The sequence below is a fragment of the Bacteroidota bacterium genome (genome assembly GCA_018266835.1).
GTDB lineage: Bacteria > Bacteroidota > Ignavibacteria > Tepidaquicellales > Tepidaquicellaceae > JAFDZO01.
Genome location: JAFDZP010000005.1, coordinates 346,029 through 461,371, shown reverse-complemented (window position 1 = coordinate 461,371; position 115,343 = coordinate 346,029). Strand labels below are relative to the sequence as shown.

Sequence of the window (115,343 nt, the reverse complement as noted above, 5' to 3'; positions counted from 1 at the left end):
AAACTTGCTCCTATTTCTCCGAAGGGAACTAAGGCTGCTTTCATCATAGCAGATGCTGTTCCTGTTGTGGGGGCAGATACGATCTGAACCCTGTCAACTGTCCAGTTTCCTGTCAATGAACCTGATGTATTGGAAGAAACCGGTGTATCACTTTTACAGGAGTAAAATATTACTGCCGAAATTATTATAAATACTAAAGGAACTATCTTTTTCATAAATTTATGATTGATTTTTTTAATACCTTCTGCTTAATTTTATTTTCCAGGTTTCACCGTTTGCAAGGAAGAGCTGAATGCCCAGCGTTGAACCGTTAAAGCCGAACGTTCCGGTGCCTGTAACACCTGATACACCTTCTGTATAAGAGTTTACATAAAAAATTATCTGCTCTTCGTTTGTTGTATAAGTACCTGTTGCATATTCATCATAATCTCCGCCGCCGGTAATTGCTTTTATAATTGAGCTTGTAAGTTTTCCTTTTGCAGTCCAGTTGGAATTTACATATCCCGCGGTTTTAAAAACATTTCCATTCCAATCGAAGTAAGCAGGGGAATTATTAATCAGATATAATTGATTAGGACGGTAAATTGTGTTGTTGCTGTAAGCCGTCCAGTTTTGACCGCCGTCAGTGGTTTTCAGCATTAATTCATCAGGAATAATACCGTAGCCTTCGTTCTCATTTTTAAAAACGCTGCTCCATACTTTTGCATCACTTACTTTAGTCCATGTCTCGCCGCCGTTCACAGTTTTATAAAAATAATACTTGTCATCATTTCCCCAGATGTGACAGTAGCCTGTATTATAATTAAGAAAAGAATAACCGGTCATAAAATCAGTTTTGTAATTAGGAAAGCGATATTCAGTCCATGTAATTCCGCCGTCAGATGTTTTGGAAAGATATACACCTAAGCCGTCCTGCATTTCTGCGCGGCCGTGCATCTCATCGTAGAATGTTAATCCGTAAAAATGCACGCTTGAGTTCGGCAGCTGCACCCAGTTCACACCGCCATTGGTAGTTTTGTACATATTGTAGTTGTATAGAGAGTCTGTACCAAGCGCATATCCAACGTTCTCATTTAAAAAAAAGAGCCGCTTGTTTATCACTGTATGAAAAGAAGTGAAGTTCAGCTGCGGATTTACCAGTACCCATGTGCTTCCTGCATCAGTTGACTTATATAATTTTAATCTTGGAGATGTTACATTTGAAACTCCGTTCATATAATAAAGTGTAGTGGAGTTCACTACTGCCAGCGGTGAATTTTCGTATGAATAATTTGTGGGCAGAACTTTAGGATTCCACGTCACCCCTCCGTCAGAAGTAATAAGCAGGGTATAAGTAAAGTTGTCGTAATAATATCCCGTATTCCCGAAGAATACTTTATTGAATTCGTGATTATTGCCAAGGTTCGTATTCTGAGCATACATGGTTTCGGAATTAAAAGTGAAGTCAAGATATCCTGCTGTTGATGCGCTAATCTCTCCGAAGGGAACTAAAGCAGTTTTCATCATAGCATTTACTGTTCCCGTTGTAGGCGCAGATACAAGCTGCACTTTATCGACGGTCCATGTGCCGTTTAAATTACTTGCATCACCGGGTGTTACCACTGTATCACTTTTACACGAGTAAAAAATTACCGATGTAATTATTATAAATACTAGAGCTAATATACTTTTCATTAATTAAATTTTTTAATTTATCTTTGTCTGAATATTATTTTCCATACTTCATTATTAGGAAGATTCAGATTAATTACAGGCGCATTATTTTCAAATGTGTAAGTACCTGAACCTGTGCCTGAAGGATTTCCCTGTGTATAATTTTCATTGTAGAAAGTAATATTATAACCATCGGATGCATAAGCGCCTTCAGCAAAAATATCATAGTCCGGTGAGTTCACAATAGCTTTAATTATTGAGCTTGTAATCTTTCCTTTAGCCGTCCATTTTGTATTATCTGTTCCAGCCGGTTTAAACAATGAACCGTTTTTGAAATAACCTGCAATAGTATTATTTATAAACTGGAAGCGGTTCACTTTTCCTGTATTAGGAACATAATACGGGTTCCAATTAGCTCCTCCGTCCGTTGTTTTTAAAATCATTCCGTTAAAATCTCTGTATCCTTCATTTTCATTTTTGAAAATAAATGTGCCTTCACCTGATGCAGAAATTTTTGTCCAGGTATTACCTGCATCCATCGTTTTATATATGGAATATTTTCCGCCGGCTTCTTTAACTTTCACCCAACCTGTATTTGCATTGATAAAAAATAAATCATGGAATGCAATAAATGAATTTCCCGGTGCAGGCATAATATTCGTCCAGGTAATTCCGCCATCAGTGGTACGGGAGTAACTCTGCTGCCCGACTCCGTTATCTGATATTGTAATGCCGGTGTTTTCATCTAAGAAGTGCATACAACCTGAAGGCACCGCCGGAAGAACTGACCAGTTAACACCTCCGTTAGTTGTTTTGAACATATGCGTGTTAAAAGTATTATCCGCTCCGTATGCAAAGCCTGTATTTTCGTTTATAAAATTCAGAGAATAATCCATCGAAGGCTCACTGGAAGACAATTGAAAACTTACATTATCGCTAAGTGTTATCCAGCTGTCTCCGCCGTTTGTTGATTTGTAAAGATGGTTTACTATTGGAGAGAAAGTAGTGCTTGCCAAGTAAATTATATTGGAAGACGGCATGCTTGCTCCTGTGAATATCTGAAGTGTAGCCGGCAGAATAATCGGTGTCCATGAAACTCCGCCGTCGGTACTTTTGCAAAGTTTCGGGTCAGTTGTATTATATATATGATTAAAGTAATATCCTGTGTTTCCGAAGAATTTAGGAATAACATAAGGTGCTGTTGAAAGATTTGTTGGTGTAACTGTCATTGCCTCTGCGCCGAAATTAAAATCAAGGTAGCCCGCCGTGCTTGCGCTGATTTCACCGAATGGAACTAAAGCCGCTTTCATTATAGCAGATGCTGTGCCGGTTGAAGGCGCTGAAACCAATTGAACTTTATCAACTGTCCAGCTGCCTGTTAAATTGCCTGAACTGCCCGAAGTTACAGGTGTATCGCTTTTACATGAATAAAAAATAACTGAAGTGAGAATTGCGAATAAAACTAATGAGATGCGATTCATTTCTTTATTTGTTTTTTTAGGAGGTAGGGAAGGAATCGATAGATTAAATTTAGTTTTAAGGTATCTTTTTCTATTATAAATTACAGAAATAACAGGTGTTTTTCAAGATAGAAATAAAAACTAATTACCGAAAATGACTGATTTATCAGTTTATACTAAGGAAATAAAGATAAGTTCCGTAAATAAGAATTATTTTGGTGGGTGGGGGAAAATTGATTTATAAAGGAAACAGAATTAAATTATCTTCTTAATATTCACCCCCTCCTTTTCAAGATGCTTACAGTAACCACCCCTAACCCCCTCCTTGAAAAGGAGGGGGCTAATTGTGAAAACTTTGTTATAATTTAAAATAAGGAAGTTATGCTTTGAAAAAAATACTGGATTATGGATATGAACTACTTAGCACCCCCTCCTTTTCAAGGAGGGGGCAGGGGGTGGTTATACTTTTTTGATAAAGATGCTCACTCTTTGAAGTGTAAGTTTACTTTGCTCTTTATATCAGCTAAAACTTTTTCAATATCTTTAAATACTTCTTCATTCTTATATCTTAAAACTATTATTTTATGCTCCTCAAAAAATTCAGTTCTGATTTTATCGTATTCAATTGAATCAACATTATCATGGGATTCACCATCTAATTCAATAACTAGTTCTATTTCGGGACAATAAAAATCAACAACGTATCTTCCTATTCCTTGTTGTCTTCTGAATTTTAGATTTAACAGCTGACTTTGTTTTAATCTCTCCCATAAAAGTTTTTCAGCTTTCGTTGAATTGTTTCTTAAAGTTTTCCTTTTTTGTTTGAACTTATGGAGATTGAATACTTTCATTAAACTTAAAAACAAAAAATTAACCACCCCCAACTTCTGTTTTAGCCGAGATGTGGTGAACCTAAAAAATATAGCGATGCTTACAGTAACCACCCCCAACTTCTGTTTTAGCCGAGATGTGGTGAACCTAAAAATATAGCGATGCTTACATTAACCACCCCCAACCCCCTCCTTGAAAAGGAGGGGGCTAAAGTTAAGTTACTGCACCCTTCTTTGAAAAGGAGGGGCTAAAGAAAACCTTCTTTAAAATGTATTGAACTGAACTACAAAACAATTTTAGAAATTTTAAAAAATAAGGAAATTAAAATTGGAAATAAATAATATTAATAGATTTAATTAACTGCACCCCCTCCTTTTCAAGGAGGGGGAAGGGGGTGGTTATACTTTTATAAATTTTTTGAAAAGAATAGTATAAAGAAGTAGGGAAATCTTTAATACAAAATTTAACTTAGCACCCCCTCATTTTCAAGGAGGGGGAAGGGGGTGGTTATACTTTTATAAATTTTTTGAAAAGAATAGTATAAAGAAGTAGGGAAATCTTTAATACAAAATTTAACTTAGCACCCCCTCCTCCCGCTGAAGCGGGACTTGATAATTAATAGTTTTCAAGGAGGGGGCAGGGGTGGTTATACTTTCAACTGATTCGAATTTTTATAAAGTTCTGAAGAAAATTATTTTAACTGAGCAACCCTCCTTTAAAAGGAGGAGCAAGTGGTGGTTATACTTAAAAAAAATAGACTTAATTAAAAATTAAGAGGCATTAATTTTCTACAATCTAAACCCAAAGCCCGCATTTAGCAGAAGCTGGTTTAAACTTTCTGAATCCGATTTGTTCATTCTGAACTGCACTTCCAGAGTAATTTTATTCTTTGCATGTATCGGAATATTTATTCCTATTGAAGGCGCAAATAAAATTCCCGTAGAAGTTTCGTTCGGGACATTTGTGATAGTCGCAAGTGAAGTATAGTTCACTCCCGTTTTCGCCATTAGGGATGTACCAAATCCGATTTTCACAAACGGCTGAACAGGCAATGTGACCGCATCTGAACTTTGCAGTTTTGCAAATGCCATAAAGCCCATGGTGCTGAAGTTACCATAGTTGTAAGCTGTTATAGCGCCAATGTAAAGAGGATAAGCAAACTCGCTGCTTGGTTTTGTAGTAACATTGGCAAAATTTATATCGAAACCGAATGCAACAACCTTTGTTAAAGCAAACTCAATATTTGCTCCTGCATTAAATGACGATGTATAGACATTTTGATTTGTAGGGAGTGAGAGTCCTGCGTAAGCAGATATGTAAGTAGTATTCGGCAGCTGCCCAAACGCTGCCAGAGGGAAAATAAAAAATAACGAGATAATTATTTTCTTCATAGTAAATTTAAAAATAGATATAAATTAGTTTAACTGTTTTGATATTTTTTTAAAATGCCTCAGTGATTCCCGCCAGATTTTTTCAAAATCAGGAATTTCTTTAAATTGTTTTTCAAGACTTTTTTTCCATTCGGCTTTGAATTTTTCTTCCTTTGCAGAGATAGTTTCATAAAACTTTGCCGGATCCTTATCTTTATATTCTGCTTTTTTCTTAAAAAATTCAATACAGCTTTCCAAATCGTTCTGCTCAATTTCAAGGAGATACCATATATCATACAAATCTCTTGGAACGGTTCTCTGCATTAGCGACCTTAATTTCTCTGCTATAATTTCATTGATACTGTAACTCTTTAAAGAATATTCTTCGCTTAAATCTGAATATTCATTCAATGCAGTTCTATTGACAATTTCATCACATAATATTTCACTGTCACTTATATCAACTTTAATATCCCTCTTTGTTATATCACCTCCCAATGGACCAACGTATCCTATATAAAAAGAATAATTTCCTTTTGTGTTCAGATTTTCATCTCGAATTTCCAGTTCCATCCTCGATTCATTTTTAACCCAATCAATAACATTTTTGAATTCGGTTTTCAGTTGTTCCATATTTATTTTTCCCTCTGAAATAGTAAAGTCGAGGTCTTCAGAAAGGCGGTAATTATTTATGTAAAGCTTTCTTATTGCAGTTCCTCCTTTAAATACAAGGAGCTTATCCAGCGTATCGTTTTTAGAAATTCCGTACAGAATCCATCCTAAGATATAATCTTTTTCAATTTGAGTATCACGAAGAGCATTTTGATTCGCAATTTTATTTATCTCTCCGGATTTAATCATAAATCAGTTTATCAGTGAATTTTTAATTTCTTCAAATTGGATATTTTCCTGTACACTCCATTGGGAATAGTATTTCCCTACAGAGGGAAGAGAAGGATCAAGCGGAGTGTATACTTTTGAAATGTTTGACTGCAAGTATCGCATAAGAGTATATAAAATATCAAGGCGTGATAAGATGAATCCAAGCCGCTTCATTACTGACTGTGAACCAAATCTTTCAATATACTTTACCATCTTTTCTTCATTTATCTTCTGCCTGGCTTTGTAAATAGCCTTAACAATCTCAGTTATTCCTGAACCATATGCAGGTTTATATAAACAGTCTATAAGAGTTTTTTCCAAATCGCTGCACTGGATTTTATCATATTTGTCAATCCATGTATTTTCAAATCCGAAGAAATGTTTTTCATTAAAATATATAAACTCAAACTTTACATTTCCTATTTTCTTGTACTTAGGTATAAACTGTTTTGATGTTACAATCTGCTCGGTTAAAGAGGGCTGTGTAATCAAGCCATGTATATCCAATGCGCTGTAAAACCCAATATAATATGGTGAGTTGTAAACAAGCTCTTTAGCTGTAATGTGCCAGTTTGGCAAATATGTTTTTGAATCTTCCCCAAAAGGAACTATGCAATAATGGCCTGCTGATATTTTCCGAATCATACCTCTGCGCTCCATTGAGCGAAGCATCTCGCTTACGTTTCCGACTGTACTATCCTCTAAAATCCTGTGTGCTTCTTCAATATTAAAAAATGTTTTATCTTTTAAAAGAAGGTTTCTTATAAGAGAGTTGGCTTTTCCTGATATTTTACCCGCGTTATCTGTATTCATAATACAAGAATAATTCTTCAACAATAATATAAAACATATTAAATTATATGTTTTATATTAAATAATCAAGTAAATTTCTTGTTTTGGAAATATGAAACATATTGAATTATATCAAAAATCAGTTGTAAGCTGCACGCTGCCGTAAGACATATTTGTGGTTTCGTTCCTGAGTTCGTTGCCGTTTTCATCCAGCACAGTCATGTTCAGTTCGCCTCTGTTTGCTTCCATAGTAAATGAGCAGACGAGTGACTTGCAGTCTTCCAGAAAATATTCAGCGGGAAGAACTCCCTGTACTGTATTGGAATTCACTGCTCCGGAGGGAGAGATGGTTTTATAAAAACCGGTGTAGCGGAGCTTATCGGTTCCGTTGAGAACGATTTTGTATTTTCCTGTAGTGCCCGGAGTATTTCCGCAGGAAAACAGTAACAGCATAAATACAACTGCAGATAAAGAGAACTTAAAATAAAATTTTATTTTATCGAGCATTTGTTTTTGTAAGTTAAATTATTTCTACCCCCTTACAAAAACTAATTGTTTTTGAGAATCTAAGTTAAGTTTTTTTTATGAAATAATCTGCGAAATAAAAAAGTGTGTAGAAATAATAATTAAAAAATCCCCATCCAAAAACGAAAGATGAGGACTTTTTTATCTTAGAGAGAAATCTTATACATACATAAAGAAGAACTTCCAGACACCTTTTCGGTTTATCAGCAGACCGTACACAAACGGAGATTCCGTATTCGGCGGAGCTTTAAGCTTCACAAATTTTCCGTTCAGCTCCTCTGAAGTACCGTTCATTGTAAGCACTGAATAAAATTTATTCCCTTTTATTCTTACCGATGTCAGCTCAACATAATTGCCGTCACCTTTTTGAAATTTCGGAATCATTTTTCCGTTCTCAACCGACATATTAATTTCTTCATATGAGTTATCATTTATCCCTGCGGAGTTATAATAGTAATTTATTGCTGTGTACATAGATGTGTCTTTCTCAATCCAGTCGGAGAGCTCAGACAGTTTTACTTTTTTATCAATGGCGCTGATGTAAATAACATCATTGGTGGGAGAGTCGTATTTTTTAATTACACATTTAGTGGAATCTTTCAGTGTTTCATTTTTATTTGAAAACGATAATGCAATCTGAGTACATAAAATTACAAACAAAACAAAAATGTTTTTCATAGCTTCTTAAAAGTTGATTCGGTATCTGAACAATTAGATTTACCGGGAAAAATAAAAAATTTATAATATTTCCCATTGGTTTCATTTTATGTATGAAACCATTTCAAATAAAAAATTAATTCAATATTTATTTATTATCAGATAGTATAATTAAGTTAACAATTAAAACAGAATACAATTTACCGATGAACTATCTTATAATTTCAATTCTACCTGAAAGCGCTTATTGCCGTCAGATAGATAACAATAAACAACGCAGCAAAAAAAACAGCTTTTAATACTTTATTCTTAGTCATAATATTTTCATTAAATGTTTCGCCTACTCTTTATAGCTTTTCGGTATGTGCTCCGTACTCTTTCATGATTTATTTCAATCAAAGGATTTTCCGGTACTCCTTACATTCTCTATTTACTTGCTCAGAGTGCCTCTTATGTAAGTTGCCTTTACACCTTTCCACGTGTTCAGATAAGTAAATTTATTTGCGCTTAGGAAAGTAATCCTCTCGCCTTTGTTTTTATCGTTATAGCCCGGCTGGTTCCATCCTCTTTCAAATACTCCCGCCGAGACTACTACCCAGTTATCTGTCTGCCCGAAGCTGTTAGTCCTTTGCCTGTAAACGGTTATCTGGTCGCCGTCATATTTTGAGAGAGCTATGAAATCAGGAGCATCCCATTCCTGCCCTTGTGTAATTGCATTAAAGATGTAGCTGCCTTCGTAATCAGTCTGAGCTTTTGCTGTTGTAGTAATACAGCTTAGTATAAGCAGAGTTAAAGCAATCAATGCTGCTTTTATATATTCTAAATTTTTCATAACGGTTAGTTTTTAAATTTAAAAATATTTATTGTACACACTCACCGTATAAGAATTTTTAATTGGTATAAATAATTTTTTCTATAAGGCTTCCGTTTGCGTTTCCGTATCCTTCGTAAATCACTTTATTAGCGTTTATATAAGTTACCCTTGTTCCTTTAAAGAAATTTACTCCGCCGCGCGCTGCAGCTTTTGTTTCAAATACTCCCGGTGAAACCATATCGAGCATTTCAATGAACATCTTATCTCCGCCTTCTTTGTATATAAAGTATAAACCGACTTCTTTACCATCGTAGTTTTGAAGTATTAAGCAAAAATCCTGCTTGCCTGAATTATTATTTACCTTTATGGTTGCATTGCACCACTTGCCGTCGTAATCCTGAGCATTAGAAATTTGCGGAGAGAGTATTAAAAATAAAGTTGTGAATAAAAACAAATACAGCCCTGGTAATATTTTGGTATATTTCATAGCAGTATCCTTTATGTTTATTATTATTCGTTAGGAGAGTTTTAATTACGGAAGGTTGAAGGTTGTAAGAAGTATGAAGATGTAATTTTAAATACACTCTCCAAGCCTACAAAGATGCATATAAAAATTAAATTAATCTATGATGCATCTCATTTTTTAAATGAAATATTTTTTGTAAGAGATATGCAGATGCAAAGTGCCTGTAATAGTAAGGAACTGATAACTATTTATTAACAGAATTTATTTTTACAGAGTCTTTATAGCAGTGAAAATTTAAAACAAATTTTATTCCGAATTTTAAAATATAATTTTATTTTTATGATTTGAATCATACAGCATCAATTATAAAATTTTTAATTTGTATACATGGAAGCTATGTCTTTCTCATTTCGCCTTATCGTTTTTCCTGACGGCGAGTCCTCATTTCTAACTAAAAGCTCCTCCTTGTTCAGTACTTCAAACTTAAAAGGAGATAAACGTGCAGCTAAAACTACCTTAACTTAACAAAGTCTTAATTGTGAGATTCAAATAATAATATCTATAATTTTTCCTCTTATTATTATTCTAATTTAATATCTGAAATATTTTTTCAGATTAGCAATCGGAATAATAATGTTTTATGGTTTTGATTTTCAGCAGTACAAACTTAAAAAAACTGTTATGAAAAAAATTATTATAATTTTTTTATGTATGTTTACAGCTAATTCTATTTTTGCGGGCTGGACTACTGTAAACATGGGAACAACAAATGAATTTACATCTGTATCTATGCCAACGGACCAGATACATTTTTTAACGGCTATAAATACTACAACCTATGAAGGTACGTTGTATAAATCAACAAACGGCGGAGCAACTTGGACTACACTTTCGCTTCCGTCTAATTTTAAATTACCAATGGTATGTAATTTTGCGCCCGGAGGTATGAATGGAATGATAGCGGGCTCATCATTATTAGGAACATCCAATGGAGGAGTTGACTGGATGCCTATATATAGTCCAACAGATACGGTTTTATTTTTTGGAGTTGATATAAGAGGCGAAACAGCCTGGTCATTATGGGCAGTCGGAAACAAAATGAACAACGGCGTACCTGTAATTATTAGATGCGCTAATATGAATGTAGCAGTACCTGTTTACACACGTTTAACATTGCCTTCTAATATGTCAACTTTACATCTTACATCAGTAAGCGCTATGGATAGCATGACATGTTATATTGGTGTTGAAAGTAATTCTTCTTTCAGAGGTGTTATAAGAACTACTGATAAAGGAGTAAGCTGGACTCAGCTGAACACAGGCGGCATAGAAGTATGGGATATTGAAATGGAAAATAACGGCTACGGTTATATAGTTTCAGGAGGAAGCAGTTCTTGCTACGTACAAAGAACATCTGACTATGGCTCTACCTGGAGCACAGTATATTCAGGTACGAGCGGCGCATTAAAATCATTACTTCAGAATAATGGTTTATATGCTGCAGGTAATAATGGTAAAATTATCAGAAGTTCAGACGGGGGACAATCATGGGTATCTCAGAATAGCGGAACTACTGCAAATCTAAATTTTATAAACAGTCTGGAAAGTAATACAAATATAATGTATGCCGGGGGCGAAAACGGCGTGCTATTAAAAACTTTAGACGGTGGCGTAGGAATCAATAATATATCTTCAAGCATTCCTGATAAAAATTTACTTTATCAGAATTATCCGAATCCTTTTAATCCTTCAACAACAATTAAGTTCGATCTGAAAAAATCTTCCTATGTAAAACTTATTGTATTTGATGCTCTTGGCAGGGAAGTAGAAACAATTGTAAATGAATATCTGAACATAGGAACATACACTGCCGATTGGAACAGTATCGGCAATACAAGCGGAATATATTTCTACAGATTAATTACAAATGATTTTACCGATACGGGAAAGATGATATTAATGAAGTGATGTATTAAAAAATTTTGCAGTACGAAAAGAAGAAAAGGAATAAAAAAAAATCCCCTCCGCATTACCGGGAGGGGATTTGTGTAAATGGAAATTGTTTATTTTGAAAAATTTATTTCTTAAAAATTGAGAAGTCTAATAACCCCCTCCTGCGAAGGAGGGGGAAGGGGGAGGTCTATAAATGTTTCCCACCATATGATTTATTTTCTATATAAATTTTAATTTCTTCCAAAACCCAGTCTAAATTCTTATACACATTCAAATTTTAAATTTTATGGACAATGTACGCAAGTTCTCCACCGGTAAGGAAATTTTCAAGTCCCCCTCCTGCGAAGGAGGGGGAAGGGGGAGGTTTATAAATGCTTTCCGTTAATGATTTTGTTTTCTATATAAATCTTTAACTGTTCTAAAACCCAGCCTATATTTTTATAAACATCAGTATTTGTAAATCTTAAAACTTCTATACCTTCTTTTTCTAAATAATTTGTTCGTGAATTATCTTTTTGCAAACTTTCTTCATTAAAATGTGAGTCTCCATCAATTTCAATTGCTAGTTTTAATTCGGTATTATAGAAATCAATTATAAATGGTCCAATCCCATGCTGCCTTCGAAATTTTATCCCAAGAAATCTTTTTGCTTTTATTTTTTGCCATAAAACTTGTTCTGCTTTTGGTTGATTTAAGCGTAATTCTTTTCGGAGCTTCTTATTTTCACTTCGATTAAAAAATTTCATTGTCATAATATTGCAAGAGACCTCCCCCTGCCCCCCTCCTTCGCAGGGGGGGGAAGTCGTTCAATTATACTTTACACTAATCTCAATTCTGCTCAAATAGCTCATAGGTGAAATTCAGCTTTTCAGTTTTTATAATTCCTCTGAAGCATTCGTATTTTACATTGATGTAATCCACAACGCCTTCGTTTGTATAAACATAATCTGCTACTCTCATTACATTGTAAGTTGAGAATTTGAGTAAAGAAATCTTTGACATGATTCTCTGATTTTTTATCACATAAAAAACCTGGTCGAGCGGACCGATTCCGTTGACAGGGTCAAATACATTTTCATTGGGAGTTATGTGAACTGTATCAGCATTATACTTTACGTTTACAAATGAGAGACTTTTATCGCTGAAGTTTACTGCCAAAAGTTTTCCGAGAGTACTGAAGTCGAGATTAAATTTTGTAGCTCCTATTTCATCCACTCCTAAGTTTGCAACCGATAAGGTCTTTACCATATTGTTAACACCTTCGTAGAAAAATCCGTACTGCTTACGGAAATCAGAATCTTCCTTGATTGCATTAATTGATTTCAGAAATTTATTCTCATACATAAAATCCATTCTAACTTCGGGCTGGACTCCGTTGTAGTTTTTATCCATTAACTCAAGCTGTCCTTCGTTATTATAATTGAAAATAATATTCTCATAAATATTTTTCGGGAATGAATCTAACACCGTATAAACAACTTTGCCGAGCTTATCATAGGTAAATTTAGCAGTATCCTCGAACTGATAGTAGTTTGCAATCTGTCCCATTTTGTTATATACGTAGTACTCAATTGCTTTTCCGTTCTGGTCTTTGACTGTAACGCCTGCAATTCTGTTCAGACGTATTTTTCTCATATCAACTTTTATCACACTATCTAATGCAATGTTGGAAATGATTTGAAGCAGCGGTTTCTGATATTTAAAATAATCTGTGTACTGGCATTGTACAAGTGAAGGCATTACTAACAATAGTAAAAAGGGTATTAACTTTTTCATGTGGTTTTGGATTAAACCACAATTTAACAGTTACGGAGTGTAAAAAACATATTCATATTTTTCCGAAGTGTAAATATTATCCATAGTTTTCTGAACCTCTGTAATCAATCCGTTTTCATCATAAAAATATTTTATAACAACACTGTAGTTTGAAGGACCCAGCCCGAGCAGACTGTAAAGCTCTTCTGAAATTCTTTTGTTCTTAAGTTCATATATAAAAGAATATTCGTCCTTGATAAAAATATTGATTGAATTATCTGTATAAGAAATATCACATAATAAATCCGATTTCTTCTCATCATTTACTTTTATTAATCTTCCATAGGAATCATACCCGAAAAAATATTTTTCTGCAACTGTATCTTTTACAAGATCAAGCAAGGTAGCTTTTGTAATTTTATTATCTGAAGTGTATGCAAAATCGTATTGGCTTTCAATGCCCGATGAATCTATATGAATACTTGCAAGAAGGTTTTTTTCATAGGTAAAAATGTAACTCATACGAATCCTGCCTTCTTTTCTTGTAACAGCAGTAAGATTTGTATTTGCATCATACCCGAATCTCCATTGCGCAGTTAATCTTTCATCAACGGGATCAAACAACATATAATCTTCTATATATCCGAAATTATTAACAAGCATTTTGTGGGTATATTTCCCTGCATCATTTTTTACCAGAACTTCCTTTACTTTATTTGTTTTCAGGACCTCGGCATCTGCATCACGAATTTCTTTGTTCACTGAGTTTTTAATTATAAACAGCGGAGCATACTCTATCATTGTACTCTGGTAGTACTGTGCATAGGAAACACTTGAAATGCTAAACAGACTGATAAGTATTAAAAGTAATTTTATTTTTTCCATATACTCACTGGTAATATTCATACTCGTAAATGTATTTGTATTTAAAGTTATCTGTGCCGGCATCTATGTATTCTATCAATCCATTATCTTTATAATAATATCTGTATTTTGAAACAATATCGGGAATCTCCGTCTGATATGAATAAGACTTTGACTGCAGCTGCTTCGATGGAAATGTATTTTGCTCCTCCGTTATTCTATTATCATTCAAAGTATATTTCTTCTCCTCAAAATGTAATCTGTTTATTGTTATAACATTTTCAGAGTATGATATTGTATCAATAACATTATCAAATTTTATATCTTTTGTGCTTACAAGTTTATCTTTTGAATCATATAAAAAATGAATTGTCATATAAACTGTATCTTTTAACTTATCTATGTAATCAATTCTGTCAATCTTGTCTTTATTTGAAAAACTGAAAACGCAGTCTTCAGCAAGCTTGCTGCCAAAATCGGCATTGATGTATTCAAGATGATTATCTTTGTAAAAGCAGGTATAGTTTATACCCATACCTTTCTCTTTGTATTTTATCGTCAGCGGTCTGCTTCCGTCATAGGTAATTTCGTAGTTTATCTCTTCGCCGTCGTTGTATTCGTATGTTGAATAGTTCGTTATCCATCCATCTTCATTCACAGAAAATTTACTTGTTACTTTTCCGCTATCACCGCGTACAACAACGCTTTTAACATTATTCTCTTTTAATATGTGAACATCTTTATCAATAACTTTTCTCATGACAATATCATATACAAACGCGCCACGCAAATCGGTGATTTTAAAGTAGTCAGCATACTGAGCTTTAACTTCACATGAGCTCATGCAACAACAAAATAAAAATATGATAAAAAAAATCTTCATTACTATTTGTTGATTAATCGTTAATTGCTAATTGCTAATTGCTAATTGTTAATTGCTAATTGCTAATTGCTAATTGTTAATTGCAGTTAATGATAGTATTCGTATTGAAATCTGTGTTTGTATTTATTGCCGCGTGTGTCCTCAATTGAAATGTAATCTACTAGTCCGCTCTCATCGTAATGAAAAGTCCGTTTTGCTTCATAACTTAATGCTGCGCTGTAAATAATGTGCTGCTTTATTGTATTATCTTCTATCACATAAATTTCATAACCCGAGCCGTTACCGTCCATAATTTTAATGCTGTCACCTGCATACTGTATCTGATAGATGTATTGAAAATCTCCCATTGCTCTTATATCAAACAGACGGTTGTAAATATCATATTTAAAATTTACGTAGTAGGGAATGCTGTCTCCTTCCCAAAGCTTTGAATCGTATCCGGTCAGCAAATTTTTATCCTTTGTGTTATCATGACGCATATCGCAATGTGTAAAGAGTTCTTTGCCTTTCAAAAAATAATCATAAGATATGAGTGTGCTGCCGATATATGTGAACCTGCAGTAATCGTTGTCTTTGTAATTTACCAATGATGAATACAGCTCGATAAGATTGTTGTTTCTGTCATATTGAGCTTTGTAAGATTCCATGGCGGTATTTATATTTACGACCTGATTTTTGATTGATGCAACTCTACCTTCAATATCAACATTTGTTTCATTTATCAAATTATTTTTATCATCGTAAACTTTTATATTTTTCACTTTCGATTTCATTAACTCAGTTGTATTGGCATAAACATCTTTGAACAAAATTCTGTTCATTAAAAAATAATCCAATGAATAGAACTGTAACTGCTCGGAATACTGCGCCTTTAATCCGAGGGAAAACAAACTGAATAATATTATAAATAATTTTTTTATTGTGTCCTCCTGTAAGTGTAGTTTATTTCATCGTGTTCGTCTCTGGCGCTTTCAATAAGTCCGTTTTCTTCAATGTAGAATTTCATTTTTTGTATTTTATCAGGTCTTAATCCTTTAGAGCCCGGCGGCATTGGTCTGTTATCTTTAGTCCTCTGCAATTTATATGTTATCCTTCCGTTTTCAAGTCTATACTCTGTGCTTGATTTCTTCGGCTGAATTATTTTAATCGTATCCTGCTTGTACACTACGGAGTCCAGAACGGCACCTGTACGTACATCTTTTACCAAAGTAATCCGACCTTTTTCATTTACAAAATATTCGCAGTATAAATTTTCAATTGAATTAGAATTTACCATATCCTTTATATCTACAAAATTATATTTATCCGCTAAAATGATGTTTGAGTTTTTTTCATACGCTTCGGGAGGCATTGAAACAAACTCTCCCTGCTCAATTAACTTTTCTCTGAGAAAAACTTTTATTTTAGTGATGTAGTCTGAGTCGTAATCAAAAACATAATACAGGGGTAATCCTTTATTTAAAATATTAGCTACAGTTATACTTAAAACTCTTTTTAAGCTGTCTCTTTCAATTGTAATTTTTGTTTCGGCTTCGCCTCTGAAATTATATTTTAATAAACTCATTATCCCACCTTCATTGTAAACAGTTTCACTTATCATTCTGCCGTCTTTGTATGAACAGATTACTTCATTAATATTCTGCTTTTTTAAAACCGCTTCATCTTTATCAATGAAATCTTTTAAGACATTGTTGTAAATCATCGTCTGACGGATATCGGAGTAATCAATGCAATCAGTATATTGCGCCCGGACATTGACGGTTGAAAAAAATAAAACAAAAATAAATAATTTGCTGATTCTCATTATCGGTTCAATTACTATATTATGATACACGATTAATTCTTACCGGTTCCCTTCGTTCGCAGGTTTATCGGATTTTTTTCTTATGAATCGGTAACCGTTAAATGTAAGCCCTGTCTGTGTGCTTTTGCACATTATTTTATCAATTAACTTATTGTCATCATCAAAAACTTCACAGTTGAAATCATACAATACATTTATATCATTAAATATTTCAAATGAAAAATCAGTGCAGTTCTGAACAGGTATAAGAAGGGGAGTAGGCGATTCAATAGTATATGTAGTGAAATTGCTTGTATATCTTTTATGCATTTGTATTATAGGAAACATTCTCTTCTCGCATGTTACCTTAATATACCCTGCAATCCTGTCGGGATTAAAACTTCTGAAGTACTCATTTGTGTCCGGGAATGCAGTCATCTCTACGTATCCTTTATCAGCATCGGTGGAGTCGCACATTATCTTTTTTCCGTTCTCAAGCAAAGTAACTTTAAGTGTACCTGCAATTCCTTTTTTATTTGCATGGACAAAAAATTTATTTGCTATAACTGAATCGAATTTCATTGGCGGACTTCCGTCAAGGCTTATTCTATCGAGGACCTGAGTTCCTATTGGTGTAAAAAATCCGTCTATAGGTGTTCCCGGTGTGCCGTCAATCAATAATGTGAATTTACTCGAAGCTGCATATTTGTTAAGCTCTGCTACAGGGGGATTTGTATGGTAAGGTTTGTCAGTTTGTTTTACTGCTCTTTTATTTAATAATCCGCAAGAAAAAATTAAACAACAAATTAATAATGCGGCAAACAACTTAACAGTATGCATTTGTAAATTATTTTATATAATTAACTGTAAATTAAAAAATTGTATTTGAATAAAATATGAATAAACTTAACGGAAAAAAGTGCATCATAAATTTGGTTACACTCGCAATTTATTACAGATATCTTTCTGAAATCAAAATCAAGGTTAGTGCAGTGTGGTTTTTACACGGAATAAATTTTAAGGCTTAAACGATAGAATGATAAATTTATTTATTTGTACCTGTAATATATTCAAATTCAAATGTGTCGGTTTTATATGTTCCGGTCTCTTTTTTCAGAATTTGTTTATCAGCATTTAATAGTGTGACATTTAGTTCTTCCATTTCCGGAGTCATCATAAAGTCTGCTTTAATTTCATCACATTGAGGAAGTCGCACTTCAAAGGGACATTTTAACGCAAGTGTATTTGATAAACTTAGCCCCTCATACCACTCTTTTGAAATGACCACAGGGTGCAGCAGGGTATCTTTGGATTCCACTTTTAAAAAATAGGCAGCGGGTGCATGTTCTATTCCCGGTCCGGTAAAATGCTGCCCGTTGTTTGCTCTTGATGATAAAACAATCATGCCGATATCTGAACTTGTTGAATCTGCAGATAGATCTCTAACTCCATTTTCTGAAAGGGTGAGAATCATTGTTCCCTTCATTTGTTTTTTCACACTGCAATATATTGTAGGATAATCTTTCAGATAAAATTCCGCAGGAATGGTTCCCTGCAGGTGAACCGAATCGAGTGTTTCGCCCCATCTTCCTTTTCCTGATGTATAGTATCCTGAAAATTCCACGCCCTTAGTTCCTGTTACAGTCAGTTTAAACGGAAGTGAATTATCATTTTTTGCTGCATTTTTTTGCTGCTTTACTTTTTCTGAAAGCTTTTGGATCATACTGCACGAAAGAAATACTATGCATATGAAAAAAACAATAATAAAGTGGAAATTTGATTTATGCATAACTAAAATTATAAATTAAAAATTACTTCACATCCCTTATAATTCTTACAACTTTATAAATTTTTAAAATCTCGTCTTCATCATAAACTTCCGGCTCGTACTTTGTATTGATAGAGTAAAGCATAACACTGCCTTCCTTCTTATTTCTTTTTATCAGCTTTGCATTTGCTTCTATTGTATCAACGGATTTGAACACGCACACAACGGCAGTCCTGTCTTTTATAAGGTCGGGCTTATCAACGCAGATAAGAACGTCATAGGGATTTATATACGGAGCCATCGAGTCGCCCTTTGCAATCAGCCCGAACGCCTCACCGTATTTTGTAAGAGAGGGGAGCTGCATGTACTCCTTCACCTTATCGGTATCCCACTGCGATGCAGGGCTTCCGCAGTAAACGTATGAGTAAAGCGGTATGCTTCTTATTTTATTTTTATCGGGCGCAGATATTTTCTGGATAAACATTTCTCCCTCGCCGCTTATAAGCCAGGAAAGATTTACATTTCCGAATTTATCAACAAGCCGTTCGTAAAATTCCGAGTTGGGCTTCACCTTGCCGCTCTCATAACGTGAGAGATTTCCGTTATCGATGTCAAGCTTTCCTGCCAGCTGATTTTTGTTTAAGCCAAGCGCTTCGCGTAGATGTTTTAATCGTGTTTGAATCATACAGTTTGTATAAAGTAGTAAGTATAAAGTATTGAGTAATGCGTGAAATGAAATTTCACCAAAATAAATCTTATATCTTAAATCTTATTTCTTAAATTTCTATATCATGTACATCGCAAAAGCTATTATAACGATTATCGTTAAGATTGCCCATGCTACTTTGTGGATAGTTTTCATAATATATGCTAAGTTTAATTGTTAATTATCGTAATACTCATAAAAATAATTGTACTTATCGCAATTACCCCAATATTGTTCAATCTTTTCAGAAATTAATCCGTTTTCCTGGTAGAGATATTGGGTAAATTGATCGCTGAAGCTAAATGAAATTAATCTATTGTTTTCTATATGATGAAAAATTACATCCTTTCTGATAGCTTCAGTTATCATACTGTTGCTTACAAAAATATTTTTTAGATCATTTTCAGGTAGATATTCTATATTGTAAACATTTCTGGTCGAATCAAAAGTTATATTCCTTATCCATTTATCTGTATCATTTTTCCATAACGGGCAAAGTTCATATTCCCGCTTGTTACTTTTTGTAAAATCTCTATCCTTATAAATATATCTTTCCCATAATTTGCCATGGTTATAAAAATTTATAGTAGTCATAGTCGAGTCATGTTGTATAACCATTCTTTCACTAATCTCACCTTTAAAAATATTAGTTATTTCTATTCCGGAAGAAGTTACAGTTTGTATGCAAGTGTGTTCCGGAATAGAGTTGTAAAAAATAGATCTTATGCTGTCAAAATTCCCCGTCCTGTTAAAAAATATTTCCTTATGAATTTTTTCTTTATAGAAAATTGTAAGCTTTTTAACATGATTAATTTTTATCAAGTCTATATCTCTCTGTATAATATCATGAAATATTAAATTATTCTCTATGTATTGTTCTCCGCTTGCATCAGGATAAAATTCAAAATATTGTGCAGTCGCATCAGAACTCAAAATACTGGAGAGTAATAGTAATATTGTAACAAAAACAATTTTCATTTTTAATAAATCTGAAATCTGAAATCTGAAATCTGAAGTTTAATAAAACTCATACTCCAGATTAAATGTCTTTTCTGTTTTATCTTCAATCAATGTTAATTTTATAACATCCAGCAGACCGTTATCTTTATAGGTAAAATCAGTTGCTGTGAAATTATCTTCTATGTGTGTAATTACATTATCTTTTATCGTGTACTTAGTAATAAAATCATCGCCGAGATATGAAACATTCACACCACTCTCCGTATAAACATTCTTAATCATTTCTTTTTTGTCTTTATCAATTACGAGTGTTATTCTGCCTTTATCATCTGACTCTATCACAGATTCATACAGCGGAGATTCTATCATGCTTGTTCCCTCGGGAGTTTTATTGCCCTTGTAATATCTTATTGCTCCCGGCGCATCAGGAAAGTTTTTATTGTAATAAACTATAGTGTAATCTTTAGCAGGGGACATCATTACATTCTGATCCGTTGTAGCGTTAATCATTCTTCCTTTTTCATCATATTTATAGAAGTATGTAACTCCGTCAATCTTATCGTTTTGCTGTGTCCCGTAAAAATATTTTACCGGATTGTTATTTGCATCGTATTCGAATGTCTCGAATGTTTTATCTCCGTCCTTATCCGTAATGGAGAACTCCGTTATCTGACCGTTTTTATTGTAAAGATATTGAACTTCTCCGCGTGAATTATTAAAGTGTATTCTCTTCACTTTGTTGTTCAGCATCACTTCTTTGTCCTTTGCTATTACATCTTTGAAAAGCTGATTTTGCACAAGTGTAAGCTCAACCGATACCGTTGCAATTTCAGAAAATTTATACTGAGCATTTGCGTTATGCAAATTAATAAAACAAACTATTATAAGTGTAAGCAGGAATAGTTTTACTGATTTCAAATTTAGTTCTCCTCGTTAATGTTATGGTGATTTATAATTTATAATTTATACAGTAAATATTTTAAAGCTTTCCTCCCCAAAGTACAAATAAAACCACTATCGCTTTTACACAATTATTCATTATTAATTACTAATTGTTAATTATAAGAGTGGGGATAAATTTTTACCCTTACCTTAACTACCATAAATAGTTAGTCATTATAGAAATACCGCATTAGTGCCGTAAATAGTACTTGACTATACTGTAAAAGTGCCGTAAATTTGTATGGTAGTTTAATTCAAAGGTATAATTTACTTCAATGTAATACGAAGATATTAAATAAGGCGGAAAAGGGCAATTGAGTATTTGTTGTGTTGAATTTCAGGATTGTAAAAAAAAATATCAGCTAAGTTCAATAACTTTTCTTAGCTGATACTCTCAAAAAATTAATTAGCTGTTTGGGACCGGGGTTTATCTGAACATTAATTGTAGTACTCTATTGATATCGCTTTCTTTTTAGGTATTAGTTCTTCCTTGCTGCTGCCTGCAAGATTATTATACGTGTAAACAATATAGTTCTTGCTGTTCTCGACGATTGTAAATACGTCTTCCTGTGTTACTGGGAACGGCTTTCCTACGGCAGCTTCCTGGTAGATACCATCAATTGTGAAATATAGCTTTTCAATCGAATGCGGTATTTCCTTAATGTTATGCTTCGCCAAAAGCTCTTTGTAAATTTTCTCAGCCTCTCTTGGAGAGATTGAGTCCGGAATGTGGTATTTCATTTTTCTTTCTTAGGGAGTTAAGAAATTTTGTGGCGAATCTGTTTAAAATTAAACTAATGATTGCCAATATTCAATCCCTTAGTAAAGATTTTATCTATACAGTTAAAATTATTTGTGCTCTGCTTTTATAAAATTCGATTAATGAAAAATTCATAAACCTGATAATAAATATATAATAAACAATTATAAAAATATTTACACCACTGCTAAATTCAGATTTTTGTGAAAGCAATTTTAAAAAAGGCAAAATTATTTTTGTATTAAATCTTTATTACAAATAAAAAAATGTTATCCGTTCATAAAAATGTATCGCTGTGCTCTGAATCAGGACCGGTAAACCATCGTTTCCGGTTTTAAAAAATTTAACCGAATTAAAAAATGATACCCAACAAAAAAACGGATGAGTACACGCGCTACTGCATCACTCCCGAAGGAAAAGAATATCTCCGCAAAATGCTTGAAGATAAATCCGCCGAAGATGAAAACGATAATGAATTTGAACTGAACATGGATGAAGAAATTGATTTTGAACATCTGAAAATTTTTGATATCAATGATGATGATTTTGAGCCGGACGAAGAAGATATAATTGAAGCAGACATGATTGAAAATGAACTGCTTAACGATGAGTTCTTCAGACTGAACGAAAAACCCAACGACGATGATTATGATCTATGGAAAGAAACGTCCTCATAATTAATAATTAGTAAAGAATAATTAATAATTGTTTAAAAGTTTTTCTTCTTTTCGGAAGAGGGAAAGAAGCGACTCAAAAATTTTCTGACAGGAATCCTTTCTGCTCAAGAATTTTCAAAATCCGTTAATCAAAAAAATAAAAATATCATGAAAAATTTTATCACGGGTTCCGATCTTTCCGCAATTATCGGACTTAACCCGTACAAAACTCCTTATGCAGTCTGGTCTTCAATTGTAAACTCCCGCGGAGAGAAAGAGCCCGAGCTTTCATTAAAAATTTCAAATATACTTCAGCCCGCAATTGCCGCCTTGTACGAAGAGGTAAGCGGAAGAAAAACAATCATACCTCTTGAAAAAAATATAAGACACGAAAAGTATAATTTTATTGCCGCAACTCCTAACCGCTTAATTGAAGACACAGGCGTGCTGCAAACTTACGGAACACAAAAATTTGTTGAGCGCGATTTCATCCCGCAGCACTGGTACCTGAAGATAATCTGGGATATGGGAGTGACAAATAAAAAAGAGGGAGTGATTGCCTGGCTTGAAAGGGGACTGCGCTTTAAATATACCGATGTGCAGTTCGATGAAGAGTTATTCAATCATATGTTAACTGCGGCAATTGATTTCTGGAATGAGCATGTGCAAACCGCTTCTCCGCCCAAAGCGCTGACACCAAAGGATATAAAAAGCATTTTCAGGAAGCACTGCGAAATGAAATTTGTTCCCGCAGATGAGCAGAGCTATAATGAAATAAAAAGAATGAAGCTGCTTAAAGATGAAAAGAAGTTTATTGAAAGCGAGCTTGAAAATATACAGTCATCACTTGAGTTTCTTATGGGAGATGCAGAGGGAATAACTTACGGCGATAAAATTCTCGCTACCTGGAAAACAGATGACGCAATAAAAAAATTTAACGAAAGCAGTTTCAGAAAAGAAAATCCCGAAGCATATCAGAAGTACTTAACTGAAGTAGAAGGAAAGAGAAGATTTATTCTGAAGTATTAAGTCGTAAGTATTAAGTAAAAAGTATTTATATAAAATTACTTTCTCGTCAGTACACAAATTCAATAATCTTTCTACATTCTATTTTATACTTTATACTAACTACTAAAAATATGACTAAGCCGACTTTATATTCAAAAAATTATCTCTTCATAAAAGAGAATATCACAGTGTATCTGAAAATTGATTGCTGCAACAATCTTTACACTGTAGGAATACAGGATACAAATATTGAAAACGCCTTTAGTGCCACTGAAAATTTCGATAGAAACATAATCGCTGCAGAGCTTATTCTCGATGCAGTGAGATTCGCAAAAGATGAAATGAAACCAGAGTTCACGTTGGAATAAAGTTTGTAAAGTTTGTAAAGTTTGTAAAGTTTGTAAAGTATTTTTGCATTTAATATTTGACCTTATAAACCTTATAAACCTTATAAACCTTATAAACCTTATAAACCTTATAAACCTTATAAACCTTATAAACCTTATAAACTTTTAACTAAAGAATTATTCATTACTCATTATTAATTATTAATTATTGTAAATGGCCCGACCGTTAAAAACAGGACTCGAATATTTTTCCCATGATGTATCTCTTTCTTCGGATGATAAAATTCAGTTCATCGAGGCAAAGCATGGAATCATCGGCTATGCAGTATTCTGTAAGCTCCTGGAAAAAATTTACAAGAACGGATACTACACAAAATGGGAGCAGCGTGATGAAATTCTTTTTGCCAAAACAAATTCAGTGGATGTAAAGGCTGTAAGGGAAATAGTTTCCGACTGCATTAACGAGGGTTTATTCTCCGCAAAACTATATAATGAGTTTAATGTACTCACATCACGGTCAATTCAGCTGCGCTATATTCTGGGCTCGCAGAAGAGAAGAAATATTTATCTGGTTAATGATTTTCTCTGCGTATCAGATACAGAAACATCAACGCATGTAAAAATAACTTTAACTGATGTTTCGGGGGAGATAACAGAAGTAATCTCTCCCGAAAGTACACAAAGTAAAGTAAAGGAAAGTAAAGAAAATAAAAGCAGTGTGTGTAAGGAAACACACACACACGATTTTGAAAATTTCCACACATACGTTAAGCAGGAAGATGAGTACACTGATTTAAAAAATTACAATTTGAAATATTATTTTGACCGTGTAATAAATTTTTATCCTGATAAAAAATTTACCGATAAAGAGCTTAAGGCAAAAATAATTTTTTTCATAGGTAATGATAAGAAATCGGATAAGCATTATCCTGTTCAAAATCCGCTGAAGAAAAATGATTCTGTTACCGTTGCATACGAGCTTGTAAAAAATAATCTTGACTGGATAAAAAATCTTCCGGATAAAAATCCTGATGAAGTTATTCCTCAGCTTGTACAAAAGTGCCGTGACCCCGCCACAAAAGATGCGCTCTTCGAAGCCTATGTAGAAAAAGCTTTACGGCACTACATGCCTTCAATTAGCAATTAGTAATTAACAATTATCAGAGAAACTTACATAATCTTTTCAGCTGTTAATTTATACTTGTTAAATTTTTATTCGAAAAACTTATATAATCTTTCCAGCTGTTAATTAGTTGTTGTCAAATTTTAATTTTCATAAGCAGTTATCATATTGTTAATTGCTAATTGTTAAATGTTAATTGAAAATGAAATGTCCTGTTTGCAAAGCAGACCCAAAGTTCCTCAGAACCTATGAGACCATCCAGCATAGAAATCTTACCGAGAGAAGAAAGCTGTGCCTTAAGTGCGGAAGCGCATGGAAAACAATGGAGCATATCTTCGAGAAAAAAGAAGAGGTAGAAAAAAGAGAAGCGCAAAATGCAGCGAATGTAATTCAAAATGAAATTGTATAATTTTCATTTTGACTTTCTATTGTGAAACACAAGGAATTTTTTTCACTCCTATTCGTTATAAATTATAACTGTACAAGAAAATAATTTTTCAAATTGATATTAACTAAAAGAAACATATTCGGAGAAGCCCTCAACATGGTACACATAAACAGCTCTTTCGGCAGCGAGCAGCCGCACACAAAGAAAAAGCCATTAGCATTTTATATATTCATTATGCTTGGAATATTTATTCTGCTCAATGCAGTACTTATTGGTTTACTGTTCTTCCGTTAAGCCTTATCCCTTATTTCTTAATTGCGAATTATTTATTTTTGAGAGTAATAAAAAATTAAGGGGGCACAAAAAATTGAAACTAATACTTTATTACGTAAACGGTAACCCGATTCACTACGAGTACTCCAATAACGTTCCGTCTGTTACGCAGAATATTGACGTTAACGATATTCCTCACATAGTAAAGCACGCATATCATTACATGAATGCGCTGCCCGGCAAAAGACACATAGACGATAGCGGACTGAAAGTCCCCGATGAAATTTTTATGGTAGTACTTGAGCGGAAATAAATTTCCTCAATGAATAATTAATAATGAATAATTAATAATTTTTCTCACAAAAATTATTATCATAAGTATTCGATATTCATGTTAATCTTCTTCGCATATTTATAAATCTCATTGTTAATTGTAAATTGTTAATTGTAAATTGTTAATTGTAAATTGTTAATTGCTAATCGAGCCCGCTATGAATTACTCATTATTAATTATTAATTATTCATTATTAATTATTAATTAGAAACCTACCCCTACTAATAGGGAAGCTTCGCTTCCGAATAAAAATCATTTTTCATATTTTACTGTATTCTTAAAGCGGAAATATTTTCCGCTTTTTTAATTTATACAGGATTTTTAGATATGAAACCTTCCAATGAAGAACAAAGAAAAATTAATTACCAAAAAATTTTAGAAGCAATTCCGGGATGCGGAAGAAGCAATATTGTTATTGCAAGAAAGACAGGACTTTCGGCGAACACTGTTTCAAGAACACTGAGCGACCCGCGGAATAAATCGCTCAAAGATATATTTGAGAAAGAACCATTCATAAAGCCGGGGCAAGAAGCAAGAAAAAAATCACTTGAGCTTATTGAGAAATCAATCAAAGGGAGCAGAGGGAATATTCAATTTATTGCAGATAAAGCGGGCCTGAATAAATCAACGGTAAGTTCATTAATCAATAAGAAAGAATATTTTTATCTCAAAGAAAAAATTAATAATGAGAGGGAAAATGCGCCTAAGATTGTCAGGGAATCAAAGAAAATTAAAGCAGAAAAAATTGAGGAGTTAATTCCTGATTCTCAAGGGAATCTGAGCAAAGTTGCAAGAGAAGCAGGCTGCTGCCGCTCAACTGTATGGAGCATTTTAAAAAGCGATGAATATTCTCATTTACAGAAAAATGTAGATGAGCTTCGCTCATTAAAAAAAGAAGAAACAATTGATAGAAGGAATAAGAAACTTGAAAAACTATTAGAGAAAAATGCTCAATTATTTATTCACGATGAAATTGATGAAGCAAAATTTCTTCCGCATCAGAACGAGTTTGCGAATTTTTCACCAAATTATGTAAAACACCCGGGATTGATAGGAGGTTATGGGTCGGGAAAAACTATGGCTATTCCTTTACGGTGGCTGCGGCTTATTGATTTCCGCGCAGCGCAAAATAAAAAGTGTGATATAATGATACTTGAACCGACGAATGAAATGGTGCGCGATATCCTTCTGCCGCTCTTCGATGAATTTTTTGCATCGCTGAACATAACTACAAAGTGGAACTCCGGATTTCAGAATTACACAATTTATTATCACGGCAGGGAGCATACTGCAATGCTGCGCAGCGCCGATAAGCCGCGCAATCTCACCGGCAAAAATTTATCGGATATAATTATAGATGAATTCGATAAAATCCCTTACCCAAAACAGAAAATTTTATGGCGTGAATGTATATCGCGGATTCGTAAGGTTGACCTCGGCACTGTCGCAGTTGTGACAACTCCTGAGGGCTTCAAGCTTACTTATGAATTATGGGGAAATTGTTAATTTTAATGGGGCGATAGCCCCGACAATACAATTCTTGTATTATATTCTTGTATTAAATTCTTTCGTTAATTCCTTCAAGTACTTTATTTAATAATTCAATGCTGTCTTCAATAGTTCTTTCAGATTTGACAGTCATAAGCTCAGCGATTTTTCCCGTTCTATGTTCTACTATATTATTCTTTAAAATTGAAATTATTTTGTCCCTTAATTCTATATTATCTTTTAAAATAAGTCCTATATCTCTGCCCAGAACTTTAGCTGAGAGCTTTTCATCCCAGCCATACTCCATTAGTTCAGAATGTTCAGCTATAATATAATCAACATTCATATTATGATAATTATCTAAAATAAAAGTTATGTCTTCAATATCTTTTGCTCTGTCATCAGGTCTATCCGTATAGGATATTAATTTTAGAATACATATTCCCGGGAGCGTTGCTACTTTAAAGACTGAGTCGTCATCAATGCTTACTGTATATGCGGAGTAGTATATTTCACTTAATCCAAGTACGTTTAATTCTGTAATTTCTTTTCCATGAACAATTACAGTTCGTTCTTTGCTTTCAATTTTTCCAAATGGCAGCAGGTCTATTATTACACTCCCTGCCGTCATTCTGTAGGGTTCTCTTTGGTCGGGTTTAAAGTTTTCATTTACTTCAAGATATTTTTTCAGAGCTTCGTAAACGTTGTTATCTGGAATCATTACAGCAAAATCTATATCCTGTGTTGCTCTTATGGGTTTATGGTCTTTGGAGAGAAACATTACATCTCTTGCAAGAGCGCCTATCAGATAAAAATCTATATCAAATTTTGTGAACGCCTTTTCGAGTGAGAGGAAAATATCTTTACTTCCTTCTATTCTTAAATCAGTTGAATTTATCTTCAAGGTATTTTTCGTAAATTATTTTAGCTGTTTCAATATTTCTGGGAATTGCAGTGTTTATTAAGTCAGCATAAACAAGCAGGGGAGGCACAGTGTTCTGAAGATTATTATTAAGCACCTCTGTATTTATAATTTCATTCTGCCAGAATTTTTTATTAACTATCACATTACCGTTTTCATCGGGAATTAACCTGTAGTTCTTTATCAGCTCAGTATAATTTTCATCTGTATAAATTGTAAAAACTTCCGGATGTAAATATTTTGTAAGAATAGCTGCGGCAGGCTCTCCGCCCCATAAAGTTCTATTTGTATTGAGCGGCAGTTCTTTCCAATTTTCTTTATCAAGACGGAAAGTACCTATGTTGATATTTTTTTGCAATTTCTGGTCATAGCCGTTAATCCATTTATTCATTAGTTCATTTGTTTTGTTAAGCTTCATTTCATTTTTATTGATGTCCAGAGCATAGCCTTCGGCTTTTAACTCTTTTATTACATAGTCTATAGTTCCAAGCGCTGTACCTGTCAGTCCGGCAATTTGTCTGTAAGTACAGTTTAATATTTTTCCATTTACCAGGAATGCAAATAGTATTTTCAAACCGGTTTTTTCAAACAGTCTTCCTTTGTATTTTTGTTTATTATTTTCTGTTTTTTGACCTTCAATAAAAAGAAAATTATTTTTTGTTTTTATGTACATATTTCCTGCTCCGTCAATATAGTTGATATCGCAGTCCTTTAAAGTTTTTCTTACTTCGGGGTATATAGTATGGGCCATAAAGATAAAATCAGGATACTTTTTTTTGTAAGCTATAATTACGGGAACTGTTTGTTTTTTAGCTTCAACCTTGGCTTCGATTATGAATTTTTCGGTTTTACCATTAAGTTTTAAAGTTAATTCTCCATCATTTCTCTCTCTTTCGTTATGGTTTCTTTTCCATTTAACATCAGTGTTGAGCCATTCTTGCAGCTTTTGAGTGATATAAGGTATTATAATATCTTCATTCATGTTCAATATTTATTAATGTTCACGGATAATGAACACATAAATATATTGAACGAGTAGGAATAATTCAATGGATAAAAACATTGAGGGAATGGGCGGTATTGGAAGCTAAGCGAGAGATGCGGCAGTTGTTACAACTGCTAAATTGGACTTTAGAAGATAGAGTTAAACTATAAGGTGGGTGAGTACCACACCAATAGTTCTTTTTCAAACTTTTTTGCTATTTTTTTGTTGCAATTTTACAAAACATAATAAATGTTAATCTGGCTTGCTAAATTTGCTTTTCCCAATTATTTTTATAACGTTTAAATCCTATTCCTATACCCTAGATATTGTTTTTATTTATGTCTAAACTTATATAACATTTATAATTATGAATACATGCATTGAAATAGACAATTCTCTCGATAATTACTCTTATATTAAAGGTACTTCAGGTGCTACTAAATTATTTAAAGATAAAGTAATTGGCTTTTTTAAAGAACCTTCGGTAAAATTTGTATACCCAGAAAGAAATATCAATGAAGAGGGTATATTAATAGCAAGACTCCAAATTGAAGTTTTTAAAAAACTATTTGATGTTATAATTGAATATACTCCTGAACAAGCTAAAAAAAAGTATAAAGAAGTTCATAAAATTCTCGAAGGATTAATTGATTTTAATAAAGATATTGTCAAAATTTTTAAAAAAGAAAAATTGCATGATTTGGAATTTAGTATGTATTTTGATGAAGCAATAGTTGTAATAGAAGAATTCATTAAAAGCCTAAAAACAATTTCAGAGAGTAAAGCTTTTGAAGAAGATACAAATGATTGTGATGAATTTATTTCTGAAATAGTATTTAATACAAAATTTTCAATTGATAAAGGAAAAACCGGTGATTCATTTGAAGAACTTATAAAACATTCGTAGTAATGGCATTTAAATTTAACCTACAGGATCGCTTCTATAAAGATTTTATCGCAAAATCAAAAGACATTCAAGCAGAAGCATTAAAACATGGAATTCAAATTTCAAAAAATCCCACAACTTACGGTACAAAATATACATCTAAACTTAACGATTTTTGGAAATTTGATTTCACTTTTAAGTCTATTAGTTATAGAGTAGTATATACTGTATCATATTGTAGGCAAACTACGCAAAAAGGTCAAATTTATTGCCTTCATAGTATACCACATCAAAATAAACAATTACAAAATTGTAATGGCTTAGTAGATTATGTCATGTTCAAAACTAGACAAGCAATGGATAACATTTATAAGCTTAAAAAGAATAATCTAAATTCTTATAAGCGATATATTTAATTTTTAGTATCTCATATTTTTCTTTGTTTTATAAATGAATAAATATTCTTCCCCTATTCCTACTAATAGGTACCAATCACTTCTGAAATAAAATCATTCTTTGTATCTTTGTTAGTTGTCAGTTGCTAGTTTTTAGTTCTCAGTAAGACTATTCTTTTTATATCACTGATAAATGAACAACGAACAATATCAACGAAATAAAACCATCATAGGTAACGCCCTTTAAGTTTACTATTCTAAAAAATAAATCTAACAAATATGAACTGTAAAGAAATCAGGAGGCAGAATATTGCCAAGCTTGATGAATGGGTGGGGCATTGCGGAGGGAGTGAGAGGAAACTTTCACGGCTGACGAAGATCCCACGGGCAACTATCAGGCGAACTTTTAAGTGCGAAGAGGGAAAAGATATTTATGAGAGATTCCGGAAGATAGAATACGAAAATAAATTTGAGACGGTGCGAAAAGAAATGACTGAGAGGATTGAAAAATTTTTACCGCTGTGCGAAGGAAGTATGACTAAGCTGGCTGAACTTATGAAAGAAAATTATGAGAGGCTGAGAACTTACTTCAGGTATCACGGGAACAAAGAGATGAAGAAAAAATTTTATGCGATGAAAAGAAAAATTGAGAGGGAAAGGGAAATGAAGCTAAGAAAAAATTTGGCGGAGCTTGTTATAAAACACTCGGGCAGTACAAAGTGTATTGCAGAGGAGCTGGGGCTGAGTGAATCGCATGTATCAAAAATAATAAATACACATAAAAGAAAGGAGATTGGAGTATTGTCAAAAGAAAAAAGAACTGAGGCGAAGAATAAAAGAGAGCAGGAAAGAATAGATGCTATGGATATATTTGAAAAGATAAAACGCGGCATTGTGAAGGAAAGACCTTTCACGGGTGAGCCGGTGAAGTTTGAAAAGCGAGAGGACTTTAAAAACTTTATTGTTACAAAGGCGAAGTCATCGAACAATATTTATCTGCCGTCGGATTTTATTTCGAACTTGTATGAGCAGTTTGATAGCAGGATGGTGAAGCAATATATCGAGGGGGAGTTTGTTAATATCGACTCGGAGCTGGTGTACTACTGCTTTGACCGCGCGGAGAACGTTATAAGCAGTGACCTGCTGACGAATAAAATTTCAGGGGAGAAGCGCAGCAGGATAATCCTCAGCTTTGACTTTAACGTGAACCCTATGTGCGCTGTAGAAATTATCACAGAGGGAAAAACGAGGTACCAAGTGCAGGAGTATAAAGTCCCTAACAGCAATACGCGTGAGCTTTGCGAAAATATAATCGAGAGGATGCAGCAGCGTTATGAAAACTGGCGCGGGCTTAGCGTGATAATTACGGGTGATGCATCGGGGCAGTCGCGAAGCAGCTCGGGTGATGCATCGGACTACTTTATAATAAAATCGATGTTTGATAAGGCGGGGTTTGAATCGTACTTATTTGTTAAGGGCGCGAATCCTCCGGTGAGAGAACGTGTGAATTTTGTAAACGCATTGCTGGAGAAGAAGCAGTTTTATATATCGGATGCATGCGTACACTCGATAAAAGACAGGGAGCTTGTGAACTGGAAGAAGGGGAGCGAGAAATTTATTATAGATAAATCGGACAGGGAAAGCACTCACTTGAGTGATGCCTGCGACTACGGCCTGTGGGCAACGAGATATACCATTGAGAGCGATGAGAATATGCAGTACTCTTACGTGGTAAATCCGAGAAGAAATTATGTGTAGAATAATATAGGGGTAAAAAAAAGATTTAAGATTTGCGTGGGAAGGGAGAGTGCAAATCTTAAATCTTTAAGAAAGGAAAGAAAAGAATTTTTTTTTAGAAGCTTCCTCTGCTCATCACAGTATCATTTCCAAAAAATTTTATGTTGTCATCAGGCGCCTGGTAGTGCTCAGCAGTTGTATCTTCAGTCTCAATTTCCAGTGTGATAATGCCTTTGGCAATCTTTGTAAGAAAATCTATAGCAGCGTTGTATTTATCTTTCACCCACTGTGGGATTTCAGAGTATTGTATTCTATCGTGCAGATAAAATATTGCGAGATCATAGGAGCACTGCTTTATGGCTGCGGGATACTGGTCATCGGTTCCGTTTGGTGCGATGGGTACAGCGGCAACAACATTTTTAAGATAACTGTTTATCATTGAGTCGGCGCTGCGGATAGCGGAGCTAAGGTTATCGTCCGAGCTGCCGGTAAGCTTATCGAGCTCTTCGGAATTTATTTTTGAAAGGAAGTAATCTTTATTTGTATAGGACATGGTAGTTGGTTAAAAGTTTGTAAAGTTTTTAAGGTTTATAAAGTTTGAAAGATTTATAAAGTTTTAAAAGTTTGTAAGGTTAAAGTACATATGGTAATTTTAAAAATACTTTAAGAACCTGATGAACTTTTAACTTTAGAAACTAAAAACAAATTTCGGATAATCTTTTACATCGATAAAATTAAAATCGATAACGCGCTTTATCAGCTCATCCATCGTGCGCTCTATTAAATGGTAATCGCTGAGAAGGATATCGCGGCGGACTGCATTATGCACCTGTGCTGCGGCATATGAGCCCTGTTTATCGAGTGACGTTGTCAGGTGCTGGCCTAGAACACGTATGGTAATTTCATTGTTCCAGAATTCAATATTGCTGTTGAACACAGCAGAGCCCTCGCCTTTGTTCTCATCTCCTCTGAAAAGAATATCTGCCTCTCCCGGAATAACAGCAGATGCATTGTTTTTTAAATTCTGCACTGCGAGCATTAGAGAATTTTTATCATGCTGATTGAGAGCGGAGTATTTTCCTATCACTGTGGGGCTTGCAAATTTTTCGATGAATATTTGCCAGTCCTTAACCGAGTAAGATTTGAAGAAGTAAGCGAGTATGAGGGAGTCGATGCATCCGTTTAGAAATCCGTTCGGGTTATCGCCGTCGAAGGAATGCACTTCAAGCAGTTTCTCACCGGGGATATTCAGGAGCGGAAGAGATTTTACGTCAACTCTATCCGTTATAGTTCCGCTTGCAAGGCGCAAATTAATAGCTGAAGTTTTTAATGCATCAAGGATGTAATACTCTTCATCTAAATCATCGTAAACGACGAGATGATTTTGAATTCTTCTTAAATCATCTATGAAAATTTTATTGTCTTCAAATTTATAATTGATTTCAAAAAGGCTTAAGCCCTGAATGCAGCTTTCAACAATATCAGTGAAAAAATTTTCGATATTAGAAATATCTGCGACTAATTTTTCTGCGAAGGTATTTAATGCAGGGTCTTTACCTTCTATATGATACTTACTTCCAAGAACGGATAACTTTCTTGTCTGGCAGACGGCAGCAATGCGGAGGTCAATTCTTCTGACGTATTCAAAGAGAAGTGACTTCCAGAAGTTGAGACCTTTCCGGGAAGACTCCAGGTAATACTTAAGATTGGAAATATCGAGATTGGCAAATTCGGAAGTGTAGAGCGAGTAGATGTTCTGAATGTGTGCCGAGGGTATTACCCGGGAATCTTTCGAAATGTGTTTTGTATTTTCTTTGCGCCTTCTGGATAACTCGGGAAGGCTGAGAACTTTTGATAGAGACATGAGTTTTAATTGATGCTTTAAAAAATTGTTATGTTAAGTGTGTGAACCCTTACGGAATTCACGGCAGTGAAAAACTTTACTGAATCAACTTCCACATCATATCCTCCATCTATAATTACGGGAACGGAGTTATTCACAATATGTGAGAGATGTGTTTCGTTTAGGTTATCCACAATCTGCTGAATTAATTCATACCCTAATGAATTTTTTTCAGCAATGTATAAAGTAAATTTTGTCTGATGCCTGATAATCTCTCCGGATGAAGCCCGCACTACCGGAGAATATTCTTCAAGCTTAATAAGGCAGCACGGAAAACTCGGGTTCCAGTTTACCGGCGCTTTTTCTTTAAACTCTCCTCTGTACTCATCTATTTTAATATCAGGGAAAGCTGACTCTAAATAATTTTTGAAATCTGTATATATGTTGTTTAGCATGTGCAAATATACTCAAAGAAAAAAAAGAAGATTATGCACTCATCCCAATTAGCAGTAATAGGGGAATTAATTAAGAAAAGACTTGACATGAATTTCCAAACAATTCTGTCAAGCGGAAAATAAAAACAATTACCTATTACTACTAATGAGGGCGGTTGGTTAGTTTTCCAAAAATATTATTTGCAAATTGCAACACTTCGTTATTCGTTGTTCGTTATTCGAATAATTGGAACGAGTAACGGAAAACGAAAAACGACCAACCATCAATGAGCAAATTATTCAAAGTATTTATAGCGGGCAAATATCCGCAAGGAGAAATAACTGAAAGCGATTTAAAAGAAATCGCAGTTAACTACTCACCGACCTTCCACGAAGCGCCGCTTACTCTTGACCACAAAAGAGAAGGCAGCGCTTTGGGCTGGATAGAAAGTGTAATAGCAAAAGGAAAGGAACTCTGGGTTTCATTTTCGAAAGTTTCCGATGAAGCAAAACAATTAACAAGCGAGGGAAAGTACAAGAGACCTTCAATTGAAATTGCAAATTATGACGGAGTCGGAAAATATTTGCGCGCAGTCAGCCTTGTAAATTTTCCGCAGGTTAAAGGTCTTCCTGAAATGCAGTTCCAAACATCAGATAAAGAAGCTGTCATCTATTTCAGCGAAGACTGTTTTTTAAATTTTTCCGATGAAAGGAAAAAAAGAAGCAGTAAAAATTCAAAACTTAAAATTAAAAACGTGAGTGAAACACAAAAAGAGCAAATTGTAAAATTTGCGGAATCTCTCGGACTTGAAGCGGAGGCAGATATTGAAAAAATATCGGAGTTTGCCGAAGCGAAAATTAATTCGCTGCAAAGCGAAGTTCAGACTTTGAGCGACGCAGTAAAAAGGTACGAAGAGGAAATTGAAAAAATTTCTGAGAAGCGGGCAGAGAATCTTATCAATGATGCAGTATCATCGGGTAAAATTCTTCCTGTTCAGAAAGATTTTTTAATGACGTTTGCAGAAAATGATTATGAAGCATGTAAATCTTATCTGGATATGCTTCCTGCAAATCCTCTCTTTGAAAAAAATAAAATCAACAACAGCTCTCTGAGTTTAAAAGACCCAAAGTATTTTAATGAAAGAGGTGCAAAAATTACTTACGCTCAGATTTTAAGAAATCCGAAGCTTATTGAAAAAAATAAATTTTCAGAAACTGAGCTTGAACAAATGAGAGCAGAGCACTTTCGCTAACGCCAATTAATAATCAATAATTAGTAATTAATAATTCTAAAATCGAAAGTATTATTAATTATTCTTTATTAATTATTAATTCGGGAAGAAATAAATTTTAAAATTAACTTAAATCAAAAAAATGGCATTTTCAAAAACATTAGTATCAGACAGTGTTGTTCAGAGATTAATCGAGCAGCAAAATATTTATAATTCATGCAATAGGGGATTTGATGCGCTCGTCCGTCCCGGAGCAACTTCGGTTGATATTCCTGACCTTGCAATTCCTAAAGTAAAAAAGACAGGCACTACATCAACTTCAACAGATCGAAAAAATGCAAAGGCAGATACTGCGTTAATAAATGTTGCATTAGGACCTTATGCAGTTCCGCTTGCAAATGAAATTACTGCTCAGTGGGAATCGAACGGAGTTCTTATAAAAGAATATCTTGATTCGGCAGCTTTAGTATTAGGCGAGCAGTTTGACAGCGAAGTTATTGCGGAAGCTCAAACAGGTACTAAGACAGCATTTGCCGGTTCATCAATGGCATGGGCAGATCTGACCGCGCTTAAGAAGAGAATGGATAAAAATAAAATTCCTCAGACAGGCAGAGTTCTTGTAGTAAGCGCAGACTTAGTAGATGAATTTTTTGCAATCGATACGGTAAAGAATGCAACATCATACAACAGAGATTATCTTGAAAGCGGCAAAGTACCTTCATTACTTGGCTTCCAGATTTTCATTTCAGGATTGGTGCCTACAGTTAACACAAGCAAAGTAAATATGACTGCATTCTACGGTCCCGGTTTGGCATTTATCATGGGAAGACAGGCAGAGCTGAAGGAAGTTTACGATGAAGAAAATTTAAAAGACATTAAAGATTTAGTATGCCAGGCAGGTTTGAAATTATTAAATACAAAATTTGCAGAAGTAGTTTACAAGCCGTAATAATTATAAACACATAGAAGAAAATAAGCATGGCAATTTCTATAGATATATACGGAAAGCTTTATGAGATAATTTCGAATCTGAAGGAATACAACTCTCCTGAAAAGCTTGAAGACTTAAAAACTGAGTTGAAGTTCCTGAAAGAAAATGATGACAGAAATTCAATTTACATAGCAGATTATGGAGATGATATCAGCGTAATTGTTTCGAATGCCTCTCCGGTAAATATAGCATACATATTTTGTTTCCCCGGCTTTATTGGCAATATAGGTTCGTTTCATGATAGCCTGAGAATTGTTCCGGTCTCAACTGCACTTTCAGGAATCAGTTCTCAAAGCATAAGTATTCAGAGCAGAGGATATTTTGCAGGTGCATATTTGCGTGACTCAGATTTCGCAAGTTCAGATTTCAGCGGTCTTGATCTTTCAGGTGCAGATTTGTCAAATGCAAATCTGGAATATTGCAATTTTACAAATGCAAAAATTCAAAATGCAAATTTCTGCGGAGCGAATCTGAATTTTGCGAGTCTTCCTGATTATGCTGACACCATTGAAGAATTCAAAACAGTAACCGGTGTCGGAAACTGGAACGGCGAAACTACAATCTGGACTGACGGTCTTGCATTAGACGGATATCGTGACCCCGGTCCCGTTCCTGCTGAAGAACCGCATGAGTAAAAAATTTAAACTTTAAGAAAATGTTCAGAATAAACCGTGAAATATTTTTTAAGGGTTACAGGGAAAGATTCGGAAAACTGAATCAATCTCAGGTGGACGGCTTGAATTATTTAATTGATTGCTTTGAAAAAAGCAGGTTAATAAATCGTCTTTCAGAATTTGCATACATTCTCGCTACAATAAAACACGAAACTGCAGAAAGCTATGAGCCGATAGCCGAACGGGGCGGATGGAATTATTTCAAATATCTCATAGGTAAACTGGGAATTAAAAACCTTACTGAAGCAAATGAATATAAGGGCAGAGGGTATGTGCAGCTGACAGGAAAAATAAATTACATGCTCTTCAGTGAATTACTCGGCATTGATTTTATTGCAAGTCCTGAACTTGCTCAAATGAAATTGTATGCCTGGATGATACTGGAAACAGGTATGTCACGCGGATTATTCACAGGTAAAAAACTTCAGGATTATATAAAGGAGAACAGCCGTGATTTTTTTAATGCGCGAAGAATTATAAACGGACTTGATAAAGCAGGCACGATTGCAAGCTATGCGAACAGCTTCTATGATATATTGGAGTTCGAATAAATTTAAAGTAACATTTTTAAAAAACGGTAAACTATACATGAAAAAAATATTTTTAATTCTTGTGTTAATGATTCTCTGTCAATCGTTATTAATAAACAAGAGTGATGCACAATGGAGCTTAAGAGAAAATACGGAGGACGGTAAGTATTCGCTTATAACAAATACCGGAAATTATTTTGGAATAAGCGCCGGGGGAATTTTAAGCGATGCGGTTTTGATGCTGACTCCTTCAGATACAAATGTGTGGCGGCTTGTCAGCAATACAGAAAACGGACGTTACTCTCTTGTTGAGAATAAAACAATGTTCATGGGTATTGACTCAGGCAAAATACGAACGAAGGCAGTTTATATTTTAAATCCGTCAACATTAACTTCATTAGGACTAGATACAAATAATCTTGCATACATTAATAAATCAAATTCTTTCATAGGAAGAAAACAGACTTTCGATACTGTTAATGCATCGGTAAGGTACTTGCTGAACGGTGTAAGTATTAATACAGCAGGGACATTGAGCAATGTTGCTTATCAGAATCAATCGAATAGTTTCATAGGAAGAAAACAGTTATTTGATACCGTGAATGCTACAGTAAAATATTTATTGAACGGCACTGATATTAATACGGCAGGTACATTAACAAATGTTGCGTATTTGAATCAGCCGAACAGTTTCAGCGGAAATATTATTATTAATCCCGGTTCATTGACAGGAAGCACATCAACTTCTTCTATAAATGTATCTCAGACATGGAATACATCCGGAACACCCACAGGAATAAAGTTAAATGTAACGGATAGCGCCTCAAACTCGGCATCAATGGTGATGGATTTACAGGTAAATTCCACATCGGTATTTAAAGTTGATAAAGTCGGAGGAGTTACTATAGGACAAAACATCTTTACAAATAATGTTCAGGCAAGGAATACCGGCGCTTCAACAGTGTGGAACTTGGGAACCGGTTCTATAATCGGATTAAATTTAAGACCGATATCAAATGTAAGTATTACAAGCGGTACATCGGAAATTGTTGATGTAAACGGAACGTTTGCTGCGGGAACAGGTTCTGCAAATTTTCGGCCTCTGAATATTTCTTATACAATAAACAACTCGGGTGTACAGTCAGGAACAGCAACCGGAATATTTTTAAATGCTACCGAGACTTCGTTGAATTCTATGAACCATAATCTGATGGACCTTCAATTGAACTCTAGTTCGGTATTCTCAGTAAGAAGAGACGGAAGATTAACGGCTTCCACTGTAATTTCTCAAAGCGATATTACCGCAGGTCCTAACAACGGGATAACATTTACGGGGAGAACGCAGCTTTCAGCACCAAGCGCTGGGAATCTTCTTGTAGTAAATACAACCGGCGGCACAGGAGCAACAATAAATGCGGGTACTCATTTGCCGACGGTATTGAATACATTTTCACTGGGGAGCGCTTCGCTTTATTATACAACTGCATTTACGAATAACGTTAGTATAAGAGACACAACGATTACAAGCTCGACAACAGTGACGGCATCGTTTCCCGGAAAGATACTAATCGATGCTACGGGCGGGAACGTAACGCTGACTTTTCCCAACGATGCTACACTGAGAAATTATAATTATAAGATAAAGAGAATTGATAACACAGGTAATACGGTGACGCTCTCTACAGCTGGGACAATAGATGATGCGGGAACAAAGTCAGTATCGTATAATTCAGCATACACTGTAAGCTGCACAGCAAGCGGTGTATATAAATTATTTTAATTGAAAAATCAGAAATGATAAAAAGAAGAATAACAGTACTTCCAATTGCAGGTGCATTGTTAATAGCGATAATGTTAACATTTATTGCTTTCACAGATGCATGCATAGGGAAAGAAGTCTACTCACAAACAAATTTTGCGGGGAAATCCGTTAATGACAGTCTGCAATTGAAAATGTACTTATCGGACAGGGAATATTTTGCAAAGCTTCAGGAAACAGTATCAAGTAAAAATCAGTACATCGGTTTGCAGTGGTGCATTGATTTACTGAATAAATATATTGAACTGGAAGAAAGAAAATTGAAGGGGAGCGAAAAATTAAATGAGTAAGGTAACAAGTGAAACCAAGTCATCAGGAACTATAGATGATATAGAGCAAAGCGTGGGAATTTTAGAAAAGCTTGCAAAAATATTCGTATCAATAATCTCAATATTTAAATCAAAAGGAGCCCGCTGAAGGACGGGACTGAGCAAAGCTCACTAATAATTTATGCAGAATTGGAAAACAACATTTGGCGGTTTGCTAATGGCACTTGGTACATCGTTGATTAGTTCAACAGGCAGGGTAATGCAAAGCGCGGGTTACATTTGTCTTGGAGTAGGCGGATTAATAACAGGAATATCAGCAAGCGATGCTTCAAGAAATTAAAACAATAATTACAGATGCCGCCGGAAAATAATACAAGTAACTTATCAAAATATTTCACGTGGGAATTTATAAAAATTCTTATCCTTGCCTGCGGAATAATGGGATGTTTTTTTGAAATGAAAACGGAAATAGAATCAATAAAAGCAGAGTATAAACATATAAGTGAAACTATGAGTGAAATGAAAAAAACTATGAATAAGAAGTTTGAAACATATGACGAAGAAATAAAAGAATTTTATAAATCAAAATAATTAGAAAATGCCACTATCGGGAAAACCGGCACCAACTAGTTTGCAAGTAGGCAGTGAGGCTTATTTTATTTACAATAATGTTCTTCAGAAAGCAAAAATTGTAAGTACATCAACCGAAGTTACTAATCCGAATTCAGACTCTTCAGGGGTGACAAAAACGATATATCACCTTGAAGGATTTTCAAGACCGTTCGAATCTGAATATCTGTTTAGCAGTTATCAATTACTTTTAACATACCAAAGTACTTTAGTAGGGATATTGATTGATTTCCCGGGTCTAACTCCATCAGATCCTTTAGAATAAAATTAAAACTAACAATTCATGCCAATCTCAAACAAACCTGTTCCGACAAGTTTACAAGTCGGAGAATTCGGCTGGTTCATTTATAATAACGTACCGGCTAAAGCAAAAATAATTAAAACTGTATCGGATGTTTCAAATCCAAATAACGATTCGAACGGTATACAGGTAAATTCATATTTTTTTGAAGGCTATACAGTGAAATTTTCCAGCTCACAGGTATATGCATCAAAAAGTTCATTAACTTCAGCAATAACCACTTCAACACCATCATAAAATTAAAAAAAATATAAATGGCAACTTACGCAAAAAATACAAAAAGAATCCGTCTTTTTGGCGGAAATGATTTACAGATTTATTTCGGAGCACAGTGGCATCCGTTAGGTCATATCATAACGGGTACTCTTGAAGATAAAACTGACTCGCAAGAAATAACTTTTGCAGATGGGAATTCAATTGATATTGACGGAAAGAGAAGAGTGAAGCTCACCGTTACCCTTGCGCAAACATCAAAAGACGAACTGGAGCTTATTGATGTGCTAAGAGATAATGTTTATCCGGTTTATTATAATAACGGAGTCGTTAACGGGAAAAAACAAACATTCTATTTCCCGCAGGTGAATATTATTCCTACAATGACTCTTAAGTCACCGGATAATCCTCAAAATATTGTGCTTGAGATGAGCGTGCAGCCAATGGAAAGCAATGTCACAGTTACAACAGATACACTTGTTCCTGCAGGAGAGACTGTCGATTCAGGCAGCGCTGTAACAAGTCAGAATAAATTTTACGCAATTATAGAAAGATAAATACATAGATTATGGCTTTAGCAGGCAGACCACAAAAATCCAAATACCAGGTAGGAGATATTGTATATTTCCTTAATAATGCAAAGGGCATTTCATCCTCTGTAATAAAAATACAAAGTGCGGTTACAGATCCGTTTAATGACAATGCAGGAGTTCAGGAGAATTTATATAATCTGGAAGGATTCAGTAAATTATTTTCTGAGCAAGAATTATTTGACAGTATGAATGCCTTAATTTACAACATTAAAGGTGATTATTTGAATAAATTTCAAGGTTTAGTGGTGGTCTCAGGTGACTATGAAATAGTAAATTCTAATTTCTCCTTTCTGGATTTATCAAATTCTGTATTTGAATCTCTTAACTTAGAGAATTGTAATTTTGAAAACTCAAATCTTTCCAATGTAAAATTTGATTGGAGTAATTTGTCGAATAGTTCTTTTAAAAATGCAATATTATTTCAAGTTTCATTTACTGATGCAAGTATCTTAAATGCGAATTTTATTGGAACTAAATTAACAGGTGCGACAATGCCTGCAAACTTTGAAAGTAAACAGGATTTTAAAGCAGCAATTGGTGAAGATAATTGGGATCCAGTTACAACGATTTGGATAGACGGATTACCGATAGGAAATTAGTTTTGCCTCAAAATATTTTTCTTCGTAATAACTTATATTAGCTTTTGTTGATTTAATTATTCATTGTAAATTCTAAGTAGTTAATATTCTTAGAACATAAGTTTCAACAAAATGTATATGTAAACCCACTAATGGAATTTTAACAACATTCTTTAACTACTTTTTCAAAAATTTTAATAAAAAATTGGAAGAAAATATTAAAAAATACAAATTCTCCTGCGGACTTGAAGCCTCGCAAGAAGAACTTACTTTAGATCAGGATTATCAAATAATGGATTTAATCAAATCCGTTAATCTAACTGACCTTGGTAAAACAACTATCGCTGACCTTATCAAAACCCTTAGCGAAAACAAACTTATTGAAAAATTTCTCAGTATTATTTTTTCAATCAATGTCGAAGAAGATATCAAGGGATTTTCAAAACTGAAGAACTCTGAACTTAAGGAGGTTGTAGCCGATTTTTTTATCTTAAATCCTATAGCGCTCGACTTATTGAGAGCTTTAAGGAGCGCTGCGGATACATCGATAATGAGCCATCAGTCATCAGATTCAGAGCTGACTCCGGAAACTACGATACAGGATTCTTAAAAAATACTTTTGAAGATGTCATTTATAAAATTTGCAGCGGAGATTTTACAAAATATGATGAAGCAAAAAAAATGAAAGTAAGCGCGGCTGGTATATATTTAATTATTAGGGAGAAGGAAAATTTTATTCAATGGTGGGCCAATAATAATGAATAGCTGAATTTTTTTTGAAAATCTGAAATTATTTCAATTTTAGTTGCCGGTGCAGTGCCGCTGCTTTCAAAGCCTGAAAGTGTTAGCGGAGTTCTCGCCGGCAATTTTTGTTTAGATAGTGGATTTTAAAAAAGCGGGAAAGGTAAATTTCAGTGATAGGTGTTATTTGCTAACATAAATTCGTCAATTAGGAAAGGGTAGGATTTTCATATTCTTGTGGTTGTTGGTCAGGAAGACCAACAACGGCTTAAATGAACAATCTGAACATTGGAGCAGATACTTTTAAGAACCGGGAGTTCTCTTTTTAGAATTTGTGAAAATATTTTTTGTACTTCCTCTAAAGTATTTTCCTTGTTGAATTTTATAATCTGTACCTCTCTTAAAAGATTTATACCAGGTCCCCCGTCAGCGTAGCCAATTTCTTTAGAGTTATTTTCTTAAATTTGATCCTTTGAAAAGGTTTTCTATAAAATTCTTTATTTTTTTAGAATATTTCTTAACATCTTCCCAAGTTGGAAGTGTAGTATCATGTTTTGCCATTTAGTATTATCCAAAGAAAGCTTTAGAATTAAAAGGAGCAAAGTTTGATAAGTCAAAGCTACTCACAGAAGTTATAGACTTTAAAAATCAATACGCAGAGTCATTTGGCCAAGAGATTGATTTAAAAAAGGAAATCGGAATACTGCAGGAAGAAATGAATACTATGTATTATTACTTTAGAAATTAAGTTACATATTCCAAATACTTTTTTTTACTTTTTCTTTATAATTTTCCCAGCCTCCGCATTTTTTAATTCTATAGAGAATACCAATTAATCCTGCAATTATCATAAGAATATATATTTCCATTTTCCATTTTTTAAGTTTACGAATTAAATTCTATTAAAATACAACGTATAATAATCTTTACACCATAAAAATATGTGGACTAAATAATAAAGTCAATAGTTAAATGAAATAAGTAGTTGTTGGAGGGTTGAAGCGTAACATATTTTTTAACGCCGTTGTTGGGGTTCCTCACCAACAACTACATAAAAGAGGCGAGGAAGGTAAATTTCAGGAGCAGGTGTTTATAAAAAATAAATTCGTAAAACAGGCAAAGACAGGGTTTTCATATTGTCCGGAGCATAGTAATAATTAATAGGATATGGATTTTCCGTTTGACTTTTCCTGCTCTTCTTTCTTTTGAATTTGTTCAAGACGGACTTTTTCCTGAGCAGGTGAAAGTGATTTAGGATAAAAAAAATTATCCCTTAAATCTTCACGTATAGCCTGTTTTTCTTTTTTGTTAACGAAAACTGTTAAGAAAGCACCAATTATAGTTACTATTATTACAATAATAAGTTCAAACATAAATTTAACAAGTATCGATTAAGTTTTTTCACTATTTAATAGTTTCATGGGATTTTTTCTTACTTCTTTCTTTTTCAAGTTTGTTTAATTCTTTAAGGGATTCCCATAATCCTTTTCGTGTGGATTTGGGATTTTGTTTACTCGCCCAAATAAACAATAAATCAATAAATATTATAATTACTGCCCCAAGTATAACAATTGTCCACATACCATAAATATATTAGGGCTAAGAAATAAAGTCAATACAATATTTGATTAGCCTTGATTACTTATGCAAAAATTCAAAAAGCTAAAATTTAAATAAGAACTCGATGAATTCATTTTCAAAAGAAATAGAGGAGTTTAATAAAACAGTTTCCGACACTACAGTCGGTTTGAAAACACTGAATAGTATTATAAAAGATATAAACAGCGACACTCCCAATAATCGTTTTACTGAAAGAGACTTTGATCCAAGAATAGTATTACCAAAGCTTTTATTTGGAATTGATATTCCAACAACAAAAGAAATTCAGGGATCTCAAAATAACAGTAATCTTTATTGGGATTTAGGAGAACTTGCACTTAACATTGTAACGGCTTATATGACTCGTAATAGTACGCTTGGTAAGCCGACTGAGTTGTTGATAAGTGGTAACCAAACAAGCTATTGGGAAATGATAAAGATGCTTGCAGTGGGTAAAAGAGATCCGGATTCACCGCAGGGTCCAATCTCAAAAGTTTACCCTGAAATTCTTCCATCACCACTGGAAATTGCAACATTTGTATCTTTTGTTCGTGATAAACTTGGTCCTGCAATTGCCTCCGTATTTGTACCGGGAAGTCAGATTCCTTTAGCTGTTATGGGCTTTGTTCAGAGTTATGTAAACAGTCAAGCAGGAGATTTTTTATATCATCTTTATAATCAGTATAATGAACCTAAGGAAGGAAAACTCTTAAAAAATAATTATACCCCTACTCTTCCTTCACAAAATAATGCCGATTATTTCTGGACAACACATACTCCTGATCTCCCTGATTATTTAAAGCGCAAAGATGATGATGATGTTGTTCAATATAAGGAAAATAAATCATCAATTAAGGGCGGGGATTTCGGTCTGGGTTTAGAGGATAATCCTTTTGCTTTTGGCGGATTTAAAAATTTTAAGAGAAATGCACTTTCAATATTAACAAATAATCAAAAAAAGAAAACACAACAAAAACGGCAAAAAGTCCGCAAGCCCCCAAAACCCAAAACAACTCCCGATGAAGATTTTAGAGATGAGTTTATAAATAATCTCTATAACCAGATAAAAACAGCTTTTGAATTGAAAGGAGCAAAGTTTGATAAATCAAAACTTCTCACTGAAGTTATTGACTTTAAGAATGAATATGCAGAAGCATTTGGTCAGGAGATTGATTACAAAAAAGAAGTAGGAATTCTTCAGGATAAACTTAACTCACTAACCGGTGAAGATGCTGAAACTTTAAAAGAAAGAGTAGAGCTTCAGGAGAAGCTTAACGAACTCAACGAGAAAGATTTTAAAAATAAACTTCAGTCGCATCTAAGCGGCTTCACTGTTAAAAGTCTAGATAATATCGCCGATGAACTGTACGGAAAGACAACTGACGATTACGAAACGCCGGGAAGAAATTATTCAATCCCTTCAGACCATTACAGAAAAAGACCTCCAAGAGGACAAAGAGCGGGAGGACTACCTGAGGAAGAAAAAGACGGGGCCAGAGTTTCTGATGCATACGGCACTAATAGAAATCCAGCTAAGTTAGCAAAAGGTCAGGACCCTTACAAAGTTTTCGAGCAGGCTTACGGCGAAGCGCGAAAACTTGGCGGCTCTCTAAATACTATAATGCGCAATCTTCACATCCGCAATTTCGTTCAATGCTAAAGTTTTTATATTTTAAGCTTTTTCTAAACATATTTATAATTCGTTACAAATATTCAATTTCGATTATCACTTTTTTCCTTTTGCTTCAAATTGAAACTAATAATTAATAATATTACAGCGAAAAACATAAACGCCGGAATAAAAATGTGTTCATTTTTAAATTTTTCAATCAGGAAAACATCGGTAAATAATGCCGCCAAAATACATACTACACTTAATAAAAGTCTTATGAATTTAACTTTATCATATCCGGTAAATAACCTTTTAAAACTTTCCTTAGGTGAAGTATTAAAATAAATTTTAAATCTTCCTTCAAAAATTAATGCTGCGAACAAAACCGCTATAAATTTTAAAATAACTAAATAAGTTGACTCTTTCAAAGTAGATGCTTTAAAATATATTCCAATATAATTTATGGCATTGGATTTTTCAACATAAAAATAAATTTGTAAAAACAAATTATGGAACTAAAAACTTTAAAATTAAATGAATTTTTCAATGAGGATAATCTTAAATATTTGGATACCTTAACTGATAAATTTTTGAAAGTAAAAAATATTATTCAGCAGACTTCTGACAGCGCGGACGAATTCGTTTCAAGCTTTTCATTAAACGATGACGATCCGCGAAAAAGAATAAGGGAACTGGAAAAGAAGCGTAAAGAAACAATTGCTGAAATGAATAAACTAATAGAAGATTGGATGTTTGACACAGGAATGTCTGCAGTAGCAGAATTTGGCGGTGAGGAAGGAAAATTTGCAGCTATAATTACTACTCTAGTTAAAAAATCTATCACAAGTAATGTTGAAATAAGGGAGATGGGTGATGATTTTCATAATAGAGATAATACGAATGTAGCTCCAAAGGAACCAATTTTAAATCCTGTTCCTTACTTCGAACAACAAGGTTTGGACACAAATAATGTTGATTTTAATGATCCTAAATGGAAAGAATACTTCCAAAGAAAATATAAAGAATGGCAGGAGTATAATGCTAAACACCCGGTAAAGAAATATGCTCAAGACGGAGAAGATATCGATTTTGACACTATATTGTCTATGATATCTTATCTTTCCGAATCAGTAGCCCCCTACATAGAACTTTATGATACAGGAAAAAAAGTTCTTAAAGGACGTGAGTTAGATAAAACAATAGAAGAAATAGATGAAGAGCTGGAAAATCTTAAAAAGAAAATTAATGAAAATGAAGGTAAAGACGAGAACAAAAGAGGTCCATCGGATCCGTCAAAAGGTCCATCACAAAGGTTACCCAATAATCAAGGTGCCGGAAATAAAAACGTTGAAACTACTACAACAAATCTTAATAATTATACAAAAACAAGTTACGGTTCATTCAATACTGAATATGAAGAAAGACCTTCTATTATTCAGATATATAAAACAGAGCATCGGGAAAAAAATCTTGCAGGAGGTGCAAAGCAAAACAAAGGTCCTGACCCCTACCAAGTTTTCGAGCAGGCTTACGGTGAGGCGCAGAAGCTCGGCGGTTCACTAAGAACTATAATGAACAATCTTCACATCGGAGCAGATACTTTTGTAGGACAACTGATTGACGGATTCGGCACAGCGCTTACAGTAATAGAAACTATCCTTGCAGCTATTCAGGCAGCGCAAGCAGCAAGCGGGTTGTTTGGATTTTTAAAAACGGGACTTTCATTTATTCCGGGTATAGGTCCGGTTGCAGCAGCTGCAGTATCTGCAGTTGGTCCTAAAGCAGGAGGCGGAATGGTATGGGGAGGAAGCACTTACTTAGTAGGTGAGCACGGAATGGAGCTGTTCACTCCGAATGTAACGGGCTCAATCACATCGCACCGTGAAATCCTTCAGCTTGCAGGAAATGTAAAACCTCAGCCGCCTGTAATACATACCGTAAGAGAACCGTACATTGTAACTACTTCAATAAGAGGAACAGATTTAAAACTTTCACTGCAAAGAACAGAGAATAGAATAGGGAGGGAACGCTCATGAGCCAGGAATCATACTTAATAAAACAGTACAGTCTGCTTTCGGGAGAGTATGAATTTCATTTTATGGGAAGCGTACCTAAAGATTTAAACATTTTTGATATCTCTGAGCTAAGCCAGGGATTTGAAGACCCTGATAACGACGATACTTCAGTTTATCCTTCCGGTATAGAACTTACTATAGATGACTTCGATGACGAATCTGCAAATTACAATTACTTTGTGAATGTACTGAACTTGTACAATAACAGGTTCCCGTTTAATTATGAACAGGTTTTTTATTTATTGATTAAAAGAAATAATGAAAATTTTTTTAAAGGATATCTTGAAAGTGTAGATAGAGATGTGAAAGAAAAACAGATTGTGCTGCGGTTTACAGATGGAATAAGCAAGCTGAAGAATACAAACCTCGGCGACCCGCGCCTGCTGGATTACCTCCACCACAGAGGACTAATTCCCAGGACAACACTGCAAATTGAAAATATTTCAAATCCAAATGACCCTATGATAAGGGCGCATCAGTACGGATTCAGTATCAATGCCGTAAACACGCAAATAGGAACAACGGGAAATTATACTTTAAAGCCGGGCTCTATATATGCCCCCAGAGAAAATGACAAAGATATAAATCTGCTTGGATTTATAACAGAGCTGTTTAAAATTTTAAATCCTGACATTCAGATTGAATTCGATTGCAGACTTAGATTTTATAATAATACGGAGCTATTATCCGAACCGGTTGAAATGGTAGGAATAAGAAAAATTCTTGCTAACCTGATAGGCCGTTATTTAGTTTTTAAAAAAGGCGTGCTGCGTCCTATAATAGGAGTTACGGATTCCGGCGATAAATTCTCCCAATCATTTGAAAGAGTCTATGAAGATGATGAATACATTACTTACTATCATAACTGGAACGGTGACTATCCTCTTATAGGTTCGGGTAATCCGCCGCCTGTTACTCTTGTTCATTATAACCAGGGGCTTGGACCATTAAAAATTAACGAACTCTTGAAAACTTTAGCGCGGAATCTTTTCTCGTATTATTCATTCTCCAGCTTTGATAAAGTATCGTGGAAGCATAAAAGAATTTTCACAAACTACACTGAACTCAAAAGAATTCTCAGCATGAATGTTGTTGCAGCGCCGACTAAAATAAAATTTGTGCGTGTGAGCGATGCTTATAATAAAATTGAAAACAGCTCAGGAAATATCGGAACAAGCGCAACTCTTGAAGAGCCGGATAAACTGGAGTACCAAATTCCGTTTACGGCTATATCTGAAGAATATCCCGAGCAGAGCAGATTATTTTTTTTCAGTTCACATCTTGCAGATTATAAAGTATCAGCTGCCAAACTAAAAGACCTTGAGAACGATGATACAAATCCTAACCCTGATTACATTCAGCAGAGAATTGCTACAAGTGAAAGAAATAAAAAAGATGAAGGGTATTTACAATATGAAATAGAAGTAGAGGGCATTGATTACGATTTTTGCGAGACATATAAAATAACGCGCTCTGCAGAGTTCGGTGTGCCCGGTCCGCAGGTCTTTCTGCAGCCGGTTATGATGGAAAAAAATCTTCAGGAAAATAAAACAAAAATTACAGGAGTGAGAATAAAATAATGAAATTTAATTACGTAAACGGCTGGAAGAATCCGAGGCTTACAGTCTATGACAGATACAATAATTTTGTAGGTAATTATACCTTCAATGAATTGAACGGAGAAGGCATGGTTGAAAGCCACGAAGAGGTTGTAATTCAGCGGGAAGACCTGAATAAGCAAATGAAAGAATATTTTTTAGGCTACAGGCTTCACTTCACGCTATACTACAATCAGTTCATTAATCTTGATACACTTTTTAAATTTAAAACAGTAGTAGATTATCAGCGCTCGAAAAGTGAATTATCTCCGTTTAAAATATATCTTACACCCAATGAAGATAATCTTGCAAGAAGATTTGAAGTGCTTTTTGCCAATGAAAATATCGAGCTGGGTTTGATAAAAACAGATTTCAGGGCTTACGGAAATAAAGGAGTTATCTTAAAGCTTCAGACTGTAAATCTTGAAAAAGCTTATCCGCTGTTCGACCCCGCAAATATTCCTTACTTTAATTTTTCCAGTTATCACAATAAACAATAAAATAAAATATGCCATCAAGAGACATTTTCTGGATTGGTCAGGTAACGGGCGATACATATCACCCCGATACAACACTTACCAATCCTTACTTAAAAAACATTAATACGCTTGAGCAAATAACTGCCTACCACATAGGTAACGGCGGCTATGTTGCCAAAAATATTCCCAATGGTGATTACACATTTCATAAAAACGACGGAACGCTTATAGAAAATATTCTGGGCAACGGCCTTGAAGGAACACGTCATTACTTCGATGGAAATGTGATTGGAGAAGAAATAATTTCAGGAACAATAAATAAAGATAGGCTGCCTAATGATATTCCCAAATCAAAAATCAGCGGGCTTGCTGCAGACTTAAGTAATCTCAGTTCATCCATTACAACGGGTCTTGCAGCGAAAGCAGGTCTTGCTTCTAATAATGATTTTACGGGACCAAATACATTTGAGCAGATTATAACTATCCGCCAGCCTATCTCAACTGATTATGCTGACCCTGATTTAGACTCCGCGCCGAATAATTTAATTACCAACGCAAGGCTTGAGTATAAGATTGCTCATTATCAGGGCTATGCCGAGTCTGTAAATTATGCAAGAGTTGCACCGGGAGTAACAGCTCAACAGGGAAAAGTTTACCCGACGATACAAGGAGCAGTAACATCATTTGCAAGTCCTTCATCAATAAATATCTGCAAGGTTTTAATACAGGGTATGGGAACTTCAGCAACATACATGCTTCCCGCAGCTTCATGTATGAAAAGTTATGTGAACCTTGTAGCAGCTGATAGAAGTGTAATGATAAGTTTTCAGAATGTAAACTGTTCGGAAAAAGTAACGATTGAAAATGCAACAGTTGTACTGGGCGGGGGCACAACAAATAACGGCAGCACTTCTGCAAGAATCTGGTCAGGTGTAAGTTTCATAAACTGCAGAATTTATCATTTCAGAAATTTTACATTGAAAGGCGGCTTGCTGGAAAACTGTACTGTTATTTCTCCCAATGGAATTACGCTTACCATTGATAAAGACGGCAGCAATAATTTTACCGATGTGATAAGCTCAACCTTCAGAGTACAGCCGCAGATTACCGATGAAGCGAACTATACAGGAGCAACGGATATCACAGTAATTCCTGCACTGAAAGTAATTGAAGATTTTACTTCAGGAATAGAATCTTAATAAAATTTTTAAAATTAAAAATATATCCATGAAAAAAATTATTATAATTTTTCTGTTGATGCTTACAGTATCAAACTGTTTTTCACAGGTAAGACAAAAACAAAAAATAGGACTTACCACTTTAACTGACCAGGATAACGAATTTACAATCGACAGGCAGGTAAGATTTATAAACGGCGGAGTGTTCGGCGCAAGCGCATCATTTAACAGCGGCGCAGTATTAAACTCGTCTTCTCTGCTTTTATTAAACGCCGGAATAACGGGCTCGGGATTTATAACATTAACTTCCGGAAATATAAATCTGCTCAGTGGTAATTACCTGCTTAACGGAACCAGCATAAATTCATTATTCTCCGGATTGAACTCTCCCAATACATTCGACAGAGCACAAAGTATAGATACTTTGAATTCTAATTCACTTCTTAATTTTAATTCAAAAGGAATAAATGCCCTACAAATAGATACAGGCGCAACATTGTATGCTGACCATTTCGATTTTATTGCTAAAGGAGTTAAGAAAGTCAGCATCGATAATGACTCCAATAAAATTAAAATTTATTCCGGCGCAGACCAAATTTCACTATGGAACAATAACGGTGTGCTTGATATAAACGCACCCGTTGTTTCGCACGGCGGCTTTCAGGCAGACGGAGTAACAATTAAAAACAGTCTTAACATATCCGGTTCGCTTAGTTATCCGCCTTCAACAGTTGTAAATGATACGGTCTTTGCAAATTCAGGAACAATTTTTACAAAAACATTAGCGGCAAATACGTCATTTAAGCTCTCAGCATTGAGCGACGGACAGACAATTACATTCGCAGTTGCAAATACTACCGGCAACTATACTGTTTCATGGCTTCCGCTTGACGGTTTAAGTTTATATTGGAGCGGAAACGTTACTCCCACTCAGACAACAGGAAATCATGTCGATGTTTATACTTTCAGAAGAATCGGAAGCGATATTTACGGAAGCGTTGTGCAAAACTATAAGTAAGTAAAGTTTAAAATAATTCCCATCTCACGACAATTTTTTGAACTAACTTTACTCTATTTTTATTCTAAATTGTACACTAAGAATGAACAGGGTAAAGTCAATACAGGAAATTTATAACTCCGCAAAGCAGTACGACTGTGTGCTCACTACAGATGCTGCGCTTGCAAGAGGATTAAACCACTTAATCGATACTCCGCGCTTCGGAGTTTTTGCAGTTACTCCGCGTCAGCTTGCGCAAAAATACTCCGATATACACTTCGCAAAAATTTATTCCAAATTTGAATTTGTAAATATAGTTTCAAAAGAAACAGGAAAGCCGTTCAGGCTTGTTCACGCGCTTACGGAAAATATTCTGAACGTGTGGAACCAGTCAGGCTTGCTTGAGCTAACTGAAATTCATTTAACAGATGAAGTTAAAGAACTGCTGCCTTTCTTTGAAAAATATCCGATGCTCGAGTTTGTTATGCAAAGCTTCAATGAAAGTTTTTTTACCGGTAAAAAAATAGCGGTAATAGGGAAAGAGTTGTTTAATGAACTTGACTTGCAGGTCCTGCCAAAAAATGTTTTTTATGATGAGATTAATATATTCACCGATGAAAAATATAACATAGATAGAGCGTATCTTTTTGGTAATACGAAAACTCTTATCGATAACGTGATGCAGCTTTTAACAAGAGAAAATATGAACAACGCTGCAATTGTGCTTGAGCCGAACTCGGATTACAATATTCTTCTTCAGACAAGGTTAAAAGAAGAAGGTATAGATGTTCTTATAAAAAATACTTACAATGAAAATCTTATTGTAAGGTTTATGCTGGGGCTTATAGAAAATTCTTTTCAGTTCGATCTGCTCAGCGCAAAAGATTTGAAAGAAGCGGGAGAGCTTTTCGGATTTGATATCGATACAAGAATAGAAGATTACAATCTTGAAGTAGTAATAAATTCAAATGCTGATTCAAAGCTGAAAGCTCTTTATAAAATGATGAGCGAAATTTCGAAATATACTTTTGGAAAATTAACTGATGATTTAATAAAGAAATTCGGATGTGATGAGTTGAATCAGTTTAAAATTCTGCTGAATAAAATCGGATTTGCTGATGAAAATATTTCGGAAGATAAATTAATTGAACTGAAATATATACTTGAAAATTTTGATATCGGGCAGTCTGAAAAAAGAAAGGGAGTGCTGTTTGCCGATGCGAAGAACTCGGCGTTTATAAATCGCGACATAATAATTTATCTCGGACTTGATGAAACGTGGAGTATTTCCACCAATGAAAAACAATACATTGATAAAGCGCGTGAAGATAAAATTAATTTAGAAAAATTTGAAATACTGCTTCAGCAGGGAAGCGAACGATTGTATTTCGCTCAGGAAGTAAAAGATAATAAAGAGGTGTTACCCGCTCCTTATTTTTCCATCATTGAAAACAGAACGATAACAGATTTTAAAGATAAGATTTTTAATCCTGTCTTTATCTATGGAGAATCAAAGTCAGAAGAAATTAAGAATAATGTATTATCGTTGAATGCAGATATAGAAGAGATTAAGAGCATTGCGCCGACTCCGCTGAAAAGATTTGTACTATGTCCCGCAAAATATTTTTATGATACTCTAACACCGCAGAAAGATGCTCCGTATTTTTTAAAAGGTAACCTCATCCATTACTTCGCTGAGTTTTATTTTCACCATCCTGAGTTTTGCAAAGAGAATTATGCGAAGATCATGGATTATATATTGAAGAGATATTCCAACGTAATCACAAAATCAGAAGCTGAAATAGAAAGGACCAATTTCAAAATTGCCTTGGATAATATTATGAGTTTTCTGGATATGAATCCCGTGCAAAAAACTCCTTTAGAGCAGGATGTGAGAACTGATAACGAGCTGATGGAATATTTCAAAAAGAAAAAAGTTTACGATAACACTGAAAAGGATTTACCTAAAGATTTCATTTTAAAAGGCAGAGCTGACTTGCGCGATACAAAAACACTGGTTGATTACAAAAGCGGAAGCTCGCGCTTCAATAAAAAAGATTTGCCGCTGCTTACAAACATAGATTATATTTTTGCAAACGAAGAAGAAGATTTTGATTTTCAGGCGATCTCATATCTTGCCGCGCTTAAGAATGAAAATCCTGACCAGGAGAGATTAAAGTTTATATATAATTACGTCCTTGCTAACAGAAAAAATCTGCTTGATGAAAGATTAAGAGGCGAAGTAACTTTAACACAGTTTACCTATATAGATTTAACTTTTGCTCAGTATCTTCAGACGGAAAATTGTTATGAGTACGTGAAAGAAAATGCAGTTAAAGACTGCAAAAAATATTTTGAAGTCCTTAACTTTGCGCAGTACAAAGGAATTTTCGACGAAGTTGATTTAGAGCAGATTGATTTCTTTGATAAAGAGTCTGTCTCAAAAGTGTTGTGTAGGGAAATAATGCGCTCGCTTGCTATTGAAGGACATAACTATAAAACTTTTCGCAAGCGTGAAGAGCGGACTTACATAGATGAACTTAAAAAAGCCGCGGAGATATTTTCAAATGTAAGATGCAATGAGGGATTGATATTCAAAGACGATGTGAAGAAGTTTGTATCGTTTGTAGAAAAAAAACTGAGTGAACTGAATTCATACAGGAAGAATAATTTTCCAGCGCTTCCGGTATTTGAAAGCAATCAGGTCTGCAAAGACTGCGATTACCTGAATATGTGCAGAGGAAATTTACTCTGGAATTAAACTAAAATATTTGAGCAGCGATATAAATTATATAGAGGATTTTAATTACTTCTGGCAGACTATCAATGACGATTACTGTTACTTTGATAAAAAGCAGACAAACTGGAACAAAGTTAAAGAGATATATTCACCGCTGATTGAGAAAGTAAAATCAAGAGAAGAGTTTATTTCAATTCTTGAAAATGTGTTTGATGAAATTTATGATAATCACGCATCGCTGAATACAAATACAGGTAACTCACCAAGACTTGTGCCTTCAGGAACTGATTTCATGGGGGAATTTATAGATGATAAGCCAATACTTGTTGATATTAAAAGAGAAGTTTGGAATTCAAATCCTGATTTGAAAACAGGAATGGAAATTATTGTTGTGAATGATGTTCCGATTGAGGAAACAATAAAAAATTATATAGGTAAATCGTTAAAAGTTATTGATGACGATGCAAAAAATTACGCTCTCAATAAAGTACTTGCAGGCAGAAGAGGAAGCAAACGAAAGTTAATATTGAAGTTAAACGGTGAAGTGAGAAGTTTTTTATTTGATGAATATAAAACTGAAGATAAAAAAGAAATGGTTGAATATAATATTAACGATGGAGTAGGTTATATAAAAATAAACAACTGTCTCTTTGATAATGATGTGATAAAATATTTTGATGAGGCGATGGAATTGATGAGAAATACTAAGTCAGTCATCATTGATTTACGTGATACTCCCAGCGGCGGTAATACAACGGTTGCTCGTGCCATACTCGGCTGGTTTGTAAGTGAAGATAAATTTTATCAGAAGCACGAATTGACTGCAGAAGAAATTGCGACCGGTATAAAAAGGAGCTGGATGGAAATAGTTTCTCCGAGAAAAGGAAAGTGTTATTCCAAACCAACTTATGTCCTCGCAGGCAGATGGACGGGAAGCGTGGGAGAGGGCATTACAATCGGATTTGATGCAATAAAAAGCGGAGTCATCATAGGAACAAAGCTGGCGGGACTTTGCGGAGCGATTTATTCATTCGAAATGCCGGACAGCAAAATAAGATTTTCATTTCCCGTGGAAAAACTTTTTCATGTAAACGGAACTCTGCGGGAAAAATTTATTCCTGAAGTTGAATTTGATTTTAAACGGCTTTCAGGTAATGAAGATGTAATATTAAATGAAGCCATAAAAATTATTAATAATAAATGAGTATAGAATACCGTGAATTAAATCCGTCCGAAAGTAAAAAATATAGAGTGATAAGGCTCGAGTGTCTTCAGAATGCGAGTGAAAATTTCGGAGCGACTTACGAAGAGCAGGTTAATATTCCTGAATTATATTTTGAAGCAGCGATAAGAAACGGTGATGCAAATAATAAAATCTTCGGTGCGTTTGAAGGTGAGAATTTAATTGCTATCTGCGGTTATAAAAGAGAGACGGGAGTAAAAACGAGGCATAAAGCATTGCTTGTTCAGGTATATACAAAGCCTGAGTACAGAGGAAAAAATATTTCTTATGAGCTTATGAATTTTATGATTGAAAAAATATTTGAAGACGAAACAGTTCAGCAGATCACACTTGGAGTGGTATCAGATAATATTTCAGCTGTAAAAACATATGAACGCCTAGGATTTACAGAGTACGGATTTCATAAAAATTATTTTAAAGATGGTGATGAGTATAAACATCAGTTGTTAATGATGCTGGAAAGAAAATGAATTGAAGTGAAATACTTTAATCTTCATAAATATAAAGATAAGAGACAGGAGTTAAGAAATGATTCTACAAAAGCAGAGATAATGTTGTGGTCAAAGTTAAAGAATGGAAATTATCTTGACTTAAAATTCAGAAGGCAGCATGGTATAGGAAGGTACGTCGTAGATTTTTATTGTACAAAATTAAGATTGGTAATTGAAGTAGATGGAGATTCACATTTTACAGAGGATGCAATTGAGTATGATAAAATTAGAACTGAATATTTTAATACTCAAAGAATTACCGTGTTGAGATTTACGAATACAGATGTTTATAAAAATATAAATGGAGTATTGGAGGAGATACAAAAGTTTATTGAAGACCACCCCCTACCCCCTCCTTAGAAAAAGGAGGGGGCTTGAGAGGGGAGATTAATTGCTTTGCTAAGACTGTATTATAAAAATATAATAAGTGTGCTTTAATTTATAATAAATTTTATAGTGGACCACCCCCTACCCCCTCCTTAGAAAAAGGAGGGGGCCTGAGTGGGGAGATTTATTGCTTTGATTAAATTATTATGTGATTTAACCTATAAAAAAATTTTAGAGAACCACCCCCTACCCCCTCCTTGGAAAAGGAGGGGGCTTGAGTGGGGAGATTTTATGTTTAGCTTTAGTGAATAGGTGAACATTGTTTAGAAGAAATTGCTTTAGTATAAGTACCATTTATCATTATGAATGTAAAAAATAAATCGAAAGATTTTTAATATGCCCTTCGAGCCCCCTCCTTTTTCTAAGGAGGGGGTAGGGGGTGGTCAAAAAGAAAATTAAACATAATTATATGAACCCAACACAAATAGCCGAAACAATTGCAAAGCAGCTTGAAGCTGCATGGAATGAGGGGAGCGGAGAAAATTTTTCTCAACCGTTCACTACACAATCCGATTTTATAAATATCCGCGGAATGTTTCTTTCAAAAGGAACAAAAGAAAAAGTTGCGGAGGGACATGATGCGATATTTAGTTCATTCTATAAGGACAGCAAAATAATTTATGAAGTTTCCGATGCTGAGTTTTTGAATGAGCAAACTATACTTGCACACATTAAAGCTGAATTGAGTGTGCCGCAGGGACCTCTTGCCGGAACGCATAATTCAGTAATAACTGCTATTCTGATTCCGGAAAACGGTGAGTGGAAAATAAGAGCGTTCCATAATACGTTAGTTAAATAAAATTGAACAACCAGGATAAAATAATAAATAACACTGAGGGAATTTATTTAATCGATGCGGGAGCGGGGACGGGGAAGACGTACACGCTTGTGAAACGTTATCTGAAAATTCTTGAAAAGGGATTGAAGCCGGAGAATATTTTGCTCGTTACTTTTACCGTAAAGGCGGCGAATGAAATGAAGAAGAGAGTGTTGAATGAAGCGGAGAACTCAGGACTGATTTCTAAAATCGGTTTCAGAGATTTTATCGAAGCTCCGATAATGACGTTCCACTCATTCTGCAGTAAATTATTAAAGATGTACGGCAGAAATGCGGCATCGTTCCTGGGAACGAGAGAAAATATCTCAGCTAACTTCAGACTGATAGAAGAAAATTATTATGAAGAAAAGCTGTTTGTAAAATTTTATAATCAGTTTGTAAAACGCGCAGGAAAAAAGTACGAAGATATTATAAAGAGTGTGGGCGGAAATCCGCTTGTGATATTTAAAGCAATAAAGAAGCTATCGAGCAAAGGAATTTTCCCTGCTAAAAACGGTTTTGCAGAAAAAGATAATCAGAGATTAAAAGGGAACTATGAAGAGTTCGGCAAGCTCTTTGATAAAGTAAATGAACCCTGCATGGGAGTAAGAGGTGAGAAGCAGAATGAACTGTATAAAAATATTTTAGCGAAGATAAGCTCAAACGCATATATAGATTTGCCGGCAGATGAAGAAGTTCTGGAAGGAAAAAGAGCAAACAGCAAAATGAAAGAAAAAATATTTGAAGATGAATCGCAGGAGGTATTGATAAAATTTACCAATGAAATTTATTATTCGTACATAGAATATTTACTGAAAAGAAATTTACTGAACTTTGATTTTATGGTGATGTTTGCTTATCTGCTATTGAAAAACGACGCGAATGTAAGAGCGGCAAACAGATATGATTATATAATGATAGATGAATTTCAGGATACAGATGAAATTCAGTTCAAGCTTATGATGCTGCTTGCAAAGGAAAATAAAAACGGCAGCGCAAACTTATGCGGAGTCGGGGACTGGAAACAGGGGATTTACGGATTCAGAAATGCAGAGATAGAAAACATAATTGAGTTTGAACAGCGTCTTGCAAAATATATAGAAGAGCTGAATGAAGATACTCAGAGAATAAATTATGCGGGGGATAAGATTGAAAGAATTATGCTTGATGTTAATTACAGAAGCTCGAGGGAAATACTTGATGTGAGTTATCATACGCTTTTTACCGAAGGAAAAAAAGATGAAGATATTGATATGGAGTTTGTAACGAATTTATTCCCATCTCCATTGGAGAATGCCAAAGAGTTTGAAGGAAAGACTGAAATAAAATTTTATACAGGTGAGGATAGAAAAAGTGAGAGAAGAATTATTCTTAATAAGATAAAAGAGCTTGTTGATAATTCGAAATATTTTATAGTTGAGTTTGATGAGAAGGGAAAGATTAATTCAAAACGTAAGATTGATTTTAAAGACATTTGTATTTTATCGAGAGATAAAAGTTTCGGACTTGAACTGCAAAGAGAAGCGTTGAAGAATAATATACCTATGAATTACGAAGGCGGGCTGGAGATATTTTCGACTCAGCATGGAATACTAATCCTTGCCTGGCTGAAATTGTTACTCTGGAAAAATGAAATAAGCGCATGGATACCGATACTGGAAGCTGAGAATTATTCACACAGTGAAATTACAAAAATTATCAGAGGAGAAACGAAGGAAGACAGATTTACCTGTGAAAAAATCCCTGCTGAGATATTACAATTTATAGATGAATTGAAATCAAAAGACAGTGTTCTTCTGCAGGCAGAAGCAGTTCTGAAAAAATATAATCTGAAAGATGAAATCGGCAACAGACTGATAACGATAATTTCACAGCTGATGTCATCTGATTTTTTATCATTGAATGAGCTTGTGAAAACTATTGAAGATTCGGCGAGACTTGAATATGATATCGAGCTTATAAACACCGATGATGCAGTATCAGTTATGACGATACATAAATCAAAAGGGCTTGAGTTTCCTGTGGTGATTCTTGCGAACTGCAATCAGAAAATATTTCCTTCAACTAAAGGAGAAAGCGACAGCATAATATTTGATGAAGTACTGGGATTGAGAAACAAGAAGGTCTTTGGTGAGAAGAACGGATATAAGTATGTGTTCAATAACTGGAAAACGGATTTATCCCTCTGCGTCACGAAAAGTTCAGAGTACGATGAAGAGCGAAGATTGTTTTATGTTGCCGCAACACGCGCAAAGCAGTATTTGTATTTTACTGCATCGAGACCTTCACAGTTTTTTATTAAGCTCGCTGAGAAGAATGATATTGAAGCTATAGAGAATTATATATATGATAAAGAGATTAAGATTAAAAAGGAGCAGAAGAAGTCCGAAGCGGGAATTTCAGCACTCAAAAATTACTCATCAAATGAAGACGATGAGTTTGACTCTAGTGAACCCTCCGAATTTGAAACAAGCTTCCGAAGATATGTGCGAAGATTAGCCAGCGGTATTAACATTCTCCCGGAGATCGAAAACGAAGCTGATGAGATGAAGCAGGCAATCGTGAAATTCGATGACATGCTTTATGAACTTAAGCGAACCGCCGGGCAAATCGTAATTGATGCTGAGTTTCATTTCCCGCATAAAAACGGAGTGAGCCGGGGAGTTATTGAAATCGCCGTGTTTAAAGATGACTCAATTGAGTTCATTATTATCGGTGATGAAGAGCGGGATGCCAAAAAATTGGAGTTCTATAAACACGCCATGGCGCAGATTCATAAGATGAAGAACGTCAGCGGCAGAATATATTCATTAAAAGCCCTTTAAATCCCTCATTTTTACCCTTTTTTAAGTCTCTCAAAAAATCTTTTAAACACCATTAAACCTTTAGCTTAGTTATGTTGTCTTACCGTAGAATTTAAACTTAACTATACAAATGCTAAAAAAACTAAACTTAACCCTCGTAGTGATGCTGATCTTTGGATTATTTGCGATGAACTCGTATGCCCAAACCAGCGACCAGACGAAGACGAAGAAAACACCTGAGCAAAAAGCCGAAAAAATGGCTAAAAAGCTTCAGGAGAAATTGAGCCTATCCGATGCTCAGTACAAATCGGTTTATGACCTTGCTTTGACACACATTAACCAGAGAGCAAGTCTGAAAAGTCTCGATAAAGAGTCCAGAAAGACAGAAATGAAGAAGATGAGAGAGGACCATGAATCGCAATTAAAAAGCATTTTAAGCGCTGACCAATGGACGAAATGGGAAGGTCTTAAAAAGGAAATGAAGGAGAAGCATAAAGACCACAAGAAGGACGGAAAAGGCAAAAACAAGATGAAATCGAAAGAAAAACCCGTAAAATAACTCCAAAATCGCAAGTTTTGAGACAAAGAGAGAAACGTAGTTTTCTCTTAGGGGATGCCCGCCGGAACGCCAGAGCCGAGCGGGCGTTTTTTTTTAACACAGATTTTTATGATGGCTATGATTTCACAGATAAAAGCGTAAAACAGTCCGGAATTGCAAAATTTGATACAAAAGCCTGATTTTTTAATGGAATCGGGCTTTTTTTATTTTACAAAAGTTACGCGAAAATTTGGAAAGTGAATATAAATAATTGTTAAATCTTTTATTTATTTCCAGATTATGTAAAGTTGAATTTATCTTGCTGTTTTTACTGCAAATAATTGGATGGAAAACGGGATTTTTTGTGAGTTTTGGGTCAGGATGGGTTTGCGTTGGAATTTTGGGTTTGTTTTGATTTTGACGGGGCGGATGCCCCGACAATTTTATATCATACGCTTGGATTGGTTTGTTTTTTTTGGTTTGGTGTTTATTGTTCTTTTTGGCTTGGTGCTTTTTTTCATAAAGCTTCGCTTTATGTGTACTTTTGTCTTGATGAAGATTGTTTTTTTGCTTGATGTGTTTGTTCTTTTTGGCTTGATCCAAAAAGAACCAAAAAAATCAAGGCTCCTATAAATTTCCCTAAAAATCACTTCGAAAGTCTGCTCGAAAAGAACTCGTCCGCCTTCGGCGGACTCAAACAGCTTTTCTCGCGACGACTGTTCTCGTGATTTTCTTAACGGAAAATTTATAAGGCCGGCAATCCTTATGTTTAAAAGTTCCGATTTTCAATCGGAACGGGGGAAGTTTTTGGTTTCCCCCTCCTGCGAAAGCCTGTCCCGCACTTGATGTGAAAGTCCGCCGAGGCGGAAGGTTTCGTTTAAATTTCTATCGTTGTGGTTGTTGGTCAGAAGACTCCCGCTTCCCGCTAAAGTTGGACAAGAATGCTGGACAGGCAACAACGGTGGAAAAACTTACTCCACTTTCACTTTATCTATTTCTTTCATAATCCTATCCGTCTCGCTAAGCGCGACTATTATTTTCTGATAATGCTGTATGTCATCGAAGTTTAATGTTCTTTCTTTTCTATCCTTCAGCCATTTTTGAGCGGGCTGATAGCCGCCTATGAAAAACTCCCATGCTGTCTGCGGGACTTGCGCGAAGTACTGAGTTTCGTTTATCCAGACTTTGCCTGTGGTTTTCTCCATTCCTTTCGCAGGACCACCCCCTGCCCCCTCCTTAGAAAAAGGAGGGGGTTCTATTGTATCCTCATTCCTAATTGCCTGTCCCGCACTTGATGCGGGATCCTCGTTGGGAATGTTCTTAGACTTTTTGGCTTCCCAACGGGGACGTTGGGAAGCAGGGATTGTGTACGAATCTGTTGGCTCATACTTTATTTTCCCTACTTCGTTGTTTCCGTCTATGGGGAAAGTTGTTATAAATTTATTTACGACTTTGCTTTCAAGCAGATGGATTTCCCGCAGCTCGCTGCCGAGGCTTACTAATTCCCAAAATGTCTTTTCATCTTTCGGGTAAGGCACTCGCGGAAAATCTATTTTTAAAAATTCTTTGTATTTTTCTCTGTAGCTTGGGCTGTGGAGCACTGCATAAATGTAATCTAATATGTCAATGGGGGCAAATGTATTTTTCTTATTCTCTTTTTCATTTGTAAATTTTAATCCGAGCTTTTCTGCAATCTGTTTTACAATTTCAGGATTTAAGTTTGGCGTGCGTTCCTGTTTATCGAAAAGAGAATTGTCAAAGTTGGAATTTGGGTAAGTGTAAAGTGGAAAAATTGCAGATTGTGTAGTCCTCTCTCCGCACTTTGTTTCCATAACATCTTTGGATATAAAAAAATGGTCACATGTTTCAGATTTGTTACTACGAGCTGTAATTAATCCTATATTATTCCCTGACAATAAATTTTTCATTACTTTTTCTCTAGCTCTCTCAATTAACTTTACATCATAGTAAATATATTTTGTATCAAGAGGACGATATGAAATTTTTTTTATTAAATTTGTATCAATTTCTATTTCATAATTTTTAATGACATTATTTATTAATTCTTTTTTGTTTGAATTAATTAAAATTGCATCATTAGAGGTTACAATTCCAACAGAATTAATTGAAAACAATTCAGTCATCATAAACCCTTTATTATAAATATTTTGTACATCAACATCTTTTTCTACAAAAAAATAATTAGGAGATACATTTTCTAATTTTTTATAAGTTACATTTTTTATGGAATGAGTATTTAAAAAATTATATTTTAAATCTCTTTTTCCATATAAATCATAGTGGAAAACTTTAGCTAATTCATTTATTTTTTTTGCACCTGTCTTTATAAATAAATTTATGCTTACACCTTGTTGAATATCAAAAACATTTTCATCGATTGAGCCGTCAGGACTTGATTCTTTTTTATTACTATTCCCATGTAAATCCAATGTATAAATCTTATCGAATGTTTTTAATAAATTCCAACGCATTCCCCTAAAAGTAGGGTTATCTAAATACCCATGAGGATTAATAAAAGCTAAAACTCCTTCTCCGTTCTTTTCAATAAAATACTGCGCATATCTTACAAATTTAACATAGTCATCATTAATCCATTTAGGATTTTTTTCTTTCAATTTTTCTTTACCGCCCGGTTCTTTTTTATAATCTTCCATTAAATCCATAATCCATTTACCCTTGTTAGAACTTTCGCCACTATACGGAGGGTTTCCCATTACAACCATTACGGGAGTATCGCGCTTAATATGGTTTGCCTCATTTGCCTCTGTGCTAAGCCAGTTTGCAAACAGTGTTCCTGTATCGGGGTGATGCTCTTCAAGTGAATTTGTAAGATAAACTCTTAGTCTCTGCTGTGTTTTACTTTCTTTCGGTTTATATCCTGTTTCAGTTAAAAGTAAATCAAGCTTTAAGTGAGCCATTGCATAACTTGCCATGAGAAGCTCGAAGCCGTTAAGACGCGGGATAAGATGCTCCTCTACATAATTGCTCCATACTCCCTGCTGACCTTCAAACTTTTTATAGACCTGCTTTATTACTTCGGCAAGGAAAGTGCCTGTGCCTGTGGCGGGGTCGAGTATCTGCACTTTATGAAACTCACGCTCAACTTTTTTATCCTGCTCGTTTACTTTTATTTTTATTTTGCTTCTGTCTGCAAGTCCTTCGGGGAGATTGAACTCCGTTTTTAAAATATCATCAACTGCGCGGACAATAAAATTTACAACAGGCTCGGGAGTGTACCATACGCCGCGCGCTTTGCGGAGCTTAGGGTCATACTCCGCAAGGAACGTTTCATAAAAATGTATGATAGGGTCGTTCTGCTGAGTAGCGCTTCCGAAATTTTTTAATAAAGCCTTTACATCAGTAGCGCGGAAGATATCTGCAAGCGCATCTACAATCCATTTTATACGCTCGTCAATATCGGGACCTGCAATGTAGCCGAAAAGCTTTCGCAGGAAAGGATTTGATTTCGGGATAAGCTCTGCAGCTTCCATTCGTGAAAAGCTATCAATAGAAGGGTCATGAAGCCGCGCTGCAAACATTCCGTAGGCAACAGTCTGCGCATATATATCGGAAAATTCTTTCGGCTTAATATCGTGGATAAGAATATCTTTGAAGGCATTCATCTGCTCGAGCAGTGTGCTGTTCTCGGCAGTTTTTTCATCGGATGTAAGGGCGTTATCTATAACGTTTGCAAGCATACGCGCTTTGCCCGCCATCATTTCAGAAAGTTTCTGCGCGGATTTTATTGTCTGCCCTGTGTAAGAGCAAAAATCTTTTATAAGATTTTCGAACTCGGAAAATTTATCAGGCAGGGGAGTGACTTTCTTACCGTCAATTTCACCAATAGAAACTGACGTAACAAACTTACCTGATTTAAAAAAATGGAAATCTATATAGTTTGTGAATACGAGATTTTCGAGGGAGGATTTATACCGCTCGAACTGTTCATTATAATTTTTATTTTTGAGGTCGGCATCTATATCTTTTGCTTCTATGTAGCCAACGGGAATATTTTTTCTTGTGATGATGTAGTCAGGCGCTCCGCAAGCAATGCGAGTAGGCTCGTTAGTAGCAACAATGCCCGGCACAAGATTTTCGAGGAGAGTCTGAAGGTCACCTCTGAAAGTATGTTCAGTAGAATTTCCTGCTTTGAAACGTGAATTGAGTTTATCGAGATATTGGGAAACGGTCATTAAAAGGGGTTACATTTACACAAAGTTAAGGAAAAATAGAGTGTAAAGAAATGAGTTGTTAACCACCCCCTGCCCCCTCCTTAATAAGGAGGGGGATAATTTGTTAACCACTCCGCTACGGCGGACTTTCAGCCGCAGGGGATATATCGGGCGTATGCAATACGCCCCTACATATGGAATTTGTGATGTGGATGATTGGATTTCGCCGTGGCGAACTTTCAGCCCCTAGCCCTCCCGACTTTGTCGGGACAAGCTCTCCCCCGTGTCAAGCAGGGGGCAAGCTTACTGCAGGAGGGGGAATATAGCAAAACTTATTAGTGTCAAATTTTTTATACTTATAATTGGATGGAAATGTGATTTGAGTTTTGAATTTCAAATTCTATATTTTTACATCGGGTTTTTATATATACATTGCCATTTGAGCCCCCTCCTTATTAAGGAGGGGGGAGGGGGTGGTTATCTAAATTTTATTAATTACGTTTTTCAGATTTTCCAGAACTCCAATAATATTTTTATAAATATCGGTATTGGTAAATCTGATAACTTTTATTCCTTCAGTGTTTAAATAATCGGTTCTGATTTTATCATATTCCTGTGAATCGTCATCAAAATGTGAATCACCGTCAATTTCTATTGCAAGCTTGCAATCAGGACAATAAAAATCAACAATGTATCTTCCTATACCTTGCTGTCTTCTGAATTTTAAATTCTGAAATCTGCTGCCTTTGAGTTGATTCCATAACAATTGTTCGGCTTTAGTAGAATTGTTCCTGAGTTCCTGCCTACGTTTTTTATATTTATGGAGATTGATGTTGGACATATTTTTAAAATACTAAAAATAATTTTATTGTTAACCACCCCCTACCCCCTCCTTAATAAGGAGGGGGATAAGTTGTTAACCACCCTCCCGCTCGAGTGCGGGACAGGCTTTCGCAGGAGGGGGTAACCTAGCAGACATTAAATCCGCCATGGCGGACTTTCAGCCACTAACCTCCCGACTTTGTCGGGACAAGCTCTCCCCCGTGTCAAGTGCGGGGCAAGCTTACCGCAGGAGGGGGGAACCTAGCAGATTTTAAACCACCCCTAACCCCTCCTTGGTAAGGAGGGGAACATCTTGCGTCAATTTTGGATGTAAATATTTATTAAACTATTCCCATTCCACGCTGTCTAAAATGAAGTACTTAGTACTTAGTACTTAGTACTTAGTACTTAGTACTTAGTACTTAGTACTTAGTACTTAGTACTTAGTACTTAGTACTTAGTATTGAGTATTGAGTATTGAGTATTGAGTACAAAAAATCTTAAATCTGAAATCTGAAATCTGAAATTTAAGTTGGAACTTAGTTGAAATTAAAAAGTTAAATTGTTAACCACCCCCAACCCCCTCCTTAATAAGGAGGGGGCATTCAAAAAAAAAATTTAAATGTAACATGAAGACAAACAAAATATTTTTAAGTGTAGTAATGCTGCTGATGATAATGGGAGCGGTGAGCGGCAGGGGATTTGCACAGTCGGACGATAAAAGAGACCCGCCTCCTATGGGAAGGATAGGCGAGCCGCATGATGGGATGATTGACGATATTAACAAAACTCCGCAGGAAAGAGCTACGATGCGCGCCGATAAGATGAAGCTTGACTTGCTTCTGACGGATGACCAGTATAAATCGGTTTACAATGTATTGGTTACGGAGATAACGGCATCTATGAAGCTCCGTAATGAAGGCACTGACAGGGAAACGATGAGAAGCGAGATGATGAGAATCCATGAAGATGCAGATGACCAGATGAAGGGAATATTGACGGCTGACCAGTACAAACTGTATAAGAAGCAGATGAAGGATATGATGAAGAAGCCGGGAGACCATGATAATCACAGGGGTCCGATGGAAAAACCGAAGGACCATGACTGATAGACGAGTGTAAGAGTCCATGTGTAGAAATAATAAATTAAATTAAGTTAAAGCCCGTTTTATCTTTTTCATGGTTAAAAGAGAGGACGGGCTTTTTGTTTGGTGAAATTTTGGTTTGAGTTTGCGCGGGTAATACTTTTCAGGTGTACTTTTTCAGGGGTAATTTATTGCAGGTAAAATTTGTATTTTGGGAGCAGAAAAAAGTAAACAGTAAAGTAATTGTAATAAGCTAATGAGAAAAAGTAATATCGGCAAATGGGTATTGTATATTTTAATTGTTCTTTTTGTGATGTGCGCGGGGAGGGGTTACGGGCAGTCGGACTCGGTTAAGTACGTAATGCCTGAGCTTCCGCCGCAGCCGCCTTCGGGATTGGATGATAACGTGAACAACACTGTCCCTTTGAGCATAGAGGAGAGCGCATGGATGGAAGCGGACGGACTTAAGTGGGAGCTGAAGCTCTCGGATGACCAGTACAAAGAAGTGCATAAGATTGTATTAGCTGCGCTTAAGAAAAAAGAGAAGCTCTGGGATGCGGGCGCGGAAAAGATAATCGATAACACCGAGCTTGAGGAGAGGCTTGATAAGATTGACGAGGGCATGGACGCTCAGCTGAAGGACGTTGTGACTGCAGAACAGTTTGAAAAATATATGAGCAGGCGAAAGAAGCTAAAGAGTAAATAGAGTAAAAGTTTTTTTGCGAACCCGTTTTTTCCGGTAGAGGAGAGAACGGGTTTTTTGTTTGCGGGGGTTTTTGGGGGGCGCCCTATGCGAATTTCTTTCGCCGCAGGCGGAAGAAATTCGCATACGCCGTAAAATATTTCAGAAAGTATTTCTGAAATATTTTACGGTGTGTGCCGCGAAAGCGGCACAGGGCGCCCCCCCGTACGCTTGAATTCCTTTAGTGATTTTTTACTTTGAAATGAATGTTTGTACTGAGGAAAAAATAATAAAGCGTGTAACAGTACTCGCACTCGTAGATATTGAAGCCCAGCAAGCGCAGGATTTTATCGCGCAGTCTGTTAGATCTCATAAGGTTGAAATTTTTGTACTTGTGGCAGCGGTCGCAGTATTTATTCATATTGCTGTATACGTAAAATTTGTGCTAAGATGCATTGCAAATGATGTGCGGAGCAGATGACTTCCCAAAAAAAGTTACAATAATTTAATACAGAATTGTATAAACCGGAAAACTTTGTGATGTATTTTTACGTTAAAATTATTAAATAATTCCAAAACTAAAAAAGCAAAAATGACACAACAAAAAAACTGGAACAAAACTTCTTACGGCAGCTATAGCTTTTCAATTAACGGAGTTGAGCGGGGAAGTCTGAATGTAACAAATCACCGCAAGGAAGCTGAAGCGCGGATAGACGGAAAGAATTTCAAAATAAAATGCAGGGGATTTCTGAAGCTGTTCCTTGAAGTCCTTGATGATGCAGGCAACACCGTTCTGAAAATCACTCAGGATAGCTGGCTTGCAAGCAGATGGGAAATGCTGCACAACTTCAAGAGGTACAGACTCGTTCTGCGAAATTTTCCGCTCGCTCAATATGTCGTGACTGAGAACGGAAAAGAAATTCTATCTTATGGATTGAAGACGCAAAAATTCAAACCTTATCTTCACATCGAAAGCGAAACCACTGAGCGCGACCTGTTGATGGATTTCGTACTTTGGTTCCTCTACGCTCCTATTGTACATGAGAGCACAGCTACAGGACTTCCGCGTTATACATCTGCAATTGCCGCTGTATAAATCAATTCTCTTGATAATAATATCATTCCTTTAAAATAAGACGGCTAAACCCGTTTTATCCGTATTTCTTTGTATTTTTCTTCAAGTATTACACCAATCTATAAATTGCTAAAAATCAGTTAATAATACAGTAAATCCTGCTATTCTTTATTAAAAAAATAAGTATTTTTTAAAATTTTATGTATGCAAGGTATCTTTTGTGATTTTATATTGTGGATGTTAAAATAATATATCCCAAATGAAAAAAATATTTGTCACTTCTAAATTTTTAATTTTCATTTTTATTTTTTCAATTTGCCTATCAATCTCTTTTACCGGATGCAGTGATTCATTAACAGGCACAGGTCCAGTAAAAAATCAGGCAAGGACTGAAGAAGAATTCGTTGCAAATCCTCAGCTGAAAGCCGATGCTGGCTCTGTTGTTGTTGTCAGCCTTGAAGACTTAAACTCTCCTCCCGTAACAGGCGATACGGGACCAATCGGCGAAGATATAATTCCTTACTCTTACACAGAAACTGCCGAGCACAGATTTACCATTGATGATTCATCTTACTTCAGTATGAAATTAGTAAACGATTTAAACGGAGAAGTTATTCTGAATTTAAATCCCGGCTCAACTGCCACCGTCTCTATTCCTGCCGGGAATTATAAAATGCATTTAACTTCACTCTTAAATTATTCTGCTGACGAACCCGAAAGCAAAGTTGTTTTCATTCAGGCAAACTGGAAAACTCCTCACAATGTAAGCAGCGGCACATATTACAGTTTTGATGACCTCGACAGGCTGCTAAGCACCAACAAATGCCGTTTATGTAATCTTGATAATGCCAACCTTGCCGGAAAAATTTTTCCCCGCACACCAGCATTTGAAATCGATAGCTCCTCCTGCTATAAAACAATTTTGGCCGGAGCGAAAATCACAGGCGGACGTATTGCTAACTCCTTATTCAGCTATGCAAGTTTGAAAGGCATAAAATTAGATTCAACTTTAATTTCAAATACAAGATTTGATCAGACAAACATGAATGATGTAAAGCTGTCCTCAACAAAATTTCTCAATGCATCATTCAGTAATTCAACTCTGTCAGGAGAAGGAACAGACTGTAATTTTGAAAGTACATTATTCACAAGAACTAATTTTGTCCAAATTAATATTCCCGGAGCATTATTTTTAAGATGTAATTTAAGCGGTAGTACTATCGTACAATTAAAAGCCCAGAATTCAGTTTTTGACCGTACAATATTTGATTCAAGCACTATAACTTCTTCAATACTATCTTCATCGATAATAAAAGGCTGTCTTTTCTCAAAAACACAGTTTAAAGAGGTAGATGTAAGAGATGCAAATTTTTGCGAAAGCAATTCACGGCAATGTGTATTTAACCAGTGTACAACTAATGCAGGAACATTGTGCTGGCCATTTTAGCAATTAGCAATTAACAATTAACAATTAACAGCTAAATAGTTTTTTAAAATTGTACTAAAATTTTTTATGAAAAAAAATAAATTTATAATAACATTATTACAGTTTGGATTTGTATTTATCATGTCTGCATTGGTCTATAATTTTTCCGGATGCAGTGATTCATTTACAAATCCTACCGTTACAACTGCAAGCAAATACCAGGCGCATACAGAAGCAGAGTTCAACGCAAATTCAAATTTAAAAGCTATTCCTGGAGCAGTTGTGTATGATGACCTCGAACATCTTAATACTCCAGCTTCACTTCTCGGAGATGATACGGGTCCCATAGGGGAAGATGTTATATCGTATTATTATTCTGACTCGGCAGTGCACAGATTTAAGCTCGGCGCTGAAGCAAATTTCAAAGTAAGAATGATTGCAGCATCAGGTCTTCTTATGTTCCAGCTAAATAATCCGGGAGATACTGCGCGTGTTTCAATCCCTGCAGGAAATTATAAATTGTATCTTACATCATTGGTAAACTATGGTTCTACTTCCATGGCAACACAGCCCGTCTTTATTCAGCCGGACTTAGATGCAATTGCTTCAGGCGGAGTTCCGCCGCAGAGCGGATATAATAAGGATGACCTTAACACACTTCTCACGACAAACAAATGTATCAGCTGCAATCTGCGTGAAGTACAGCTTCATGATAAAAATCTTGCAGGGGCTGATTTATCTTATTCCGATTTAGAACATTCTTTTATGGACCATGTGAATCTTGATAGCGCAATATTTACGCATACTGACTGGGACCGCTCCGGCGCAAATAATTGTTCCTTTAAAGGAGCAAAATTTACTTTCACTATTTTGAATTTAACTTCCTTTGGCGGTGGTGATTTTATGGGAGCGGTTTTTCAAAGATTAAACTGGGACCGTACAATTTTCGATGCTGCAAATCTCAGCCGCGTGACTTTTGACAGCGGCTCAGGCAGCGGAAACATGGATGGATGCGATCTTAGCTATACAACTTTTTCAAATCTTGAAATCAGAGATTTAACGGGTGAGCATGTTAAACTTAACGGCGCAACTTTTTCCAATATTCACGCCTATGAAGTATTCTTTGGAAACTCGAATCTGGACAGCACAAAATTTATAAACAATACGTACTTCCAGAGCAGTACTTTACGCGGCAGTACATTCAGAAACGCTTTGTTCACAAATTTCAGGGGAGACGCAAGTGTGTTCGATGACTGCATTATGTCGGGTTCAGCAATAACTAATTCAGGTTTTAATGGCGGTACTCTGCGCGCAGCAATTCTTATAAATACAGTCTGGAATAATGTAGATATTAATGCTGTCAACATGTGTCATCAGGATAGAACGGGAATGTCTGCGACAAATATACATTATAATGTTGATACCGACTGCTGGCCGTAATGCAATTATGAATTATGAGTTATGAATTATGAGTTATGAATTATGAGTTATGAGATATGAGTTATGAATTATGAATTATGAGTTATGAATTATGAGTTATGAATTATGAGTTACAATTAGTAATTAGCAATTTGTAATTAAGCGTGGAATCAGAAGCTTTTGTTTCCCCCTCCTGCGAAGGAGGGGGGAGGGGGAGGTCTCATTCAGATTTCTAGCGTTATGGTTGTTGGTCTGGAGACCAACAACGGCGGAAAATTATAATTCACGAAAATTTTTTTAGAGTGAAAGTCCCCTCCTGCAGTAAGCTTGCCCCGTGCTTGACGCGGGGGAGGGGATTTAGGGGTGGTTAACTTTTAAAGATTTCTAAACGGAGTAATTCATATTCGCAATTAACAATTAGTAATTAGCAGTAAGCAATTTCTTCGCCGCTGTTGGTCTCCTGACCAACAGCAATACAGTGAGAAATTCTTAATTCGCCTAAGCTGATTGAGCAGTTCGCCTTGGTGACCAACAAATTCGTGAATGTGTGATTATATTAGTAACAGCTTTTCCCCCTCCTTTATAAGGAGGGGGAAGGAGGTGGTTATCTTTTAAAGATTTTCATGTGAAAAGATTAATGATTAAGTTAAAAGCCCTAATAAATAATTAGTAGTAGTTCTTCCCCTTCCTGCGGTAAGCTTGCCCGTGCTTGACACGGGGGAGGGGGGAAGGGGGTGGTTAACTTTTAAACATTTTTAAACGGTGTAATTCATATTCTAATGGTTGGTCAGCCGAACAACAAAGGTATTAAAACAGAAATAAAATTTGCCAAATGAAAAAAAGCAAAAAAAATTTAAAATCAATTGAAGCTTTCTTTCTGTTCTTAGTAACAGTAAGCTTCACAGTTCTATCGGGATGCAGCGATACTTTAACGAACTCAACCGGAACGGTAACAGAAAATCAGACAAAAGTTGAAAGAGAATTTTCTTTGAGTTCAGTCCTAAAAGCATCACCTGATGAATTAATTGTTGTTGACCTGGAAGATTTAAACTCACCCTCAGTTTCGGGCGATACGGGTCCTGTAGGGGAAGATGTGATTCCTTATACATACACGAAGGATATAAATCAGGAATTCAGAGTCGCGCCTTTTTCTACTTTTAAAATAAAATTTGTCAGTGACGCTACAGGTGATACTCTCGCTCAGGTTTTTCCCGGGGGATTTGCCCAGCTCTCAGTCCCTGCAGGAAATTATAAACTTCATCTGATTTCATTTGATTCTTACTCTTCCTCAGATTTATCAAGCAATATTATTTTTATCAAACCAAGTGTATCCGGCAGTAATATTGTTACGCATCTTAAAGCAAAAGAGTGCATTGAATGTAATTTCAAGAATACAGATTTGAGCGGTATGAACTTTACTGATGTGACTCTATCACGCTCTTCATTCACGGGAGTAAATTTGCGAAATGCTAACTTAAGGAATGCCTATGTCGATTCATGCAGAATGGAAAATACAAATCTTGATAGCGCAAATTTAATTAACAGCTGGCTGCCCGGCACTAAATGGGGAGAAGGCTCATCGCTTCAATATGCAGTATTTGACTCAGCGTATATGGTAGGATGCGAGTTTAGTAAGGTTCAAATGAAAGGAGTTTCTATTAACAGAGTGCATTTTGCCCGGACCAATATTTTATATTCAAATATGCTAAATGCCACAGTGATAAATTCCGATTTCGATGAAGTAAAAATATACGGCTCTGGATTCTCATACACTAACTTTACAAAAACAGCTTTTATTAATGCTCAGATACAATCATCAAATTTCGATCGTTGTAATTTAACTGATACTGATTTTGGCAGGTCAGCTTTAACTCAGGTAAATATGGCTTACGCAAATATAATAGGAGCATATTTTTGCGAGTCCCAAAAAACAGGCATTACCACTGTTGGTATTATTTATAATTCAACAACTCAATGCTGGCCTTAATGTAATTAATAATTAGTAATGAATAATGAATAATTTTTTTATTTAATTCACGGGAGAAGGGATTTAGGGCTTAAAGTCCGCCGAGGCGGAAGGTTTCATTCAAATTTCTAATGTTATGCTTGTTGGTCAGGAGACCAACAACGGCAGAAGTGAAAATCCCCTCCTTTTCAAGGAGGGGATTTAGGGGTGGTTAACTTTTGAACATTTTTAAACGGAGTTATTCATATTTGCATAAAAAATTCTAAAGTTATGATTGTTCGCCATGAGAACAAAAACGGCTAGTGATATTTGGGGCGTATTCAATACGCCCCTACATACCGTTTAATTAACGTATGGTTGTTGGTAAGATGATCTATTACGGACAATATTACTTTTTTAACAAAGTCCTCCTGCAATAAAAACAACGTCATTTTTTTTAGTAAATTAATTTGTAGTTCTTTTTATTAATATTACAAACTAACTATAATTTCCGAAATCAAAACAATTTTTATTTATAAACTTAAAAAGAGAAATGAAAACACTAAAACTTTATTCAGTTGTTGTACTTTTATTAATGTTAGCTTGTGTAAAAGGATTTGCGCAGGACGGCGATGATAAAATTGTCGGGACTGCCACTGCCAAAGCAGAATCAATGAAGGCGCAGTTCGGCCTTAACGATACACAGTACAAATCACTTTACGATTTATTTGTTACCACTATCAAAAAAGAAAATGCATTATGGACATCAGGCAAATCACGTTTGGATATGGAAGCTGCGAAAGACCAGATTCACTCTGACTTTGTTGCTGGAGTAAAAACTATTTTCACTGCAGACCAGTATGCAAAATTTGATAAACCTCAGACAAAAAAGAGTATAAAAGAAGGCGCAAAATGGCGCTCAGCAAAAATGAAAGATGCTTTGGGACTTTCAAAGAAGCAGACGAAATCAGTTTATAATTTAATAGTAAGCACAACAACAAAACAGAACAAGCTATCTGCAAAAGCAAAAGATAAAACAGAATTGTACGAAGGAAGAATAAAACTTGATGACGCTTTCTATGCAAAGATGCAAAACATCTTAACAGCTGAGCAGTTTGAGATGTTTAATAAAAACCATTATTAATTTTATTTATCAAAATATAACTAGTCTAATTTAAAAATTTTATTAATACCCCAGTATGATTTTTAAAAGAAAACTTTTCAAGTATTGTTCTTTACTTTCATTCTTAATAATTACTGCAGCGATTTCCGGATGCAGTGATTCAATAGTAAATTCAACGTCAATCAATACAGGCAAGTATAAAGCGTTGACAGAAAGCCAGTTCAATTCAAACGCAGTAGCTTATGCAACGCCCGGCGCAGTAGTATATGTTGACCTTGAGAATCTCAACGCACCGCCCGATAGCGTACGTGAAGATACGGGCGCAATAGGTGAGGATGTGATTCCTTACAGATACACGGAGACGGCAACTCACAGAATAAAACTTGATGCCGGCGCAATGTTCAAAGCAAGGCTGGTTAACGAAGCAGGTGCAGTTATTTACCAGCTTAACGCTCCCGGAGATACTTCGCGAGTGAGTATTCCTGCAGGGAATTATAAACTTTATCTTACATCTACTATAAGCAGTGACGGAGCATACGGTTACTCCCAGCCGGTATTTATTCAGCCGGACTCTGCTGCGATTACATCGGGAGCAGGCGCTCCTCCGCAGGGAGGATATGACCCCGACCAGTTGAATCAATTGCTGACTACAAGAAAATGTACAAGCTGTAATTTAAGAGGAGTAACGATTTTATTCAAAGACTTGCAGGGTGCGGATTTAACGCGAGCGTTTTTATCAAATTCAACTTTTGACCATGTAAATTTTGACAATGCGCGTTTTGATAATGTGCAGTGGGATGCTTCAAATATAAGCAGCACTTCTTTAAAAAACGCAAGTTTTGATAAAACTATATTGAACGAAAGCACATTTTTATTTGCAGATTTTAGCAATGCAATATTAACAAATGCAAGCAGCGTTAATTTGAATTTTTTATCATGCGCTTTCAGATATACTTCGTTTAGTTCCACAGGAGGTTTTTACGGCAAATGGGATAACTCTGATTTCAGCAATGCAACATTTTACAGCACAGAGATAAATAATGTAACATGTAAGAATACAAAAATGAACGGGACGGTATTTTCTAATGTACAGCTCATTAAAGTAGATTTCAGAGGTTCGGTTATGGATAGTCTTAAGCTTAACAATTCAACAGCAATTTTAAGATGTGAATTCAACGGCAACCGCATGCGATATGCTGAATTTACGGATATACATCATCAGATTAGTTTTTTTGAAAATTGTGATCTCACCGGCGCAAAAATTATTAATTCCGAACTTCCAATGGCTCAATTCAGAGGAGCAAATTTAAGTAATTCGCTCTGGGATAATGTTGCTTTAGATGGCGCTGACATGTGCGAAACAGTAAGAACAGGTGCGGTGTTCAGAAATATCCGATATGGAAATCCTCCGTCTTGCTGGCCTTGAAACAATTAACAATTAACAATTAACAATTAACAATTAGTAGTTTGAAATTACCTGTAAGAAAATAGCAGTCAGCAAAAAACAGATAGAAATTAAAAAGCCCTCTTGCCTTAGGCAGGAGGGCTGCTTTTTTTAGAAGTGAATTTAATAAAGTTTTGTTCCGAATTCTGTTACAACTATTAACGCAAGAATAGCGGCAATTACGAAGAGGTAGAAATATACTTTGTATTTGCCCTGTTCTTCTGCTTCGTGTCGGGAGTAAACGTTTAACGTTTTCATAATCCCTCCTTGTTTTTTCTCTCTACAATACAAAATTACTTATAGGGAAATTTAATAGAAATGCAAAAAGGGTGGAGTTTATTTACTTATTACAAAGTTAAATAAATATGCAATACATATTAGCCCCGTTGTATAAATTAAGAAAATGTAAAAAGTCCATAAGCTGATGAATTTTATTTCATCGTACTCTATTTTTAATCCAAAAAAAAGAACAGAACTATAAATGAAAGAGCAAGTAATTCTGTAGAAGGTTTTTCGTGCAGTAATTAAATTTTCGTATTTTTCCTGGAAATTGTGTATAAACTTTATAGTATAGATATTACCCATTAAGTAATCAAATTTAACATAAGTAACGATTGTGAATATTAGAAGAAATGCCGCTACCCAAATAAAAATTCTCCATTTTTCATATCCGAAATTCCACCAGTATTTTTGAATTAGGTATGCTGAACAGTTAATAAATCTCTCAAAAATGCTGTTTCCGCAACATGATTTCCACGCTTTGAATTCAAGGTCTAGCTTTTTATAACTTTCGGTCATTCCAGATCTTTTAAATTTTTCTAATAAAGAACTATAAACACTGGATATTTGATCTTCTGTCAATTTATCCTGGGTGCTGTCTTTATTAATCTCATCAAAACATAGTTTGAACTTATTATAATCTATTTTTATTTTGCTTATGTCAGAGTTAAATAGATTAATATAACAAACGGAATTAGGTTTAGTTTTTGCTACTGTTAAGTCAATTTCATTTTGAATGTGATTTATGTGACTAAAATTTAAAGTGTCCGGTAAAGTTGCATTATCAAAAAATACTTCTTCGTTGAACTTCGCAAATCTAAAATCAGCTGTACCAGAAAATATACATTTTCCAAAAAAAGTAGTTTTATCGAAAATAGTATACCAAAAATCTGCAACTCCGTGAAACTCGGTCCATTCAAAATCGCAGCCTTTTGAAAAACATACTCTTCTTAATTTCAAAGAATCAGCAAAAAAGCACCTTGAAAAATCTGCAGTATCTAGAAATTTAGCATAAGAGTAATCTATAATTCCGTTGCAATGTTTTTCTCTAAAATTGTGTATAGCTAAGTATTGTAAGGAATCTTTGTTAATCCGTTCATTTAAAATAACTCTTCCATCTTCGTCAGTAACTTGACCGCATAATATAGAGGTAATCGTAATAAAAAAAATAATTGTCAAAATTAATTGTTTCATGAGGATTTTTACCGATTTTATTTGAAATTTTAAATAGTTTTAAGTTATGCAGAATCCATTTCAAGTGCAGAGAAAAAAAACACAAATTGCTGGTAAGTTTTTTACAATTGTTTTCAAAAAAAATAGAAATCATCTAATTTTCGAAACAATTTCACTACTTTTTGTTAATTTTTGTTGGTAGATTCATACCATAATTAATAAATTTGTTATTCTAACCTAATAAAAATCTTCCTCCCTAAACTTTCCCACTGAAATTCTCGTTAACAAAAAATATTTTGTACATTCCGTTGCGAAGCTGGAGTCACCGCTAAAGCGGGATTTACAACATCACAACGAGAGTAACCCATTCATTTTTAAAACCACAATGAAACGAATCATGAGGCGTGTAATGATAATCGGAAATGCGGGAGCGGGGAAGTCAACTCTTTCTCGTGTGCTCGCAGATAAGCTGAAGCTTCCGCTTTATCATCTTGATAAAATTTTCTGGCTGCCTGGTTGGAAAGAAATTGACAGGAATGTAATGACTGAAAAAGTAAACAAAATTATTGCTGAAGATGAATGGATTATTGACGGCAACTACCGCCGCACAATAACTTACCGCGCTGAGCGAGCTGACACAATTATTTTTCTTAACTTTAATACTCTCACATGTCTTTACGGAATATTTAAAAGAAGATTTTCCGGTGAAATAAGAACTGATATTACTCAAGGATGTCCTGAAAAAATTGATTTGAAATTTTTGAGCTGGGTTCTGAAATATAAACAGACCACTGCTCCGCCAATCAGAAAATTATTGAACGAACTCTCCGCTGAGAAAAGAATTATAGAATTAAAGAACAGAAAACAAGTGAATGAGTTTATGAATCGAATCCAATAAAATTCTATTCATCCCTGTTTCTTAAAATTAATTAAAAAAAACCTCATTATCTGCACTTCTTTAATTATTAAGCTATTCTATCAATAAGTAAATAAAAATATGATTTAACTATTAGATGTTTGTAGTAGTTAAACTATCATTTTTACTGCCGAATGCATTTATCTGCGAAATTTGTATTTTTTGCCTAAGTGTGTAAACTATTTATTTTCTGCAAAACAGGAAAATTGAATTGTTAAACATAGTTTCATTGCTTATTTTTGAAAATATAAGGCTCCCTCCTTTTTGAAGGAGGGGGAAGTATATTCAACTAAATTCCGGCCGGCATCTGTTAACCGGTAACTGACAATTAAAACTACTTATGGCAAAAATTCTTGTTGTTGATGATGAAATTATCTCAGTAACGATTATAAAAAGCGTTCTCGAGCAGGCAGGGCATTCAGTCTCAACTGCAAACGATGGTGAATCTGCATTGGATGTAATTAAAAGAGTTAAGTTTGATATCGTGCTGACGGACTTTAATATGCCCGGCATGAACGGTATTGAGCTTACAAAAGAAATTATAAAGTTTGCTCCTGACTCAGTTGTTATATTAATCACTGCATTTATATCTATAAGAGCAGCGGTTGAATCCATTAAGCTCGGCGCATTCGATTATCTTACAAAACCCGTTGATAAAGAGGAGCTCCTTCTATCCGTCAAGCGCGGAGTAGAGCGCATGGCTTTAATGAAAGAGAATATTTTGCTGAAGCAGCAATTGGAGCGAGTTGAAAATCCCGAGTTTACATATTTAACTGAAAGTCCCGAAATAAAAAATATCCTGAAGGAAGCGATTAAGGTCGCTAAGTCAGACTCCACTATATTAATCACCGGTTCAAACGGAACTGGTAAGGAAGTCCTTGCAAAGTATATTTATAAGAACTCAAACAGAGCAGATTCACAGTTTGTTGTTGTGAACTGTGCAGCTATTCCCGAGCAGCTTTTGGAAAGCGAATTGTTCGGTCACGTGAAAGGTTCGTTTACGGGAGCAATCAAGGACCACAAGGGATATTTTGAGATTGCAGATAATGGAACAATCTTCTTAGACGAAATTGGAGAGATTGATACAATGCTTCAGGTGAAGCTGCTAAGAGTGTTACAGGAAAGGCAGTTCAGCCGCGTAGGTGATACAAGAATTATCTCTACCAACGTAAGAATTCTGGCGGCAACTAACCAGAATCTGAAGAAGATGATTGAGGAAGGCAAGTTCAGAGAGGACTTGTTTTATAGATTGAACGTGTTTGAATTCCATTTACCTGACCTGAAGGACAGGACGGAAGATATATTGTTCTATTTTAATAAATTTGTATCTGAGTTTGCAAAAAATAATGATAAAGTTGTAAAGAAAATTGAAAATGAAGTGAAGTCATTGCTTATTAACTATCAATGGCCCGGAAATATCCGTGAACTGAAGAACGTAGCAGAGCGCGCCACGATACTTTGCGACTCAGGAACAATAACGGCAGACCTTCTTCCGCGCAGCATAATGGGTAAGATGGAGGACAAGGAAATTCTTTCTACAAATGACTATAACGAGAATAAAAATAAACTAATTAAGGACTTTGAGATAAAGTTTATAATAAAGCATTTAAAGCTTAATAAAGGCAACGTTGCCGCAACTGCAAGAAGCATAAATTTCCATCCGGTGAGCCTAAGACAGAAAATCGCCAAGCTGGGAATTGATGTGGATGAGGTAATGGCAGGAGCGTAACGCTTCGCTTTGCTCCGCTCAATTAATAATTAATAATGAGTAATGAATAATTTTAAAGCCTTGGAGATAGTTCTTCAGGGCTTTTTTGTTTTTATAAAAAATATATGATTATTAATTATTCTTTATTCATTATTAATTAATAAAGCGGGGCATTTTTGTTTAATACTGTAACTGTTCTCCCCCTTACCAAGGGGGAGTTAGAGGGGGTTTAACGAGCTAAGAGTATGGCTACAATCTTTAAACCACCCCTAACACCTCCTTTACAAGGAGGGGGACTGAGGGGGCGGTATCATTCGTATTATTTCTCGCCTCACATTAACAATTATTTTCTCAAAATTGATATTTTTAAATTCCCATATCTTTTGAATTGAACTTGCTTCTTTCTAAAACTACATTAGCATAAAACCAATTCGTTCTTCTTATTCCTATCGGGCTGGGAAATTTTATTCTCTTAAAAATATTACCGCCATGAAAACAGTTAAACAAACTATTTCATCCCTCACAGTTATTTTTTTTACCCTTAGTTTTTTTATCATAACAGTTTTTTCCACCTCAATTGTTAAAGCAGACGGCTTCAACGGACTTAGCTACAGCGGTTCAATGCTTTTTGTTGTCGGAGATAACGGAGCTGTCTTCCGCTCAGGAGATGGAGGATTATCGTTTACAAACCGTTCCGTTGGCGCAACGAATTACAATTCCGTAGCAGCAAACGGTTTAAACGTTTGGGTCGGAGGCAATAACGGCACACTGCTGAAAAGCACAAATCTCGGAATTGCTTTTACATCATCAACAGTCGCTGCCGAAAACATTAAATCACTTTTTTTCATCGATGCATCAACAGGCTGGGCTGCATGCACTGCAGGTAAAATTTATAAAACGACAAATGGTGGAGTGAACTGGACGGCGCAGACAACTCCCGTTACAAATGATTTTAACTCTCTAAAATTTCTTAATTCAAATAAAGGAATTGTTTGCGGCAATAACAAAACTTTGCTTACAACAACGAACGGCGGAACGAGCTGGATAGCATCTGCTATTCCGATTAACAAAAATATTCTGGCTGCCGATTTTGTTGGTGATACAATTTATGCTTCCTGCAATGACGGTTATGTGATAAAATCAATAAACTTCGGTTCAAGCTGGAGTGTGATAGACTATAAAGTAACAACTAAGCCGGATATAACAGGTATAGCTGTTACAGCTAACAATGAATTTTTCTCAACGGGAACAGGCGGCTTCATCCGAAAATCTACTGACGGAGGAGCGACATTCACTTATCTTAATAATCCTGCATGGGTTGATCTATCCATAATTTATTTTTATAATAATCTTCAGGGATGGGCAATCAGCAAAAACTCAAACATGATTTTGCGTACTGTTAACGGGGGCATTAACTGGTTAATGCCTTCCGGCACATCGCAAAGCTTATCGTGGCAATTAAAAATTCCACTTACTTTTTATACCTCATCAGGAAATGTTTTTTATCAAAGCACATGGAATAAAAAAGAAATTTTTGTAACAAACTCCAATAGAATATACCGCTCACTTGATGCAGGAGAAACATGGACTGCAATAGGAAATCCTATTCCGAGAGGAACAATTTCAAATTCTTTCTGCGTATCATCTAAAGATACAAATATCTTTATGGTTGCTATAGATAGCAGCAGTGATGTTGAAGCCTGGGTTTACCGTTCGACAGACTATGGCAATACATGGAATGTAAGCATCTCGGGCAATAGATCCTCCGACGGAACTCCGTTCGGTCAGGATTATAATCATCCCGATACGGTTTATTACGGTTTGCAGGATACAAATATTTTCCGCACAACAAACTTCGGAATATCATGGACTCCGGTTGGCAATTACAAATTTTCAAATGTCTGTTATGTAAGAGTTCTTGAAAGCAATCCTAATATAATTTTAGTCGGAGGCAGAAACTGGAACCCGCCTGAGTATGCTACAATTGTAAGATCAAGTGATTACGGACAAACATGGAATGTAGTGGATTCAAACGGAGGCGATCATCCCGAGCTTCCTGTAATAGCGACTTCATCTTTGAGCACAACTTTGTATGCTGGAAGATATGAAGGGGAAGACGGCGGAGTAATGCGTTCAACAAATCTTGGCGCAACATGGGGACATATAAATCTTGATGAATATGTATGGGGAATGGATATTGCAAAGGACGACCCAAATGTTTTGTGTTATGCAAACTGGGGCGGGGGAATAGGCAACTGGGGAAATGTTTCATATGACAGAGGTGTGCATTTTACACTTCTGCCCGAGCTGGCGGGAGTAGGTAACTTTGCCGTGTATTTTTATAACAGAAAAACTTTGTTCCTGCAGCAGCCGTTAGGATTTTATAAGCTGAGAGCTACGGTGACTGTTCCTATAGGAATTCAGAATATTTCAACAACGGTGCCTGAGCATTTTGCTATGTCACAGAATTTCCCGAATCCTTTTAACCCGACAACAAAAATAAAATTTGATATTGCTTCACGAACAGCTGTAAGAATAAGTGTGTTTGACGGAGCCGGCAGGGAAGTATATGTACTTGCAAATGAAGGTATGAATCCCGGCACATATACGGTTGACTGGAACGCAGAAAACTTTCCAAGCGGAGTTTATTATTGCAAGATGCAGACAGATAATTTTATTGAAACGAAGAAGATGGTGCTGGTGAAGTAGATAGTATAAAGTAGCAAGTATAAAGTATGAAGTAAAAAATGCCTCGCAATGATGCGGGGCATTTTTGTTTCCAATTGTTTTCCCTCTCCCGCGAAGGAGAGGGTAGGGAGGGGGTTTAACGAATAAAAATGGTCAACCACCCCCAACCCCCTCCTTGAAAAGGAGGGGGCTCACATAGCAAAATCTGAATTTCTATACAAATGAATTTAACACACAGGCTTCCCCCGCCTTTGTAAGGAGGGGGACTGAGGGGGCAGTATCAAAAAGTTCATTTCTATTTAACCACCCACAACCTGGGACAAGCACTCCTTGAAAACTATAAGTTATCAAGTCCCGCCAAAGGCGGGAGGAGGGGGCTCACATAGCAAAATCTGAATTTCTATACAAATGAATTTAACACACAGGCTTCCCCCTCCTTTATAAGGAGGGGGACTGAGGGGGCGGTATCAAAAAGTATTGTAAAGATGTCTCTTATTATGGGCATTTTTATTTGCACTATTTGAACGAACTGATACAATTGTATGTTGAGGTTGATACGAGATGTCCTTCCTTTTATATTAAACGGAAATAAGTAAATAAACCTATGTTCACAAGTATAGCCTTTTGGTTCGTAATATTATTAATTGGAGTAGTAATTTATAGTTTTATTCAATCAAAAATGAAGAAGGAAAGAAAGAAAGTGACTTCCGCTCATTTTAAGAATAACTAGAGAACAATCCCAGAATTACTTTTTTAACACTTTGCCTCGTCCACAAGCGGGGCATTTTTGTTTAAATATCTACCTCTGTGATAATCAGTTGCTATATGAGTGTTGATATTAACAAAGTAAACCTTTAGCTTAGTAAGTACTTATACGGGGAAAACTAAAATAAGAATAATATGTTTTCAGAAGCAAATTGGTTTTGGTATGCGTTTATTCTTTTCGCAACAGGTTTTATTGTATTTTCAATTATACAAAACAGTCTACGTAAAAAAAAGAAGCTCGGTAAATAAAAATTACCTGAGTTAGAATTTTATAATGCCTCGCAGAAATGCGGGGCATTTTTATTTTTGTATAAATTATAATTATCTATTTTTTTCCTCACCTTTTTTATCCTTTCGTTACGAAGTATTAATACTCCTTTCTGATTAAAATCGCATGTTTCATTACTATATTCACATTTTTCAACAATATTGAGATAATTTGTTATAATATGTATTTATTCAAATTGTATATAGAAAAATTAATGGCACAGGAATTGAGTAAAGGGCGATTATATACGAATAAATTCAAACGTAAATTTAACCACTTAAATGAGAAAACTACTTTTACTAGCTTGGGCGTTAGCTATTGTAATTCCTTCCATCGCTTATGCAGGAGCGGCGGGAACGAAATTCCAGTTATACGTTCCTTCCAACAATGATAACAACGGACGTAACGTATGTATTATCATTACGGCAATAACAGATTCAACAGTTGTAGAATTAATTGATGACGGCACAGACGGAGATATAGATGACTCCTGGTCAGGCATTTTAAATAAAGGACAGTCATATGTCGGATATATTAAAGACGGAGCGATTAATGACGACGCAGGCGGAAAAGCTGACGGCGATTATTTTTTTGTAAATACAAATAAACCTGCTCTTGTATCCATGTCAACAAATTCTGACTGGCAGCATGACTTTGTTCCATCAGATAGCGGAACAATGCGCGGCAGATTATTTTATGTTTACTCTCCTCCTACAGGTTATACAAACAGAGATATAAATGTTTTTGCATACGAAGATTCAACATTAGTACAGGTATATGATATAACTACAGTGGCAAAAACTACAACAGGTGTTACAACAGTGAACACAGCAAGTCCCGTACAGGTAGTTTCAACAAATTTAAATACAAAAGAAGATTTAATTAATATTAAGACTTCGGGAAGAGATATACTTGTTCCGGGTAGAACTTATTTAATAATGTCATCAAAGCCCGTTACGATGCAGTATGGTTCTTTATGGGGCAATGCAAGAGACGGCGGCGGATTTGTTCCTGGTATTAAAGGTTCATCCGTTGACAGCTTATTTTATTTTGCAATCCCTGCGGATAACACAGGCGAGCAGGAACTAAGAATGGTTAGTTTTAATGATAACGTAACGCTTAATCTTGATTACTTAAACGGTTCAACATGGACATCACTCGGAGTTTATAATTTAAACACATTAAAGAATGCAGACTGGGTTGCGCCTGCAGGAAAAAAATATAATTTATTCAGAGCATATACAAATCACGGTAAAGTTTCTTTGTTTGAAGCTAACTGGCTTGAAACAGGAACAGGTTCAGGAACGGCAGATATGTATTCCTACACTTCATCAGAGAACGGAGACGGCGCAGGAAAAAATTTCGTAATTTATTTAGGACCTCCCGGACTTGAAAGCAATTGCGTTGATCCATTCTCAAATAAAAAGTTCTCACAAATAAGTGATGGCGGTTTATTCTCGCACGTATTTCTATCTGCTTATTATCCGGGAACAACAGTAAGAGTTCAGGATGCAGCAACAGGAACATTTATAGATACAACGATAAACATTGCAGCAGGAAGATACATTGATTTTAAAGTCGGCCAGGCAAAGTTTGATGCAATGAAATCAGGCGGAAGAAAACCTTACTTAAAAATTACGGCTACGCAGCCTGTTGTAGCAGCGTTTGCAAACTGGAATGATAACTGGATGTGCTATGCTACAAGCGTACTTGCAGCAGCTATGACAGTTAATACAAACATTCCGCAGACTACATTACACTCACGCGATACAGTTTCTATTACAACATCATGTACAAATCGTTCAGGTTCTACAATGACAAATACAAAAACAGAAGTAAAGATTCCTGACGGACTTCATTATGAGTCATCGAATCTTTCTTCCAATCATGGTGATTTAGGTGAAGGTGAAAGAGTTCATTCAGGAAATGATGATATTATTAGATGGAAAGATTATCAGTTCAACCACGGTGACTCTATAAAAGTAAAAGTAAAATTAAGAACAGATTCGTTGTATCATGATGGCAGCTACATTCCTAATAATACAAACATACCGGTTACAACAACATGCCACGGTAAAGTCGGTAACGATACAATCATAACACAGAACACAGCAGTAACAAACGTAGTAAATGCAAACCCTAACGGAATATTAGAGAAATATATTCTTGCATACGAAGACTTGAAAAACTCAAGCTGGAATGACTGGGATGTAAACGACTTTGTAACATCAGTAAATGCAAACGTGCTTGCAGATGCAAACTTAAAAATTAAAACAATTACACTTAATTACGAAGCGCTTGCAAGAGGTTCATCATTCGACCATGCATTCAAGCACAAACTTAATATAACAGGTTCATGGACTGCAACATTAACAGTTAAAGATTCTAATGGAGTTGTTCAGAGCGGACTTGGTTTTACAAACAGAGCATTTAATAATTCAGGAACAGTAACAGTGTTCCCTTCAACAAAGCAGGCATTACCACCGAAATCAGGCTTCTTCAATACAAACACAAGTGAAAACCAGCCGGGTAATGTAAAAGGCTATACTGCAACATTGAGTATCACAGTAAACAATACATCAAACTCACTCAGCGCATTCAATGCATCTATTTCAGATCCGTTTATCTTAACAGAAATCGGAAACGAAATTCACATTGCATCACTTGTCGGAAACGCAGGCAATACACAGAACGTTGATAACAGCGCAATCTCAGGATTGCCGCTTTACGGATACTATTTAGATTTATCATACAAGCTTCCGTTCGATTACAAATGGCCGCTTGAAGGACCGAACACAGCAATATGGTTTGCATATCCAAACTTTGATAATTACATCTTATCAGGTAAATCAACAAATGCAAACTGGTACACAACACCTGATACAAGCAAAGTATGGAGAGGAAGAAATGTTGTTACTGATAATCCTTTATTTGCAGTGACTTCACAAAACAGAATTGAACCGATGAATCAGGGACTTGCAAGAATTACATTGCAGGATACAGTATCTAAATTCTTTGCATCACCGAAATTAGTTGATCTTGATGGTGATAACAAAGCTGAAGTTCTTATCGGAGGATTAGATAATAACTTCTATGCATTCAAATCAGACGGAACACAAATTAGCGGCTTCCCGATAAACACAGGCGGAATTATCCGTTCAACAGCAGCAGTAGATAAAAAATCAGACGGAACGAAAGTAATAGTATTCGGAACAGATAACGGAAAGCTTTACGCAGTAAATCAAAACGGAACAGCATTAAGCGGATTCCCGGTACTCTTAAACACTCCGATAAAATCATCACCTATAATAACTGATTTATACGGTGACGGTAATAAAGAAATAGTTGTGTTTGCAGGTAACGGAAAGCTTTATGTTTACGGAATGGACGGATTTATAAAATCAGGCTTCCCTGTAAAATTACAGAATACAGTTGATGCATTCGGAAATCTTTTAATTGTTCCTTCACCTGCAGTCGGTGATATTGACGGCGACGGTAAAAAAGAAATTGTAATCGGAACATCAGACAGCACAGTGAACGTAGTAAAAACAAACGGAACACAGTTAGCAGGTTTCCCTGTAAAGCTTGACGGAATGATTTACTCTTCACCGATAATTTCAAAATTAAACACAACATCTTATAAAATTGTAGCAGCAAGCGCAAGCGGTTCGCTTTACATCTTGAATACGAACGGAACTGTTTACGCTCAGTCAAAACTTGCAGACGGATTCATTTCTTCACCGGTAATTGCTGACTTAAATGCAGACGGAACAAGAGAAATAATTATTGCAAGCACAGACGGAAGAATATTTAATGTAAACGCTAACGAAGCACTTTCATTGAACTGGGAATTCAAATCAGTCTCTGAAATTAATTCATCACCGGTAGTTGCCGATGTAAATAATGACGGATATCAGGAAGTCACATACGGAGCAATGAACGGAGCAGTTTACGTACTCGATAAAACAGGCAACATGGATGCAAACTCAACGATGTTATTCTCACAATATAAATCGTGGATAGTTTCTTCATCTGCGATAGGGGATATAGACGGCAACGGAGTAATGGATATGGTAGTGCCTTCATTCGATAAAACAATTAAATCATTTGAACTCCCGGGTACAGGCAGCGGAACAGAAATCCAATGGCAGTCACTCGGAAAAGATTTAGGCAACTCTAGATTCGACGGAGTTGAAGGGACAGTTACAACAGTTACGGATTTAGGTGCAGTGTTTAACTATCCAAATCCTGTAAGAACTGAAACAACTTTATTCAGAGCTGAACTTCCTGCAGTTATTGATGACATAAAAATTACTGTCTTCGATCTTGGCGGCGAGCTTGTAAAGACTTTCAGTAAATCTGACTTCATACGCAACGGAAATTATTATGAGACTACATGGAACTTAAAAAATGATAAGAGCAAAGATGTTGCCAACGGCGCATACTACTACATAGTAAAAGCTACTATCAGCGGCGTCGAATACACTAAATATTCTAAAATAGGAGTTTTAAGATGAGAAAAATAATATTTATCATACCAATAATAGCAGCAATAGTAGCACTGGCTACAGTAAAAAATTCCTTCGCTCAAACGGGCGAAGGAGGAGAAGCGGGGGCTTTTCTTAAGAACGGATACGGCGCAAGAGCATCTGCAATGAGCAACACATTCACTGCAATTGCCAATGATGTGTCATCGATATTCTACAATCCTGCAGGCTTGAGCAGCAATACAAAACTGCAGTTCATGGGAATGTATTCAAATCTATATGGCAATATGAACGGAGTAAACTACGGTAACTTTGGAGTATCGAAAGGCTTTCAGGCAGGAACTTTTGGACTCGGAGTAATTTACTCAAAGGTATCTGATATCCCGAATGTAACAAGCTTAACAGGCGGAGACGGAACATACTTCTCAGATAACGAGACAGCATTTTATTTATCTTACTCAAGACTTGTAACGGATAACGTAAGAGTCGGCGCTAACTTAAAGCTCATCAGCCATACACTTGCAGATGCAAGCGCAACCGGTTTCGGCGCAGATTTAGGTGTACTTGCAAAGCTGAACGAACAGTTTTCAGCAGGACTTGTATTGCAGGATGTTGTTGCTCCGAAAATAAGTCTTGGCTCGCGTTCGGATTCATATCCCGGAAAAATAAAATTGGGTGTAGCTTATAAGGTAATTCCTGCTCTCACAATTTCTCCTGAAATGAATTACACATTTGATAAGAGCGTTCAGTTCACCGCAGGCGCAGAGTACAATGTTTACAAAGATATAATTTCATTGAGAGGCGGATATAATTCTGTTTCGACCTCGCCTTCATTCGGAGTAGGTATAAATTATATGGACGTACATCTGGATTACAGTTACAACGTGAATAAAGATTTAGGCGGAGTTAATAAATTCGGATTTGTAATCAGTTTAAAATAAAGTAGTAGTAGTTCTCATTTACTAATAAATAATAACGCTAAAGCCCGCGGGGAAGTTTTCCTGCGGGCTTTTTTTTTAACCACCTCCAACTCCTCCTTGAAAACTATCAGTTATCAAGTCCCGCTTTAGCGGGAGGAGGGGGTTATGAAACTAGTAAATTGTAGTTGAGAATTTTGCATCATAACGTTTCCCTTCCTTACAAAAGAGAGCCTGACCCGACAAAGTCGGGAGGGATTAATTGGGTGGTAAAAGGAGGAAGAAAGTAAAACATACTTCTAGCTTATTTAAAAGTAAACCACCCCCAACCCCCTCCTTGAAAAGGAGGGGGCTTCTGTGGCACGGATCATTTATTTTAATTATTAAATATTTGGCTGAGATATTTTATTTTGATTTACTTGAAAATAGTATAATTGTATTGACGTTTATTTCCCCCTCCTTTTCAAGGAGGGGGATTAAGGGGGTGGTTAATGGGAAGCAAAAAATAATGATGGGTTACGGGCGCCTGTCCCGATTCCATCGGGACACGGCAAAAATATTTTCATGAATTCTTCATGAAAATATTTTTGACCCTTTTCGCCTCCGGCGAAAAGGGCGCCCGTGAGTACATTTGCTATGGAGATTTCTTTTTGAATTTCTTTCGCTTACCCGATAAATTAACTTTGTAATACACAAATACCACAACAATGCCGCGATTTATTTCTGAAATATATCGACCCGGCGCCACTGAAAGACGCAACTCAATTTTCTCAAAATTCAAATTCCTATATATGAAACCGAAAAATACTATCTTGATATTCGGGCTTATGATTTTTTGTCTGCTGATTTATTCATGCAAGACATCCATAAAAACTTCAACCACCGTAACGACAGATACGAGCAACTACGTTGGGCTTAATGAAGAACAAATTATTAATAAAATTTCTGAGTTCAGACAGCAGGGTGAAGCCATGCTGCGTGACAATAAATTCACAAAGAAAGAAATTAACCTGCAAGGTGAGAACACAACTCCAAAACTAAAAAAGAACTGGGATAAAGCTGACCTGTATTATGACGGAGATAAGCTGAAACGAATTCAGCTGTATCCGAAGAAAAATTATGGTGAAGACACACAGGAATTTTATGTACAGAACGGAACTGTTGTTTTTGCTTTTTTACAAAAAGGTGAAAAACATGAAGGCAAAGATACGGGTGAAGACGGCATAGAAGTTTATTTCAACAACGGAAAGATTTTAAAGACAGTAATAAGACCTACGGGTTCCCTTGATGATGCAGCTCTGAAAATTTATGAGGCAGTTCTGGTAGCCGAAGTACAGGATATCTTTGAAGTGATAAAAAAAATGAATTAATAATAAGTAGTTATCTGGTATTTGTTTCTCCTTCGCGCCGGAGGATAATGGTCCCGTAGTTCCGGCGCGTTTTTTTATATACTTTTAGTTCATAAAGCTATAAAATATTTTTGATTGGTATTGTTAGTGGCAGGGTGAAACCCTACCTTATAATGGCACTAAATTTTATCAATCGAGATGATACCTGATGATATGAGTTTTATATTACTTGAAGTTGGAATTTTAATCGTGGGAATTATATCTGCAGAAATTATAAGAAATTATTTCAAAAGAAGAAAAATAAGATTAGAAGCAGTTTACAGTGATAATTAAAATTTTCTGAATTAAATAAAACGTTATGTACGTTTACAATAATTCAATTTGGTTTTTCCTGATTCTTATTGGAGTTATAGTTGTCCTCCTGACTGAATTAGTCAGAAGCAGAATCAAAAGGAAAAAGGGGAAGCGAACAACTAATCTCCCTTATAACTGAGATTACAAATTTTAACACTATAAAAAACTCCTGTTGAAAAATATTCAGCAGGAGTTTTTTTATTTGCAAAATATAAAAAAATTATTTCAGTTTTGCATCCATGGTTATATCAATTGCTCCTAAAGCTTTTGATACAGGGCATCCTGCCTTTGCGTTTCCTGCCAATTCCTGAAATTTTGCATCATCTATATTCGGTACGCTTGCTTCTACAACAAGCTTTATTCCTTTTATTGCCCATCCTGCATCTTCTTTCTCCATAGATAAAATCGCGTCGGTATGAATTTCATCCGGCGGAAATCCTGCTCCTGTAAGCTGAAAGCTCAATGCCATTGAAAAGCATCCTGCATGCGCTGCTGCAATAAGCTCTTCGGGATTTGTCCATGTCTCTTCCCCGTCCTTGCTTACAAATCTTGCTTTGAATGAATATGGAGTATCGCTTAATACTCCACTTGGTGTTGATAAAATTCCGTCTCCTTCGGCTCCGGTGCCGTGCCAGACTGCGGTAGATTTTCTTGTCATCATAATTTTTAAAATTTATTTAGGTTGATTATAATTAAGATTAATAAATTTTATTTCAGTTGTTCAATATAACAAATATAACACAATAAAAATTTAGAATTAGAACACCATTATGCAAAGACAATTCAGAATATGGTGACAATAAAAGGCAAGATGAAATACGTTACTTAATAAGTAAGTAAATTAATGGTGAGAAATGAATTGAATAAAATGTATTGTTTTGTTTCAGCAAACTTGCCTAACAATACGATAAAAGAATGATTACATAAAAGACCGGAAAAGTAACCTTTAACGCTTGTGGTAATGTTCTCTTTCCTTCTTCCTCTTCAAATAATTTCGTAAAGTTTCAAATCCTATAATACCTAATACAATAAATAAGACTTCGAATACGATAAAGTTCGAATCATCTGGGAGCATATTATTTAATTTTACATTTCGGGGAGTTTAAAAGTATATAATTGTTTTTCTATTTACAATTCTATTGTAGTGGAAACCATTGATTTTATTTATCATTTGTACCAAAAAAAAAACGGAACCTTCTTTTCAGAAAGTTCCGTTTTGTACTTAGATTTCCATTACCCCAGTCATGGAAATACTAATTTAACTTTTTGTGTTACTGCTGCCTTGTTGAAGGTGACTCAACATTTTGCCGGCTTTCGTCTCCTGAAACACTATTCTTTTCTCTGTTCATATCATCTTGTGAATTCTCACCTCTGCCGCCGCTGCCGTTCGTATTTCCGGTATCTGAACCTTTTCTTTGATTATCGGTTATTGTGTCATTTCTATGCTGTGTATCTTGTTGAGTCTTATTTTGTCCTGATTGATTTTGATTGTTTTGTGTTCCTTGCTGAGTGCCTCTATTTGTGTTTTCCATTTTGATTTATTTTATTTCATTAATAGTATTTATTATCTCAAATCGTATGCCATGAAAAAATAGAGAAATCAATAGGGAAATGGCAATAATACAATGTTGATATGAAATTTTTTGCAATGAAATGACAGGCGTGACAATTTAATAATAAAAAACCCGGAGTGTTTTATCCCCGGGTTCTGTATTACGTACAAATATATTTTACTGCTGATTTTTACTTACGTGATTTTGCAGAACTCTTTTTTCCTTTTGAAGACCCTTTTGAAGCTGTTCTTTTTGAAGATGATTTTTTGCCTGAAATGCTTGAATCATCTGAATCGCTTTCTCCGTTCATTGCTTCAGGATTTAATTCATCTGCAATTGTTGAGAGAGTTATATCAGCATTCTTTTCTTCTTCAAGTGTCTCATTCAATAACTCTTCAACTTCAGTATATCCAAGAAGTCTTGCATATGTTGCTGCGCATCCGTACGTTGCAATTTCATAATGCTCAACTTTTTGCGCTGCACAGATTAATGCAACGTCCATTACTTCAGGTGTTGCATCTTCTTCCATCAGCTCTTTGCCCTCTTCAAGCAGACCTTCGGTAGCAACGCATTTTTTACCTGATAAGCTTCTGCCGCCTGCAAGCTTGGAAATTTTTTCAAGTCTTGTAATCTGATTTTCAGTTTCTTTCAGGTGGTTTAGAAATGTTTCTTTTAACTCAGGTGATGTAGCAGCTTTTGCCATTTTAGGAAGAGCTTTTGTGATTTGTTTTTCTGAACTGTAAATGTCTTTAAGCTCGTCCATTAAAAAATCTTCGAGATTTTTCATTTTAGCCATAGTGTTTTTAATTTTATTTAATTATTAATTAGTTGTTAGTTGATTAATTCTTGGAATTTGTCTTTCTCTTTTTTTTCAAAAGGTTTGAATTTTTATTCATAGGGGATACCGAAACTTTTTCATAGTGTGCTCTCAGTGTTTTCAGATCATCTTCGCGTAAATCTTCAACATCTACTAATTCATTGCTTGCACCGCTAACTGCAATAATTAACTCATTGAGTTTTAACTGTAGCGCCAATGTATCTTTATTCTGACTATGCTGTATTATAAACACCATGAGGAAAGTAATAATGGTAGTTCCTGTATTAATTACAAGCTGCCAGGTCTCAGAGTAGTCAAAGATGGGTCCCGTGACTACCCAAGCTAATACCAGCACAACAGCTGTTACAAATGCGTATGAGCTTCCGCTGAATTGTGTAATTTTTCCGGCAACTTTTTCAAAAGTAGTAACTTTTTTTTCTTTTGGCTTTGCCTTCTTCACCGGAATTTTATCCTTATCTTCTTTTCTTTTTACTGGCATTTTTTATTGACATTATTTACCGCCGAAACTTTTAAATAGTAATGTGATAATACCTATTACAACTACTACTCCGATAATACCAACCCATAATCCTGCTTTGAATATTCCTTCAATTGCTCCGCATCCGGGTAAAATTGTTAGTGCTGTGGCTGCAACAGTTAAAAGACATGGTAATAAATATTTTTCTTTCATGATTTTTTGATTTTAAGTTCACTTAAAAGTAGTTTATAGTTTTTGACTTCTGCTACATTGTATTCCACATTTTATGCCATTAATGACGCAGAGCAGAATGTCATTAAAAATTTATTGTAAGTACTGTAAAAATATAATTATAATTGAAAGGCAGGGTTAAAATGAGCAAGACAAAAAAATTATTAACAACTAAATTACTGCAGGATTTATTTAAAATGACTGATTTATAATGTCACCCTTGTCAGAATAAAATCAAGTTTGTCTAAGTATGAGGATAAAACATATTTGGAATTTTTTAGATGATGTAAAAATTACGAAGCAAAAAAAAATCCCGGCTGAATATAAACCGGGAAATTAAGAAGAAGATAAGAAAGACCTTAATGTACTTTTTAAAAATAAACAGATAAGCCAAAGTTCACCCGTTTGCCAAAAAACTGATACTCATCATAAGTTGATTCACGAACTTCATATTGGTGAGGAACATCATAAACTGACTTTTCAACATTGTGAGAGTATTGCAAACTTACAAAATACTCAGCAATGATGCTGAAGCTTTTCATAGGAAAAAATTCAACTCCTACAGTACCTGTTAATCCGCCTCCATAGCTGTAAGTTCTGTTCCATGCATAGTAGACGCCGCCTTCTGTCAGATTTTGTTCCGACTCCCTCCAGTAATAACTTCCACCTGTAGTTATTCCTGTGCCGAAATAAACATTTACCTCAGATGATGGATTTATATAAAACAAATAAGTAGGATATATAAAAACTGAAAAGTCTGTGTATTTACTAAACTCCGGCTGAGTAGTATCAACCAGCGACCGTTTATTTAGCTCTTGGTTAGAGTGTCCGAATTCTACTGATAAACCCAATCTTAATGCTCTGTTTGGGCTAAATTGCTTTTTCACTGATGCTATACTGCCTTCAAAATTTGACAAAGTGAAATTCTGGTCAATGGTGAACTGCAAAGCCCATTTATTTTTTTCCAAAGAGTTTTTCACATTATCATTTTTTTTAGTAATTTCAGTTTCTGAAACATTCTGAGAAATAGCTTGTTTGAAATTTATTAAAAATAAAAATATTACTGCGAGAAGGAGTATTTTTTTCATTAGGGAGTTTTATTTACAAATTAATGTTTATTTTACGTAAATTATTTTTTTCTGTTTGCTGAAATTTCCCGACTTCATTTCAAGAAAATAAACTCCGCTGGGCAACGACTTTAATTTCGCGATATTGTACATATCAATATAATACGTACCGGCTTCAAAATTTTTATTAATTAACTCTGAAATGAATTTGTTATCGTAATCGTACATTTTAATAGATACATCTGAATTTTCAGGAACATCAAACAAAATATATTTTTGTGGAGTAAGCGGAACACGCGGACTGTATATATCAAATTTATCGGGAACAGGGGAGTTTTGCTTTTCTATTTTCAGACTATCTGAACCGGTATTAATAATATTAAAATTTTTGGAATAACCGGAATTTACTGCAGATATAAGAAACGCCGCTATAATTATTATTTTTAACATAAAATAAATTTGGATAGTATTAATAAAGTCGTAAATTATATTTTAAAAAAAATTATAGCAGTAGAAAAAATTATTAATCTATTTTACTAATATCATTTTCTTCGTCACTGAAAATTTCTCAGTTACTAGCTTATAAAAATAAATTCCGCTTGGAAGTGATGCTGCGTTGAAATCTACGGAGTAAGTTCCCGCATTTTGTTTTTGATTTACTAATGTCTGCAATTCATTGCCAAGAGCATCGTATATTTTCAATTGAACATCGCTGTTAATTGCTAACTGATAACTGATAATTGTAGAAGGATTGAAGGGATTTGGGAAATTTTGATATAGGGAAAAGTTTTCTGGTATAGTAGAATTTATCTGACTTACAAAAGATAATCCTCCGTTTGTTGTTCTGTAAACAACTGTTTGTGAACTGTTGTCTCCTTTTATCCACCCTGTTACGTCATTATTAAATTTGACAAAATTAATATTTCCGTACGAGGGCGGATAAATTCTGTTATAAGCCCAGGAATTGCCGCCATCTGTAGTTTTTGAAATTGAAAAATTCCTTCCGCAAAGCCATCCTGTATTTGCATCTATAAAGTAAAGTGCTCTTGGACCGTCATTAATAGAATCGTGTGTTCTATATTCCTGCCATTTTGTTCCACCATCTATTGTTTTAATAAAAACTCCTCCGCCGGAGGCAGGGAAACCAATTATATATCCGGTACTTTCATTAACAAATTGATACTTTGAAATTGATCGCAATCCTGGATCGGAGAGGAACCAGTTTTGCCCGCCGTTTGTAGTCTTTATCATTTTTGTAGTGCTAGTGTCATACATTACTATTCCCCAACCTGTATTTTCATTAATAAATTGTGTGGAGTAAAAATTGTGATATTCATTAATATAAAATGAAGTAGAATACGATTCACCTCCATTAGTGGTTTTTAGTAAACTTCCCAGATGAGTAGGCGGACCGATAGGGCCATAAATAGTATAACCGGTTGAGAGATAAAATACGTTTTCATTTATTGGTTGTATTCCGGTAATTCCAAATGACGTTTGTGATGTAGAGATTAAACTCCATTGTGCTCCTGCATTTGTTGTTTTGTAAATCCTGATAGGAGAATATAAATCAGAGCTTTGCCTTTCTGAAACATAGCCGGTATTTTGATTCAGAAATGAAATAAAGTTATATGATATTGTAGTATCTGGAGCAGTATTAACCCACGTTACACCTCCGTTAACAGTTTTTAAAATACAGTTTGATCCTGCTAGAAATCCTGTATCTCCTGTCAAAAAAACAACATCTCTAATAAATGAATTTTGCGCAAACTGTCTCACCCACCCGTTTTGTGAATAGCTTTCATTACTAAGCAGGGATAGCAATAAAAATAAAATTAGCTTTCTCATAGCAGGTATTTTTATTTAACTAATATCATTTTCTTCGTCTCTGAAAATTTTTCAGTAACGAGTTTATAAAAATAAATTCCACTTGGAAGTGAAGCCGCATTGAAATCTACTGAATAACTCCCCGCATTTTGTTTTTGGTTTACTAAAGTCTGCACTTCGTTACCAAGAGCATCGTAAACTTTCAAAGAAACGAAATTCGTAATTGGTAATTCGTAATTTATTTTTGTAATCGGATTGAACGGGTTCGGATAATTTTGTGAAAGGGAAAATTTATCAGGCACAACATTTCCTATAGAATTTACAGATGTCAAACCTCCCGTAACGGTTTTCATCAACTTGACTCCGTTAGATGAATATCCCGTTGCCCATCCCGTAAGATTATCAACAAAAATTATTCTGCTTATACCTTTTAATAAACTGTTAGTCATAGTTATCCAGGTGAAGCCGCCGTCAGTTGTTCTTTTTAGTCCCATGGTATCCTGTGAATTGAATGTAAAACCTGCATAACCTGTATTTTCGTCAAAGAAGTGCATTGAATTTATTTGACTGTAAATAGGAGTATTGATAAAATTCCAGTTAGCGCCTGAGTTTGTTGTAACTGCCAGCTTTGAGTTCCTTGCCCATAAATATCCTTTATTTGAATTGACAAAAAAACAACCAAGCAGGCGTGGAGGCTGTACACTATCTTTATAAATGGGATTCCAGTTAGCGCCGCTGTTAGTTGTTTTATAAATTCTGTTATAATAAGGACCCGTATCGGAATCGTAGCACGAAACAACATAGCCGGTAATATTATTTAAAAATTGAAGACCGTAAAATTGCGCTCCGTTTGTATTTACTATTGCCGGATTAAATAATGTTCCGCCGTTAAAGCTGTAAGATAAACCTCCTACAGAACCAAAATCTGAAAAACCTAAACTTGCTACCACTAATGAATCTTTGCCCGTCATGTAAATATCACAGCTAGAAACATCGCCGTCAGACTGACTGCGAACTGTCCAGTTGACTCCGCCGTTAGTAGTCGAGTACATATAATTTCTATTTGGCCAGATAGGGAAGCCGTTAGGTTGATTACCATTCATCCATCCTGTATTCTCATTAATAAAATTTATTGAGCCAAGTGAAATGGTTGAATCTCCGATTGTAAAAGCTGTCCATGTCTGTCCGCCGTCAGTTGTTTTTGCATACTTGCCATATAGCCCGGTTATAAATCCTGTTTGAGAATTAATAAACTGAATATCCGAAATGTAAGGTATAGGAACACTTAGGGCAAACCATCCGTTTACAGCATAACTTTCACTAATAAAAAGGGTTAACAGTAAAAATAAAAACAGCTTTCTCATAGCTTTAATTTTTTATTTTATTAAAATCATTTTTTTTGTCTCAGAAAATTTTTCAGTAACAAGCTTATAAAAATAAATTCCGCTTGGCAGGGAAGCAGCATTGAAATCTACCGCGTAGCTTCCCGCATTTTGTTTCTCGTTCACTATTGATTCAACTTCAATACCTACTGCATTATATATCTTTAATTTTACAAATCCTGAAAATGGTAAATCCCATTTTATTTTTGTTGTTGGGTTGAAAGGATTAGGATAATTATTATAAAGCTTATACTCTTTTGGAATTTCGGATGTAATATTATTTATCCCTGATACTCCTGTTCTGAAATTAAATATAGTTGACCATTGTCCTTCAATTCCCTGAGAATATGACATAACTCTCCAGTAATAAGTTGTTTCATTTTGTAATATACCGGGAGGCATTTGATATGTATTTCCGTCATTAAAATCCCCATAGTGTACATGAAGGATTGAAGAAAAATCAGGTTGAAGAGAAACTTGCAGGACATAGTACTCTCCAACACCGCTCCAGCTGAAAACAGGAGTGACTGAATTATTTGTACTATTATTAGGCGGAGCAGCCAGCACCGGAGCTGCCGCGTACATAAACATCCTCTGATAATAAAATAGTTTTGCATTGGTTGCTGCATCATTTGTATTCACATTGCTTCCCGGAATGCTGTCCCGCTGGAAAGTCATGTTCAGATAATATGTAACTCCTCCGGGCTCTGCGCCTGATACATAATTATTGGGCACAATACTGGGAGCGGTGAAGTCATATCTGTAGGGGACTGTCCCTCCTCCGGCAATTTTAGAGGGATTTGTCCAGTTAACTCCATTGTTTGTAGAGTATGTAAGATAGATATCGTTATAGCTTGTGTTATTGCTTCCGCCAAGTGTAGTGCTTTGCGCAATGAAAGCGCAGAAAATATATTTGCCTGATACGCCGATGCTAGGTCTGCAAAGCGGAGCTTCAAAGTCCAGCGTTCCTTTAGCAGGGGCAAAAGTTACTTTTGAAGTATCAGCGATGACGATAGAACGGTTAGGGTCTGCACCCTGCAAATTTGTTGACCAGTATCTTATTTTGCTCGGAGATTCCGGAAAATACTCTCCGTTTGTTTTTTGTTTTACAGTTTCAAATACAACCTGCGGTAAAGTACCCTGGTATGTAATAGAAATTCCTTTGAAGCCTCCCAACGAATCACCTGAAAAATTTGCATCAAAGATTTTTAACGGGACTGAAAATGTATTTCCGTTATCGCTTGATTCCATAAAAAAAACATCTCCATAGTTAGCAGAATTGTTTCCACCTGCTACATAGGCAATACCAATAAGACCGCTTGTACTTGTTCCTATTGCATAACTCTCACCGGCTTTTGCGTTTAACTGCTTATATCCTTTAAATGAGTTTGTCAGTTTTATATTGTAGAAACTGGAGTCTTCAAAAGATGATGAAGCAAGAAAAACATATTGATTAGGATTGCCGTTTACCGTGGGGGCAATCCGCGGCCATAAGTACTTATTGTTTGCGCCGCCGGGGTTTGCGTTTGAGAAAATTCCTATCTGAGGGAAAAGCTCCTGGTAAATCTGTGTCTGCGCAATGCCATTAGTGTATTTATTTAATGCGATAATAATTGCACCTGAGCTAAGTCCGGTGATTGCAGGGTAATCGCTGACTTCGCCTGATGTAACACTTTCTGCTATTGACCAGTTATCACCGCCATCGGTAGTATAAAAATATTTAACGGACCTGTCATTCCATCCTGTTAGCTGCGATGAAGTTGTATAAACGGTATAAAGCGTTGAAGGATGAGCAGGATCCTGCCAGATAAGCTGAGGGCTGCCGTTAGACTGTAAGTCGTAATAGTTCCTATCATAAGAAACCTGAACTACTTTTGTAAGAATAGGGGAATCGGAAGATTGACTGTATGATTCAGCACTTACAAAAATAAAAATTGTTAAAAAAATAAAAGATAATTTTCTCATAAAACCTCCATCGGTTTTAACTTTTTGGAAAAAGTATTTTGTTATAAAATTTATGAATATAAAGCTCAATTCTTACTTAATTAAAATTACTTTACTCGTGGTATTAACCACTGATTACACTGATGAATCATGATTCAAATGAAAAGTAAATTCTATTTTTGTAAATAATATTAATCATTTCAAATCATCGCAATCTGTGATTTAGTCTTTATTTTATTAAAATCATTTTCTTTGTCTCTGAAAATTTTTCAGTGACAAGTTTATAAAAATAAATTCCGCTCGGCAGCGACGTAGCGTTGAAATCAACAGAGTAACTTCCCGCATTTTGTTTTTTGTTTACCAAAGTCTGCACTTCGTTACCAAGCGCATTATATATTTTAAATTGTACAAAGCTGTTAATTGCTAATTGATAACTGATAATTGTAGATGGATTAAACGGGTTCGGATAATTTTGTGAAAGGGAAAAAGCATTTGGCATCCCATTGCCGGAAATAATATTTGTTACACCACCTGTCCCTGTTATGAAAATTTTTCCGTTACTTCCATAGCAAATTCCATTTACCGAGTCTTTCATAAAAACTGTACCTGTAAATCCTGATAACTGGTTAATCCAGTTAACTCCGTTATTTGTAGTTTTATATAAATTTCCGTTTGCAGAAATCCATCCGGTATTATTATTTATGAATGATACTCCGCTTACAGTAAAACCGAAATTCAGCGAATCGGCAAACCAGTTCACTCCACCGTTAGTAGAGCGTAGCAATAATTTATTTCCTCCTGAAACATAAGGTCGTACAATAAAATCAATACTGTTTTCATTTTGCATACTTACTTCAAAAATCTGATAACCGTTAAACTTTGATTTTGTCTGCCAGGTATTTCCTTCGTTAGTAGATGTCTGAATAAAAACAGAGTCTCCGTTGGAATAGCCTGCATCAGCCCATTTCTGATAACCTAGCCATATTGTTTCACTGTTTCCTTTTTTAAGAAGATTATAAGAGGTTATTGTCTCTGAGGTGTTCCAACTTACCCCTGCATTTGTTGTCTTTGTAACTGCGCCTGTTAAGCTTCCTCCTGAGCTTCCTCCTGCAAGTATAAAGCCGTTCAAAGCGTTTGAAAAATACACAAATTTATTTGCGTTATTATAATTCATTCCGGTACTTACGTTCCAGAAATTACCTCCATCATTTGTAAAAGCCACAACAGTATAACTAAAACCGCTACTGTTCTTTGTCCCCCCAACTGCCCAGCCTTTATTTTCATCTATGAAGAAAATATCGTTGAAAGCATGCGATGAGCCGGATTCGTACAGACTCCATGTAAATCCGCCGTTAGTTGTTTTTACAATTCTACCAGAATCTCCGCAAATCCAGCCTGTACTTTGATTTATGAAGAATGCTTTTTTTAAAGTAAGTCCTGGTTTGCTGTAAACCTGCATCCATCCGTTTTGTGCCTGAATAGGAGTAATAAATAGTAGTGGTAAGAAAAGTAGGAAAAGAAATCTCATAGTCTAGTTTCCTTTTAAATAAATTGAGCTGCAAATGAAATTTAAAGACTAATTTATTAAAGAGATAGGTAAATAATAGGTATAAAGCGTGGATTATAAGAGGGTATTCAATAAAAAAATGCTCCTGCCGGTTCATCAATTAACAAAAAAAAACTCCCGATGGCATTCACCATCGGGAGTTTTTATAAAATTAAAGATGTATTGATCTGTTAATTGTAAATTACTAATTGTTATTTGACTAACATCATCTTCATTGTCTTAACGAAGTTCTGGTTACCGCCATCAGCGTTTATCTGATAGAAGTAAACTCCGCTTGAAAGTACTGATGCGTTAAAGTTTACAGAGTAGAAACCTGCAGGCTGAACCTGGTTTACTATTGAAGCAACCTCTCTGCCTGTGATATCAAATATTTTGATTGCGACCTTGCTATCGAAAGGTAAGTCGTAATTAATATTTGTTGTCGGGTTGAAAGGATTCGGATAGTTCTGAGCTAAATTGAATTTGTTTGGAACTCCGATGTTTACTTCATTTGCTAAATCATAATATTTGAAGTTACCGTTGAAGTCAACTTGTTTCAGTCTGTAGTTATATTTTCCTGTGCTAAGATTGTTATCTGAGAATGAATAGCTTCTTACAGTGTTGGAATTTCCTGCGCCGTTTACATGTCCTGCAGTTGTCCATACTGTTGCGCTTGTTAATTTTCTTTCGATTTCAAATCCTGCATTGTTCTCTTCATTAGTTGTTGACCAGTTCAATGTTACTTTTCTGTTATCGATAGAAGATGTGAACGAAGCTAACTCAACTGGAAGTTGACCGCCGTTATTTTCAACATAATTTCTGATGATATTGAATACAACGCCCTGCGGTGAAAGAGCTCCGCTGACGGTCGGCACATATCCGTAATAAACATTTGAACCGTAGAATACGTTATAGTTTGTTCCGCTGTAAGCAATAGCTGCACAAGAATCTCCGTCGCCGGATTCAGTGACAGGAATTAATGCAGATGTTAATGTACCTGAGCCTGTATTCCATGTTGCCGGTGCTACACAATCCGGATATGGATCGTTAACTCTTTGTCCAGTGATTGATGTGAAAGGTGAAACAATACCTTTTAATGTACTATCTGAAGCTGTGAAGTTATCTACCCAGTCATCAGTCCAGTATTGAGCATGTAAATATTGTCTGTAGAAAACTGTATCACCTGCTAAGGCAGATGCATTTCTTCTCGGGTCGTTAGCATACCCTAAGTCATTACCAAAAATAATAAGAGTTCTTTTATTCGGAGCAGTTGAGCCATCAAGATAAGCTTTTAATGAATCTCTGAATGCAGCAGACCATGATGAACCATTTCCAAATCCTACGATAAGAGTTGTCCAGTTTGACAAACTAATTGATGGAAAGGTTGAGGTTTCGTTATATTGGCCGGAAAGACCGGAAGCATTTAAATGAGTAACAATTGAGTCTCTGCTTCTTTGGTCAACATTATACACCAATGTTGTTTTAGGTGTGGCATATGTTAAAAATCCGGTTAATGTATCATTGGCATGATTTACATCACCTGAAATATAAACTGAATCTTTAATTGTATATAATGTATTTACAGTATAGCTCCAGTTTGTAAAGTTAACAACCTGACTGCCGCCTGATGCTAAATTTGTAATTGTTTGTGTATCTACATAGCCTCCCGGAGAAATTCTTCTTGTTACTGTGAAGGTTGCAGTTGAACCGCCGTAGTTATTAACTGTACCTGAAGGTGTAACAGTATTATTTCCGGTTGAATATACTGTACCTGTGGTTCCAACTGATGAAACTCCGCAATCAACAGATGCAGGCTGTCCTGCTTTTACATCATCAAGCCATACGCCGTTTCCGTCCTGGTCGTAATGTTTGAATGCAATGTAAACCTGCTGACCAGCATAAGCATTTAAGCTTGCAGCTCTGTAACCGAATGCAAGAGGAGCCGGAAGAGTATTAACGTCAATGGTGTATAGAGTTGTAAATGATGACCTTGCAGTATCAGTTGTGGAAATAAGAATTGTTAATGAGTCAGGTACATAATTTGACGTATATTGTTTTCTTGCCCAATAGGAGATTGAATCTCCCGTACTTACAAGAACTTTCGGTGTAATAAGCCAAACTTCATTTCCTGCAGCAGGACCATAGTTCGCAAATGCGCTGGCTGTTCCTGAGTTTTTCTGAGAAGTGCTTCTCACCCATTGAACACTTCCGGAAATATACATCTTTGTTGTCCAGTTTGCCGGAGGAAAAGTAACTCCTTCAAATCCTTCGTTAATTGTATATTGAGCTTTCAATTCCATTGAGGAAATAAAAGTCAGCATCACAATAAAAAATAAAATAATTTTTTTCATTAGAGGACGTTTTAGTTTTAGGTTTTAGTTAAAATTTTTAATATATAAAACTAAAACAAATCCTAACAAAATCCTAACAAAAAACTAATAGGTTTATTTTTTAATTAAATTGCTGATAAAACTAATCAGCCAACTTTTGTAAAATTAACCCAAAATTTCAAACAAATTATGTGAAGAACAAACTCCATATATATTATGAGTTTCAAAACTGTACATTTTGAAATAAAAAAGCTCCTGCCGGTTTCCCGACAGGAGCTTTTTATAACAAATTATTTTTAATAAAATATTATTTGACTAAAACCATCTTCATACTCTTCACAAAAGATTTATTTCCGCCCTCAGCGTTTATAGAATAAAAATAAATTCCGCTTGAAAGTGATGAAGCATTGAATTGCACCGTATAATATCCGGCAGGCTGAGTCTGGTTTACTATCTGACTCATTTCCCTTCCTGTCATATCAAAGATTCTAATTGAAACTTTGCTGTCGAACGGTAAGTCGTAATTAATTTTTGTTGATGGATTGAAAGGATTTGGATAGTTCTGGCTCAAAGCAAAGTTGCTTGGAACACCAACAACAACTTCACCGGCAAGCCCGTAATATTGGAAGTTTCCATTATGGTCAATTTGTTTTAATCTGTAATTATATTTTCCTGTCTGAAGATTATTATCTGAGTAAGAATAATTTCTTGCAATTGTAGAGTTTCCGTTTCCTGAAACATTTCCGATTTTTGTCCATACTTCAGATGTTACAGCTTTTCTTTCAATGTCAAACCCTGCATTGTTTTGTTCAAAAACAGTTGACCATTTCAAGTTTACATTTCTTACATTTACGATAGATGTAAAAGATGAAAGTTCAACAGGAAGAGGATTATCTACATCTCCTGCAATTGCAAATTGTGAAAATCCTGTAATTCCTGATGCGGTAAGAACGTTTCCTACTCTTGTTGTATTTAAGCAAACCCAGGAAGCATTTGCATCTGCTCTTTTTACAATGTATAACTTATCTGCATCTGCTACTCCTGTATAACCGGTAATATCGATGCTCAAATCATAAGTTGCCTGATTGCTGTAGTCATAGGAAAGAGTGTAATATCCGTCCGGTGAAACATGAGTCGGCTGTAATACTGCGCCGCTTGGAGATGTAGCTGCTGCATTCACTGCAATTTCCGGGGAAACAAGAGTTGTTGGAGCAGTTTTGCTTCTTTCAAAGTTTATGTTTCCACCTGCCGGTCCTATGGAAGTCATATTTGCAGTAAGATTATAATTTGTTCCTAAATCAAATGAACCTGTAAATATAACCGGTCCCGTAGCATTTATGGTTTGTGTCTGGAAGTCAGTTGCGTTTGTAATGCTGAAGTCATCAACCCAGCAGTTGTTTCCGTAAGCAGTAATTGCAGAGAAAGCAATTAACACGCAACTTTGTCCGGCGTAAGCAGTAAGGTCAATGGTCTCATGTCTCCATTGAGAGCTTACCGTTGGAAGATATGCTCCTGTAGAATCAGCTACTGTAGAAAGTGATGGAGTACTTAATCTTGATTTACTATATACAGGTGCAGACCATGTATTTCCTGCATCTGTAGAAACAAGTACCTGCAGCGCATCATCATCTCCTGAATATGAACGATAGGCAACATAAAAGCTGACAACAGGTTTTGTTAAACCGGAAAAATTAAAAATTGGTGAAACAAGATTTCCTGTTCCTGATGATACGTTATAAAAATTTGCATATACAGCTGTATCGCCGGTTGCACCGCTCGGATTGATTAATCCGGCTCCGCCGTATGAACCCCACATTGCCGTTCCTGTTGTTGTCCAGCTGGCAGGATTTGTAAAGGATTCAAAATATGGGAAAGATGAAATTGAAGTAACATTTACAATTGTAACTGCTGTATCATTTGAATTATCCTGGTCACCGGGTAAAACTGTATAAAATCTGAAAGTGTTTGTTCCGGCATTCACAACTGCTGCCATAGGTCCTGTGAATGTTACGTTCTCAGTACCGTTTTGCGCAATTGGACCTACGGTTGATACAGGTCCTACAGGGGCACCGCCGTTTAAAGTGTAATAAACAGGAATAACTGTCTGCGGAGCTTCGCCATAGTTCTTAACCGTTACAGTCGGACTGATTGTTGAGCCCGGGCAGAATGGAGGAAGCGGTGATGAATAGGCAGATACTCCTGCGTCATTCAATACTGCATTTCCAACCTGTACATCATCCAACCAGCAGCCGTTACCGTCAACATCATAGTGGTTGAAAGCAACATATACGTTTCCACTGAATGTGCCTCCAAGGTAATATTTAAAATTTACCCATGTTGAGTTTGCCAGCGCGCCGACATCAATTGTTGCAAGATTATTTGTAAAACTTGCTACTGCTGTATCCGTTGTTGAAAGCAAAATATCCATATGATCACCGTAATCAGTAGTATATTGCTTACGTACCCAGAATGATAATGTATCGTTTGAACCTACGCTGAATTGTTTTGTAACCAGCCAGTTTTCGTGCCCGGGAGTTTCATAGTTGATAAAAGCACTTGCTGTACCGCTATGAAACTGACCTGTACTTCTAGTCCAGTTAACAGTTCCGCTAATAGTTTTTGTTGACCATCCTGTTGGAGGAAATGTAATGTTTTCAAATCCTTCCTGAAGTTTAATTTGGGCATTCAAATCTAGTGCTCCAAGTAAAACAATAGATAGTAGAAAAAATAGTAACTTTTTCATTTGTTGTTTCCTTTTTTATAGTTTAAATAATAAATTTAAAATTTTAACGGAATATCCGTTAATTAAATGGTGTATGGTAAATAAAAAATTTTGGAAAGCTGAAATTAAAATGTTCTTTTGACCTGAAATGAAAATGAGCTTCAGTTAACAGAATGGTATCAACGAATTGAAATATAATATCGGCAGATACAATAATGAATTATCTCATTATCAAAATGAATCAGGTAAAAAAGAAATGAAAGTATTTGGTAATCAGACTAAGCTTGCGAGATATTTCGAGAGGGGGAATTTGAAGAAAACAAAATGTCCTTTAGTATTTTGAATTCCGTTAGATTTTGGATAGTTTTTTTTAATTCTAAAATTGAAATATTTGTACATAACTTTTCAAGGTTTTGTTAAAAAAATCTATATAATAAAAGTAAAAAAAATCCTAACAAAATCCTAACAAAAATAAGGAATAATATTTTGTCCATTTATTCCGCAGATAATGTTCACTTATAATACAGTTTTATATCATTTATCGAACTGTTGTTAGAAAAAACTCCTGCCGATTTCCCGACAGGAGTTTTTTTTACAAATTACTTTTTATCAATTATTATTTGACTAAAACCATTTTCATACTCTTCACAAAAGATTTATTCCCGCCTTCAGCTATTATTGAATAAAAATAAATCCCGCTTGCTAAATTTGATGCATTGAAATTTAAGGAGTAATAACCTGCCGGCTGCACCTGATTTACAACTGAAGATATTTCTCTTCCGGTTAAATCAAATATCTTAATGCTTACCTTGCTATCGAACGGCAAATCATAATTGATCTTCGTAGAAGGATTAAAAGGATTCGGATAGTTCTGTGATAAACTGAACTGTGTTGGTATTCCTACATTCACTTCATTTGCAAGCTCATAATATTTATAGTTGCCGTTGAAATCAATCTGCTTCAACCTGTAATTATATTTTCCTGTTGAAATAAAGTTATCGCTGTATGAGTAATTTATCTGTGTGTTTGAATTTCCTGCTCCTGAAATGTTCGTTACTTTAACCCATTCATTAGTTGATACTAATTTTCTTTCAATATCAAATCCTGAATTGTTTTGCTCAAACGTAGTTGTCCAGTTTAGCTTTACGTTATTTCTATCTACAGATGATGTAAAGTTAGCAAGCTCTACAGGCAGCGGGTCAGGTGTCTGCAGCGATACTTTTAATGTTGGTTTGCTTGGATCATTTGTGGTTATATCAAGTGTTGCGTTTTCTGAGTTATCAAATTGCTGTTCATTTCCTTTAACAGGTTTTGGTGCAAGCGGATTACATCTTATCTTAAAGAGCCCGCTGTCTCCCGCAGCAATTGAAGCAGGAGATGAAATCAATGAGAACTTGGATGCATATGTCCCGCTGAAAGTTGTGCCTGAAATTGTAAGTGATGCAGTGCCTCTGTTTTTTAAATAATAATTAATCGTATCTGTTTGTGTTCCGTTAAATGTACAGATGGAATCTGAAGCAGTATTAAATCCTGCTGAAGGGCTTGTAGTTCCTGAAGTTTTATATAAAGTTATTGAACAGCTATCAAAAGTTCCGCCTGTACCTGTAACGCCATCATAAATTAATAGCTTCCATGCTCCTGCCGAACTTGTTCCGTTAAATCCCGCAAAAGAATAATCCGGCTTTACAAGTCCGCTTGTATATGGTTGAGTTAACCCGTTCCAGAATGATGAAGCGGAATCAGTTATTGTTGGATTTGAAATTCCTGTAGTTGTGCCGGAACTGTTTTCACTGAAAAGACACTTCATACCAAAGGTTGCGTTCATGCTTGTCAACGGACTTACAAGAGCAACGTTTATATCTGAGACTCTTGTGTGTCTTAATGATAATCTAACTTTTGTTTTTAAGATTTTAAATGATGCAAATGTTGTTGTTCCGGTGTAAACATACGATGATGTCGGAATTGAAGTCGGTCCCGTTATTTTCTGTGTAACACTCTGAATATTTCCAATTGCATAGTAACATAAATTTGTTGTATCCGGCGCGTGAATAGGGAAGTATGCTGTATTTCCGCTGTTATCTTTTGCTGTTAAATAATATTGCACTTGTGTTTCCCATCCGTAGCCCGGAATTTTAAATGCGAATACGCTTCCTGCCAGTGAACTATACGAAACAGTATCGAATGCAGACCAGCCTGCATTATTTTTATTTGTTCTGTAAATAACTTTTGGTGAAGTGTTATCAACACTTCCGCCGCCTAAATCTGTAATTGCAGCTGTAACTGCAGAAGGATAAGTTGAATTGCTTGACTCTATATTGGCATGTTTTATTGTCGGAGGAATTACATCCACGCCTGCTGCAAGTCTTACCGAGTTGTAAGCATTTACTCTGCCGTAGCCGAAATATTCATTCCATTGACCGTATGCTTTAGCAGAATCGTAACTGATGTTATCAATTTTATCGCAGCCTCTTAATAACGCATCTTTTACCTGTGCAGCAGTCTGCGAAGTATTTACTGAATATATAAGCCCTGCAACACCGGCTGCATTAGGACATGAGCATGACGTTCCGTTAAATGCATAATAATAATCTCCGGCTGTTCCTGCAGCAGTATTATCACCACCTGTTCCCTGAATATCAGTTGTAACTGTAATTGTCGGTGCCACGCAGTCAATATCTCCGAAGTAAGATGATGAGCCGTCTGACTGAATCGCGCTTCCGTAGTTGCCGCCCCACCAGAATTGCTGCGCATTTCCGGGAGCTTTTTTCTGGTCAGATGCTGTTGAAGCGCCGACACAGACAACGTTCCTTAAATAAGATGGATATGACGGGGGATTTCTTCCTTCATTCCCTGATGAAAATAATATTACGCAGCCCTTACCGCTGTTGCCGTAAAGTGCGCAGCTATCAATTGCATTTGAAACTGATGATGCAGGTGAACCGCCTCCCCAGCTATTGCTTAATACTGCTGCACCGTTTGTTTTTGCTCTCTGGAATACTCTTGTTATGTAAGAGTTTGCAGCAGAGCCTGCGCCGTTAAAAATTCTGTATGAACGCAGCTTACATCCGTATGCAATTCCTGTTACACCCAATGCGTTGTTACCGCTTGCTGCTACCAGTCCGCCTGTACATGTTCCATGTCCGTTGGAATCTCTTGGCACGGTGTTTACATTATATGCTCCGTCGTATCCTGCAAGTAAGTTCAAGCGCAGGTCAGGGTGTGTCGAATCGATTCCTGTATCTACAACTCCAAGCTCAAGGCTTGCATCTCCTGTAGTAAAATTCCATGCAAGATTAACTTTCATATCAGAGCCGGTAATTCCTTTGTAAGTGGCTGAGTCAACTCCGTTATATCCGCCGGGGTTTGGAGTAACTGTTTGTGATGTATTATTCAAATGCCATTGTGAAGTATATAACGGGTCGTTGGGTGTAAAATTAAGTAAGCAGTAATCAGGATAAATAAAATTCGGCTCTGCGTATTCAAATAGTCCGGTTGCTAAGTAAATATCGGAAAGCTCCAGTGAAGTTTTAGAGTTACCGTTGAATGTTTTCATATTGAACATTCTGCTTCCGGGGAAGCTTTCAACTATCTGAACTCCGTTTTGAATGTTCAGCAGATCAAGTTTGTTTCTGTCATTTTCACTTTTAAGCTTTACCATAAATTCATCTGCGCAGATAATTGTTATTTTCAGATTATCAGTGTAGTAAGCAGGAGCAATAAATTTTATTAAGTTTTCTCTTCCCGCAAATCTGTTTACAAAGTTCTGAACTTTTTGGGCTCCGAAATTATTTTTGAAAATTACTTCATATGTGTTGTTGTAAGAATTTTTTAATTCGTCGCCTGCATCAAGAACCGATTTAATTTCGTTTTCCATTGAGGCTTTATTCTGTCCAAGCTCATTTGTAACAATGACGGCTTTATCTTCACGTCTGTTGAGTTCAATCTTTTTTCCAAAGTAATAATAATAATCCTGCGGCAAAGCTGCGCTGATGAACATAAGAGAAAATAAAGCAATAAAAATACTTTTCATGTTTTGAATAATAGTTTATAATAAATTAAAAAAATATTTAATCCGGAAAATTGTAGAGTAGTTTAATACATCCTGAACGGACAATGGGGGCTGAGTGCCGGGAAATTCCTTCAAAAAACTATTTCTGTAATAAATCTAATAGAAATCCTAACAAAATCCTAACAATTTAAAGAAAAAGGGAGCCGGAATTTTTCTTAGTGTTTTGCAATGCTGTTGATAACTAAATAAAATACAACATAGAGAAGGAACAAAGTAGTAATAGGGAAGAGCATCTGAATGAATTCTTTTAAAAGTGTTTTCATGGCTGAAAATTTTAAAAGTTTTTAAATATTACTTTAAAAGTAGGGAGTGAGTGTTTCAAAAAAATTCTTAATTGAATTACCAATTTTTTTAAAACGGGACTTAAAACTAAACTCTTTAATCCAAAGTACAACATTGAATGCAAAATAAATCAAGGAGATGAAGGACATTAAAATCCAGACAATTAACTTTCGCATCTTATTTATTTTAGTTTTTTAATCTTTCCACAAAGAAAATGGTGAGATTCTGTTATGTGGAAAATTTAATACCGCCGGTGCAACTAAAAAACTCGCTCCCCCTAAGCGAACCATAAACAGCGGTATTTCCTTTTTCTTAGACTAAATTAATAACTAAAATGAGCATTGGCAAAGAAATTTATTGGCTAAAATCGGATGGAAAAATTGAATTATTTAGTTAAAAGGTGCAAAATATTTATAAATTGGCTATTATTCTTAAGTGATAATCGGCAAAAATTGTATTAAACACTTGCTTATAAGATAGAACGTACCCAATTTCCAAAGTCAATTTCCTTCATTTAAGACAAAAAAAACTCCTGCCGGTTTTTCACCAACAGGAGTCTGAATAACTTGAAACTCGTATCTTGAAACTACTTTACAAGTACCATCTTCATCGTTTTAAAATAATTTTGTTTTCCGCTTTCGGCATTAAGAGTATAGAAGTAAATCCCGCTAGGAAGATTTGCTGCATTGAAGTCAGCTGCGTAGCTTCCTGCATTTTGTACTTCATTACTTGCTAAAACAGAAACCTCTCTGCCTAATGCATCAAAAATTTTGAGTGTAACCTTACTGTTGAATGGAAGGTCATAAACAATTTTTGTAGCAGGATTAAACGGATTAGGATAGTTCTGTTTTAAATTAAATGATTTAGGAATATCAGCAGAAATATTATGCACGTTTATACCAAGCGTATTATACTTTCTTGTTACAATCCAGTGAAGAGTATTTGTCTGGCTTTGACCGTTATCGAAATTGCTGTTTGTGAATCCATAGTTATTCCAGAAAGAAAGAGCAACATCGGGATATGCCATTGCCTGTACACCTACTCCTATTGTTCCCCATTTGGTTGCATCGGGGTCTGTATTGCCCGGAGTAAAGCACTGCGTAAATTTCCATCCGTTGGGCGAAAAATCATACATCGTCTGGTCAAATGCAATATCGCCCCAAAGTTTTTCCGTAACTGGCGTAACAGGGACTATCTGAATTCCCTCAGAGTAGTAATTTTTTTGAACAGGATCACCAAAAAATGTACTGGCATCTATTATTCCCTGATACAAATTCGTTACAGTTTTAAACTGACTTGTATAAAAAGTCGGAAAAGTGGGATTTGTATTTTTTATATGATAATATTTTTGCGCTGCTCTTATTTCCTGTTGAAGCATTACTGCTCCCTGATATTTCATATTATCATTTCCTGAAGCAACACCCAATAAATACAATCCGTACCAGGCATTAGCAGCTTCGGATGAGCTTTCCTGATTTTTTCCGCCGCCATATGGCACCATACCATTTGCCCATGAGTTTCCGTCGAACCAGTCTTTATATCTTTGCAGAGCAAAATACTGGTCAGTCTTACTTGGGTTTGCAATATCTCTTGCAAGCTCAGTTACTCTGTTAAGATAATAATTTCCGTTTGCAGTAAGGAAGCCCGGATTTTTTCTGGCGATTACTGCCGCAGCATATAAATAATATCCGTAATGGAAATGGTGGTCGTTGTACAACGCGCTTCCGAAGTCATTGCCGGGTACATTATATGACTGGCTGGAAATCAAACCTTTAAATTTAGTATCGTACATAATGGAGTCGCGGACATTTGCAGGGGGATTATTTGCAGAGCTGTTTCCGTTTAGCCATCTTGATAAATTTGATGCAAGCTTGGTTCTGTAATTTGCTGCAAGTGTCTGCATTGAAGCGTAGCGTGTATTATCACGGTCATACAATTCATCACAGATTGTTATTACGCGTCCCTGCTTTGCAAGAGTTTTTCCTGCGGCGTAAACATCTGACCATTGATATTGAGCCATAAAATAAACTGAATCGCCTATAGCATATCTTTGAATTGAATCGCACCAGTTAAGCGGAACGTTGGTAAGAGTTCCTCTGTCAGGATTCCAGGTGTATTGCGGAAGATTTTCCGTCATAACCCATGTCTTTTTCTTTACCTCGCTCAGTATTCCTTTTATGACCTGATAGTTCATTAATTGTGTAGTTGAACCTGCAGGAAGCATATCAACGTGATGCGGAAGAGCCATCATTAATAATGAATCATTAGAGCCGAATGAAGCTTCGTTGTATCTTGTAAAATTAAAATTCATAGTTGCAGTTGTGCTGCTGCTGTTTGCAACATTTACCTGCACATCACCCTTGACAGGAATAAACTTTGAATAAGCATTTAAGAGATTTATACGGGCAGTAGAGTCTGATGCTTTAGGGTCACCTGTGTAAGTAACATGAGCCATTCTTATCCAGCCGGTAATAGGCGCAGTTGCAATAAGTCCGTCCTGAGTTGCTCCGTTATATGGCTGCTGATTATAAGTAAGCGTAATAGGGGTAGAGCTGTAAATCATCCATGTCTGCGATCTGAAAAGATTCGGATCACCCTCAAGAGTTTTTATTTTAAATACAGTACCGGTAAACTGCTGTCCCGGTGTTAATAACTCTGTATCGTTTACCCAGTGAACAATAGGAGACGGGAAATAAATAGCCGGAGTTACATTGTTATAAATCATTGTCATGTAAGGCATACCTCTCACAAGAGGCGCGTAATAATACTGGTTGGTATTTGTTGTGTTTGTAAATTTTATCGTTGCAGAAATTTCAGTATAGTTATTCAATATGGCAGGCTTATAATTTGCCGGATTAACAGATGTACCCATTGCGAAATAAAGTCCGTCATCATAAGCATATTTTGGAAATTGCGGTGTGCCAAGTTGTTGTGTACCAAATGGTCTGTAGTTAATACCAAGATACGCATATTTATTGGGATATCGATTGCTATCTAACTGTGTACCAAAACGAATTTGGTAGGGGTATGTGTAAATACTGTTTTGTCCTAAAGGTCCTGAAATATTAGGCCAGGCATTACCATAAAGATAGAACTGATTGAACCAGGCATTTGTCGGGTAAGCGCCGGTTATACTATCTAAAACAAAATTTCCGGCTATAGGCAATGGATTTACCACATGCTGCCATGTTGACTGCTCAGCAGC

The 115,343-nt window shown here is 35.5% G+C and carries 101 protein-coding genes (2 of these 101 cut by a window edge); 53 read left to right on the top strand and 48 right to left on the bottom strand.

From position 1 onward, the window contains the following. From JST55_14785 to JST55_14735, 11 genes are all read right to left on the bottom strand, one after another. Positions 1-215: the 5' portion of a hypothetical protein gene (locus JST55_14785; GenBank protein MBS1494779.1), read on the bottom strand. The gene continues 1,234 nt to the left of window position 1, outside the view; the window shows 215 of its 1,449 coding nt (coding positions 1-215); its start codon is at positions 213-215; its stop codon lies off the left edge, out of view. Positions 216-234: 19 nt separating this feature from the next. Next, entirely contained in the window at positions 235-1,674 is a 1,440-nt protein-coding gene (locus JST55_14780) for a hypothetical protein (protein ID MBS1494778.1), read from the bottom strand. A 17-nt stretch (positions 1,675-1,691) separates the two neighbouring features. Further along, positions 1,692-3,134, bottom strand: coding sequence for a hypothetical protein (locus JST55_14775; protein MBS1494777.1), 1,443 nt, complete (start codon positions 3,132-3,134; stop codon positions 1,692-1,694). 461 nt (positions 3,135-3,595) lie between these two features. Next, a complete protein-coding gene (locus JST55_14770) occupies positions 3,596-3,964 on the bottom strand; it encodes an endonuclease domain-containing protein (GenBank protein ID MBS1494776.1) in 369 nt (122 codons plus the stop codon). 768 nt (positions 3,965-4,732) lie between these two features. Continuing rightward, positions 4,733-5,335 carry a hypothetical protein gene (locus tag JST55_14765; GenBank protein ID MBS1494775.1) on the bottom strand — a complete coding sequence of 201 codons (603 nt, stop codon included), beginning with the start codon at positions 5,333-5,335 and terminating at the stop codon, positions 4,733-4,735. Positions 5,336-5,359: 24 nt separating this feature from the next. Beyond that, positions 5,360-6,175, bottom strand: coding sequence for a nucleotidyl transferase AbiEii/AbiGii toxin family protein (locus JST55_14760; protein ID MBS1494774.1), 816 nt, complete (start codon positions 6,173-6,175; stop codon positions 5,360-5,362). Between the two features lie 3 nt (positions 6,176-6,178). Further along, the gene (locus tag JST55_14755; GenBank protein MBS1494773.1) at positions 6,179-7,009 is read right to left on the bottom strand and encodes a transcriptional regulator; all 831 of its coding nucleotides are present in this window, start codon (positions 7,007-7,009) and stop codon (positions 6,179-6,181) included. A gap of 111 nt (positions 7,010-7,120) precedes the next feature. After that, the gene (locus JST55_14750) at positions 7,121-7,495 is read right to left on the bottom strand and encodes a hypothetical protein (protein ID MBS1494772.1); all 375 of its coding nucleotides are present in this window, start codon (positions 7,493-7,495) and stop codon (positions 7,121-7,123) included. Positions 7,496-7,672: 177 nt separating this feature from the next. Next, the gene (locus JST55_14745) at positions 7,673-8,191 is read right to left on the bottom strand and encodes a hypothetical protein (protein ID MBS1494771.1); all 519 of its coding nucleotides are present in this window, start codon (positions 8,189-8,191) and stop codon (positions 7,673-7,675) included. 409 nt (positions 8,192-8,600) lie between these two features. Further along, positions 8,601-9,002: a hypothetical protein gene (locus tag JST55_14740; protein ID MBS1494770.1), complete on the bottom strand. Its 402-nt coding sequence runs from the start codon at positions 9,000-9,002 to the stop codon at positions 8,601-8,603. Positions 9,003-9,060: 58 nt separating this feature from the next. Further along, entirely contained in the window at positions 9,061-9,471 is a 411-nt protein-coding gene (locus JST55_14735; GenBank protein MBS1494769.1) for a hypothetical protein, read from the bottom strand. 660 nt (positions 9,472-10,131) lie between these two features. Between JST55_14735 and JST55_14730 the strand changes: the two genes are divergently transcribed. Then, positions 10,132-11,418 carry a T9SS type A sorting domain-containing protein gene (locus JST55_14730; GenBank protein MBS1494768.1) on the top strand — a complete coding sequence of 429 codons (1,287 nt, stop codon included), beginning with the start codon at positions 10,132-10,134 and terminating at the stop codon, positions 11,416-11,418. 350 nt (positions 11,419-11,768) lie between these two features. On the opposite strand, the gene JST55_14725 is transcribed toward JST55_14730, so the two are convergent. From JST55_14725 to JST55_14670, 12 genes are all read right to left on the bottom strand, one after another. Further along, positions 11,769-12,149, bottom strand: a complete 381-nt coding sequence (locus JST55_14725) for an endonuclease domain-containing protein (GenBank protein ID MBS1494767.1) — start codon at positions 12,147-12,149, stop codon at positions 11,769-11,771. 82 nt (positions 12,150-12,231) lie between these two features. After that, complete coding sequence (locus JST55_14720; GenBank protein MBS1494766.1) at positions 12,232-13,179, bottom strand: hypothetical protein; 948 nt, start codon at positions 13,177-13,179, stop codon at positions 12,232-12,234. Between the two features lie 30 nt (positions 13,180-13,209). Beyond that, the gene (locus JST55_14715) at positions 13,210-14,043 is read right to left on the bottom strand and encodes a hypothetical protein (GenBank protein MBS1494765.1); all 834 of its coding nucleotides are present in this window, start codon (positions 14,041-14,043) and stop codon (positions 13,210-13,212) included. 4 nt (positions 14,044-14,047) lie between these two features. Beyond that, positions 14,048-14,905 carry a hypothetical protein gene (locus tag JST55_14710; GenBank protein MBS1494764.1) on the bottom strand — a complete coding sequence of 286 codons (858 nt, stop codon included), beginning with the start codon at positions 14,903-14,905 and terminating at the stop codon, positions 14,048-14,050. Positions 14,906-14,991: 86 nt separating this feature from the next. After that, complete coding sequence (locus JST55_14705; GenBank protein MBS1494763.1) at positions 14,992-15,795, bottom strand: hypothetical protein; 804 nt, start codon at positions 15,793-15,795, stop codon at positions 14,992-14,994. Positions 15,796-15,821: 26 nt separating this feature from the next. Beyond that, a complete protein-coding gene (locus tag JST55_14700; protein MBS1494762.1) occupies positions 15,822-16,709 on the bottom strand; it encodes a hypothetical protein in 888 nt (295 codons plus the stop codon). 39 nt (positions 16,710-16,748) lie between these two features. After that, the gene (locus JST55_14695; GenBank protein MBS1494761.1) at positions 16,749-17,528 is read right to left on the bottom strand and encodes a hypothetical protein; all 780 of its coding nucleotides are present in this window, start codon (positions 17,526-17,528) and stop codon (positions 16,749-16,751) included. 205 nt (positions 17,529-17,733) lie between these two features. Further along, positions 17,734-18,411 (bottom strand): hypothetical protein, encoded by a 678-nt coding sequence (locus tag JST55_14690; protein ID MBS1494760.1) that lies wholly within the window; start codon positions 18,409-18,411, stop codon positions 17,734-17,736. Positions 18,412-18,499: 88 nt separating this feature from the next. Then, the gene (locus tag JST55_14685; GenBank protein MBS1494759.1) at positions 18,500-19,141 is read right to left on the bottom strand and encodes a LexA family transcriptional regulator; all 642 of its coding nucleotides are present in this window, start codon (positions 19,139-19,141) and stop codon (positions 18,500-18,502) included. Positions 19,142-19,339: 198 nt separating this feature from the next. Beyond that, a complete protein-coding gene (locus tag JST55_14680) occupies positions 19,340-20,140 on the bottom strand; it encodes a hypothetical protein (GenBank protein ID MBS1494758.1) in 801 nt (266 codons plus the stop codon). Positions 20,141-20,179: 39 nt separating this feature from the next. Then, positions 20,180-21,040, bottom strand: coding sequence for an RHS repeat protein (locus JST55_14675; GenBank protein ID MBS1494757.1), 861 nt, complete (start codon positions 21,038-21,040; stop codon positions 20,180-20,182). Positions 21,041-21,502: 462 nt separating this feature from the next. Continuing rightward, positions 21,503-21,805 carry a hypothetical protein gene (locus JST55_14670; GenBank protein MBS1494756.1) on the bottom strand — a complete coding sequence of 101 codons (303 nt, stop codon included), beginning with the start codon at positions 21,803-21,805 and terminating at the stop codon, positions 21,503-21,505. A gap of 378 nt (positions 21,806-22,183) precedes the next feature. Here JST55_14670 and JST55_14665 point away from each other — a divergent pair, with 378 nt between their 5' ends. From JST55_14665 to JST55_14630, 8 genes are all read left to right on the top strand, one after another. Continuing rightward, positions 22,184-22,501: a hypothetical protein gene (locus JST55_14665; GenBank protein MBS1494755.1), complete on the top strand. Its 318-nt coding sequence runs from the start codon at positions 22,184-22,186 to the stop codon at positions 22,499-22,501. 147 nt (positions 22,502-22,648) lie between these two features. After that, entirely contained in the window at positions 22,649-23,509 is an 861-nt protein-coding gene (locus tag JST55_14660) for a YqaJ viral recombinase family protein (GenBank protein ID MBS1494754.1), read from the top strand. A gap of 110 nt (positions 23,510-23,619) precedes the next feature. Next, positions 23,620-23,856: a hypothetical protein gene (locus tag JST55_14655; GenBank protein ID MBS1494753.1), complete on the top strand. Its 237-nt coding sequence runs from the start codon at positions 23,620-23,622 to the stop codon at positions 23,854-23,856. A gap of 193 nt (positions 23,857-24,049) precedes the next feature. Next, complete coding sequence (locus JST55_14650) at positions 24,050-24,982, top strand: DUF4373 domain-containing protein (protein MBS1494752.1); 933 nt, start codon at positions 24,050-24,052, stop codon at positions 24,980-24,982. A 178-nt stretch (positions 24,983-25,160) separates the two neighbouring features. Further along, positions 25,161-25,367, top strand: a complete 207-nt coding sequence (locus JST55_14645) for a hypothetical protein (protein MBS1494751.1) — start codon at positions 25,161-25,163, stop codon at positions 25,365-25,367. Between the two features lie 93 nt (positions 25,368-25,460). Next, on the top strand, positions 25,461-25,640 hold the full coding sequence (locus JST55_14640) for a hypothetical protein (GenBank protein MBS1494750.1): 180 nt from the start codon (positions 25,461-25,463) through the stop codon (positions 25,638-25,640). A gap of 73 nt (positions 25,641-25,713) precedes the next feature. Continuing rightward, positions 25,714-25,932, top strand: coding sequence for a hypothetical protein (locus JST55_14635; GenBank protein ID MBS1494749.1), 219 nt, complete (start codon positions 25,714-25,716; stop codon positions 25,930-25,932). 348 nt (positions 25,933-26,280) lie between these two features. Further along, positions 26,281-27,459, top strand: coding sequence for a hypothetical protein (locus tag JST55_14630; GenBank protein ID MBS1494748.1), 1,179 nt, complete (start codon positions 26,281-26,283; stop codon positions 27,457-27,459). 52 nt (positions 27,460-27,511) lie between these two features. Here the strand turns inward: JST55_14630 and JST55_14625 are convergent, their stop codons facing one another. Next, the gene (locus JST55_14625) at positions 27,512-28,345 is read right to left on the bottom strand and encodes a nucleotidyl transferase AbiEii/AbiGii toxin family protein (protein ID MBS1494747.1); all 834 of its coding nucleotides are present in this window, start codon (positions 28,343-28,345) and stop codon (positions 27,512-27,514) included. Further along, positions 28,326-29,345 (bottom strand): hypothetical protein, encoded by a 1,020-nt coding sequence (locus JST55_14620; protein ID MBS1494746.1) that lies wholly within the window; start codon positions 29,343-29,345, stop codon positions 28,326-28,328. Before JST55_14620 ends, JST55_14625 begins: the two co-directional genes overlap by 20 nt. Positions 29,346-29,715: 370 nt before the next feature. Here JST55_14620 and JST55_14615 point away from each other — a divergent pair, with 370 nt between their 5' ends. The 3 genes from JST55_14615 to JST55_14605 all read left to right on the top strand — a co-directional run bounded on the left by JST55_14615 (position 29,716) and on the right by JST55_14605 (position 32,387). After that, positions 29,716-30,255 carry a hypothetical protein gene (locus tag JST55_14615; protein ID MBS1494745.1) on the top strand — a complete coding sequence of 180 codons (540 nt, stop codon included), beginning with the start codon at positions 29,716-29,718 and terminating at the stop codon, positions 30,253-30,255. Between the two features lie 2 nt (positions 30,256-30,257). Then, complete coding sequence (locus tag JST55_14610) at positions 30,258-30,650, top strand: hypothetical protein (protein MBS1494744.1); 393 nt, start codon at positions 30,258-30,260, stop codon at positions 30,648-30,650. A gap of 258 nt (positions 30,651-30,908) precedes the next feature. Then, complete coding sequence (locus tag JST55_14605; protein ID MBS1494743.1) at positions 30,909-32,387, top strand: hypothetical protein; 1,479 nt, start codon at positions 30,909-30,911, stop codon at positions 32,385-32,387. A 94-nt stretch (positions 32,388-32,481) separates the two neighbouring features. On the opposite strand, the gene JST55_14600 is transcribed toward JST55_14605, so the two are convergent. From JST55_14600 to JST55_14590, 3 genes are all read right to left on the bottom strand, one after another. Continuing rightward, on the bottom strand, positions 32,482-32,919 hold the full coding sequence (locus tag JST55_14600; GenBank protein ID MBS1494742.1) for a DUF1320 family protein: 438 nt from the start codon (positions 32,917-32,919) through the stop codon (positions 32,482-32,484). A gap of 135 nt (positions 32,920-33,054) precedes the next feature. After that, positions 33,055-34,230 (bottom strand): DUF935 family protein, encoded by a 1,176-nt coding sequence (locus JST55_14595; GenBank protein ID MBS1494741.1) that lies wholly within the window; start codon positions 34,228-34,230, stop codon positions 33,055-33,057. A 17-nt stretch (positions 34,231-34,247) separates the two neighbouring features. Beyond that, the gene (locus JST55_14590) at positions 34,248-34,664 is read right to left on the bottom strand and encodes a hypothetical protein (protein MBS1494740.1); all 417 of its coding nucleotides are present in this window, start codon (positions 34,662-34,664) and stop codon (positions 34,248-34,250) included. Positions 34,665-34,930: 266 nt separating this feature from the next. Here JST55_14590 and JST55_14585 point away from each other — a divergent pair, with 266 nt between their 5' ends. From JST55_14585 to JST55_14525, 13 genes are all read left to right on the top strand, one after another. Beyond that, a complete protein-coding gene (locus JST55_14585) occupies positions 34,931-35,896 on the top strand; it encodes a hypothetical protein (GenBank protein MBS1494739.1) in 966 nt (321 codons plus the stop codon). Between the two features lie 121 nt (positions 35,897-36,017). Next, positions 36,018-36,824, top strand: coding sequence for a hypothetical protein (locus JST55_14580; protein ID MBS1494738.1), 807 nt, complete (start codon positions 36,018-36,020; stop codon positions 36,822-36,824). A gap of 29 nt (positions 36,825-36,853) precedes the next feature. Further along, positions 36,854-37,501: a pentapeptide repeat-containing protein gene (locus tag JST55_14575; GenBank protein MBS1494737.1), complete on the top strand. Its 648-nt coding sequence runs from the start codon at positions 36,854-36,856 to the stop codon at positions 37,499-37,501. 20 nt (positions 37,502-37,521) lie between these two features. Beyond that, entirely contained in the window at positions 37,522-38,091 is a 570-nt protein-coding gene (locus tag JST55_14570) for a hypothetical protein (protein ID MBS1494736.1), read from the top strand. A 37-nt stretch (positions 38,092-38,128) separates the two neighbouring features. Next, complete coding sequence (locus tag JST55_14565) at positions 38,129-39,850, top strand: hypothetical protein (protein MBS1494735.1); 1,722 nt, start codon at positions 38,129-38,131, stop codon at positions 39,848-39,850. Between the two features lie 14 nt (positions 39,851-39,864). After that, positions 39,865-40,179, top strand: a complete 315-nt coding sequence (locus JST55_14560; GenBank protein MBS1494734.1) for a hypothetical protein — start codon at positions 39,865-39,867, stop codon at positions 40,177-40,179. 160 nt (positions 40,180-40,339) lie between these two features. After that, positions 40,340-40,498: a hypothetical protein gene (locus JST55_14555; protein ID MBS1494733.1), complete on the top strand. Its 159-nt coding sequence runs from the start codon at positions 40,340-40,342 to the stop codon at positions 40,496-40,498. Positions 40,499-40,512: 14 nt separating this feature from the next. Further along, on the top strand, positions 40,513-40,749 hold the full coding sequence (locus JST55_14550; GenBank protein MBS1494732.1) for a hypothetical protein: 237 nt from the start codon (positions 40,513-40,515) through the stop codon (positions 40,747-40,749). Positions 40,750-40,756: 7 nt separating this feature from the next. After that, the gene (locus JST55_14545; protein MBS1494731.1) at positions 40,757-41,053 is read left to right on the top strand and encodes a hypothetical protein; all 297 of its coding nucleotides are present in this window, start codon (positions 40,757-40,759) and stop codon (positions 41,051-41,053) included. Positions 41,054-41,071: 18 nt separating this feature from the next. Further along, entirely contained in the window at positions 41,072-41,326 is a 255-nt protein-coding gene (locus JST55_14540; GenBank protein MBS1494730.1) for a hypothetical protein, read from the top strand. Positions 41,327-41,343: 17 nt separating this feature from the next. Then, a complete protein-coding gene (locus tag JST55_14535; protein MBS1494729.1) occupies positions 41,344-41,859 on the top strand; it encodes a hypothetical protein in 516 nt (171 codons plus the stop codon). A gap of 11 nt (positions 41,860-41,870) precedes the next feature. Then, positions 41,871-42,494: a pentapeptide repeat-containing protein gene (locus tag JST55_14530; protein ID MBS1494728.1), complete on the top strand. Its 624-nt coding sequence runs from the start codon at positions 41,871-41,873 to the stop codon at positions 42,492-42,494. Between the two features lie 184 nt (positions 42,495-42,678). Next, entirely contained in the window at positions 42,679-43,083 is a 405-nt protein-coding gene (locus JST55_14525) for a hypothetical protein (protein ID MBS1494727.1), read from the top strand. A 1,288-nt stretch (positions 43,084-44,371) separates the two neighbouring features. Here the strand turns inward: JST55_14525 and JST55_14520 are convergent. Beyond that, positions 44,372-44,587 carry a hypothetical protein gene (locus JST55_14520; GenBank protein ID MBS1494726.1) on the bottom strand — a complete coding sequence of 72 codons (216 nt, stop codon included), beginning with the start codon at positions 44,585-44,587 and terminating at the stop codon, positions 44,372-44,374. 311 nt (positions 44,588-44,898) lie between these two features. Here JST55_14520 and JST55_14515 point away from each other — a divergent pair, with 311 nt between their 5' ends. The 13 genes from JST55_14515 to JST55_14455 all read left to right on the top strand — a co-directional run bounded on the left by JST55_14515 (position 44,899) and on the right by JST55_14455 (position 61,793). Beyond that, positions 44,899-46,473, top strand: coding sequence for a hypothetical protein (locus JST55_14515; GenBank protein ID MBS1494725.1), 1,575 nt, complete (start codon positions 44,899-44,901; stop codon positions 46,471-46,473). A gap of 461 nt (positions 46,474-46,934) precedes the next feature. Next, on the top strand, positions 46,935-48,461 hold the full coding sequence (locus tag JST55_14510; GenBank protein ID MBS1494724.1) for a hypothetical protein: 1,527 nt from the start codon (positions 46,935-46,937) through the stop codon (positions 48,459-48,461). Beyond that, complete coding sequence (locus JST55_14505) at positions 48,458-50,080, top strand: hypothetical protein (GenBank protein ID MBS1494723.1); 1,623 nt, start codon at positions 48,458-48,460, stop codon at positions 50,078-50,080. The genes JST55_14510 and JST55_14505 overlap by 4 nt, the downstream gene beginning before the upstream one ends. Further along, positions 50,080-50,598 (top strand): hypothetical protein, encoded by a 519-nt coding sequence (locus JST55_14500; GenBank protein MBS1494722.1) that lies wholly within the window; start codon positions 50,080-50,082, stop codon positions 50,596-50,598. The genes JST55_14505 and JST55_14500 overlap by 1 nt, the downstream gene beginning before the upstream one ends. Before the next feature lie 8 nt (positions 50,599-50,606). Beyond that, complete coding sequence (locus JST55_14495; protein ID MBS1494721.1) at positions 50,607-51,776, top strand: hypothetical protein; 1,170 nt, start codon at positions 50,607-50,609, stop codon at positions 51,774-51,776. Between the two features lie 28 nt (positions 51,777-51,804). Then, positions 51,805-52,773, top strand: a complete 969-nt coding sequence (locus JST55_14490) for a hypothetical protein (GenBank protein MBS1494720.1) — start codon at positions 51,805-51,807, stop codon at positions 52,771-52,773. Between the two features lie 82 nt (positions 52,774-52,855). Then, positions 52,856-55,513 carry a PD-(D/E)XK nuclease family protein gene (locus JST55_14485; GenBank protein ID MBS1494719.1) on the top strand — a complete coding sequence of 886 codons (2,658 nt, stop codon included), beginning with the start codon at positions 52,856-52,858 and terminating at the stop codon, positions 55,511-55,513. 10 nt (positions 55,514-55,523) lie between these two features. Continuing rightward, positions 55,524-56,696 (top strand): peptidase, encoded by a 1,173-nt coding sequence (locus JST55_14480; protein MBS1494718.1) that lies wholly within the window; start codon positions 55,524-55,526, stop codon positions 56,694-56,696. Next, positions 56,693-57,205: a GNAT family N-acetyltransferase gene (locus tag JST55_14475; GenBank protein ID MBS1494717.1), complete on the top strand. Its 513-nt coding sequence runs from the start codon at positions 56,693-56,695 to the stop codon at positions 57,203-57,205. The genes JST55_14480 and JST55_14475 overlap by 4 nt, the downstream gene beginning before the upstream one ends. After that, positions 57,206-57,586, top strand: coding sequence for a DUF559 domain-containing protein (locus JST55_14470; GenBank protein MBS1494716.1), 381 nt, complete (start codon positions 57,206-57,208; stop codon positions 57,584-57,586). A gap of 436 nt (positions 57,587-58,022) precedes the next feature. Then, on the top strand, positions 58,023-58,412 hold the full coding sequence (locus tag JST55_14465) for an SgcJ/EcaC family oxidoreductase (GenBank protein ID MBS1494715.1): 390 nt from the start codon (positions 58,023-58,025) through the stop codon (positions 58,410-58,412). A gap of 2 nt (positions 58,413-58,414) precedes the next feature. Then, the gene (locus JST55_14460; protein ID MBS1494714.1) at positions 58,415-61,255 is read left to right on the top strand and encodes a UvrD-helicase domain-containing protein; all 2,841 of its coding nucleotides are present in this window, start codon (positions 58,415-58,417) and stop codon (positions 61,253-61,255) included. Between the two features lie 109 nt (positions 61,256-61,364). Then, positions 61,365-61,793, top strand: a complete 429-nt coding sequence (locus JST55_14455) for a hypothetical protein (protein ID MBS1494713.1) — start codon at positions 61,365-61,367, stop codon at positions 61,791-61,793. 183 nt (positions 61,794-61,976) lie between these two features. Here JST55_14455 and JST55_14450 read toward each other — a convergent pair whose 3' ends face one another. The 3 genes from JST55_14450 to JST55_14440 all read right to left on the bottom strand — a co-directional run bounded on the left by JST55_14450 (position 61,977) and on the right by JST55_14440 (position 66,806). Beyond that, complete coding sequence (locus JST55_14450; GenBank protein MBS1494712.1) at positions 61,977-62,375, bottom strand: hypothetical protein; 399 nt, start codon at positions 62,373-62,375, stop codon at positions 61,977-61,979. A gap of 368 nt (positions 62,376-62,743) precedes the next feature. Further along, on the bottom strand, positions 62,744-65,986 hold the full coding sequence (locus JST55_14445; protein MBS1494711.1) for an N-6 DNA methylase: 3,243 nt from the start codon (positions 65,984-65,986) through the stop codon (positions 62,744-62,746). A 460-nt stretch (positions 65,987-66,446) separates the two neighbouring features. Continuing rightward, positions 66,447-66,806, bottom strand: a complete 360-nt coding sequence (locus tag JST55_14440; GenBank protein MBS1494710.1) for an endonuclease domain-containing protein — start codon at positions 66,804-66,806, stop codon at positions 66,447-66,449. A gap of 610 nt (positions 66,807-67,416) precedes the next feature. Here JST55_14440 and JST55_14435 point away from each other — a divergent pair. The 9 genes from JST55_14435 to JST55_14395 all read left to right on the top strand — a co-directional run bounded on the left by JST55_14435 (position 67,417) and on the right by JST55_14395 (position 76,968). After that, positions 67,417-67,896 (top strand): hypothetical protein, encoded by a 480-nt coding sequence (locus tag JST55_14435; GenBank protein MBS1494709.1) that lies wholly within the window; start codon positions 67,417-67,419, stop codon positions 67,894-67,896. A gap of 232 nt (positions 67,897-68,128) precedes the next feature. Further along, the gene (locus JST55_14430; protein ID MBS1494708.1) at positions 68,129-68,578 is read left to right on the top strand and encodes a hypothetical protein; all 450 of its coding nucleotides are present in this window, start codon (positions 68,129-68,131) and stop codon (positions 68,576-68,578) included. 238 nt (positions 68,579-68,816) lie between these two features. Then, the gene (locus tag JST55_14425; GenBank protein ID MBS1494707.1) at positions 68,817-69,035 is read left to right on the top strand and encodes a hypothetical protein; all 219 of its coding nucleotides are present in this window, start codon (positions 68,817-68,819) and stop codon (positions 69,033-69,035) included. A 111-nt stretch (positions 69,036-69,146) separates the two neighbouring features. Continuing rightward, entirely contained in the window at positions 69,147-69,650 is a 504-nt protein-coding gene (locus tag JST55_14420; protein ID MBS1494706.1) for a hypothetical protein, read from the top strand. Positions 69,651-69,888: 238 nt separating this feature from the next. Further along, on the top strand, positions 69,889-71,076 hold the full coding sequence (locus JST55_14415) for a pentapeptide repeat-containing protein (GenBank protein ID MBS1494705.1): 1,188 nt from the start codon (positions 69,889-69,891) through the stop codon (positions 71,074-71,076). A gap of 66 nt (positions 71,077-71,142) precedes the next feature. Further along, positions 71,143-72,495 carry a pentapeptide repeat-containing protein gene (locus tag JST55_14410; protein MBS1494704.1) on the top strand — a complete coding sequence of 451 codons (1,353 nt, stop codon included), beginning with the start codon at positions 71,143-71,145 and terminating at the stop codon, positions 72,493-72,495. A gap of 811 nt (positions 72,496-73,306) precedes the next feature. Beyond that, the gene (locus JST55_14405; GenBank protein ID MBS1494703.1) at positions 73,307-74,461 is read left to right on the top strand and encodes a pentapeptide repeat-containing protein; all 1,155 of its coding nucleotides are present in this window, start codon (positions 73,307-73,309) and stop codon (positions 74,459-74,461) included. 511 nt (positions 74,462-74,972) lie between these two features. Then, positions 74,973-75,563, top strand: coding sequence for a hypothetical protein (locus JST55_14400; GenBank protein MBS1494702.1), 591 nt, complete (start codon positions 74,973-74,975; stop codon positions 75,561-75,563). 55 nt (positions 75,564-75,618) lie between these two features. Then, positions 75,619-76,968 (top strand): pentapeptide repeat-containing protein, encoded by a 1,350-nt coding sequence (locus tag JST55_14395; protein ID MBS1494701.1) that lies wholly within the window; start codon positions 75,619-75,621, stop codon positions 76,966-76,968. 354 nt (positions 76,969-77,322) lie between these two features. Here the strand turns inward: JST55_14395 and JST55_14390 are convergent, their stop codons facing one another. After that, positions 77,323-78,459: a hypothetical protein gene (locus JST55_14390; protein MBS1494700.1), complete on the bottom strand. Its 1,137-nt coding sequence runs from the start codon at positions 78,457-78,459 to the stop codon at positions 77,323-77,325. Positions 78,460-78,823: 364 nt separating this feature from the next. Between JST55_14390 and JST55_14385 the strand changes: the two genes are divergently transcribed. The 6 genes from JST55_14385 to JST55_14360 all read left to right on the top strand — a co-directional run bounded on the left by JST55_14385 (position 78,824) and on the right by JST55_14360 (position 91,557). Beyond that, positions 78,824-79,336, top strand: a complete 513-nt coding sequence (locus tag JST55_14385) for a hypothetical protein (GenBank protein MBS1494699.1) — start codon at positions 78,824-78,826, stop codon at positions 79,334-79,336. Positions 79,337-79,694: 358 nt separating this feature from the next. Next, entirely contained in the window at positions 79,695-81,083 is a 1,389-nt protein-coding gene (locus tag JST55_14380) for a sigma-54-dependent Fis family transcriptional regulator (GenBank protein ID MBS1494698.1), read from the top strand. A 468-nt stretch (positions 81,084-81,551) separates the two neighbouring features. Continuing rightward, positions 81,552-83,771, top strand: coding sequence for a T9SS type A sorting domain-containing protein (locus tag JST55_14375; protein ID MBS1494697.1), 2,220 nt, complete (start codon positions 81,552-81,554; stop codon positions 83,769-83,771). Positions 83,772-85,064: 1,293 nt separating this feature from the next. Then, positions 85,065-89,300 carry an LruC domain-containing protein gene (locus tag JST55_14370; protein MBS1494696.1) on the top strand — a complete coding sequence of 1,412 codons (4,236 nt, stop codon included), beginning with the start codon at positions 85,065-85,067 and terminating at the stop codon, positions 89,298-89,300. Beyond that, a complete protein-coding gene (locus JST55_14365) occupies positions 89,297-90,211 on the top strand; it encodes a PorV/PorQ family protein (GenBank protein MBS1494695.1) in 915 nt (304 codons plus the stop codon). Before JST55_14370 ends, JST55_14365 begins: the two co-directional genes overlap by 4 nt. A 767-nt stretch (positions 90,212-90,978) precedes the next feature. Beyond that, positions 90,979-91,557: a hypothetical protein gene (locus JST55_14360; protein MBS1494694.1), complete on the top strand. Its 579-nt coding sequence runs from the start codon at positions 90,979-90,981 to the stop codon at positions 91,555-91,557. A gap of 553 nt (positions 91,558-92,110) precedes the next feature. Here the strand turns inward: JST55_14360 and JST55_14355 are convergent. The 15 genes from JST55_14355 to JST55_14285 form a co-directional block, all read right to left on the bottom strand. After that, entirely contained in the window at positions 92,111-92,548 is a 438-nt protein-coding gene (locus tag JST55_14355; GenBank protein ID MBS1494693.1) for an OsmC family protein, read from the bottom strand. Between the two features lie 613 nt (positions 92,549-93,161). Then, positions 93,162-93,422, bottom strand: a complete 261-nt coding sequence (locus JST55_14350; protein ID MBS1494692.1) for a hypothetical protein — start codon at positions 93,420-93,422, stop codon at positions 93,162-93,164. 211 nt (positions 93,423-93,633) lie between these two features. Beyond that, a complete protein-coding gene (locus JST55_14345; protein ID MBS1494691.1) occupies positions 93,634-94,239 on the bottom strand; it encodes a ferritin-like domain-containing protein in 606 nt (201 codons plus the stop codon). Positions 94,240-94,282: 43 nt separating this feature from the next. Continuing rightward, positions 94,283-94,759 (bottom strand): low affinity iron permease family protein, encoded by a 477-nt coding sequence (locus tag JST55_14340; protein ID MBS1494690.1) that lies wholly within the window; start codon positions 94,757-94,759, stop codon positions 94,283-94,285. A gap of 12 nt (positions 94,760-94,771) precedes the next feature. Continuing rightward, positions 94,772-94,951, bottom strand: coding sequence for a hypothetical protein (locus tag JST55_14335; GenBank protein ID MBS1494689.1), 180 nt, complete (start codon positions 94,949-94,951; stop codon positions 94,772-94,774). Positions 94,952-95,340: 389 nt separating this feature from the next. Next, positions 95,341-96,057, bottom strand: coding sequence for a hypothetical protein (locus tag JST55_14330; protein MBS1494688.1), 717 nt, complete (start codon positions 96,055-96,057; stop codon positions 95,341-95,343). Between the two features lie 27 nt (positions 96,058-96,084). Then, positions 96,085-96,486, bottom strand: a complete 402-nt coding sequence (locus tag JST55_14325; protein ID MBS1494687.1) for a T9SS type A sorting domain-containing protein — start codon at positions 96,484-96,486, stop codon at positions 96,085-96,087. Positions 96,487-96,564: 78 nt separating this feature from the next. Continuing rightward, positions 96,565-97,884, bottom strand: a complete 1,320-nt coding sequence (locus JST55_14320) for a T9SS type A sorting domain-containing protein (protein ID MBS1494686.1) — start codon at positions 97,882-97,884, stop codon at positions 96,565-96,567. 11 nt (positions 97,885-97,895) lie between these two features. Beyond that, entirely contained in the window at positions 97,896-99,227 is a 1,332-nt protein-coding gene (locus tag JST55_14315; GenBank protein ID MBS1494685.1) for a T9SS type A sorting domain-containing protein, read from the bottom strand. 12 nt (positions 99,228-99,239) lie between these two features. Next, positions 99,240-101,210 carry a T9SS type A sorting domain-containing protein gene (locus JST55_14310; GenBank protein ID MBS1494684.1) on the bottom strand — a complete coding sequence of 657 codons (1,971 nt, stop codon included), beginning with the start codon at positions 101,208-101,210 and terminating at the stop codon, positions 99,240-99,242. A gap of 208 nt (positions 101,211-101,418) precedes the next feature. Further along, entirely contained in the window at positions 101,419-102,717 is a 1,299-nt protein-coding gene (locus tag JST55_14305) for a T9SS type A sorting domain-containing protein (GenBank protein ID MBS1494683.1), read from the bottom strand. A gap of 230 nt (positions 102,718-102,947) precedes the next feature. Further along, positions 102,948-105,086 carry a choice-of-anchor J domain-containing protein gene (locus JST55_14300; GenBank protein MBS1494682.1) on the bottom strand — a complete coding sequence of 713 codons (2,139 nt, stop codon included), beginning with the start codon at positions 105,084-105,086 and terminating at the stop codon, positions 102,948-102,950. A gap of 286 nt (positions 105,087-105,372) precedes the next feature. After that, entirely contained in the window at positions 105,373-107,808 is a 2,436-nt protein-coding gene (locus JST55_14295; protein ID MBS1494681.1) for a choice-of-anchor J domain-containing protein, read from the bottom strand. A gap of 595 nt (positions 107,809-108,403) precedes the next feature. Next, positions 108,404-111,817: a S8 family serine peptidase gene (locus JST55_14290; GenBank protein MBS1494680.1), complete on the bottom strand. Its 3,414-nt coding sequence runs from the start codon at positions 111,815-111,817 to the stop codon at positions 108,404-108,406. A 907-nt stretch (positions 111,818-112,724) separates the two neighbouring features. Further along, a protein-coding gene (locus JST55_14285) for a T9SS type A sorting domain-containing protein (GenBank protein MBS1494679.1) crosses the window boundary here: on the bottom strand, positions 112,725-115,343 show its 3' portion. The gene runs 90 nt beyond the window's last position; 2,619 of the gene's 2,709 nt are visible here — the last part of the coding sequence; its start codon lies beyond the right edge, outside the window — the gene reads right to left on this strand; it ends in the stop codon at positions 112,725-112,727.

What these genes read in the sequence shown, in the direction of transcription:
- JST55_14780 (MBS1494778.1), bottom strand. Translation starts at nt 1,674, where the DNA reads ATGAAAAGTATATTAGCTCTAGTATTTATAATAATTACATCGGTAATT.
- JST55_14775 (MBS1494777.1), bottom strand. Translation starts at nt 3,134, where the DNA reads ATGAATCGCATCTCATTAGTTTTATTCGCAATTCTCACTTCAGTTATT.
- JST55_14770 (MBS1494776.1), bottom strand. Translation starts at nt 3,964, where the DNA reads ATGAAAGTATTCAATCTCCATAAGTTCAAACAAAAAAGGAAAACTTTA.
- JST55_14765 (MBS1494775.1), bottom strand. Translation starts at nt 5,335, where the DNA reads ATGAAGAAAATAATTATCTCGTTATTTTTTATTTTCCCTCTGGCAGCG.
- JST55_14760 (MBS1494774.1), bottom strand. Translation starts at nt 6,175, where the DNA reads ATGATTAAATCCGGAGAGATAAATAAAATTGCGAATCAAAATGCTCTT.
- JST55_14755 (MBS1494773.1), bottom strand. Translation starts at nt 7,009, where the DNA reads ATGAATACAGATAACGCGGGTAAAATATCAGGAAAAGCCAACTCTCTT.
- JST55_14750 (MBS1494772.1), bottom strand. Translation starts at nt 7,495, where the DNA reads ATGCTCGATAAAATAAAATTTTATTTTAAGTTCTCTTTATCTGCAGTT.
- JST55_14745 (MBS1494771.1), bottom strand. Translation starts at nt 8,191, where the DNA reads ATGAAAAACATTTTTGTTTTGTTTGTAATTTTATGTACTCAGATTGCA.
- JST55_14740 (MBS1494770.1), bottom strand. Translation starts at nt 9,002, where the DNA reads ATGAAAAATTTAGAATATATAAAAGCAGCATTGATTGCTTTAACTCTG.
- JST55_14735 (MBS1494769.1), bottom strand. Translation starts at nt 9,471, where the DNA reads ATGAAATATACCAAAATATTACCAGGGCTGTATTTGTTTTTATTCACA.
- JST55_14730 (MBS1494768.1), top strand. Translation starts at nt 10,132, where the DNA reads ATGAAAAAAATTATTATAATTTTTTTATGTATGTTTACAGCTAATTCT.
- JST55_14725 (MBS1494767.1), bottom strand. Translation starts at nt 12,149, where the DNA reads ATGAAATTTTTTAATCGAAGTGAAAATAAGAAGCTCCGAAAAGAATTA.
- JST55_14720 (MBS1494766.1), bottom strand. Translation starts at nt 13,179, where the DNA reads ATGAAAAAGTTAATACCCTTTTTACTATTGTTAGTAATGCCTTCACTT.
- JST55_14715 (MBS1494765.1), bottom strand. Translation starts at nt 14,043, where the DNA reads ATGGAAAAAATAAAATTACTTTTAATACTTATCAGTCTGTTTAGCATT.
- JST55_14710 (MBS1494764.1), bottom strand. Translation starts at nt 14,905, where the DNA reads ATGAAGATTTTTTTTATCATATTTTTATTTTGTTGTTGCATGAGCTCA.
- JST55_14700 (MBS1494762.1), bottom strand. Translation starts at nt 16,709, where the DNA reads ATGAGAATCAGCAAATTATTTATTTTTGTTTTATTTTTTTCAACCGTC.
- JST55_14695 (MBS1494761.1), bottom strand. Translation starts at nt 17,528, where the DNA reads ATGCATACTGTTAAGTTGTTTGCCGCATTATTAATTTGTTGTTTAATT.
- JST55_14690 (MBS1494760.1), bottom strand. Translation starts at nt 18,411, where the DNA reads ATGATCCAAAAGCTTTCAGAAAAAGTAAAGCAGCAAAAAAATGCAGCA.
- JST55_14685 (MBS1494759.1), bottom strand. Translation starts at nt 19,141, where the DNA reads ATGATTCAAACACGATTAAAACATCTACGCGAAGCGCTTGGCTTAAAC.
- JST55_14680 (MBS1494758.1), bottom strand. Translation starts at nt 20,140, where the DNA reads ATGAAAATTGTTTTTGTTACAATATTACTATTACTCTCCAGTATTTTG.
- JST55_14670 (MBS1494756.1), bottom strand. Translation starts at nt 21,805, where the DNA reads ATGAAATACCACATTCCGGACTCAATCTCTCCAAGAGAGGCTGAGAAA.
- JST55_14665 (MBS1494755.1), top strand. Translation starts at nt 22,184, where the DNA reads ATGATACCCAACAAAAAAACGGATGAGTACACGCGCTACTGCATCACT.
- JST55_14660 (MBS1494754.1), top strand. Translation starts at nt 22,649, where the DNA reads ATGAAAAATTTTATCACGGGTTCCGATCTTTCCGCAATTATCGGACTT.
- JST55_14655 (MBS1494753.1), top strand. Translation starts at nt 23,620, where the DNA reads ATGACTAAGCCGACTTTATATTCAAAAAATTATCTCTTCATAAAAGAG.
- JST55_14650 (MBS1494752.1), top strand. Translation starts at nt 24,050, where the DNA reads ATGGCCCGACCGTTAAAAACAGGACTCGAATATTTTTCCCATGATGTA.
- JST55_14645 (MBS1494751.1), top strand. Translation starts at nt 25,161, where the DNA reads ATGAAATGTCCTGTTTGCAAAGCAGACCCAAAGTTCCTCAGAACCTAT.
- JST55_14630 (MBS1494748.1), top strand. Translation starts at nt 26,281, where the DNA reads ATGAAACCTTCCAATGAAGAACAAAGAAAAATTAATTACCAAAAAATT.
- JST55_14620 (MBS1494746.1), bottom strand. Translation starts at nt 29,345, where the DNA reads ATGAATGAAGATATTATAATACCTTATATCACTCAAAAGCTGCAAGAA.
- JST55_14615 (MBS1494745.1), top strand. Translation starts at nt 29,716, where the DNA reads ATGAATACATGCATTGAAATAGACAATTCTCTCGATAATTACTCTTAT.
- JST55_14610 (MBS1494744.1), top strand. Translation starts at nt 30,258, where the DNA reads ATGGCATTTAAATTTAACCTACAGGATCGCTTCTATAAAGATTTTATC.
- JST55_14605 (MBS1494743.1), top strand. Translation starts at nt 30,909, where the DNA reads ATGAACTGTAAAGAAATCAGGAGGCAGAATATTGCCAAGCTTGATGAA.
- JST55_14600 (MBS1494742.1), bottom strand. Translation starts at nt 32,919, where the DNA reads ATGTCCTATACAAATAAAGATTACTTCCTTTCAAAAATAAATTCCGAA.
- JST55_14595 (MBS1494741.1), bottom strand. Translation starts at nt 34,230, where the DNA reads ATGTCTCTATCAAAAGTTCTCAGCCTTCCCGAGTTATCCAGAAGGCGC.
- JST55_14590 (MBS1494740.1), bottom strand. Translation starts at nt 34,664, where the DNA reads ATGCTAAACAACATATATACAGATTTCAAAAATTATTTAGAGTCAGCT.
- JST55_14585 (MBS1494739.1), top strand. Translation starts at nt 34,931, where the DNA reads ATGAGCAAATTATTCAAAGTATTTATAGCGGGCAAATATCCGCAAGGA.
- JST55_14580 (MBS1494738.1), top strand. Translation starts at nt 36,018, where the DNA reads ATGGCATTTTCAAAAACATTAGTATCAGACAGTGTTGTTCAGAGATTA.
- JST55_14575 (MBS1494737.1), top strand. Translation starts at nt 36,854, where the DNA reads ATGGCAATTTCTATAGATATATACGGAAAGCTTTATGAGATAATTTCG.
- JST55_14570 (MBS1494736.1), top strand. Translation starts at nt 37,522, where the DNA reads ATGTTCAGAATAAACCGTGAAATATTTTTTAAGGGTTACAGGGAAAGA.
- JST55_14565 (MBS1494735.1), top strand. Translation starts at nt 38,129, where the DNA reads ATGAAAAAAATATTTTTAATTCTTGTGTTAATGATTCTCTGTCAATCG.
- JST55_14560 (MBS1494734.1), top strand. Translation starts at nt 39,865, where the DNA reads ATGATAAAAAGAAGAATAACAGTACTTCCAATTGCAGGTGCATTGTTA.
- JST55_14555 (MBS1494733.1), top strand. Translation starts at nt 40,340, where the DNA reads ATGCAGAATTGGAAAACAACATTTGGCGGTTTGCTAATGGCACTTGGT.
- JST55_14550 (MBS1494732.1), top strand. Translation starts at nt 40,513, where the DNA reads ATGCCGCCGGAAAATAATACAAGTAACTTATCAAAATATTTCACGTGG.
- JST55_14545 (MBS1494731.1), top strand. Translation starts at nt 40,757, where the DNA reads ATGCCACTATCGGGAAAACCGGCACCAACTAGTTTGCAAGTAGGCAGT.
- JST55_14540 (MBS1494730.1), top strand. Translation starts at nt 41,072, where the DNA reads ATGCCAATCTCAAACAAACCTGTTCCGACAAGTTTACAAGTCGGAGAA.
- JST55_14535 (MBS1494729.1), top strand. Translation starts at nt 41,344, where the DNA reads ATGGCAACTTACGCAAAAAATACAAAAAGAATCCGTCTTTTTGGCGGA.
- JST55_14530 (MBS1494728.1), top strand. Translation starts at nt 41,871, where the DNA reads ATGGCTTTAGCAGGCAGACCACAAAAATCCAAATACCAGGTAGGAGAT.
- JST55_14520 (MBS1494726.1), bottom strand. Translation starts at nt 44,587, where the DNA reads ATGTTTGAACTTATTATTGTAATAATAGTAACTATAATTGGTGCTTTC.
- JST55_14515 (MBS1494725.1), top strand. Translation starts at nt 44,899, where the DNA reads ATGAATTCATTTTCAAAAGAAATAGAGGAGTTTAATAAAACAGTTTCC.
- JST55_14510 (MBS1494724.1), top strand. Translation starts at nt 46,935, where the DNA reads ATGGAACTAAAAACTTTAAAATTAAATGAATTTTTCAATGAGGATAAT.
- JST55_14505 (MBS1494723.1), top strand. Translation starts at nt 48,458, where the DNA reads ATGAGCCAGGAATCATACTTAATAAAACAGTACAGTCTGCTTTCGGGA.
- JST55_14500 (MBS1494722.1), top strand. Translation starts at nt 50,080, where the DNA reads ATGAAATTTAATTACGTAAACGGCTGGAAGAATCCGAGGCTTACAGTC.
- JST55_14495 (MBS1494721.1), top strand. Translation starts at nt 50,607, where the DNA reads ATGCCATCAAGAGACATTTTCTGGATTGGTCAGGTAACGGGCGATACA.
- JST55_14490 (MBS1494720.1), top strand. Translation starts at nt 51,805, where the DNA reads ATGAAAAAAATTATTATAATTTTTCTGTTGATGCTTACAGTATCAAAC.
- JST55_14485 (MBS1494719.1), top strand. Translation starts at nt 52,856, where the DNA reads ATGAACAGGGTAAAGTCAATACAGGAAATTTATAACTCCGCAAAGCAG.
- JST55_14475 (MBS1494717.1), top strand. Translation starts at nt 56,693, where the DNA reads ATGAGTATAGAATACCGTGAATTAAATCCGTCCGAAAGTAAAAAATAT.
- JST55_14465 (MBS1494715.1), top strand. Translation starts at nt 58,023, where the DNA reads ATGAACCCAACACAAATAGCCGAAACAATTGCAAAGCAGCTTGAAGCT.
- JST55_14455 (MBS1494713.1), top strand. Translation starts at nt 61,365, where the DNA reads ATGCTAAAAAAACTAAACTTAACCCTCGTAGTGATGCTGATCTTTGGA.
- JST55_14445 (MBS1494711.1), bottom strand. Translation starts at nt 65,986, where the DNA reads ATGACCGTTTCCCAATATCTCGATAAACTCAATTCACGTTTCAAAGCA.
- JST55_14440 (MBS1494710.1), bottom strand. Translation starts at nt 66,806, where the DNA reads ATGTCCAACATCAATCTCCATAAATATAAAAAACGTAGGCAGGAACTC.
- JST55_14435 (MBS1494709.1), top strand. Translation starts at nt 67,417, where the DNA reads ATGAAGACAAACAAAATATTTTTAAGTGTAGTAATGCTGCTGATGATA.
- JST55_14430 (MBS1494708.1), top strand. Translation starts at nt 68,129, where the DNA reads ATGAGAAAAAGTAATATCGGCAAATGGGTATTGTATATTTTAATTGTT.
- JST55_14425 (MBS1494707.1), top strand. Translation starts at nt 68,817, where the DNA reads ATGAATGTTTGTACTGAGGAAAAAATAATAAAGCGTGTAACAGTACTC.
- JST55_14420 (MBS1494706.1), top strand. Translation starts at nt 69,147, where the DNA reads ATGACACAACAAAAAAACTGGAACAAAACTTCTTACGGCAGCTATAGC.
- JST55_14415 (MBS1494705.1), top strand. Translation starts at nt 69,889, where the DNA reads ATGAAAAAAATATTTGTCACTTCTAAATTTTTAATTTTCATTTTTATT.
- JST55_14410 (MBS1494704.1), top strand. Translation starts at nt 71,143, where the DNA reads ATGAAAAAAAATAAATTTATAATAACATTATTACAGTTTGGATTTGTA.
- JST55_14405 (MBS1494703.1), top strand. Translation starts at nt 73,307, where the DNA reads ATGAAAAAAAGCAAAAAAAATTTAAAATCAATTGAAGCTTTCTTTCTG.
- JST55_14400 (MBS1494702.1), top strand. Translation starts at nt 74,973, where the DNA reads ATGAAAACACTAAAACTTTATTCAGTTGTTGTACTTTTATTAATGTTA.
- JST55_14395 (MBS1494701.1), top strand. Translation starts at nt 75,619, where the DNA reads ATGATTTTTAAAAGAAAACTTTTCAAGTATTGTTCTTTACTTTCATTC.
- JST55_14390 (MBS1494700.1), bottom strand. Translation starts at nt 78,459, where the DNA reads ATGAAACAATTAATTTTGACAATTATTTTTTTTATTACGATTACCTCT.
- JST55_14385 (MBS1494699.1), top strand. Translation starts at nt 78,824, where the DNA reads ATGAAACGAATCATGAGGCGTGTAATGATAATCGGAAATGCGGGAGCG.
- JST55_14380 (MBS1494698.1), top strand. Translation starts at nt 79,695, where the DNA reads ATGGCAAAAATTCTTGTTGTTGATGATGAAATTATCTCAGTAACGATT.
- JST55_14375 (MBS1494697.1), top strand. Translation starts at nt 81,552, where the DNA reads ATGAAAACAGTTAAACAAACTATTTCATCCCTCACAGTTATTTTTTTT.
- JST55_14370 (MBS1494696.1), top strand. Translation starts at nt 85,065, where the DNA reads ATGAGAAAACTACTTTTACTAGCTTGGGCGTTAGCTATTGTAATTCCT.
- JST55_14365 (MBS1494695.1), top strand. Translation starts at nt 89,297, where the DNA reads ATGAGAAAAATAATATTTATCATACCAATAATAGCAGCAATAGTAGCA.
- JST55_14360 (MBS1494694.1), top strand. Translation starts at nt 90,979, where the DNA reads ATGAAACCGAAAAATACTATCTTGATATTCGGGCTTATGATTTTTTGT.
- JST55_14355 (MBS1494693.1), bottom strand. Translation starts at nt 92,548, where the DNA reads ATGACAAGAAAATCTACCGCAGTCTGGCACGGCACCGGAGCCGAAGGA.
- JST55_14350 (MBS1494692.1), bottom strand. Translation starts at nt 93,422, where the DNA reads ATGGAAAACACAAATAGAGGCACTCAGCAAGGAACACAAAACAATCAA.
- JST55_14345 (MBS1494691.1), bottom strand. Translation starts at nt 94,239, where the DNA reads ATGGCTAAAATGAAAAATCTCGAAGATTTTTTAATGGACGAGCTTAAA.
- JST55_14340 (MBS1494690.1), bottom strand. Translation starts at nt 94,759, where the DNA reads ATGCCAGTAAAAAGAAAAGAAGATAAGGATAAAATTCCGGTGAAGAAG.
- JST55_14335 (MBS1494689.1), bottom strand. Translation starts at nt 94,951, where the DNA reads ATGAAAGAAAAATATTTATTACCATGTCTTTTAACTGTTGCAGCCACA.
- JST55_14330 (MBS1494688.1), bottom strand. Translation starts at nt 96,057, where the DNA reads ATGAAAAAAATACTCCTTCTCGCAGTAATATTTTTATTTTTAATAAAT.
- JST55_14325 (MBS1494687.1), bottom strand. Translation starts at nt 96,486, where the DNA reads ATGTTAAAAATAATAATTATAGCGGCGTTTCTTATATCTGCAGTAAAT.
- JST55_14320 (MBS1494686.1), bottom strand. Translation starts at nt 97,884, where the DNA reads ATGAGAAAGCTAATTTTATTTTTATTGCTATCCCTGCTTAGTAATGAA.
- JST55_14315 (MBS1494685.1), bottom strand. Translation starts at nt 99,227, where the DNA reads ATGAGAAAGCTGTTTTTATTTTTACTGTTAACCCTTTTTATTAGTGAA.
- JST55_14310 (MBS1494684.1), bottom strand. Translation starts at nt 101,210, where the DNA reads ATGAGAAAATTATCTTTTATTTTTTTAACAATTTTTATTTTTGTAAGT.
- JST55_14305 (MBS1494683.1), bottom strand. Translation starts at nt 102,717, where the DNA reads ATGAGATTTCTTTTCCTACTTTTCTTACCACTACTATTTATTACTCCT.
- JST55_14300 (MBS1494682.1), bottom strand. Translation starts at nt 105,086, where the DNA reads ATGAAAAAAATTATTTTATTTTTTATTGTGATGCTGACTTTTATTTCC.
- JST55_14295 (MBS1494681.1), bottom strand. Translation starts at nt 107,808, where the DNA reads ATGAAAAAGTTACTATTTTTTCTACTATCTATTGTTTTACTTGGAGCA.
- JST55_14290 (MBS1494680.1), bottom strand. Translation starts at nt 111,817, where the DNA reads ATGAAAAGTATTTTTATTGCTTTATTTTCTCTTATGTTCATCAGCGCA.